Genomic DNA, 115,343 nt, shown 5'->3' with positions numbered 1-115,343 from the left:
CGCAGCACAAGATGATGGAAAATGAGCGGTTTATTAGTCACCATATGTTTATGGATGTATTTAATGAAGCGGTAGACGGAATTGTCATTTTTGATCGAACTGGCCAGCTTATCGACGCAAACCCTTCATTTTGCGAACGATTAAATTATACAAGAGCACAGCTTCTGACGAAAACGTTAGAAGAGCTCGTAGAACCTACTTATCATTATAAGGTGAAAAAGCTATGGAGAACTCTGCATCAAGAAGGAAAGACAAGCGGAGAGCTACCAATCAGGCTCGAAAATGGAGACATTAATTTCTTTGAATTTACAACAACGGCTAATATATACAGTCAATACTATATGTCCATTATGAGAGACGTGACGGAAAAACGGCTGATGGAGCAGCAGCTGTTGAGAAGTGAAAAAAACTTCAGGGCCATTTTTGAAAATGCGATTGAAGCGATTTTGATTTGGAGAGACGATGGTAAAATCTTAAACGCTAATCTCGCTTCTTCGCGTACGTTCGAGCTACCGTTAAACAAATTGATTGGAAGCAATTTGTATACGTTTATCGATACCAAAAGCTTTAATGTATTAAAGGTGCTACAAACATTTCAAAGAAAAGGGGAAATTCGTAATCAGCTTCCTTTTTACATGCCAAATGGAGAAATTAAACAGTTGGAATTCACAGGGAAAAAAGGCATTATAGAAGGAGATCATTTAACCATTTTTCGAAACATCAGTGAACGTACAAAAATTGAACAGGAGCTGCGGAATAACGAAGAAAAATTCAGGCAGATCTTTAACGGTTCGATTGACGGGTTAGTTTTATGGGACGGCAAGCGAAATATTATTGATGTGAATTCTTCTCTTTGTGATATTTTAGAACTGAGCAAAGAGGAGATTTGTGCGCACTCCATAGATGATTTTATTTCTTCAGTGAATTTAGATGTGGTCATTGAGCATAAAGAAAAGATTGAGCAAAAAGGGGAAGCTGAAGGAGAGATTACGTACGTTACGGGGAACGAAAAGGTGAAAAACATCGAATTCTCTACGAAAAAAGATATTTTGCCAGGTCTATACATGACGCTTTTAAGAGACGTAACGGAACGAAATCAAATGCAGGAGCAGATTCGGAAATCGGATACGCTGCAAGTAGTCGGACAGTTAGCAGCGGGAATTGCGCATGAAATCCGCAACCCGATGACGGCTTTAAAAGGTTTTGTTCAGCTGTTAGAAAGTAGCATTCAAGAAGATCATTCTCTTTATTTTGATATTATTAAGTCCGAATTAAAAAGAATTGAAACCATTATTACAGAGTTTTTAGTACTCGCTAAGCCACAGGCCGTAAAGTTTGAAAAGAAAAATTTAGCCGCGGTTGTTAAAGAAACGATCGATTTATTAAACGCTCAAGCAGTTTTAGAAAATATTCAGTTTGAACTAAATGTGTCTCCTCAGCTGCCAATGGTGTACTGCGAACCAAACCAAATTAAACAAGTATTAATAAACGTAATTAAAAATGCAATTGAGGTTACGTCAAACGGGGGAAGAATTTTTATTGAAGTCTACTCCCCAGAGCCACGTTACGTAACCGTCTCCATTCGAGATCAAGGAGATGGAATGCCTGAGGAACGCATAAAACGCTTAGGAGAACCATTTTATACTACAAAAGAAAAAGGAACAGGACTCGGTTTGATGGTGTCGTATAAAATTATAGAAGAACATAAAGGACGAATCGAAGTGGAAAGCAAAATAGGAAAAGGAACAGCTTTTCATATTATTCTTCCAGCCTAAACAGAAAGGATAAGCAAGTATGTACTATGGAGAAATGAACTTATTTTCTGATTTGAAAATTTATATTGTAGCTTCGGAAAAAGGGGTGCAACATATTTTATTTGATAGCGATGATCATAATGAGCAGCTTAAAGGACTTGTCCATGATGAGAGCTATCCCCATGTGAAAGAAGCAAAGCGACAGCTGCATGATTATGTTGAAGGGCGAACCCTAACATTTGATTTGCCTTTGGATATAAAAGGGACTGACTTTCAAAAAGAAGTGTGGTTGACACTTAAACATATACCTTATGGACAAACGTGGTCTTATAGTGATGTAGCGGAGTCTGTTAATCGCTCTAAAGCTGTAAGGGCTGTTGGACAAGCGAATCGTCGAAATCCACTGCCTATTATTTTGCCTTGTCACCGAGTGATTGGTAAAAATGGAGCTTTAACAGGTTATGCAGGTTCCCAAACTCATATAAAAGAGAAACTATTAATGCTTGAAAGAAATGTGGCAAAAGGTGCTAGTAATAAGTAAAATAGCTATTCACCTTCTAATTTCCAGCCTTCTCCTTGCACAAAAACACCGTCAATTTGCTGAGGAGAAGGGAGGGAATTTAGTTCTTCATCTTTGGACAAATCGAATAACTGATATTGTTGCTTTCGATTCAGTGCCTTGTTTTTATCCGTTTTTTGTTCTGAACTCATATCTGCTTTCCCCCTTCTTCCAAAAGAATCTCCTATAATATATGTAGAAAAAGAAGAGAGTACTGTTACAATTGTGTTACAAATGCAGCCGCCAATAAAAAAAGCCGCTACTATGCGGCTTTTTTTATTGAGCAGATTGCAGCAAAACTTTTTGTATTGATTCAGAAGACGGGGAATGAATCACTCCATGTTCTGTAATAATAGCTGTAATCAGTTCGCTTGGCGTCACATCAAAAGCTGGATTGTACACAGAGATTCCGTCTGGAGCAATTTGCGTATCTCCAATGTGCGTCACTTCTTTAGGCGAACGTTCTTCAATAGGGATGCTGCTCCCGTCTTGAATAGATAAATCAAATGTAGACTGCGGCGCTGCTACGTAAAATGGAATATCGAATGCTTTCGCTAAAAGAGCAAGTCCGTACGTACCAATTTTATTAGCCGTATCGCCATTTGCTGCAATGCGGTCAGCTCCTACAATAATCCCATTAATCTCTTTTGTTTTAATCGTATGAGCAGCCATATTATCCGTAATTAGCGTAACGTCTACTCCTGACTGCTGAAGTTCCCATGCTGTTAAGCGAGAACCTTGAAGGACGGGTCTTGTTTCACAGGCAAATACTTCAAGCGGAATATCGCGCTGCTTAGACAAGTGAAAAGGTGCCAATGCTGTTCCATAATAAGCTGTAGCAATTGAACCAGCATTACATATTGTCATGATTCTATCTTTCTTTTTAAATAAAGATAGTGCATGATCTCCAATTCGGTAGCACGTTTCTTCATCTTCTACTTGAATTTGAATGGCTTCATGAACCACTTTTGTTTTAGCTTCATTAACGGATGAAGCGGGTTCAGCGCTTTTTACTAAGCGTTCTAGTGCCCAAAATAAATTGACGGCAGTAGGACGTGAACTAGCTAAATACTTTTGATCACGAGCTAGCTTTTTATTAAATTCATCGACAGAATCTGTGTCATAGCTAAGCGCAGAAAGAGCCAGGCCAAAAGCCGCCGTAATACCGATTGCAGGAGCCCCGCGTACTTTTAACGTAGTGATAGCATCCCATACGTCTTTAATGGTTTGCAGCTTAATATACTCGACTTTTCCAGGCAGCTGCTGCTGATCTAATAAGGTAATATATGATTCATTCCATTCCACTGAGCGCGGAAGTGATAGTGTATTTGTCATGATGATACCGATCCTTTCATTGTGTACATTATTCGTTATCGAAGTAAATGTTCAAATTCATTTGGTGAAACGTCTTGTTGATGTAGAAGCAAATAGCGTCCAATCTTTAACGCAGTGCGCTTAGCGTTAATTCTTCTTTCCTCTGAAGAGATTCCATCTAAGTCCGCCACGTGAGCTAATCCAATCGTACGTCGAATGATTTCACATCCTGCATATCCAACAGCATCTTGCCACGTTTGTGTTAAAATTTCATGTAATAAGCGCTCATCTTTGGCAAAAAGTTCAGTGTTTTCAGAATGCCAAAGCGTAGTAAAAGTATCTTTAAACACGTTCCATGTGTTCGTAATGTGAGCAAATAAAGGTTCGCGATTTGTTTCTCGAGAAAGGGCATTTATAAATAAATTCGCAACAAATTGCCCTAAATCAAATCCAAACGGACCATAAAAAGCAAACTCTGGATCAATCACTTTCGTTTCTTGACTGCTTGCAAAGATGCTGCCTGTATGTAAATCACCGTGGATTAGCGTTTGTGCATTTGTTAAAAATTTATATTTTAATTTTGCTGCCTGTAACTTTACATCTCTATCATTCCACAATTCTTCTACATCGGGACGCAGCGCTTTTTCAAATTCATTTGTATCGATATCAAAAAAAGGATCCGTAAAGACTAAATCTTCTGTAATATTGCATAAGTCTGGGTTGCTGTACTTCACAACTTCTTCTTTTTTATCCTGAGGCTTTAAGGCGAAATCCGACGTTTTGAACGCAATATGTCCTAGAAAAGAACCGATATGCTGTGAGAGCAGGGGATAACTTTCTCCTTGAATAAGCCCCGCGCGAGAAATCGTTAAATGAGATAGGTCTTCCATGACCGTAACAGCAAGTGTTTCATCGTGGTAATAAACAGCTGGTACAAGTTCAGGCGTAAATGTACCGAATTGTATGAGCGCATTGCTTTCAATTGTGGCACGGTTTAAGGATAGAGGCCAGCTTTCGCCTACAACTTTTGCATAGGGAAGTGCTTGTTTTACGATAATCGATTTATTCGTTTGATCATTTATAATGTGAAAGACGAGGTTTAAGTTGCCGTCACCGATTTCACGGGCAGTTAGTGCTTCTGTGGCATCAAAAAGACCTAGCTTTTTCACAAGTTTGATTGCTGAAATTTCTGTTAAAGGCTGATACTTCTCTGTTTTTATTGTTGACATTGGAATCCCTCCATAGTTTATTAAACTGATTTGTTTACTAAGTTAATAGGTTTAAGAACGTATGGAGGCTTTTATAATTTTAGAAAATATAAAAGCCTCTTTCGTTGGAAAGAGGCTTGATTGTATTGTTCAAACCTCTTATCTGCCAGAAAGAATTACTTTCTGTTGGAATTAGCACCGTGCCTTTGTAAAACATGTTTTACAGATGTGATCCATCTTGGGATGGAATGACGGTCGGTTGCTGGGCTTCACAGGGCCAAATCCCTCAGCCAACTCTTGATAAGAGTGCGATTACTTATTTAATTTTGATTTGTTTGAATATTTTATGATATCTGGTGAAAATCGTATCATGCAAAAAAACGGCTGTCAATACATAATTAATAAAATTCTGTGCGGCGATCTGTAAAGACAGGAATCTGTTTGCGAATTTCTTTTACAAGCTCTAGGTTAACTTCAGCGCTTAAAAGTTCTTCGCTATCGCCGGCTTCAGCAATTATTTCTCCCCACGGATCGATGACTAAAGAATGTCCGGCAAAAGTATTATTAGGATCTTGGCCTACGCGATTACACGCAATTACATAGCATTGATTTTCAATTGCTCGGCTGATGAGCAGTGCTTTCCAGTGGGCAAGCCTTGGAGCCGGCCACTGAGCGACAACAAATAAGACTTCTGCTCCGCTGCTAGTATGAACGCGAATCCATTCTGGGAAACGAATATCGTAACAAATAACTCCTGCGCACAAAGACTGTTCAAGTGTAAAAAGATTTTTTGTTGTTCCTGCTTCTAGATAGAGGTGCTCATCCATTAATTTAAATAAGTGCAGTTTGCTGTATTGCGATACTTCACGACCTTTTCGATCAAAAATATACATCGTATTCGTAACGCCTTGTTCTGTTTTTTTCGCGATAGAACCTGCAACAATATTTACTTCATTCGTTTTAGCAAACTGAGAGATTAATTGCTTGGCTTGTTGCCCTTCATCATCTGCAATTTCGTCTAGGCGCGTCAAATCGTAAGCTGTATCCCATAGTTCAGGAAGTACAAGAATGTCAGGTTTTTCTTTCAAGGCTTCTGTCATTTTTTGTTCGATATATTTTCGGTTTTTAGTTGGGTTTCCAAACGCAATATCAAGCTGCAAACACGTAATTTTTACACTCACTTTATCATCCGTCCTTTTTGTAGTAGTTAAAAAAAATGACTTTACAAGTTGAGTATTACAATATATTATTTGTGACTAGAATTTCAAGAATTTTTTGAGAAGGTGTGCGATTATGAAACAATTTGAGCAATCGGAACTATTAAAAAGTTTACCACAACAATTTTTTGCATCACTTGTAGGCAAAGTAGGAAAAGTGATGGCCCAAGGGCACGATGTTATTAACTTAGGGCAAGGGAACCCTGATCAACCTACTCCTTCACATATTGTAGAAACACTTCAAAATGCAAGTGCTAATTCTGTGCATCATAAATATTCTCCATTTCGCGGACACCATTTTTTAAAAGAGGCCGTTGCAACTTTTTATAAGCGAGAATATGGCGTTGATGTGGATCCTGAAAAAGAAGTAGCCATTTTGTTTGGTGGGAAAGCCGGACTTGTCGAAATTCCACAGTGTTTATTAAACCCTGGAGATACGGTGCTGGTGCCGGATCCGGGATATCCAGATTACTGGTCTGGAGTAGAACTTGCAAAAGCCAAGATGGAAGTGATGCCGCTTACGGCTGAAAATCATTTTCTACCCGTATACGAGGAAATAAGCGAAAGTGCTAAAGAACAAGCAAAGCTCATGTTTTTAAACTATCCGAATAATCCTACTGGTGCAGTGGCAACAGCAGGGTTTTTTGAAGACACCGTTGAATTTGCTGCCAAGCACGATATTTGTGTGGTACACGACTTTGCTTACGGAGCAATTGGATTTGATGGTAAAAAGCCAATCAGCTTTTTACAGACTCCAGGTGCAAAAGAGACGGGAATTGAAATTTATACTCTTTCTAAAACGTATAATATGGCGGGATGGCGAGTTGGATTTGCTGTAGGAAATGAAAGTGTAGTAGAAGCTATTAATCTTCTTCAAGATCATATGTATGTCAGTCTATTTGGGGGGATTCAAGAGGCAGCAGCTACAGCTCTATTAGAATCTCAACAATGTGTAAACGATTTAGTTAAGCGCTATGAATCTAGACGCAATACCTTTATTCAAGGGCTTCGAGAAATTGGTTGGGATGTTACGTCCCCAGCGGGCTCCTTCTTTGCGTGGCTAAAAGTTCCTAAAGGATATACTTCTGAACGGTTTTCAGATTTACTTCTTGAAAAAGCCCACGTTGTAGTTGCGCCTGGAGTAGGCTTTGGAATATACGGTGAAGGCTATGTGCGCGTGGGACTGCTGACGGATGAAGAGCGCATAAAAGAAGCGGTATCTCGAATAAAAAAATTAAATTTATTTTAAAAACGCATTGACAATCCTTTTTGAGTTGGCTTAATATGTAAGAAGTTAACGAGATTAATAACCGATAAATCCTAGCGGTATTTTTTATCTAGTATAAAATCTACGAATTCAATTTAAATAAATAGCAACTTTCTTATTAAGAGCAGGTGGAGGGACTAGCCCGATGAAGCCCGGCAACCGACTTAACGCATGTTAAGCACGGTGCTAATTCTTGCAGCAGAAGCTGAGAGATAAGAAGAGCAAAGAAAGCCTCTTCTTAATCAAAGAAGAGGCTTTTTTTATTAACGATATTAAACAGCAAGGGAGTTTTTAGCATAATGAGCGAAATCGTTGCAAGCTACTTACTACATGATAATAAAGGAAATTTTCATAAAAAAGCGGAAGGTATCGCTTTAGGACTAACCGTCGGCTCATGGACAGACCTGCCGCTTTTAGATCAACAGCAGCTTCAAAAACATAAAGGGCGCGTTGTGTCCGTAACGGAGCTTCAAGATTGCGAGCGTGTAAACGGATATTTAGGCGCGGAGATTAAGCAGGCTATTGTCAAAATTGCTTATCCAACTGCCAATTTTTCAAGAGATTTACCAGCCATTTTAGTTACGGTTTTCGGAAAACTGTCACTTGACGGAAAAGTGAAACTATTAGATTTGGATTTTCCTGATGAATTATTAGCAGATTTTCCAGGACCACGCTTTGGAATAGAAGGTATAAGAGAGAAACTAGGCGTTTATGACCGTCCGCTTGTAATGAGCATTTTTAAAGGCGTGATTGGAAGAGACATGACGTACTTAACAACTCAGCTGCGTGAGCAAGCGCTTGGTGGAGTAGATTTGGTTAAAGACGACGAGATTTTGTTTGATAGTGAACGAACACCTTTTGAAGCCCGAGTCACAGAAGGGAAAAAAGTACTGAATGAGGTATATGAAAAAACGGGACACCGCACGCTGTATGCTGTTAATTTAACGGGGCGAACATTTGAATTAAAAGAAAAAGCGAGAAAAGCAGCTGAGCTAGGAGCCGATGCTCTTTTATTCAACGTATTTGCTTACGGATTAGACGTACTGCAGGCACTTCGAGAAGATGATGAAATTAACTTGCCGATTATGGCTCATCCAGCTGTTAGCGGAGCGCTTACGCCATCAGAGTTTTACGGTTTTTCAAATTCATTATTGCTTGGAAAACTATTGCGTTTAGCCGGAGCCGATTTTTCACTCTTTCCATCACCATATGGAAACGTGGCTCTTTCTCTTGAAGATACGACAGGAATCGCTTACGAATTAACGCGTCCTGTGTACAAATACAGGCAGTCTTTCCCCGTTCCTTCAGCAGGAATTCATCCTGGAATGGTGCCGCAGCTTATGAAAGACTTTGGCATCGACAGCATTATCAATGCAGGAGGCGGAGTTCACGGCCACCCAGACGGAGCAACTGGAGGAGGAAAAGCATTTCGAGCGGCGATAGATGCAGTACTCTCTGATCAAACATTAGCTGAAAAAGCGGAGGAATCAAAAGAATTACAAAAAGCTTTAGAACTATGGGGAACAGTAGAGGTGAAAGCATGACATCGTTAAAAATCTTTTGTGACTTTGATGGGACGATCACAAATAGTGATAACATTATTGCCATCATGAAACAATTTGCTCCTCCGGAGTGGGAGAGTATTAAAGACGACGTGTTGGCACAGCGCGTCTCCATTCAAGAAGGAGTAGGGCAGATGTTTGCCTTGCTCCCCGTGGAATTAAAAGAAGATATTATTTCTTATATTTTAGAGACGTCTGCCATTCGAGATGGATTTGATGACTTTATTGCCTATACAAAAGAGCATCATATTCCGCTTTATATTGTAAGCGGAGGAATTGACTTTTTTGTAAAACCGCTTTTGGGAAATCGAGTTGCAGAGGAAATGCTCTACTGTAACGGATCTGATTTCTCTGGTGAACATATTTCCATCACGTGGCCTCATACATGTGATGAACAGTGTACAAATGACTGCGGATGCTGTAAGCCAACTATCATTCGTCAGCTTACAGATGAAAGGGACCATAGCGTTGTCATTGGCGATTCGATTACGGATTTGCAGGCTGCCAAACTAGCTGATACAGTCATTGCACGTGACTTTTTAATTAAAAAATGTGAAGAGTTATCTCTACCGTATCGCCCTTTTTCTACTTTTTATGATGTAATTCGTCATTTGCAAGAATTAACAGAAGAGGTGAAAGCATGAGTATCATGGCTCAGCAAAGATTGCACGAGCTTGCGGATATAAAAGATGAGTTAGCAGAGCGCGATTGGTTCTTCGGTACAAGCGGAAATTTAGCGATTAAAGTGAGCCAAGATCCGACAACATTCTTTGTATCAGCAAGTGGAAAAGATAAAAGAAAACGTACAAATGAAGATTTTTTATTAGTTGATCAATACGGAAAGCCTGCAGAAGAAACGCATTTAAAGCCTTCTGCTGAAACGCTTTTACACGTTAAGATTTATGAGTTAACGAGTGCTGGGTGCAGTCTTCATGTACATACAATCGATAACAACGTCATCTCCGAACTATACGGAGATGAAGGCGTTATTTCATTCAAAGGCCAAGAAATTATTAAGGCGCTAGGTATTTGGGAAGAAGATGCGGAAATTTCTGTTCCGATTATTCCGAATTACGCAGATATTCCGACACTAGCAGAAGAGTTTTCTCACCATATAAAAGGCGATCAAGGCGCAATTTTGATTCGTAACCACGGTATTACAGTGTGGGGTAAAAATGCATTTGAAACAAAAAAAGCGCTAGAAGCCTATGAATTTCTATTTAGCTACCATATCAAATTACTGTCACTTAAAGGCATTAAGCCGAAAGTGCATTTATAAAAGGAGGAAAAACAATGGCGCAAATTCGCTTACATGTAAACAATAAAAGAATTGAAACTCAAGAGGAAGTCTCGGCTTTCCTAGCAAACAATGAAGTTATTTATGAAAACTGGGATATTACAAAACTTCCAGAAAATCTTCGTGAAAAATATGATTTAACAGATGAAGAAAAAACAGAAATTTTAAACGCTTTTGGTGAGGATATTAAAGATATCTCTGAACGCCGCGGCTATAAAGCTCAAGACGTTATCTCGTTATCAGAATCTACACCAAATATTGATGAACTGTTAAAAAACTTTCAGCGCAAGCATATTCATACAGATGATGAAGTTCGTTTCATTGTAAGCGGCCATGGAATCTTTGTTATTCAAGGAAAAGACGGCGAGTTTTTTGATGTTGAATTAGAACCGGGCGATTTAATTTCAGTGCCAGAAAATATTCTTCATTACTTTACACTAATGGAAGATCGTAAAGTAGTCGCTGTACGAATTTTCGTGACAACTGAAGGATGGGTACCTATTTACGCATAACGATTATTTGTAAAGCATAGGTCATTATCACCCCGCTTCTACATCTAAAAGCGGGGTATTCTTTGGATTATTATAAAACTAACTATTTTTATGTGAATAATAAGTTTAATAGGAGGAACACCATGAAAAAGGGTAAAAAAATGCTGTGGCCACTTACTTTGTTCGTGCTTCTAGTCTTTGCGCTGGCTGCCTGCACAAAAGAACAGCCAAGTCTAAACGAAAAAGCACAGGCAGCTCCGGTGCAACAAGCAGCTTCTGCTAAGCCTGTACAGCAAGAAGAAAAAAAGATTACGAAAGATATAAAAATTGCTCTTATTTCTGAATTTACTTCAGGGACTCATGCTGCTCAGTACATAACAGGTGTGACAAAAGCTGCTAAAAAAACGGGAGTACAGCTGTCCGTTTCTGATTCAAACAACGATCAATCTAAAATGGCTGCTTATTTAGACACGGCTATTAACCAAAACGTTGACGGTATTATGATTGACCACGGCCGAGCTGAAACCCTTGAACCTGGCGTGAAGCGTGCGATTGCAAAAGGGATTCCAGTTATTGCAACAGACGTAGAATTAAACGTAGAAGGAGTTACAACGATTGATCAAGACGATTATATGCTTGCGCTGCAGGGTCTGAAACAAATGATGCAGGACATTAATGGAAAAGGAAACATTGTGTATGCGTTTGTTGGAGGCTTTGCACCGATGGAAAAGCGCGACAGCATTTATAAAATTATGATGAATCGCTATCCGGATGTAAAACAAATTGCTACGTTCGGAAGTGCAACGGACAACACCTCACTAGATACACAAAATAAAATGGCATCCGTGTTGAAGCAATATCCAAATAAAGGAGACATTGCGGCCGTTTGGGCACCTTGGGACGAATTTGCAAAAGGAGTAACTAGAGCGATTAAAGAAGCAGGGCGAGATGAGATTAAAGTATACGGAGTGGACTTATCCGACGAAGATTTACAAATGATGCAGGCAAAAAACAGCCCGTGGAAAGCATCAGCTGCTGTAAATCCAGCTTCAGTAGGAGAAAAGCAGGTCGATTTGCTTCTTAAAAAGATCTCAGGTCAAGAGATTCCTCGTTATTATTCGTTTGATCCGGTTTTAGTAAAACAAACAGATTTGCCTGGTCAAACGATTAATATGGATCAGCTTAGTCAGTACGTAGAAGAGTGGGATAAAAAAGAATAGAAGTGGAGGGACAGAGATGACGAACGAGCTTTCAATGAAGAACATTACAAAAAACTTTGGTTCTTTTCAAGCGCTGAACAAAGTTGATTTTACTGTTCAAAAAGGGCAAATCCATGCTTTATTGGGAGCAAATGGTGCCGGTAAAAGTACGTTGATGAAAATATTGTGCGGAGCTTATGATGAATACGAAGGAAAAATCTACAAAGACGGAGGAGAAATCTCCATTTCTTCTCCTAAAGAAGCTAAGCGCCACGGCATTGGCATTGTGCACCAAGAAGTCGATGTAGCGCTGATTCCTTCGCTATCAGTAGCTGAAAACATTGTGTTGGACGTGCAGGTTTCTAAGAAAAGTAAGGCAATTATAAACTGGAAATCCATTTATAAGAAAGCGGAAGAAGCTCTTTCTTTACTTGGTTCTTCTCTATCCGTTAGAAAAAATATCATTGATTTAACCCTATCAGAAAAACAGCAGGTGCTTATTGCACGTGCAATTGTACAGAATGTTGACTATTTAATTTTGGATGAACCAACCGCACCTCTTAGTGTAGAAGAGACGAAACAATTGTTTTCTGTAATGAGAGAGCTCAAGAAAAATGGAGTAGGCATCATTTATATTTCACATCGTCTTCAAGAAGTGGTTGATATTTGCGATCGCTTAACGGTTTTAAAAGACGGACGCTATGTAGCAACAAAAGAAACCTCACATACATCGATTGAAGATGTGATTACGCTCATGTTAGGAACGTCTTCTGTGAAACAGTGGGTTAAAAAGTCAGTAGAGATTGGAAATGAACTTTTACATGTGGAAGCATTATCTCTTCCAGAGCGACTTTCTAATATTTCTTTTCATGTAAAAGAAGGAGAAGTAGTAGGGATTGCAGGTCTTGTGGGAGCAGGAAAAACGGAGCTTTGTCGAAGTCTATTTGGGTTAGAGCAATATGTGAGCGGCAGCGTTCGGTTAAAAGGCAAGAAACTAAAGTTGAATAAGCAGCCTTATTATTATATTGCACAAGGACTTTCTCTTGTTCCTGAAGAACGAAGAAAAGAAGGGATTTTTGTCCATGAATCGATTGCAGATAACTTAGTTTTGCCAAGTCTGTCCCGCTTTACAAATTATTCGTTTCTAAAGCGAGGAAAGATCAAAGAAAAAGCGCAGAAAACTACTGGGCAAGTTGGCGTCAAGTCTCATTCGATCACGCAGTCAGTTGGAACGTTAAGCGGTGGAAATCAGCAGAAAGTAGCAATCGGAAAATGGCTTGTTACGGACTCTAGCGTGCTGTTGTTTGATGAACCAACTAAAGGGGTCGATGTCGGCTCGAAACGAGAAATATTTGACTTAATTACAAATCTTGTGTCACAGCAAAGAGGAGTTATTTATGCAACCTGTGAATTCGAGGAGCTGCTAGGGGTAGCGGATCGAATTTATGTCATGTATAACGGAAAAATCGTGAAAGAATTATCCAAAGAAGAAGCAACTAGTGAAAAATTATTTTATTACACAGCAGGAGGAGTAAAAGGATGAGTGCGGAGTATGTAACAGAACTTGTAGCGAAACCAAAGAGAAAAATAAACGTTTTCGACTTTTTTTATAAATATGGGACAGTCTTAATGATTTTTGTCATTATGATTATTTTTTCCATTGCCACACCCAACTTTTTGACAGGGGAAAATATTAGTGATATCCTGCGCTCCATTTCCATTGTTACCTTAATAGCGCTTGGTGTAACCATATCGTTGACTGTCAACGGACTTGATTTATCTGTAGGATCTACGGCTGGTTTAGCCACTATTTTATCAGCCTCCATGCTCGTTCTACACAGACAAGAAATTGCAGTTGCTATCATTGTTCCGATCGTTGCATCACTTCTCATCGGGTTAGTGAATGCTTTTTTAGTAGTGAAGGTAAAAATTCCTGATATTTTAGCCACTCTTTCTATGATGTTCATCGTACAGGGGATTTTATTAACGTATACAAAAGGATCAGCTATTTATACCAATATGCCTTTACCAAGCGGCGAAAGAGCTCCGGGAATTTTTATTCCTTCTTTCCTTGCACTGGGGCAAGGCCACTTTCTAGGTATTCCTGTCCCTGTTATCATTATGCTGCTGACTGTGCTGCTTGTTCATATCGTTTTTTCTTATACAAAGTTTGGGCGTTTTTTCTACGTAACAGGAGGTAACATAGAAGCTGCAAGGCTTTCGGGTGTACCGGTTAATCGTTACCGGATGTATGCCTATATGTTTTCAGGTTTGCTTGCTGGGATTGGAGGAGTAGTTCTGGCTGCCCGTATTGGAGTAGGAGAAGTGAACGCCGGTTCACCATTTTTGATGGATGCCGTAGCTGCTACATACATTGGTTTTTCAGTATTTGGAGCAGGGAAACCGAACGTATTTGGGACGTTGATTGGCTCCATTTTAATAGGTGTGCTATTAAACGGATTAACGATGCTAAATGTCCCGTACTACATGCAAGACATTATTAAGGGAGCTGTATTAGCAGGAGCGCTGGCTTTAACGTATTACCGCTCGAAACAAACATCCACGGCTGTGTAAACAGCCGTTTTTTTTCGTGTGAAATCGGCAAGAATAAGGAAAAACAATAGTATAGTCCATTATTTATATAGAAAGAGGGAGTATAGATGAAACGTGTTGTCATTATAGGAGGAGTAGCCGCCGGAATGAGCGCAGCTTCACAGCTTCGCCGGATGAAAGAAAAAGAAGAAGTGGAAATCCTTGTATTTGAAAAAGGTGGAGACGTTTCTTACAGTGCATGTGGCATGCCCTACTATCTGTCAGGTGTTGTAAAAGAAAAGGACGATTTGATTGCTCGTACGAAACAAGAATTTGAGGAGCGAAATATCTCCGTCCATCTTTTTCACGAAGTAAAAGAAGTGAATCATACAAAGAAATACATAGTAGCGCAAGATGTAAAGAAACATATTGAAAAAGAGATAACATATGATGAACTGGTTATTGCTACTGGAACATCGGCGGTTAAACCCAATTTTGTGACAGATAACATGTCAAATGCATTTACATTAAAATCCTTAGAAGACAGCGAAAGGATCTATACATATCTACAAGCTCATTCCATAGAGAAAGTCACCATTATCGGCGGAGGATACGTCGGAATGGAAGTAGCTGAAGCAATGAAGGTTTTGGGAAAAGAAGTGCGTGTGATTGAACAGGGAAAGCAGATTCTGTCTATTTTAGATCAAGAGATGGCAGAGCATCTACAAAAGCAGTTAGATGATGATATTTTATTTCATTTTGAAGAAGAAGTGGAAGCATTGCTGAATTCAGAGGGTTCCGTCACTCACGTTCAGACAAACCGTCAAACGTATCAAACAGATTTAGTTATTGTAAATGTAGGAGTTCGTCCAAATACGCAATTTTTAGAGAGAAACGGTCTAAGGATGATTGACAATGGAGCGATTTTAGTAAACCAAAGATTAGAAACCAACGTGCCTCATATCTATGCAGCGGGGGATTGTGCAACGAGCTATCATCGCGTATTAAAAAGAGATGTTCATATTGCTCTTGGAACCATTGCTAACAAGCAAGGAAGGGTTCTTGGTTACCGATTAGGAGGAGAAAATCGAGAATTTCCAGGTGTTTTAGGCACAAGCATTGTCAAAGTAATGGACTATGAAATTGGAAAGACCGGTATTTCAGAAAGGGAAGCAAAAGAAAATTCTCTGTTATACAAAGTCGTTACAGCAGAGGTTCCAAGTCACTCTTCTTACTATCCAGGAGCTGAAAAGATTGTTGTAAAACTCGTCTACCATCCTGAAACGAAAAAGATTCTTGGGGTTCAAATGATTGGTAAAGAAGGAGTAGCAAAACGAATTGATGTGTTTGCTACAGCAATTACTTGCCATCTCACGACAGATGAAGTAACAATGTTAGATCTTTCGTATGCACCTCCTTTTGCCACGGTATGGGACGCTGTACAAATCACTGCTCAAAAAGCAGAATAGAAAAAGAGGCAGAAAAAAAGTATTTCAATTGAAGGAAAATCCGAACGATGAATTGAGATTCTTGATGGAGAATCCAACTCGTTCGGATTTTTTCATGGTAATGGTGAAGGTAGATCTAATGTATGTAGTTGCTTCTAGCTGTCGATTGAAGGACAAGGCGAAGACTCCTGCGTGAAAAGCAGAATAGATGAGACCCCGCAGGAGCGTAAGCGACGAGGAGGCTCATCGGCCACCCGTGGAAAGCGAAGCCTTGCATGGAAATCAACAGAGGTGTAATAAGTGATCCATACTAGCTCATTTATCCCATTTGTTCGTCTTTAGATTGGATTGATTTCGTTATGTCTCAATCTCTCAATCTCTTTTGCTATTCGACAAGGAGCATCTTTTGTCGAATAACAAGTTGTAAAAAAAAGATAAATAGTATTCCTATAGTAATGTAAGCGCTTGTAATTTCCGACAAAATAATTTTTTTGCAAAAAAAATGTCTATTATTGCGACTCTATTTACATATTTAGTAGAATTTGTAATAATGCGTTATAAGCTAATTTCTTTGTCATAGGAGAGGATTTTGTGTTTGGAGTGAGAAGGAGATCGAAATCAGAGAGATTATTAGTGGAAATCGTCCAAAAAAGACAAAAGATGGTGCAGCTCGGAGAAGAAAAAGGTTTGACTAATGAAGAAACCGTTACCTGTAGTCAAGAGCTTGATCAGCTCTTACTCGTTTATCAAAAGCAGCGTTTAAACGAAGAGGAAGAAAAGACGTCGTTTGCAACACTGATTAGCCGATTTTTATCTTTTTCAAAGCTGTAATGCAGGACAAGCATTCGGGATCGGGCAGTAAAACAATTATGCTGCCCGTGGCCTCTCTTCAGCTTTAAAATATGTTAATTAAAAAAATCATAAACAGCATACCAAAAATAAACGAATAAGTAGCAAATCTTTCGTTTCCATCGCCGTGACTTTCCGGAATCAATTCTTTATAAATAATAAAAAGCATAGCTCCAGCAGCAAAAGCTAATCCGTATGAAACGAGAGAATCAACAAAATTAGTTAAATAAAAACCGAGTAAAGACGTTACAATTTCAACTGAACCTGTTAGGGTAGCAATTAAAAATGCTTTTATTTTACTAATATTTTGCTGAGCTAAAAATAGCGCGACCAACAGTCCTTCAGGTGCATTTTGAAGACCGATTGCAAGGGCAATTAAGTTCCCTGTATTTTCAACATTTGAAGCGTAGCTAACACCAACAGAAAGACCTTCAGGAAGGTTGTGCAGAGTAATAGCGGAAACAATTAAAAGTGCTTTTTCATCAAATTGAATGCCGGTTTTAGAATGCTCAAGGTCAATGTGAGGGATATTTTGCTCCAAAAGTGTTAATGTTACAACTCCGAGCAGTAAGCCAATTGCTAAGGGAAAAAATCCGCCGCTTTGAAGGGATTCCGGAATTAAGCTCATAGTAGAAGCAGCTGTCATAATACCAGCAGTGAGTGCAAGAAGAACATCTTTCCACCGATGAGTGAGTTCTTGATTCAAAAACAGAATAGACAAAGCACCTACTCCGGTCGATAGAGCAGAAAGAATGCTTCCAATTAGTACCTCAGTCATAAACCGTCTCCTTTTACGTATTCTTCTTTTAATCGTCAGTTCACATGATTCTTTTAGTATATGTTTGATTGTTTTCTATGAGCATGACTATTTTAAAAATGAATAGCTGTATGAAAAAATCGTAAAAAAGTTGAACCAATGAAGATTCAACTTTTTATGTAAAATAAAGCTCCTGAACTTGGTTAGCAATTTGCTCAAGTTTATTAGAAACTTGAGGGATACCATATCCTACATACAAAGGAGACGTGGCGAAACGAGGAATGATTTTCGCTCCAATTTTGCCGTCTTTGAGATTATAAAAAAATAAGTTGTAGCTCGTACAGCTACGGTGAAAATGGTTTAATAAATAGTGAGCAGCCGTTTGAAGATAATCTGCAAAAGCGTGCAGTTCTTTGTCAAGCTGATCCGTTATCACGTTAAATTCAAAAAAGCCCATTCTGGGTTTTACAGATAAATTAAATGTGACGTGTTCATTTTGGGCAATTGTAACTCCTTCAAACTGCTCTGGTTTCACATTTTCATTTACATCCATCTCATTTAAACCAATAATTTGCATATGAGGATGCCGTAACGATCCTCCGGACATGGGTCCATGGTTTTTAAAGAACAGAACAGAAGCATATTCCCCGCTGTTCATCATAGATATCCATCGTTCAGTAGCAAAGCTCAACAGGGTGTATAGATGCTCTTTTGGATAAATAGACAGCTCCGAAGAACACTCATCCGTCTCAATGATAACCGTCTGGTAAGCATCTTGTAGAACCGGAAATTTATTTTTCAGCCAAATGATAGGCCCTTGTTTTTCAATGATACCTGTGAGAGATTCCACATCACAAAATGGACAGGGGTTTTGCCGATTAACGATTGTTTCAGGTTTTTGTGAACCAATCGCGGAATTAAATAATAAATGGGTTGGTTTCATAATCATTCACCTTTTTATGTAATGGTCATATGTTTATTGTATTAAAAGCATATGTATAAATCCACTTATATACATTTTTTATCAAAAAAATTGTACAAGCGGAGAGGATAACCGATGAAATAAGAGTGCTTTGATTGACTTTGAAGGGAAATTTTAGTATTATCTTGATATCAAGATAATATCAAAGGAACTGATTAAAATGACGAATGATGTAACTAGAGAAGAGTTAGACCAATCTCTTAAATTATTTATTGTACTATCTCGTGCCAATCGTTCAATTAATGATCATGTGCATAAATTTATTCAACAGCATGGAATGAATCCAACCGAATTTGCTGTCCTAGAATTATTGTACCACAAAGGTCAACAGCCTCTTCAGCAAATTGGCGGGAAAATTCTATTGGCAAGCGGCAGTATTACGTATGTAGTAGACAAGCTTGAGAAAAAAGGTTTCTTAGAACGAGTTGCTTGTCCGAACGATCGCCGTGTAACCTATGCAGCTATCACTAAGCAAGGTAAGGAAATGATTGAAAGTATGTTTCCGAGTCATGAAAAAAGAATTCACGATATTTTATCCGTTCTGTCTAGCGAAGAAAAGGAAGTTGCCATTTCACTGCTTAAAAAATTAGGACACTATGCAGATGAATTTTTACCGGAATCAACTGATTAATTAAGAAAAAGCTCGTTTGTTTCTGTTGAACAAACGAGTTTTTTCTATGACTCTTTTAATGATCAATCAACATAAACAATAAAAAGTGACAAAAAATTGGAATTAACAGGAATACAGCTAGATAAAAACGAATTAGGTTAAATATAGACAATAGGGGAAGGGGAGCGAATGATGAAATTTGAAGATTATACATATACAAGACCTGATATGAGTGGAATTGAAAAGCAATTTGAAGAGGCGATTGCACATTTTACGGAAGCAACGTCAATCAGTCAGCAAAACGAGGCAATTCGTCTAGCAAATGATGCGTATTCTGAATATAGCACCATGGGAAACATTTGCTATATTCGTCATTCTATAGACACAGCGAATGAATTTTATAAAGAAGAACAAGACTATTTTGATGAAACACAGCCGCTTTTAGAAGGATATGTAGAGAAGTTTTATAAAGCGTTAACTTCTTCGCCTTTTAAACAGGAACTAGAAGAAAAATGGGGGAAGCAGCTGTTCTCTCTTGCTGAAATGCAGTTAAAAACGTTCTCGCCGGAAATAGTAAAAGAGCTGCAGGAAGAAAATAGGCTATCTTCTCAATATACGAAACTAGTGGCATCAGCTAAAATTGTATTTGAAGGAGAAGAGAGACGTTAGCTCAGCTCGATCCGTTTATGGAGTCACCTGATCGAGAAATGAGAAAAAAAGCAGCAGAAGCGAAGTTTCAATTTTTCACCGATCATGAAGAGGAATTTGATGCTATTTACGATAAACTTGTAAAAGTACGGACCGAGCTTGCTAAAAAATTAGGATATAAAAATTTCGTAGAAGTGGGCTATGCTCGTATGTCTAGAATCGGCTATGATGCTGAAATGGTTGCCGCTTTTCGCAAACAAGTGGAAGAGTATATTGTTCCCCTTACTGAAAAACTAAAAAAACGTCAGCAGGAAAGAATTCAAGTAGAGAGCTTAACTTATTATGATGAACCGTTTCAGTTTGAAACAGGAAATGCAGTACCAAAAGGCGATGAAAAGTGGATTATTGAGAATGGACGGGTTATGTACAAGGAGCTTTCCAAAGAGACGGACGAATTTTTTTCATTTATGCTTGAAAATAACTTGATGGATTTAGTCGCTAAAAAGGGTAAAGCAGGGGGAGGTTATTGTACGTTTATTGAAGAATACAAAGCCCCGTTTATCTTTTCAAATTTTAATGGGACATCGGGCGATATTGATGTGTTAACGCATGAAGCAGGTCATGCTTTTCAAGTGTATTCAAGCCGAGAGATGGAAACTAATGAGTATCACTGGCCTACGCATGAAGGAGCCGAAATTCATTCGATGAGCATGGAATATTTTACATGGCCTTGGATGGAATTGTTCTTTAAAGAAGACAAAGATAAATACCAGTTTTCTCATTTAAGCTCAGGCTTAACTTTCTTGCCTTACGGGGTAGCAGTAGATGAATTTCAACATGCCGTATATGAACGACCTGAGATGACGCCTTCGGAACGAAAAAAAACGTGGCGAGAAATTGAAAAAAAATATATGCCTTCTAAAAACTATGATGGTCATGATTATCTAGAAAGCGGGGGCTTCTGGCAGCGCCAGCTTCATATCTACACGTCTCCGTTTTATTATATTGATTATACGCTCGCTCAAATATGTGCATTTCAATTTTGGAAAAAAGATCGAGAAAATCATGAACAGGCATGGCAAGATTATGTTCATTTGTGTAAGCTTGGCGGAAGTAAGCCGTTTTTAGAATTAGTGAAGGAAGCGAATCTGATTTCTCCATTTGAAGAAGGATGCGTGCAGTCTGTAGTAGGTGAAATTGAAAACTATTTAAATAGTATTGATGATAAAAAGCTATAAAAAAAGCCGCGTTTGCGGCTTTTTTTATTGAAATGTCCCTTCTTTCCATAAGGGAATAGTAAGAGTAATACTGGTTCCTTCGCCAACAGTGCTGTTAATCTCAAATGTCCCTTTATGCTGATACAGGATGTTTTTAATCACAACAAGTCCAAGACCAGTGCCTGAGGGCTTTGTAGTAAAAAAGGGCTTTTGAATGTGTGTAAGCAAATTTGAGGGAATGCCGACTCCTGTATCTTTAATGAAAATAGTAAGGTCTTTAGTATGCAGAGTAACTTTTAGCTGGATTTCTCCACCGTCAGGCATAGCTTCGAGCGCATTTTTTAATAAATTAATGAGTACTTGCTTAATTTGGTTTGCATCACAGCAGATGTATGTATGCGGGGCTTCTACCTGAGTTTTAACTACGACATTTTTTAACACACATTCTGATTCATACAAAAGAATAACGTCATTTAAGATAGTAGAGAAAGCATGCTTTTTCATAACCGTATCATGAGGTTTAGCGAGCAATAAGAATTCTCCAACGATCGAGTTAATACGATTCAGTTCGCTCAGCATAATGGTTGTATAAGAATGATAGCGACTGCTGTCTTCATGAATCAGCTGAATAAATCCGTTTAAAGAAGTAAGTGGATTTCGAATTTCATGAGCAATGCCTGCTGCCATTTCCCCAGCTAAAGACAACTTATCGGTTTGGCGAAGAAATTTTTCAGTTTCCTTCTCTTCGGTAAGGTCACGTGAAATGCCAAAAAGCGCTACGACCTGTTTATCACGATTAAAAATAGGTGAAATAGTAATCTCTACATCAATTACTTTTCCGTCTTTTCGCTTGTCTTGGGTTTCAAACGCAACTAGCTTTTCTCCTTTTTTAACCCTTTCTAATCGACTTTCAGCGTTGCCTTTTAAGTCAGCTGGGATAAAAGGAATGGTTTTTCCAACAATTTCTTCAGCATTCCATCCATAAATTTGTTCAAAAGCCCCGTTTACTTTAATCACTTTACCGTCTAGGCTGAATACGGCAATGGCGTCGCGATTGTATGTAAAAAAAGATTGTAAATACTCTTGAGCTGAGTACAGTTCATCTTCGGTTTTGTTCATTTTGACCGTTGTAATAGCAATCAGCTTTTTGGAGAAGTGAGCACAGTACAACAAAATAATCATTGTGATCAGCGCAAACAAAATGAAATAAATGATATCTAATTTCACGAAGGTCACAGATGTAAAAAGAGTGTTGCTTACATAAAAGTACAAAACAATCATAATAGACATTAATGTAGAAATTACAATAGCGATATAGCTATAATAAATAAAGCTAACAATAATTCCAAGAAACAAAAATAAATAATTAATAACAGCAGGTTCAATAGATGTCACGTACGCAATATAGGCATAATAGCATATGAAAAAAGAATACATAATGATGGCAGGATGAAAACGAAAGTGATACATAGCCGTCACTAACAGTAATAAAATCCCTCCGCTTATAAAAACAATCATGTGAGGATCAGCTGCAATAAAGTGGTATAAAACAATGTGAACAAAATATAACAGCCAAAAAATAAGTAAAAGAATAAAATTCCGTTTTTTTATGAGGTTGTGTGATTCCATAAAAATCCCTTTCTTAAATGGTGAATAGTTTTAGAGGAGAATAACTTTATAGTCATCTGTTTGCACGGTATAGCAATATATCACTCATATTAGCATAGTTACAACTGTGTGAATAGACGAATTGAGCACTTAGACCAAGGAAGATAGATCTAGAATGTAGCTGGTAATAAAATATTAAGGAAATATGAGCGGAATGTGAACGAAATGAAGGGAATGTAAAGCTTTTGTGATAACCTCGTAAAAGTGATCTTTTTTCTAATTGGATAGGCTATACTTCCAGTAGAGCCATATGAATGGTGACTACATAGAGGCTCAGATGATTCGAAAGGAGACGGTAAAATGAACAAAAGTTTATTAGTCAAGTTATTTGGATCACTTCTAGCAATTATGTTAATCACAGCATGCAACTCACAGACGGATGAAAAAGATGCAACAGAACAGCAAACAGAACAGTCGGATGATACTCAAGCGGAGGATACAACTGCGGATGATTCACAAGAAACAATGAATCAAGACGAAGCAGCTGATTCATCTGAGGATGAAGCAACTGATGATCAAGAAGAATCAACAAATAGTGCTGACGAAAAAACAGATAAAAGCAAATAAACGTAAGTATTTCTATAAAAAAAGCGACTCAAGTAGAGTCGCTTTTTTCTATTAGTTTTGTACTGTGATTTCGCTTGCTTCATTTAATGTTACGTTCACTGTCAATACGTCCGCGTCATCTAACAGTAAGTCTGTAATTCGATCTTCAAGCTGTTCTTGAATTGCTCGGCGGAGTGGTCTAGCACCGAATGCAGGGTGATAGCCAAGTTCAGCTAGTTTTTCTTTTACTTCAGCTGCTACGTGCAGCGTGATGTTTTGTTCTCGTAATGTTTCTTGCAGTTCAGCAAGCATAAGGTCAACGATTTTAATCAAGTTATCTTTTTCAAGATGATTAAATTCAATGATTGTATCAAATCGATTTAAAAACTCTGGTTTGAAATAAGATGAAAGCGAATCTAAAACAGATGCCTGTTTAAGTGCGTCATTTTCTGCATCGAATCCAACCGTGATTCTCTTTTCACCTACACCAGCGTTACTTGTCATAATGATAACTGTGTCTTTGAAGCTTACTGTGCGACCTTGACTATCTGTTAGACGTCCATCTTCTAAAATTTGCAGAAACATATGCTGAACGTCTGGATGAGCTTTTTCAATTTCATCTAGTAAGATGATGGAATAAGGATTACGGCGTACTTTCTCTGTTAATTGCCCTGCCTCTTCATGACCTACATAGCCAGGAGGTGAACCGATTAATTTAGACACGGCGTGTTTTTCCATGTATTCACTCATATCTAGACGAATCATTGCATCTTTTGAGCCGAATAGTTCTTCAGCTAGTGTTTTGGTTAATTCTGTTTTACCAACACCTGTTGGACCGACAAATAAGAATGAACCAATTGGGCGATGCTTTGCTTTTAATCCAGCGCGAGAACGTCGAATTGCTTTTGCTACTTTTTCTACAGCTTCCTGCTGCCCGATTACTTTTTGGGCTAAATGCTCGGCTAAATGCTTCATTTTTGCTGATTCATTTTCTTGAAGTTTACCAACAGGGATACCCGTTTTCTTTTCAATAATTGCTTGGATGTCAGCAATATCCACATTCATTTTTTGATGTTCTTCGTTCAATTGTTTTTCAAGAGCAGCTTCTTCATCGCGCAGTTTTGCTGCTACTTCATATTTTTCATCCTTTAGCGCCTGCTCTTTTTCTTTTGTAATTTCTTTCAAGCGAGCAGTCGCGTCGTCTTTATTTGTAATGCCTGCTTGTAAATTCATTTTTGAACCTGCTTCGTCTAGCAAGTCAATTGCTTTATCAGGCAAGAAGCGATCTTGAATGTAGCGGTGTGATAGATTTACACAAGCGCGAATCGCTTCATCTGTATAGCTAACGCCGTGATAATCTTCATATTTACTTTGAATTCCTTTTAGAATCTCAACTGCTTCTTCTACAGACGGTTCGTGAACCATAACTGGCTGGAAGCGTCGTTCAAGAGCTGCATCTTTTTCAATTGAGCGGTACTCTTTTAAGGTTGTAGCTCCGACTACTTGAAGTTCACCTCGTGCAAGAGCAGGTTTTAAAATATTGCTTGCATCCATTGAACCTTCCGCTGAACCTGCTCCTACAAGAAGGTGGATTTCATCGATAAATAAAATCACGTTTTTTCGTTGTTGAAGCTCAGAAATTAACTGCTTCATACGCTCTTCAAATTGACCTCGCACGCCCGTATTAGCTACAAGAGATGCTACATCTAATAGATATACATCTTTATTTAACAGCTTAGCAGGAACTTTTCCTTCTGCAATTTTTAAAGCTAAACCTTCAACTACAGCTGTTTTACCAACACCAGGCTCTCCAATTAGCACCGGGTTATTTTTGTTTCTTCTATTTAAAATTTCAATTACACGCTCTACTTCTTCTTCGCGACCAATAACAGGGTCAATCAATCCCGTTTTCGCAATTTGAGTTAAGTTTCGACCAAATTGATCTAAAAAGCCGCTGCCGCCATTTCCTTGCTGTGGCTGTTCCGGGGCAGCTTGTTCTTGTGAAAATTGCTTGAATAAATCATCGATGTTCATAAAGCCGCCACCTCCAAAACCTGATGGGATTTTATGTTCTTTCATTAGTGCTTGATAACATGTATGACATAAACGATATTGAGATTTTTGGCTGTTTGTTTGTACATTTAATTGAATAGATGCTTCACGTTTATTACAGTTTTGACAAATCATTTAATTAGCCTCCCTAAATGATTTTAATCGAAGATCAAAGGTGTTTGACCTTTCTTGACCTTTCGTAATCTTATTATACTTTGACCTTTTTTGACTTTCAAGTCTTTTGCTTAAAAAATTTTTGAGGGAAGTTCCTCGCTTATGTACAAAAGGTACTACATTAAAAAAACATATGTTTTATGTGTACCCGTTCTATATATGTAAAAACATAAGAAGCATTTTGTACAATGATTTGCTCCGATAGAGAACCAATAGTAATAAGAAGAAAAGTAGAAAAAATGAGTGCAGAGCCTGTCGTTGGATAAAATAAGTCATTGACAGCAAGAAAGATAATAATTATACTCAAGAAGGTTTGCGCTTAACTGCGTAAAAGCATAAAAGCGTTTAAGTGAAAAAGAAAGATAGAAAGGGAATACCTCATGAAGAAAGAAATTTCATTTATACAATCAATAGCGGTGGTTTTGGTGCTATTAGCTATTATTTTTGTTTCATTATTTACGTTGAAGCTGCCGCCACATATTCCGCTAATATTTGGTGTAGTATTTATTAGTGTGATCGGCTTTTTGTTAAAATATAAGTGGACAGAAATGGAGAAGGGGATTTTAGACGGTGTTAGACTTGGCATTAAGCCTATCCTTATTTTAATGCTCATCGGGATGCTCATTGCTATTTGGATGGTAGGAGGAACGATACCGACGATTTTATCCTACGGCTTCCACTGGATTTCACCACAGTATTTTTTAATTAGTACGTTGGTGATTACCGTATTGGTTTCAACATTCACGGGAAGTTCATTAACAACCGTCAGTACGGTAGGTGTCGCTTTGTTTGGTGTGGGAACTGCCATTGGTGTACATCCAGGGTTAGCAGCAGGGATGATTGTTTCAGGAGCAGTGTTTGGAGATAAGATGTCTCCGCTGTCTGATACAACAAATTTTTCCTCAGGTATTGTTGAAGTGCCGCTTCCTAAACATATTCAGCACATTACGTGGACGACGGTTCCAAGTATTGTCATTACAGCAATCATTGCATTAGCAATTGGAATAAACGGAAATCAGGAAAGCGTCAACTACGGGGAAATTCAAGGAATTCAAGAAGCATTAAAACATACGTTTAATTTACATGTGCTAACTTTGCTTTCTCCACTCTTAGTTCTTATTTTTTCAATGAGAAGAGTCGATGTATTGCCAACGTTAGTTTTAGGTATTGTAACGGCCATCATTACAGGAATGATCACACAGCATGAATTTACGCTGGGTCAACTGTTAGGCGTTCTTCAAAGTGGACCGGCAGTAGAGTCAGGAAATAAAGTAGTTGATGCGATCGTGAATAAGGGCGGAATAGAGTCTATGATGTTTTCTATTTCCCTTATTATGATTGCCTTGTCGCTAGGTGGATTGATGAGAGCAGTTGGAATTATTGATGCTTTATTAAAAGGATTAGCAAAACAAATTCGCCGTAGCGGAGACGTTATCTTTGCTACGCTTCTATCTTCAATTGGAGTGAACGTTATTACAGGAGAACAGTATTTGTCGATTCTCTTGCCTGGGCAGACGTTTAAGCCGCTGTATGAAAAGTGGAATTTAGATCCAAAAAACTTATCACGAACGCTTGAAGACGGTGGAACAGTTATTAATGCTATTATTCCGTGGGGTGTCAGCGGTGCTTTTATCTCAACGGCATTAAATATTCCAGCGGCTGATTATGTTCCATTTACATTCTTCAGCATTTTATGTCCTATTTTTTCAATTATTTTAGCATATACAGGCATTGGCATTGCTAAGAAAAAAGCTCAGTCTTAACTGGGCTTTTTTTTTCGAAAAAAGGACAGGTAAAAAACGACAAAAAAGTATCATTCCACTTTTCAAATCTATAATTTAATAATACAATTTACTACACGTCTCTCTTGTTAATGTATTTGTATAAATTCTTATTTCTTTATTGATGAAGAAATTTGAGTTTTGCGGTATGATAAATAGGCTGTATTGACGATGGGATGAATCCCCTTTTTAGCAAACATTTAAGAAGGGTAAAGCCAAATGAAAACACTCATTATAAAAGAGAAAAGATACTTATTGAGGAGAGGGTTTCTGTTGAAAAAATGGGGCATCATTGCATTAATCACTGTAGCTGTGCTCGGTGTGACAGCGGTTTTCAACCGAGCTGAAAGTGATGATGTAAATAAAGAAAAATTGAATTTATTATCGCCTTATTCAAATAAAGTAGATGTATATAGCATTACGTATCCTAGTGATAATTTAAAGATAAAAGGTTTTTTAGTGCAGCCTAAAGATATTGCAGATAAACATTATCCGCTTTTAGTGTATAATCGCGGAGGAAATCGCGAACATGGTATGATTCGTGCAAAGACACTTCAGTACTTATCCTATTGGGCAAGTAAAGGCTACGTCGTTGTTGCGACTCAATACAGGGGAAATGGCGGAAGTGAAGGAACAGAGACATACGGCGGTAAAGATATTAACGACGTATTAAATCTTATTAAATGGGGAGAACAGCTTCCCTATGTAAATCATCAGCAAAAGGTAGCGCTCGGATATTCACGAGGGGGCATGATGACGTATTTAACGATGAAAAACGGCGTTAAATTTGACGCAGTTGTCGTACAATCAGGTATTACAGACATGTTTCAATTCTACGATCAAAGAGGGCCTGAAATGAAACAAGTGCTGCGCACAATTGTAGGGGATCCGGCGAAATATCCAGACAGGTATAAAAGTCGTTCTGTTGTCTATTGGAGCGACAAAATAAATTCACCTCTTTTGATTTTGCAAGGCGATCACGATCGTAAAGTTCACCATACTCAGGCTGAAAAGCTTGTGAAACAACTAGATGAGCAAGGAAAAGAATACAAATATGTACTGTACAAGAACGGGGACCATCCGCTAACTGCTTATTATGACCAATACAACGCGGAAATTGATAAATGGTTTAAAATGCATTTAGCTAAGCAGTAAAGAAATTGGAAACAGTTTTGATGAATGAGAAAGAGCAGCTTGTTTTATCCTACTACATGTAAGCACTATGAAAAGGGGATGAAGCAAAGTGAGTCAGTCTAAAAATCAAAAAGAGCGTCAGTGGAACGTACGGAAACAATCACAAAACCCATCGCATGGAAAAGTAAAATCTTTTGAGGAACTATCAGAAGAAATCGCACCTAAACGTAAATAAGGTAACCTTTATATAAAGGAAGACACGAAAAAGGAGAGCTCAGGCTCTCCTTTTTTGTGTTTGTTTATGGATTTGTAGACCACATGCCTGAAGATTTGATGAAAATACGGGGATGCAGTTTTAATTGTGCTACCATAATTTCTGCTAGGTCTTCAGGCTGCATAACTTTATCAGGATTGCCGTCAGTTAAGTTTTCTTTATACGCTAATTCCGTTGCTACTGTACTTGGTGTTAGAGCTGTCACACGAATATTGTGTTTGCGCACTTCTAGCGCTAGAGATTCGGTTAAGCCCAGTACGCCAAATTTTGAAGCGCTGTAAGCACTTGTAACAGGGGCGCCTTTTTGACCAGCAGTGGATGAAATATTGATGATATCCCCACCATTTTTTTCAATCAATTGAGGTAGAACGGCGCGCGTTACGTAGTAAACGCCCATTAAATTCACGTCAATGATTTGTTTCCATTCAGCAGGGTCTAGCTCTAAAAAGCTTCCGAATTTACCGATTCCAGCGTTGTTAATTAAAATATCGGTTGCTCCTAATTTTGTATGTAGATGTTCAACTGCTGCGTTTACTTCTTCCAGAGAAGAAACGTCTGCTGTTGCATAAGCAACTTGTACATCAAATGCTTCTAATTCAGAAGCAACAGCCTTTAAATCCGCTTCTGTACGAGCAATTAAACCGATGTTTACACCTTCTTTTGCTAACTCAATCGCAGTTGAACGACCGATGCCTTTTCCTGCTCCTGTGATAAGAGCTACTTTGCCTTTAAGTGATTGTGCCATATAGAGACTCCTTTCAATGTTCCACATAAACATTCTTCATAATAACAAAGAATTATCCATTACTATCCTATAGAAACGCACAAATGATGTCAAAAATAAAGATTATTAAAATGGCTTCAAGTATAAATTTCCTTTTTATACAAAAACTATAAAGACTAAAAAGAAGAAATTCTGTTTCTTTTCGTTCAATGTAGTGGAGGATGAACAATGCGTATAAAAAACTATCTGAGTTAACGAATAAATCCAAACAGCTTCTTTTTCTCATTTGTTTTTTGTATCCTTGTTATTGTTAATTGTTTTAAATATTCCTCAGATGAAAATTGATCGTCTTTATCCTTTTTTTGAATTCCGCATGAATGATTTAGTACTAGGAACCACTTATTTTTTAGGAAATCCGTTTATAGAATTGGTTTTTATGTTAATGATTACGCTTCATATAAAAGATGGGAAAAAGGTAAAAAGAATGTTTGTAATTGGTACTGTTGCATCGGGTTTGATGATTACAACTGCAGTTGCAGCTTGTATATTAGCTCTTGGCGCGAACATTGCATCCATGCACAGTTATCCGGTTTATTTATTAGGAAAAATGATTTCATTAGACGCGACGATTCAGCATATTGAAGTATTAGTAGCTATTATTTGGATGTTATCTATCTTTTTTAAAGTTGTCATTGTGTTTTATGCTATTCAATTAAGTATTGTCCAATTGTGTAATTTACGGGTACGTAATTTTTTAAGCTTTCCTTTAAGTCTAATTATTACAGGCGTAGCGTATTACATTATTCCGAATACAGCTTACTTCAATTACTTTGGAAAATATTACTGGCCGTTTTCTTTATTTGTATTAAGCGTCTTCTTTCCGTTATTGTTTATTACTCTTTCTTATATAAAGAAAAATAAGACAGCCAAAGGTAATAGAAGCCAACAAACATAGCATTATTTATACGCATGTGGTATAGTATACGATGACAATTCAAGAAGAAACGCCGTGCACGATTTATATGTACGGGAGAGGTTCGAAAACTCCCTCTATAAAAAACTAAGATCATCGTTGATGACAAAAGACACGGTTTTAGCGTGTCTTCTTTCACGTGCCTTTCTACCAGTACGTCTCTTTGACGTGTGTGTTAATAAGGACGTGTATCTTAGTTGCTTTTTAGGGAGATTGCTGAAAAAGAGCAGTCTCTTTTTTGTGTTATAAAATTAGTCACAAAGGGAACGAACGGTTCAATAAAGTTTCTTCTTCTTTTGATTTCAATCAAAAAGGAGACGAACAATGATGATGAAAAATGAAAAAGCTATTGTTGTATTTAGTGGAGGTCAAGATAGTACAACATGTCTATTTTGGGCTTTGAAAAACTTTAAAGAAGTAGAAACGGTTACTTTTCAATATGGTCAGCGTCATAGTCAAGAGATAGAGGTAGCGAAAGCTATTGCAGCTGATTTAGGTGTGAAGCATACCGTATTAGATATGTCACTTTTAAATCAATTAGCACCAAATGCATTAACGCGAGATGATATTGATATCGAGCAAAAAGAAGGAGAATTGCCTACTACGTTTGTGGATGGCCGCAACTTGTTATTTTTATCATTTGCAGCTGTACTGGCTAAAAACAGCGGAGGCCGTCATATCGTAACAGGCGTTTGCGAAACTGATTTTTCAGGATATCCGGACTGTCGAGATGTATTTGTGAAATCGTTAAACGTTACGCTTAATTTATCAATGGACTTTGAGTTTGTTATTCATACACCGCTCATGTGGATTGATAAAGCAGAAACCTGGGCTTTAGCTGATGAATTAGGGGCTCTTGATTATGTGCGTGAAAAAACATTAACGTGCTACAACGGTATTGTTGCTGATGGATGCGGTGAATGTCCCGCATGTCAATTGCGAAAACGCGGGTTAGACCAATACCTGCAAACAAAAGAAGGAGGAGAGAAATAATGCTGCAACAAATGTATCCTCAAGTATTTCATGACTATGAATATGAACTGAACAAAGATATGCAGTTTGCTGCGGCACATTTTGTTCCTCACGCAGAAGCAGGAAAATGCCGTCAAGTCCATGGACATACGTATTTTGTTAATCTAACTGTTGCCGGCGATGTACTAGACGAAGCAGGCTTTTTAGTAAACTTTGCGCTATTGAAAAAAATTGTTTCTGGTCAATTTGATCATACATTATTGAACGATCATTCTATTTTTAATGAAGAAAACCCAAATGATTTTCCTACAACTGAAGTCGTTGCTCGTAAAATTTATGAGTTGGTTCAAGAATATCTAGACACACTACCAAATAAGCCTTCTTGCGTACAAGTATTCGTGCGGGAAACGCCAACAAGTTACGTAGTTTACCGCCCAAAGAAGGTGAAAAAACGTGGCTAATACAATTCCAGTACTTGAAATATTCGGACCAACGATTCAAGGGGAAGGAATGGTTGTAGGACGCAAAACGATGTTTGTTCGTACGGCAGGCTGTGATTATTCGTGCAGCTGGTGTGATTCAGCTTTCACATGGGATGGATCGGCTAAAAACGATATTCGTCAGCTATCAGCAGAACAAATTTGGACGGAGCTGAAAGAAATTGGGGGAGAGTGCTTTGATCACGTCACCATTTCTGGAGGAAACCCTGCGCTTATCAAAGCGATTGGTTCACTTGTAGAGCTTTTGCACGGTCATGGGGTAAAAGCAGCTCTTGAAACGCAGGGAAGCCGTTATCAGGATTGGTTTCTAAAGATCGATGATTTAACGATTTCTCCTAAGCCTCCAAGTTCATTAATGAAAACAAATGTTTCCGTCTTAGACGATATTATAGAGACATTAATCAAGGAAAAACGCATGGACCACATAAGTATAAAAGTCGTTGTATTTAATGATGAGGACTTTGATTATGCAGTGTCTGTGCATGAACGTTATCCTGAGGTTCCATTTTTTGTTCAAGTAGGCAACGAGGATTTAACGACCGTAGATAATGCTTCGTTAACACAAGAATTGCTTAAAAAGTACGAGTGGTTAATCGATAAGGTCGTGGCAGCTAAAAACATGAATGATGTAAGAGTACTGCCGCAGGTTCACGCCCTTGTTTGGGGAAACAAACGCGGCGTGTAAGCGCATAGCAAAAAATTTACAAAGAAAAATAAAAACAGATATATACAAAATAAAAAAACGCTGTTAGAATGACAATCGTAGAAAGAGAGGAAATGCAAATGAGCGGTCGAAAAGATGAAGAATTAGAGGGTGTATCACTCCTTGGAAATCAAGGTACAAACTATTTGTTTGAATATTCACCAGAGATTCTAGAAGCATTTGATAACAAACATCCAAATCGTGATTATTTTGTGAAATTCAACTGTCCAGAATTTACGAGCTTGTGCCCAAAAACGGGTCAGCCGGATTTCGCAACCATTTATATTAGTTACATTCCAGATGAAAAAATGGTGGAAAGTAAGTCGTTAAAGCTTTATTTGTTCAGCTTCCGTAATCATGGAGATTTCCATGAAGACTGTATGAATATTATTATGAATGACTTAATTGAACTGATGAATCCAAGATATATTGAAGTATGGGGAAAATTCACACCACGCGGCGGCATTTCAATTGATCCATATACAAACTATGGCCGTCCCGGTACGAAATATGAAGAAATGGCTAATTACCGCTTAATGAATCATGATTTATACCCGGAAACAATTGATAATCGTTAATTCGAACAAACAGGTTGTGTATGCAACCTGTTTTCCATTGCAAAAACAACAGGTGAGAAGGTGAAAGAATGTCACAGAGATCAGCATTAGTATTAGGTGCAAGCGGACTTGTTGGTCAAGAACTTTTAAAAATGTTATTAAGCAACAGCTTATATAACCATGTGACAGTTTTTGTTCGAAAAAAGTTACCAATCGAACACACAAAGCTACGTCAGCTCGAAATTGATTTTTCAGAGCTTGATAAGCACGAAGAATGCTTTGCAGTTGATGATGTATATTGCTGTTTAGGCACGACAATGAAAAAAGCAAAAACAAAAGCGAAATTCATCAAAGTGGATTACGAATTTCCTTTAAAGGCAGCTAAATGTGCAGAAAAGTATCGCTGCAAAAACTTTTTAACGATTACAGCAATTGGTGCTGATCTTCGTTCGCCATTCTTTTACAGTAAAGTAAAGGGGCAAGTAGAAGAAGATATCGCAAGCTTGTATATCCGTTCTACTCACTTTTTCCGCCCATCCTTATTATTAGGCAAGCGCCAAGAGTTTCGCCTATTTGAAAAAATTGGAGGATACACGTTAAAGTCGTGTTCATTTTGCCTTGTAGGAAAGTGGAGAAAGTATCGTCCGATTAAAGCGTATAACGTAGCCAAATCGATGATGAAAGCCGCACTTGAAGATAAATGTGGTGTTCATGTACATGAAAACCAAGATATCTATACAGGTGAATGCTATTATTCGTTTACCAATGGCAAACGTGTGTTATCAAAATAAAGAAAAGCCTCTTCTTAAGAAGAGGCTTTTTTCTATCTTCCGTCAGCATCGCCATCACCATCACCATCACTATCACTATCGTGTTTAGAAGCAGATTCATTCCAGCTTGTGTAGGAGTTAGCATCTTCTTCAGCATAATTCATGGGCTCAACGGATGTTTTTTTATTTGAAGTCTGCTTTCGTTTAAAAACGAACTGTACAATGAAAAAAAGAATGACAATAAGAGCAATGATAAACAATACAGTATCAAACATGCTAGTAATTCCTTTCGGCAAGAAGATAGTAGAAGCATGTTTCTATTGTCACACTAAAATAAGTCCCTTTCAAGAAAAAAAAGGGCCCGTTTTTGTTTCTTCAAGGAAACTTTTTTTATCTAAACCATATATTATTGTATGAAGAAACATTTTAGAAAAGAGGGAGTACAGTGAAAAAAAGTTCGAAGGATGTTAAGGTTCAACAGTATATTTACCTCATGTATAAACTGGGGATTATTACAGAAGAACAAAAAAATCAATTTTTCCAAAATCAATAAAAAAGCAACCGCTTTTGCTTTCCGGTTGCTTTTTATCTTTACATGGCTGGATTAATAATAGTGTAGTTTTTGTGGTTGACAACAGTTCGTTGTTCTAAATCTAAATCGCGGTAGTTTGTCATATAAGTCAAATCAACAATCACGGAATTTTCATTTACTTTTTCGACAATGCCCTGTAATCCATTTTTAAATTCTATCAAGTTTCCTACCTCTGCTATTTTCATAATTCATCGCTCCTTTGTTTTAAATTAGTCTCTTATTTTTTAATAATTTTAATTTTTAAAATAGTTAAACTAGTTAGCGCTTTCTTTTTTTACAATTTTGCCTTAAAACTGGGAATTAGTAAAGAGTTTTTTGAAAAAATATAAAATAAAATTGAAAAAATAAGTAAAATGTGCTGAGAAATAAAAGGGATTGGTAGCTTTAACGAAAGAGAGAAGCAGGACAGTTTCATCTTTATTCATCTTTCGTTATAATAAACGAGATATAATCTTGTCATAAACTATAAGAATTAGAAGGTGTAGAAATTGAAAGATACTGGACTCGTGCTCGAAGGAGGCGGTATGAGAGGCCTTTATACAACTGGGGTTTTAGATTACTTTATGGAAAGAAATCTATACCTTCCGTATGTAATCGGCGTTTCAGCTGGGGCTTGTCATGCGACTTCTTATTTATCTAGACAAATAGGAAGAAGTCGCAAAGCTAATTTAGATTTTTTAGAGGATCCTCGCTACTTGTCGTGGAAAAATTATTTTAAAACAAAAGAGATATTTGGAATGGATTTCGTTTTTGATGAAATTCCTAATCAGCTTCTTCCATTTGACTTTGAGGCATTTGCTGCGCGTGCAGAGAAGCTTGTAGTAGGAGCAACGGATTGTGTGACGGGAGAACCCGTTTATTTTGATGAGTATAACCGAGACATTTTGACAGCAGTTCGCGCTTCTAGTTCTCTTCCATTTTTAGCACCTGTCGTTACATATAAAGGAAAAGAGTTGTTAGACGGTGGAATCAGTGACCCGATTCCAATCAAAAAAGCAGTGCAGGATGGTTATCGAAAAAATATTGTTGTGCTAACACGAAACGAAGGCTATCGAAAGAAGAAATCAAATATGCTTTGGTTATTTAAGCGCAAATATCGTCATTATGACGGGTTGACTCGTGCGCTTGAAAACCGATATAAATTGTATAATGAAACATTGTCATATATTGAAGAACAGGAAAGACAAGGGAATATCTTTGTGATTCGTCCGCAAATCCCTCTTGTGGTAGGACGAATCGAGAAGAATCGTGAGCGTTTAGATGCTCTTTATACCCAAGGATACAAAGAAGCTGAAGCTCAATTTGCATCTCTGCAAAATTGGCTGAACAGTTAAAAACGAGGTGAAACTGAATGGATGAGCAAACAGCAATAAACATGTTGAATGAATTAAGTGAAGGAAAAGTAACCGAAATTAAAGTCAAAAAAGAGGACTTTCTTGCCTTTCGTCCTTTTTTAGTAAATAGACCTGATTTCAAACATTTCCGTGGAATTGCCGGACGCGGAGGCGATTTTACCTATACGTATTTAGAAATTCCTAGGAGCTAAACGGAAATGATGGCATTATTTGATTATGCCTTATATAATGGATGTATGAGCCTGTACAGTAGAGAATATACTGTTACAAGTGCTTGTGCATTTATTTAATAACGTACGGTAAGAGCGAATAAATGTGTTCAGTTATAGGAGGGATATTATGGATGAGTTTCGAAAAAGTACAGCACCTTTTTATTTTGCAGATCATATATGGAAAGATAAAAATGGAATGACGACTTATGGGATGCTGTTAACGAACCGGCCCGAAGATGACGGGGACTATGACCTCCATTCGTTATTAGAAGAAGCATATGTAGATCATAAAAAAATTCTAATTACTACTGTTTACGATAACAGTGAACAGCAGTTGACCGGATACGTGATACATTTATCAGAGGATCAAGACGTCTTTACGTTTATGGATGATACGGGTGCTAAGCTAGTGATTGATTTCTATGACGTTGTAGAAATTGAGATTGAGGATTAAAAAAAGCTGAATGTTGATTACAACATTCAGCTTTTTTGTGTAAAAGTAGATGAATTTAGATGTTTACCATAAAAAGTATAAGGGAAAAGTAAATGGAGAAATTTCTGATTAAACTGAAATGAATCGGGAAAATATACCTGCATTTTAGAAAAATTACCGTGATTATGACAAAAAACAAGGTACAATGTCATAATTGTGTTCCGAACGTAATTTTGTTCATCAAACTTAAAGAAATGTAATTGAATCGTTCGGTGAAACCTATATATAGCTATGATAGAGTAATACCATACGAAATTTCAGGAGGTATTACCTATGAAACATAGTTATATGAAATCAATGGTAGTAGCTTGTTTAGCTACTCTTTCATTTATAGGTTTTAATGCAACAGCTACGGCTGCAACTAATTATAAAGTAGTCAAAGGCGATAGTCTTTGGAAGTTAGGTAAAAGATATAGTGTAACAATTGACGATATTAAAAAATTAAACAATCGTCAAGGAGAGATGATTTATATTGGTGAAACATTAACTATTCCGAGTGAGACAAAAGTGCTGGCTGCTGAAACAACCGAACCTTCAACGACAGCACCTGCTAATACAGCCAAGCCTGAACCAAAACCAGAAGCGAAACCGGCAGAGCAGGAAACATCTGCAGTTTCTATTTCTGCAAGTGAAAAAGATTTATTGGCTCGCCTAGTAGAAGCTGAAGCAAAAGGCGAATCGTATGAAGGAAAAGTAGGGGTAGCAACAGTTGTGTTGAACCGTGTAGATTCTCCGAAGTTTCCAGATACGGTAACAGGAGTTATTAAACAAGTTGTCGGAAAAGCATACGCTTTTTCACCGGTTCAAAACGGATCGATTAATAAACCTGCTTCAGAAGAGTCGAAAAAAGCGGTAGAGCAAGCATTGACAAGAAAAGATCGTTTAGACGATTCTATTTATTTTTATAATCCAAAAACAGCTACTGATAACTGGATTCGTTCACGTGCTGTAATTAAAACAATTGATCATCATGTATTTGCTAAATAAAAAAGAGCCGGTTGGGCTCTTTTTTTAGTCAAAAAAGATATTGCGTTCCAAACTGCCTTCAGAACCTGTTAAAACCAGACCAATATCGGTATTAGCTTCTAAGTTCCGAACAATGGTAAAAGGCACTTTGTATTCGTTAGCAGCTTGAACATAAGGGGAGAGATATGAATAAGATAAGGAGCCATTTAAAAACAAATGACCGTCTTTTACTTTTTTTAAAAGAGGCTTTATTTTTGCTATATCCTTTTTCATGACTTGTCCTTTTTTTAGTGCAATTTCAATATTCTCACGTAGAGCAGTTAAGAAATATCTTCGTTCGTCTCTTTTCGTTTCCTTTGCTCCGTACATTCCTCTTTCTAAATATTCTTCTAGTTGATCAGACATTATGTCACTTCCTTTCGTTATAAACTATAAACGATTATGTGTATAAGTAAAAGGGACAAGAAAAAAGGAAAATAACTGTGCTATATCACCTGTTTTTTTGCTGAGTATAAAGAAAAACAAAAAATATGTTGAAATTTAGTCTGAAATATTGTTTAATGTAAATAGATAGACAATCATATCGATTTTTTATTAAAGGTTTGTAAGCGATTACAGATATACATACATAGCAGCGTTTGGGGAGACGCTCCTATGATTTTATGTTCAAGGCGCATTATATAAAAAGGGGATTATATAGCTTTAGGGCATATACGGTCAAGCAAAGGGTCAGATAAATTAATAAAAAATCGCTATGTATTTTCATAAAAAGAACGGTCAACATTTTTGTTGAGCGTTCTTTTTATGTTTGTTTTTCATTCAAGCAGCTGCTGAAAGTTCATAAAGGTCCGTTCCTCATTTTGTCTTTCTTTTCTCACATCAGTTACATGTAGTATGCATCAAATCCCGAAAAAGTATATATAAGGTTGTTCAATCATAACGCCGTAATAGAAAAGGAATATTTTTTAAGAAATCACTAAAAAAAGAGGCGATTGCCTATGCAAGAAGTGGGTGAATAACATATGTAATAGAGAGAATGAAATATAACTTGAGGAGGTATGTATCATGCAAGAATTTGATATTAATGACATAAGAAGACCATTCGGTGGTTTTGGAGGCTTTGGCCGTCCGGGCTTCGGTTTCGGTCGTCCAGGTTTTGGCTTCGGCCGCCCAGGTTTCGGCTTTGGTCGTCCGGGGTTCGGCTTCGGTTTTGGTCGCCCTTGGGGTTGGGGCTTTGGAGCTCCATTTCTTGGAGGGTTAGTTCTTGGAAGTGCATTAGCAGGTCCAGGTTATTACGGTTATCCAGCACCATATTACCCGCCGTACCCACCATATTATCCTTATTATTATTAAAACAGTGAGCGCTGATAAAGCGCTCTTTTATTATGTCCAATCTGAGGGAGATACAAACTGAATGCAAGAAGTTACGTTTAGAAAATGATAACAGTTTTAAATAAGGAATGAATGCTTAAGCTAAAGGAGACAAGTTTTCCTTGCAACAATTGTTGATTTTGCTATAATAACTTCGGTGGCATTTTTGGTCACTGGGTGGGCGAGGGATAGATGAAAAGAAGGAAATTAGATTGAACGCATTATTTGAAAAGTTGTTTCGTTTAAACGACCACCAAACAACTGTCGGAAAAGAAAGCTTAGCTGGGGTCATTTCATTTCTTTCCATCGTGTATATTATTGCTGTTAATTCTACTATTTTGTCTGATGCCGGTATTCCGCTTGAAGCAGGAATATTTGCGACAGTAGCTTCGGCTTTTGTCGGCTGTGTTATTATGGCTTTTTGGGCAAATGCGCCTCTTATTTTGGTGCCAGGTATGGGGATTAATGCATTGTTTACGTATACGATGGTTCAATCAATGGGATTATCTTGGCAAGAAGGGTTATTAGCAGTAGTGGTATCCGGCTTTCTTTTTACAGCATTAGCTTTTTCACGATTGTCTGCCAAAATTGTCTCATCGATTCCACATTCGCTAAAAGAAGCGATAACAGTCGGTGTTGGCTTATTCTTAACGTTTATCGGTTTGCAAAAAGGGAAGCTTGTAGTTCCAAGCGAAACCACTTTTGTAGCACTTGGAGACTTGTCGGATCCGTTTGTGATCAGTACGTTGTTGACGTTAATTATCACAATCGTACTGTTTATCCGAAATGTGAAAGGCAACTTTTTGTTAAGTATGATTGTTGGATCAGTCCTTGCCTTTTTACTAGGTGTAAGAAGCGGTGCAGAAAAAGGACAGTCGGCTGCGAGTGTGGACGACTTTTTTAGTAGCTTTGGCACATTATCTTTTGGAGCTATTGGGGACGTTGCGTTTTGGGCAGCTGTATTTTCATTAACAATGGTATTGATTTTTGAAAATATCGGTTTGCTGCACGGTCAGCTAGGTATGATGAATCAAGATAGCAAATTTCCGCGAGCATTTCAAGCAACAGCAGCATCTGCCTTGCTAAGCGGTGTGTGTGGAACAAGTCCAACGGTGTCTTCTGTAGAAGGAGCATCTGGTATTGCAGCTGGAGGGAGAACGGGTTTAACATCGCTGATTACAGGAGTTTTATTTTTAAGTTCACTTCTGTTTATTCCCTTTATTAAGCTGGTTCCAGATAGTGCTATTGCACCTATTCTCATTGTTATTGGAGCATTGATGATTCAAAATATCAAAAACATTAATTTACAGGACTTAACAGAAGGTTTCCCTGCATTTTTAATTATTGCGCTTATTCCTCTTACGTACAGCATTGCTGATGGAATTGCATTTGGGTTCATTGCGTATCCACTGCTTAAATTATTCCTTGGTAAAATGCGTGAAGTATCGATGTTTATGTATGTAAGCGCGTTACTGTTTTTCTTGAACTTTGTTCTGCATTATATTGCTTAAAATAGACAGCTGAGTACTTTTACTCAGCTGTTTTTTTGTGTTTGCAGGTAGAGAATCCTCTTTTGAGATACATACTCCGTATTTCGTGTCCTTTGGCTAATCTGTCGCTTCTAAAATAACGTTTCCTGCGTAAAGTAGTACAGAAGCCGGAGGGAGATATGAAGGGGAGAAAACGATGGAATTTAAATTAATTAAAATATCAGCTGTTTATTTTGGAATTGGCATCATAGTAGGGTATTATATGTCAATTGTTCACAGCTACGCTTTGACACCAGTTCATGTGCACATCAATTTGTTAGGGTGGACGTCGCTTACGTTGGCCGGGCTTATTTATTATTTGTTTCCCACGTTTAGCGAAAGTAAATTAGCCAAACTGCGCGTATGGTTGTACAATATAGGATTACCGGTCATGATGATTGGTTTATTTTTTATGATCGTACTAGAAAATCAAGCTTTTACACATGTAGTGGCAGCAGGAGCAACACTTACTGCTATTGGCGTTTTAATTTTTGTGTAACACATCCTTAAAAATTTGAAATCTGAACGATAAACGATGATGGTTGCTAATTTCAAAAGGAAAATGAACCAGCTATAGCGAATATACATGTAAACAACGTGAAAGTATGATTTACATAAAGGTGTGCTAGGCATCTTTATAAGGAGGGGTAAGCTGCAGGGATTTCTAGCTCTTATAAAAGCCAATAAAAGGGCTGATTATAAGTTTCTTGCGGCGGAGATACTATGGGAGAACATCAACAATTAGTGCGTGTTAGGGAGCTAGCAAATGAAATTATTCGACTTCGTCTTCAAGACCGTAGAACTTATGACGAATTAGAGTTGCAAAATAATGTAGAGTTGTTGTCTCGTTCTGTAGTTGACTTAGTAAATATTATGTTAGCCGAAGATGTGGATTCGCCTACGTCTTTAAAAGCTACAGCTTCTAAAATGAAAATGGTGTATAATAACATGCATCAAGTTGAGAAAAAAGATTATTTGCATTTCTAATTGCTAGGCTCCTTTTCGCCACAAACGAAATGGAGGTGTACGAGGCAGATGCTATCGTCACTAACGACTTCTGAAGCTATTGTAGCATCCGTTCTTGCACTGGTTGTCATTGCCGTTTCCATTATCTTTTTTGCCACTCTTATTATGGTTGTTGTTCGAAGAGAAAGAACCAGCAGCTTGGTTAATCACGGAGAGCATGCAGATGGGAAGCAAAAAAGCTTAGGTGAATTTTTTCGTTCTTTACGAAAAAAATAAATACCATTTTCTTATTAAATAGATAAAAGCGGTCAATTCAACGTTGACCGCTTTTTTTTAGGTTGTTCGCTTATTTTTTTCTAATACAATACGTGCTGCTTCACTAACAGATGACACAACAGCAGACGCTTGGCGCTGAACCGCTTCAGGAGCAGTAGACATAGCGAAACTGTTTAGCGTCAATTGAAACATAGGGATATCATTAAATGAATCTCCCACACATGCAATTTCCTCTGGTTTTAGCTGAAGATGATTTAATAAAATTTCAATGGCATTTCCTTTGCTAATATGTTTAGGCATAATATCCAAACACTGCTTGGCCGAAATATATGTATCAATATCATCGCCAAACTCTTCGTTCAACTCTTTTTGCAGTGCTACCATTTCATCATGATCTCCAAGAACCGTGATTTTAGAGGGAGCAAGAGCGTGACCAAATGAATCCGTCATTCCAATTTGTTCTTTAATAGGGAAAAACATGTGAGTTTCAATTGCTTCGATAATTTCATTTCGCTGCTCTACATAATTCGTATCGTTTGAACAGACAAGCGTAATACGGTTAGGATCTATCGTTTTCTTATAAAGCTGAACCGCTAAATCATCTTCAAACAATTTTCCGTGAAGTTCTTGGTTTTCTTTGGTCCACACAAATCCTCCGTTTTGGCTAATGCGATGAAATGTATTATTAATATCGGCCGAGATTTTTAAAATCTCCGTATCCATTCGTCCTGAAGCAAGACAAACCTCTACTCCTTGGCGCTGAAGTTCACTAAGTGCGTCTACATTATGCTGTTCTACGTATTTTTCTTCGTGTAAAAGAGTACCATCTAGATCGCTTACGAATAACTTAATCATTGCTTGAAAATTCCTTTCCTTGAAAATTCCTTTCCTTGAAAATCTGCTGTGATAAGAGCTGTACAAATTTATTACTTTCTTTATTCTATCAGTGTTTCCCAAGAAACTCATAAAAAAAGCTCAAATCAGCGGCGAATTCAAAGAGAGTGAGATATAACTACATCAATCCAATCTAAAGACGAACAAATTGGATTGATGAGCTAGTATAGATTGCTTGTTACATCACTGTTAATTCCCGTGCAAGGCTTCGCTTGCGCTCCTGCGGAGTCTTCGCCTTACCCTCTAATCAACAGCTAGAAGCCACTACATACATGAAACCTAGGTTCACCATACCAATGAAAAAGTCCGAACGAGTTTGATTTTCCATCAAGAATCTCGATTCATCGTTCGGATTTTCTTTCGACTAAAATACTTTTGTTCTAGCCTCTTTTTTGGGTTTGTTCACTGTAAAAAACAGCCGCGGTCTAAAAGACCGCGGCTGTTTTTTATAAGACGTTAAAATATTTCGCTTCAGGATGTGCAAAAACAAGGGCTGTAACGGAAGCTTCTGGTTCCATCATGAAGCCGTCTGTTAGTTGAATGCCAATGTCTTCAGGTTTAATTAATTTAAACAGTTTTGCTTGGTCTTCAAGGTCTGGACATGCAGGATATCCGAATGAAAAACGCTGACCTTGGTATTTGGCTGAGAAACGCTCCGCCATTGTAAAGTCAGGAGAATCAGGGAATCCCCAACGGTCACGAATTTGCTGATGAACACGTTCAGCTAATCCTTCAGCTAATTCAAGCGCAAGAGCTTGGAACACATGACTCTTTAAAAACTCGCCGTTTTCTTTGAATTTCGCTGCGCGTTCACGAATGCCTGTTCCTGCTGTTACAGAGAAGAAACATACGTAATCCATCTCTTTTTCTTTAGGTTTTGCAAAATCAGATAAGCATAAGAACTGTCCTTTTGCTTGTCGAGGGAAGCTAAAACGTTCAATTTCTGTTTTTTCATCAGTAGGGTCATAAATAATTAAGTCATTTCCGTCTGCTTGAGCAGGGAAGAACTGATAAATAACCGCTGGTTTAATTAAGTTTTCTTTTAGTGCCAATTCAAGCAGGTCGTCAACGGTTTCTTTTAATTGAACAGCACGCTCGTCTTTTTCAGCAAGCAGTTTATTCACTTTTCCTTTTAGTCCTAAGTGATGGCCTAAAAGCATCTGCCAGTTAATATATGGAAGAACCTGTGCCAAATCGTAGTGTTTGACGACGTGACGCTTTAAATCAGCTGGTACGAAAACAGGAGCGTCCGTTGAAACAGCGGATCTTTCTAAAACAGCCGTAGCTGCTTGAGCAGTTTGAGGCTGGCGTTCTCGAACTGTTACTTTCTTTTCTTGGCGCGTTTTTAGATCTTCTAAAAGCTGAATAACCTCTTCTTTGTTTTGCAGTTTATTTGCTAACGCTAATCCGTCCATCGCATCTTTGGCGTATAGTACCGCACCTTCATATTCCGGGGCGATTTTAAAGTCAGTAAATTTACGGGAAAGGGCAGCGCCTCCTACCATAATTGGAACGTCAATGCTAGATTGTGTTAAGTCTTGGGCAGTTAAAACCATTTGCTGAGCTGATTTTACTAGAAGACCTGACAGGCCAATGATATCTGGCTTTTCGTCTTTTACTGCTTCAATCAGCTGCTGCGGCGTTACTTTAATACCTAAATCAATTACTTTAAAACCATTATTGCTTAAAATAATGTCAACTAAGTTTTTACCGATATCGTGTACGTCGCCTTTAACTGTTGCAAGAATAACTTTTCCTTTTCCAGAATCATTTTCAGTTGCTTCCATATGAGGCTCTAAAAAGGCAACGGATGCTTTCATCACTTCCGCACTTTGAAGGACTTCCGCCACAATCAGCTGGTTGTCATTAAACAAGCGTCCAACTTCCGCCATCCCTTCCATAAGCGGTCCGTTAATAATATCTAACGGATCATCATACTGAGCTAAAGCCTGTTCTAAATCAGGAAGCAATCCTTCTTTAGTACCTTCGACAATATACATTGCCAATCGTTCTTCGAGTGTTAATGTAGAAATTTCTACTTTTGCTTCTTTCTTTTTATCACGATAAAAGTCGGTAAACGTGCTTAGCGTTTCATCAGTTGTGTCAAATAATAAAGCATTAGCAAGCTCGATTTCAGCTTCTGGAATAGAAGCATAGCGCTCTAATTTTTCTGTATTAACAATGGCATAGTCGAGCCCAGCCTGCGTACAGTGATAAAGATAAACGGCATTTAGTACTTCACGTCCGACTGGAGGGAGGCCGAATGACACGTTACTTACGCCAAGAATGGTCAGGCAATCAGGCAAGGCTTCTTTAATCATTTTAATTCCTTTAACTGTCTCTTCAGCAGAACCAATATATTGTTCATCACCAGTCCCCACAGGAAACACAAGAGGGTCAAAGATAATATCTTTTGGATTAAAGCCATGTTTTTCAACAAGTAAATCATGTGAGCGTTTAGCAATCTCTACTTTTCGTTCTGCAGTAACGGCCATGCCTGTTTCATCGATTGTGCCGACAACCAGAGCTGCACCGAATTTTTTTACTAGCGGCAAGATTGCATCAAAACGCTCTTCACCATCTTCTAAGTTAATGGAGTTAATAATGACCTTACCTTGTGAGTACGTTAAAGCTTTTTCAATAACTTTCTCGTCGGTTGAATCAATTACAAGAGGAACCTTTACTTTTTTTACAACTTCTTGAATAAATTCCTCCATGTCTTCCATTTCTTCGCGGTCAGGATCCGCTAAGCAGATATCAATAACGTGAGCACCATTTTTAACTTGAGCGCGAGCAATTTCAGATGCTTCTTCAATTTTTCCTTCTGCTATCAGACGCTTGAACTTGCGAGACCCGATTACATTCGTACGTTCTCCCACAAAAAGAGGGCGCATAGAATCGTCATATACAAGTGATTCGATACCAGTTACAGCATGGTTATGCTCGGAGCGGTCAAGCGAACGAGGAGCAACCTCTTTTACCGCTTCAGCCAGTGCTTTAATATGAGCAGGAGTTGTACCACAACATCCACCTACAAAGTTTAGCCAGCCTTTATCAGCAAACCCCTTAATTTTTTGAGCAAGCAGCTCAGGGGATTCGTGATAATTACCTTCCTCATCTGGAAGTCCAGCGTTTGGGTAACAGCTAACAGCTGAAGTCGCTAGGTCTGAAAGAGAGCGAATATGATCCGTCATGAATTCAGGACCTGTTGCGCAGTTAAGTCCGACTGAAAGAGGCTTCATGTGCTCTAATGATAAATAAAAAGACTCGATATCTTGACCAGCCAGAGTTGTTCCCATTGGTTCAATCGTTCCTGAAATCATAATAGGAACTTCGGTTTTTAGTTTTTCAAACGCAGCGGTGATGCCTAGAAACGCTGCTTTTACGTTCAGCATGTCTTGACATGTTTCGACTAAAAGTAGATCAACGCCGCCGTCTAATAATCCCCGAACTTGCTCTTCGTACGATTCTACTAACTCAGGGAATGTAATACCTCCGGTAACAGAAAGAGTTTTAGTTGTAGGACCGATAGCTCCAGCTACGAACCTAGGCCACTCGGGAGTTGAATACTTATCGCGAGCTGCACAAGCCAGCTTCACAGCTTCGATATTCAACTCATACGCCAAGTGTCCTAAATCGTATTCATCAAGTACGGTAGATGTTGAGCCAAACGTATTGGTTTCGATAATGTCAGCGCCCGCTGCAAAGTACTCTTCATGAATGCGCTGAATTACATGAGGCGCCGTCCGAGTCAAATATTCGTTGCAACCCTCATATTCTTCGCCGCCAAAATCCTCAGCGGTTAAATCAGCATCTTGAATCATCGTTCCCATTGCTCCATCAATGACGAGTATTCGCTTCTTTAGTTGTTGTTCGATAAGTGAGCTCATTTATATCTTCCTTTCTGATGTAACGAGTTGCTTGTCATGAATATAGCGTGTTAGAATTTCGGTCATTTCATAGCGCATAAACGGCGTAATTAAGTAAATACCGTCAAATAACTCATATGCCGTATCAATTAAGTTTTTGGCGATCGCAAGGCCTTCAACTTCGCCGCGAATTCGATCATTTCCGGTTGCGTCCATTCGCTCTAGAATATCTTCTGATAATTTAATTCCAGGTACTTCATGGTGAATAAATCGAGCATTTCTTGCGCTTGTTAGTGGCATGATTCCGATGTATACCGGTGTTGTTAATTGTTTGGTTGCTTCATGCACCTCTTCAATTTGCTTAGTTGAATAGAGAGGCTGAGTAATGAAATAGTGAGCCCCGCAGTCTATTTTCTTTTCTAAACGCTGAACTGCTCGGTCTAAGTGACGCACATTTGGGTTAAAGGCAGCTGCGATGGAAAAATTAGTTTTTTGACCAAGTGGTTTACCTGAATAAGATAGTCCTTCATTGAACTGAGCAATTAAACTAATCAAGTCAAATGAAGATAAATCGTAGACTGAAGTGGCGCCAGGGAAATCGCCAACTTTTGACGGATCACCGGTAATCGCAAGTACTTGATTCATTCCTAACGTATGAAGTCCCATTAAATGAGATTGAAGTCCAATTAAATTTCGGTCGCGACATGTAATATGAATAAGCGGTCGGGCCTTTGTTTCTTGCTGCATGAGTGTTGCCATTGCCAAGTTGCTGATGCGAGGCGAGGCAAGAGAGTTATCAGCTAATGTAATAGCATCTACACCGACTTTATCAAGTGCTTTTGCACCTTCTAAAAATTTCGTCGGACCAAGCTGTTTAGGTGGGTCTAGCTCGACGATAACCGAGCGGCGCTTCTTCACAATTTCATGCATATGAGGCTTATCCTGCTGTTCACGCTCTTGAACCGTAACGGCTGGCCTCATTTTAACTACTTTGCTTGTAACTGGAGGCTGGTCTTTTAAGGCAGACGACATCGCACGTACGTGAGCAGGTGTTGTGCCGCAGCATCCGCCAATTAAGCGAACGCCTTGTTCGCGGAATAAACGCGCGCTTTCTACAAAGTAGTCTTCATTCGTTTCATATTCTAATTTTCCTTCCACATACGCCGGGAGGCTGGCGTTAGGGTAAGCAGATAAGAAAGCACGATCAGGAAGCGGTACTTCTTCAAGAGACTGAATCATATGATAAGGACCTAAACGGCAGTTGAGTCCTACAACATCTGCTCCTAAGTCTTCCAATTCTTTTAACGCATCTGCTAAAGGACGGCCATCTTGTAATACGCCGATATCATGGAGAGAAACGTGCGTAATAATAGGCTTATCCGTTTCTTTTCTTGCGAGTGTAAGAACGGTCTTTAATTCTTCAAAATCGTAGTATGTTTCAAATAAAAGGCCATCTACGCCTTCATTTAAAAGCCAAAACATTTGTTCACGAATGCTTCTCTTAACCTCTTCTAAACTAATAGCGTTTTTTTGGAAAGAACGAATCCCGCCGAGTGTACCCACAACGTACGCCTGATCTTTTACAGCTTGTTTCGCCAATTTTAGACCAGCGACATTGATATCCTTGACTGAATCTTCTAATCCATAACGCGCAAGTTTTTGATAATTAGCAGCATAAGTGTTAGTTTGAATAACGTTTGCACCTGCTTCTACATAGGCTCTGTGAATACGAGAAACCTCTTCTGGTTTGGTGATGTTTAATTCTTCAAAGCAGCTGTCGATACCGTGTGAGTAAAGGAGGGTACCAGTAGCACCGTCCCCAATTAAAATTTTAGACTTTAAATCTTCAAGTAACCCCATGTCAAAACCTCCTTAAATTGTTCCGCTTCTATTTTACGATTGATTCGTTTTATGCAATATGCCGATAAAATAGAAAAAGTCTTCCTAAGAAGAAGACTTTTTTCGCCTTCTTATCTTCCAAGCAATAAATTGCTTGCTGGATTTAGCACCATGTCTCTACCGACTGGTTGCTGAGGTTTCAAAGGGCCAGTCCCTCCACCTCTCATGATAAGAATCAATTGTATATAATTGAAACATATTTTTTTAAATAGAAAGAATACTTATTTAATAATTTATCTGATTTTTAGAAATTATACAACAGTAAATTGTGAATTTCCAGCAAATATTGGGGAAAATCTGAAAGATAAAATGAAAATATCCGTATATTTTGTTTGAAAATCGCTGTTATGTTAAGAGGCAGGGGCTTTTTTGTGAGAAAAACAAAAGAAAATGAGAAATGGAAAATAAATCAAAAAGGAAAAGCGTTAGGATGTCGTGGATTCACACGTAAAAAGGCTCGTCTTTTTTTTATAGTTTCTACATATAGTGAACTATGAAGGGTAGAAGGGTGATGGGCATGAAAAGGTGGAAACTCACGCTACAGGTTGCTGCTACGTATGTAGGCACCGTTGTAGGAGCCGGTTTTGCAACAGGTAAGGAGATCGTTCAGTTTTTTACACAGTACGGAGAGCTTGGAATGGTCGGAATTTTGGTCAGCGGCTTGTTTTTTATTTGGCTTGGTTCAAAAATGATGCTGCTTTCGCACGCAATAGGAGCTTCTTCTTATCAACAGCTTAATACATATTTATTTGGTGATGTGCTTGGAAAAGCCGTAAACGGCGTAATGATTATCATTTTATTTGGAGTAACTTCAGTCATGCTAGCGAGCACCGGGGCAATAGGAAAAGAGCAGTTCGGGCTGTGGCCTCCTGTTGGAATGATTCTTACAATTGTTTTAACCTATATATTTATTGTAAGAGGGATTAACGGAATTTTAATGGTTAATTCTCTTGTTGTGCCCATGATGCTTTCGTTTGCTTTTATCATCTTTGTGCCAAATATCAGCTATTTCTCACTGATTCAAACGAAGCCCGATTTAACGCTTGTCACACAGTGGAAGTGGGCGGTTAGTCCCTTTTTATATATTTCCCTAAATCTAGCGTTGGCTCAGGCCGTTTTGGTTCCGTTAGGAAGCTCCGTAAAGGATCGGAGCGTAATCAAAAAAGGAGCCGTAATAGGAGGGTGTGTCCTTACATTTATGCTTGTTTCTACTCATCTTGCACTTTCCAATTTACCTTATTCATTTCAACTCGATATTCCTATGAGTGCCGTTGTTAAGAATATCTCGGCTTGGGTGAATGTTTTATTTACTATAGTTGTGTTAGGTGAGATTTTTACTACATTGATTGGAAATGTATTTGGAATCGCTAAGCAGCTTCAGTCAGTTCTCCCTGTGAATGATAAACAAGCGTTTGTGTTTATTATCTTGGCTTGCTTTATTATTGGACAATTTGGATATGCACAGCTTCTTGAGTTTTTGTATCCGATATTTGGCTATATTGGACTAGCCTTTGTGTGGATGTTATGTATAAAAAAAGAAAAAGCGAGCTAATAGTTGGGGAAAAGCAAATGTAAAAAAACGAAGTTAAATGATGTGACAAGTTGATTTTACTTTGCTATAATGTAAATCAAATAAGACTATAGCAGTCGAATATATTATCCTTCGGGGTCGGGTGTAAGTCCCAACCGGCGGTGATAAAGCGTATGCTTTTAAGCCCGTGACCCGTTTTCATACGATGTATGTTAGCGGTGGATCTAGTTAAAATCTAGAGCCGACAGTAAAAGTCTGGATGGGAGAAGGATCAGGAAGCACAGTTGTTTTTTTGTGTTGTATTAACAAGGGACAGGTTCGCCTTTTTTAAAGCTACCCTTGTTTTCACACACCAAATACGACTGTTTATTTCGTATACAATTAGCGGAATTTTGCGTAGATAAAACTGATTCAGCTCAGCCGACCCCTTGGACATTTGTTCAAGGGGCTTTTTATTTTCAGTGGTTGGGGGAAAGATAAATATGAAAAAAAAGCAGCAGCTATTTCAAAACGGCATCAAAAGCTTGAATAGCGCCAAAGCGGGTGAAGAAAATGTTTACAGGTATTATTGAAGAAATTGGGAAAATAAAACGTATTCAAAAGGCCACCGAAGCAATTGTTCTTACGATCGATGCAAAGACCGTTTTAGAAGATGTGAACTTAGGGGACAGCATTTCAGTTAACGGCGTTTGTTTAACCGTAACGGCTTACTCTCAAAATGAATTTACGGTCGATGTCATGCCGGAAACAATTAAAGCAAGTACCCTTCAGCTTCTAACCGTTGGATCACGAGTCAACTTAGAACGAGCAATGGCTGCAAATGGCCGGTTTGGAGGGCATTTCGTTAGCGGACACGTTGATGGAATTGGAACAATTGTAAGTAAAACACGTAAAGGAAACGCCTTTTATTATGAAATTCAAGTCGATCCTGAACTGCGTAAATTTATGATGTTAAAAGGATCTGTTTCAGTAGATGGAACAAGTCTTACTATTTTTGATGTCAGCAATCAATCATTTACTATTTCTCTTATTCCCCATACGATGGTTCACACAGTCGTGGGAGACAAACAGCGAGGTGACAAGGTAAATATTGAATGCGATATGTTAGCTAAATATATGCATCAGATGATGGCTAACAAGTCAACTCCTGGCGCATCGAATCGTTCAGGTAATATGAAGGATTTATTGCAGCAGCATGGTTTTACAAATTAACAGCGAGGTGAAAGAGATGTTTCATAAAGTAGAAGAAGCCATTGAAGAATTAAAAAAGGGAAAAGTGGTTATTGTATGCGATGATGAAGATCGAGAAAATGAAGGGGATTTTATCGCATTAGCCGAAAAAACGACGCCTGAGGTTATCAACTTTATGGCTACTCATGGAAGAGGATTAATTTGTACACCTGTTAATGAAGAGATTGCACATAAATTAAATCTTCATCCGATGGTAGCGAACAATACGGATGTACACGGAACAGCCTTTACAGTGAGTATCGATCATATTTCAAGCACAACAGGTATCAGTGCACACGAACGTTCTGCTACTGTTATGGCTCTTGTAAATGAAGCGACGGTAGCCGGTGATTTTCAACGCCCAGGACATATCTTTCCATTGATTGCAAAAGACGGAGGTGTTCTGCAGCGTGCGGGCCATACAGAAGCCGCTGTTGATTTAGCAGTATTAGCGGGAGGAAAGCCTGCGGGTGTTATTTGTGAAATCATGAATGAAGATGGCACAATGGCACGGGTACCAGATTTAATAAAGATTGCGGAGCAGTTTGATTTAAAAATGATTACGATAAAAGATTTGATTGCCTACCGTCGCAAACATGATCAGCTTATTAGCCGTGAAGTAGAAGTAAGCTTACCTACGGCATTTGGTGATTTTAAAGCTATAGGATATACAAATAAACTTGATAATAAAGAACACGTGGCCCTTATCAAAGGTGATATTGATTATAATAGCCCCGTTCTAGTGCGCGTTCATTCTGAGTGTCTGACTGGAGATGTGTTTGGCTCTGAGCGCTGTGACTGCGGTCCTCAGCTTCACTCAGCTCTTACACAAATTGAAGAAGAAGGCCGTGGCATTTTGCTGTATATGCGTCAAGAGGGCAGAGGCATTGGCTTATTAAATAAGCTACGAGCATATAAGCTGCAAGAAGAAGGATATGATACCGTAGAAGCCAATGAAAAACTCGGGTTTGCGGCAGATTTAAGAGAGTACGGAATCGGGGCTCAAATCTTGAAAGACCTTGGAGTCAAGCAAATGAAGCTTTTAACAAATAATCCTCGTAAAATTACTGGTCTAAAAGGATACGACCTTGAAGTGGTAGAGCGAGTGCCTCTTCAAATGCCGGCAGTAGATGCCAATAAAAAATACTTAGATACAAAAGCTAAAAAATTAGGTCATTTATTACACTTATAAATTTACACTTTTTTCATTATAACAAATGAAGTTAATTTATGAAAAAAATGTAAATAACTATATATAATACTAGCAGGAGGAACAAAAGATGAATCATTTATATGAAGGAAACTTAGTTGGCACAGGGTTAAAAATTGGAATCGTTGTAGGACGTTTTAATGAATTTATTACAGGTCGTTTACTTAGTGGAGCAGAAGATGCGCTTAAACGTCACGGCGTAGCTGATGAAGATGTAGACGTGGCTTGGGTGCCGGGCGCTTATGAAATTCCATTAATTGCTAAAAAATTAGCCGAATCTAAAAAATATGATGCCGTTATTACGCTGGGAACTGTTATTCGAGGAGCTACTCCACACTTTGAGTTTGTATGTAATGAAGTAGCAAAAGGCGTTGCATCTCAAAGTTTACAAACGGGTGTGCCAATTATCTTTGGTGTATTAACAACTGAAACAATTGAGCAAGCAATTGAGCGTGCAGGAACAAAGGCAGGAAACAAAGGATGGGAAGCTGCAGCATCAGCTATTGAAATGGCTAACCTTTCAAAAATGATTGAAGGATAATAGATACTTTTCCAGCTTTTAAAAGCTGGAGAGTCGAGAGAGGCTGCAACAAAAATATTTTAGTTGAAGGAAGATCCGAACGATGAATCGAGATTCTTGATTGAGAATCAAACTCGTTCGGATTTTTTCATTTTTATAGTGAACGTAGGTTTCATTGATGTAGTTGCTTCTGGCTGGTGATTGGAGGGCAAGGCGAAGACTCCTGCGGAAAACGAAGGCTTGCAAGGAAATCAACAGCGGTATAATAAGTGATCTATACTAGCTCATTTATCCCATTTGTTCCTCTTTAGATTGGATTGATTTAGGTGTGTCTCAACCTCTTTTGAATAGAAGCTAGCTATGTATAATTTGGATAAAACGTCTTACTCTAAGTAATAATTAGGTCGTAAAAGGGAGACGTCTATGCCTCATTATACTGCTTTTTTTATATTGATTATTATCAGCACGGCTGTTTTACTTACAGTATTCATACGTAAAAAAGATAAAAAACTAATCGTGTTGCTTTTTTTTATCATAGGAATGGCTTACGTGCTAGAGTATGTTGTATTTGTGTTGTTTGAAAGTTACGGTTACGATCCCGATTTTATGACCAATGAATATTTTGATAATTTGTTTGGATCTTTAACCTCTCAAGCGTTTGCTTTTCCAATCATGGCTACCGTGATAGCTGCTTATCAATTAAAATTCCGCTATATTTTAATCATTTCAGCTATGTTTATGGGGATTGAAGAATTATTTTTACACTGGGATATCTATACACACCACTGGTGGAAAACAATTTATACAGGCGTTTTAATGACTATAGGCTTTAGTATCTCCAAGATTTGGTATGTGTGGCTAACAGAACGTTATATGATATTTGTGCATTACGCTACATTTTTTCTCGGAATGCTCGCCATTACTTCTACCATTATGTTTATGCTGCTAGCATATTTTCATAATAACTGGTTTCATACGGGGTGGTTTACGTCGGCTACTCATGATTCTGTAAATGCAGCAATGATTTACGTTTGTGTTATTACGATTCTTCTCGTCTAGAGTGTAGCCAAAGAATTTTTTATTGGAGCTGGAATGATTATAGTTGGGCTGCGTATAGTAGATATTCTTTTAATTCACTATGGGATTTTGCTGGTATCTATTACCACTTCGCTTGTTCTTTTTACGCTTTTACAAGCAGGTGTATTAATTCTGAGCGTTATGCTTCAAAATTTTATTATGAAAAATTGTTATGGGACAAGCAAAAAAGACGTTGCGTTTCCATCGAAGAACTACTAAGATAATACGTAACTCAAATAGTTTAGTTCAATAATATTTGAAACAAAGAAAAATGAATTGACGGTTATGCGTATTATTTGTAAGATAGGAAAGCAAATAATAGAAAGCCGAAACAGGGGAGTGAAGGATTCGTGAAAGAGTCCTTTTTTGTAGAAAAGGTACTGAATAACAATGTATTAATTGCTAAACACCTTACCTATGATGAAGTTGTGCTAATTGGTAAAGGAATAGGATTTAACAAGAAAAAAGGCGATGAAATCGATGCAAAAGCCGTGGAGAAAATGTTCTTGTTAAAGAGTGAAGAAGAGCAAGAACAGTACAAGCAGCTTTTAGCTCAAGTAGACGAAGACGTGATTGAAATGATGAATGACATTATAACTCACATTCAAAAGCGCGTTAATATTCCTTTGAATGAACATATACACATTTCGTTGACGGATCATATCGCCTTTGCAATAAAACGTTTTCAGCAGGGGATGGGTCTTAAAAATCCATTTTTACTTGAAACAAAAGCCTTATATCCAGAGGAGTATACGATCGCATCTGAGGTAGTAGAAATTATTAGTCGTAAAATAGGCGTGCAGCTTCCAGTAGGGGAGATTGGTTTTATTGCGCTTCATATTCATAGCGCGCTGACTGAAAAAAACCTGCTAGAAGTAAATCAGGATTCGCAGCTAATTCAAACGATTATCAATGTAATTGAAGAATCGCTTCATCTGCATGTAGATAAAGAATCTGTACACTATATGAGACTGATTCGTCATTTGCATTTCGCTATTGATCGAGTAAAAACAGGAGAAAAAATAGAAGAGCCAAAAAAAATTGCTTTGCTATTGAAAGAAGAATATCCACTGTGTTACAATGTGTCTTGGAAAGTGATAAAAGTAATGCAGCAAGCGTTACATTTACCTGTGTATGAAGCAGAAGCGGTTTACTTAACAATGCATCTGCAGCGACTTATAACAAAAACAGATTTATAAAATCATTTCAATACGTGTTACTGATACGATCAGGCATGAGTGAGAAATGAAGCGATGTATAATTGGATGAGTCTATCCATTTGTCGTTTCTTTTTCCTCATGCCTTTTTTGTTATAAGAAAGCGCAATCATTGAAAGCTTCGGCCTTAAGACACCAGGAAATGTAATGAGTTTTCTAGTTAGAGAAAGCGTTTTATGAAAGCGTGTTAATGATTTACGTATCAAATAGATAGCTTGTTGCACACTAAATATATAAAAGGAGGTAAGCGCCATGTTTAAAAAACTTTTTGGAGTATTACAAAAAGTCGGAAAAGCGCTTATGCTACCGGTTGCGATTTTACCGGCAGCAGGGATTTTACTTGGAGTAGGGACAGCGCTTCAAAATCCTACATTGTTGGCCGCGGTACCAGCACTTGGTGCAGATTGGGTTCAATTAGTTTCAAATGTTTTGTCGCAAGCAGGTCAAATTGTATTTGACAACTTATCGCTATTGTTTGCGGTTGGTGTGGCTGTTGGTTTAGCCGGCGGTGATGGTGTAGCAGGTATTGCTGCAATCGTAGGCTACTTAATTATGAACAAAACAATGAGCACAATCTTAATTGCTACAGGACAATTAGATCCTGACAAAATGGGTGCTAATCCAGCTTACACAAACATCTTAGGAATTCCTACGTTAGCTACAGGTGTATTCGGAGGTATTATAGTAGGTATTTTAGCTTCATCCATGTATAATCGTTATTTCAATATTGAATTACCATCTTATTTAGGATTCTTTGCTGGAAAACGATTTGTACCAATTATTACTGGGGTATTTTCAATTATTCTAGGTGTTATTATGATTTTTATTTGGCCGCCAATTCAAAGCGGATTAAATGCTTTCTCTACTAACATGATTGATGCAAACCCAACTTTATCAGCGTTTGTATTTGGATTGATTGAACGTTCATTAATTCCATTTGGACTTCATCACATATTCTACTCTCCGTTCTGGTTTGAGTTTGGTGATTATGTTAATAAAGCAGGTCAACATATCCACGGTGACCAAAAGATTTTCTTTGCTCAATTAGCAGATGGCGTGCCTTTAACAGCAGGAACATTCCAAGTTGGTAAATTCCCGTTCATGATGTTCGGATTGCCAGCAGCAGCTCTTGCAATTTATCATGAAGCTCGTCCTGAAAACAAAAAATATGTAGCTGGTATCATGGGTTCAGCTGCTTTAACATCATTCTTAACGGGTATTACAGAGCCGCTTGAGTTCTCATTCTTATTCGTAGCGCCAGTATTATTCGCTATTCACGCAGTATTTGCTGGTTTGTCGTTTATGGTTATGCAGCTATTAAATGTTAAAATCGGTATGACATTCTCAGGTGGAGTTATCGATTACATTCTATTTGGAGTTATGCAAAACCGTACAGCATGGTGGCTAGTTATTCCAGTAGGTCTAGTATTAGCAGTTATCTACTACTTCGGTTTCCGCTTTGCGATCCGTAAATTCAACTTAAAAACACCAGGACGCGAAGATAAAGAAGAGGGAGAAGAAGATGTAAAAGTAGAAGCAGCAGAGCTTCCAACAAATATTTTAGCTGCACTTGGCGGTAAAGAAAACATTACACATTTAGACGCTTGTATTACACGTTTACGTGTATCAGTAGATGATGTAGGTAACGTTGATAAAAACCGCTTGAAAAAACTTGGAGCTTCTGGTGTTCTTGAAGTTGGTAACAATATTCAAGCTATCTTTGGGCCAAAATCTGACACGTTAAAAGGTCAAATTCAAGACATTATGAATGGCAAAACACCGGTTGTCACAAAACAAGAGACAAAAACAATTGAAAAACCTGTTGCAACATCTGGAGCAGGAAGCGATAATGGTAATGATATTGTTTCACCGATTGAGGGAGAGTTGGTACCTTTATCGGAAGTACCAGATCAGGTATTTTCACAAAAATTAATGGGTGACGGTTTTGCGATTATTCCGAAAACAGGCACAGTAGTTGCACCAGTGGACGGAAAAATAGTAAACTTATTCCCGACGAAACATGCTTTAGGTATTGAATCAACAACTGGACGTGAAGTTTTAATTCACGTTGGTATTGATACAGTTAATTTAAAAGGCGAAGGTTTTGAAGCTTTAGTTGCCCAAGGCGATGAAGTGAAAAAAGGACAGCCTCTATTGAAAATTGATTTAGACTTTGTAAAAGAAAATGCGCCATCGACGATTACGCCGATTATTTTCACGAATTTACAAGCTGATGAAAAAATTGATATCTTAAAGCAGGGCCAAGTTTCTCAACAAGAAACAAATATTATTAACATTTCAAAGTAAAAAGGAGATTGATTTAACATGGCACAAAAAACATTTACAGTAACAGCAGACTCAGGAATTCACGCACGTCCAGCAACAACTTTAGTACAAGCAGCAAGCAAATTTGATTCTGATATCAACTTAGAATTCAACGGTAAAACTGTAAACTTAAAATCAATCATGGGCGTTATGTCTTTAGGTATTCAAAAAGGCGCTACAATCACTATCTCTGCAGAGGGTTCTGACGAAGCAGATGCACTTACTGCTCTTGAAGATACAATGAGCAAAGAAGGATTAGGCGAATAATGACAAAGGAAATTCAAGGCATTGCCGCTTCTAGCGGCATTGCTATTGCTAAAGCATTTCGTCTAGAAAATCCAGAATTAACCGTTGAAAAAAAATCAGTAACTGAAGTTGAAGCAGAAGTAGTACGTCTAGAAGCTGCGCTAGAAACGTCAAAATCAGAACTTGAAATTATTAGAGAGCACGCTCGTAAAGAACTTGGAGATGACAAAGCAGAAATCTTTGAAGCTCACCTACTAGTTCTAAGCGATCCTGAGCTTATTAATCCAATTAAAGATAAAATTACAAATGAAAATGTAAACGCTGAACATGCACTTGATGAAGTAGCGGCAATGTTTATTAATATGTTTGAGTCAATGGACAATGAATATATGAAAGAACGTGCTGCAGATATCCGTGACGTAACAAAACGTGTATTAGCTCATCTTTTAGGTGTAAACGTTTCAAATCCAAGCCTAATCTCAGAAGAAGTTGTCATTATCGCAGAAGATTTAACGCCGTCTGATACAGCACAGCTAAATCGTAAGTTCGTAAAAGGATTTACAACAGATATTGGCGGACGTACTTCTCACTCAGCGATTATGGCGCGTTCAATGGAGATTCCAGCTGTTGTAGGTACAAAAACAGTTATGGAAGACATTCAAAACGGCGTATTAGTCATTGTTGACGGTTTAGATGGCGAAGTTATCGTTGATCCAAGCGAAGAAACAGTAAGAGCCTATGAGAAAAAAGCCGATGAGTATGCAGAGCAAAAAGCTGAATGGGCTAAGCTTGTAAATGAAAAAACGGTTTCAGCTGATGATCATCACGTTGAACTTGCAGCTAACATTGGTACACCGGAAGATGTAAAAGGCGTATTAGAAAACGGCGGGGAAGGCGTTGGCCTTTATCGTACAGAATTCTTATATATGGGCCGCGAAGAGCTTCCAACGGAAGAAGAGCAGTTTACTTCTTACAAAACAGTTCTTGAACGTATGGAAGGCAAACCAGTGGTTGTTCGTACTCTTGACATTGGTGGAGACAAAGAGCTTCCTTATTTAAATCTACCAAAAGAAATGAACCCATTCTTAGGATTCCGTGCCATTCGCTTATGTCTAGAGATGCAAGACATGTTCCGTACACAGCTTCGTGCGCTTCTACGTGCAAGCGTATACGGTAATCTGAAAATTATGTTTCCTATGATTGCTACTGTTGATGAGTTCCGTCAAGCAAAAGCTATTCTTTTAGAAGAAAAAGCAAAACTTCAACAAGAAGGCGTACAAGTTTCGGAAGACATCGAAGTAGGGATGATGGTAGAGATTCCTTCTTCAGCGGTAATCGCAGATTTATTTGCTAAAGAAGTAGATTTCTTCTCTATCGGAACAAACGATTTAATTCAATACACGCTTGCTGCTGACCGCATGAATGAGCGCGTGTCTTATTTATATCAACCGTATAACCCAGCGATTCTTCGCTTAGTGAATATGGTAATCAAAGCGGCTCACAAAGAAGGTAAGTGGGTAGGCATGTGCGGAGAGATGGCAGGAGATGAGATTGCAATTCCAATTCTTTTAGGCTTAGGCTTAGATGAATTTTCAATGAGTGCAACATCTATTCTAAAAGCTCGTTCTCAAATCCGTCAGTTATCAAAAGCTGATATCGAACCTCATTTAGATACAATTCTATCAATGTCTTCTACGGAAGAAGTTATTGAGTTCGTAAAATCAACTTTTCATATTGGATAAAAAAAGGTGTGATCATATATGATCACACCTTTTTATCTTTTAGGCGAAAATAGTAGGCAGAAGCATATTTGCAAACAGCATTGTAAGAAGTGCTGCTACGATCATGCCAAGGCTAGAAAAAGTACCTTCAATTTTCCCAAATTCAAAAGCTCTGGCTGTACCTGTCCCATGAGAAGCTACTCCTAAGAGAAGACCTCTTGCTAGAGAAGAGTGCAGTGCGAGAAGCTTAATAAGCTTTGGTGCCATCATACAGCCTACTACACCGGTTATAATCACAAACATAATTGTAATATTCGGATCTCCTCCTAGCGTCTGAGATACATTAACTGCAATAGGAATTGTCACTGATCTTGGAATCAAGCTATGAACTAGCGTTGATTGTAAATGAAACACTAATGCTAACAGCATGGAAGAAATCATGGCAGCAAATGTGCCGAGCCCTACGCTTAAGCTGATTTCAACACGGTGTTTTTTGAGTAAATCAAAATACTTAAACATAGGAACAGCAAAAGCAACGGTTGCCGGACCAAGCATAAAGCTAATAGCGCTGGCACCTTGCTTATAATGGTCATAAGAGCCATTCGTTACTAATAAGATGCCAATTAAAAGGATCGGGGCTAGTAAAATAGGGGAAACTAGCATAGACTTATATTTTTTATAGAGTACTTTTGTTCCAATATAAACGAGCAGTGTAAGCGGAAGAGCAATCCATGTGAGTAACGTCATTTTAGCGAACCTTCCTTTCTTCTTGAAATATGTTCTGCAATGATTCCTGTTATAGACATCACTATGATTGTACTGATTGTGATAATAATCACAATCTGAATTCCAAAATGCATCAATACATCTCCATAATTGATGAGTCCAACGACGGCTGGTATGAAAAATAATAATAGTTCTCCCACTAACAGTGTTCCACCTTGTTCAACCCAGCTTAATTTAATTACTTTAAAGTACAGTAAGAAAAACAGTAAGAAAAATCCGATGATACTACCTGGCACTGGGAGGTCAAACCATTGTGAAATACTTTCTCCTATTAAAAACAAAGCCGTTAGTAATAAAATCTGTAAAATCACCATAATCAGTTTCATGATTAGCCTCCTTTATCTATGTTTTTATTCATTTATTCCTAATTTGTTGAGACAATAATGGAGTCGTCTATGCTGAAAAGACGACTCCATCATGGGAAAAGAGAAACTATTTGGATTTTGCAAATGGGGGTACAACTTAAGTAAATGAATGCTACACACTTATCTTACAAAAAAAAGACTATAATATGAAATATATAATAACTATGATAACTATTCTTTTTAGTTATAGTTGAAAGAAATCTCTTTACAAATACGTTGGTAACCTTTTCAAAAAAAGTTTGTGAAATATAAGATCAACTATTGAATAAAAGGCAATCAAAAAAAGAGATTGAGACATAACTAAATCAATTCAATCTACAGATGAACAAATGGGATACATGAGCTAGTATGGATCACTTGTTACACCGCTGTTGATTTCCGTGCCAGACTTCGCTTTTCGCGGGCGGCCGCTGAGCCTCCTCGTCGCTTACGCTTCTGCGGGGTCTCACCTATTCCGCTTTTCCCGCAGGAGTCTTCGCCTTGCCCTCCAACCACCAGCTAGAAACAACTATATACATGAAACCTACGTTCACCATCACCATGAAAAAATCCGAACGAATTTGATTCTCCATCGAGAATCAAATTCGTTCGGATCTTCCTTCCATTAAATAAACTACTTTTGTCCAAGCCTTGTTAAACTGTACTTTTAATATAATCAATAAAAGCCTGTGTAGCATAAGAGATATAGCGATCTTTTTTAGCGATTAAAGCAATTTCCCATGGAATAGCATTTTCAAGATTAATCACTTTCATATGCTCCAAATTAAGCTTTTGACATAATGAATAAGGGAAAAGAGCAATGCCAAGATTAGCAGCTACCAGTTCTCCAATGAAGTCCCACTGAGAGCTTTTAAAAGCAATATTAGGTGTAAACCCATTTTTTAAACATTCGTTATACACCATTTCATGCATGGTGAAGTCTTCATGAAAGGAAATAAGCGTCTCATCTTTTAACTCTTTTAATGAAATCGTAGAATGCTGAGCCAGCGGATGAGATTTATGGACAACAAGCTGCAGTGTTTCTCGTGCTAAAGGTGTCGTAAAAAACATATTTTCATCAACCGGAAGTAAAACTACGCCTACATCTACTTCTCCTTGTTCCACGAATTTTTGCATTCTTTTAGCACCATATTCCACTAATTGAATATGAATCTCAGGATATTGCTCTCGAAATGCTTTAATAATAGTAGGGAAAAACAATGTACCAATAATAGGGGGGATGCCTATTTTAATTGTCCCTCTTTTTAAATGCATTAAATCGTAAAGAGAATCCGATAAATCTCGGAGAGAAGATAAAATGCTTTCAGCTTGCTCATACACAATCATTCCTGCATCGGTAAGCTGCACTTGTTTGCCGGCGCGATCAAACAAAGGTGTGCCAAGCTCTTCTTCTAATGATTTAACCATTTTACTGAGAGAAGGTTGAGAAATATGTAGAGCTTCAGAAGCTCTTGTGAAATTTTTATGTTTAGCCACTTCTGTTAAGTAATGCAAATGGCGAACATCCATTTTGTATACCTCCGTGTTCATACATGCCAATTAAAAGGCATTAAGATACACACATTCTACCACATTTACAAACCGCTCTATACCTCCCTTTCATATCAAATAAAAGGATCAGTAGAAGAGGTGATGAATACGAAAGAAATTGCCAACAATATATATTTACACATTGTTTATTTTAGAAGTATAATATATAAATCAGTAGAACGGTTACATATCGATCACAGAATCAATCAATAAGGTGGTTAGAACGGTTGAGTAAAGCAGATGAAATAAGAGATATCGTTTATATTAATGGCCATGTAAATAAAAAATGCTTTATTACATATGGAATTGAATTTAAAGAGTTTTATCATTCCCTTCCTACGCCGCTTGCAAATATATTATTGTTAAAGCACGGTTTTGAAGACAGTGATTACCATTACCAAACCCATATGGATTACGTAGAAGAAGAACAAATTCATCTTTTAGCAGAGGATGACGTTTATAATTATGGCGATTTTTGTTGGATTGATTTTGAGGATATATCTTCGTTGGATTTGTTAGAACCTCAAGATATTGCAGCGCTGCTGTATTTAGGTCATTTAAAAAAACCGCTCAATTCGCCATTTAATAATAAACTGGGTAACCAATTTGTTTATTTAGCTCACGACGATGGATTTTATAACAAAATCTATTTTCGAGACGTGTATGATATGAAGCATATTTTAAGCCGAATCATTCCGTTAAAAATGTCAGCAATTAAGCAAAAAAGATTTGTATTTAGAAGGAAGAAGTTAGAATATCCAATTTTGCCGCTTGTTTTAGCAAATACTCTTCTTACTTTAACGAATGACGGTTTGTTTATTGATTTTGAACATATGGTGCAATCGCGCAGAGATATTAAAATTCCTTTGTATACAATCGGTGATTTTGACGACATGAATGAAATGTATAATGATCGGTTTGAACATAAAGAGATGAGTAAATTACAAGCACATCTTGTTCTGACTCACAAAGAACTAGAGTGGAGTATTGAAGAAGTTCAATAGTCTAAAAAGCACGCAGCTCATCAGCTGCGTGCTTTTTGAATAGCCGTATAAAGTGGATTTTTCCATTCCATTAGTACGGCGTAGTTGTGTGAATCTTCATCTTCAATATAGTTTGCTGCTAAACCAATAGGCGTTCTGCCACAGCGCATCAAAAAGGTCATAACGGGATCATAGAGAGTTCCGGCTGACACAAGATTCATGTATTCAAAAGGCGTGTACAAGGAAGAAACTGATGCGTATCCAGGGATGCGGCATCCGCCGAGCAGCCTTTCTAACTTGTAATGAATCACAACTTCATATAAAGACTGCAAAAGCAGCTTCCCAAGCCCCATCGACCTATGGGAAGGAGCGACGCATACGTCTACTACATAAAGCGTATTACCAGAAGGATCGTGCGTATAAATATATCCGCTTCCTGTTACTTCAGCCCACGTATGAGCCGCATTGCCTTCCACTGAAACAATCGCGCTTGTGATAGACCCGCATATTGTCCCGTCTACCTCCACGCATAGTGCTCCATCTGGAAAGAGAGAAACGTGGTTATTTAACTGATCTTTGCTCCATAATAATTCAGAAGGAAAAGGAGGAGGGAAACTTTCTTCTTGAATCCGAATTAACTCATCAAAATCACTGGATGTATACGATCGTACGGTACATGTCAGAGGTTTATTTTGATGAAAGACATAGCATTGTTTTTTATACACTGCTTTTTACCTCCTTTAAGAAATAATTTTCAGATAATTAAGTATACCATATGTGAAAAAGAAATTATTTCATATTTATTGAAGGGTTTGCCGCGAAGTGATAAAGTTAAAAATATTCAAACTATTAGATGAGGTGAAAAAAAGATGGATATTTAATTAAAAGGAAAAACAGCGCTTGTATTTGCGGCTAGTCAAGGGCTTGGCAAAGCGATTGCTGCCATGCTTGCAGAAGAAGGCGCAAACGTTATGCTTGCAAGTCGTTCAGAAGAGAAACTAATCCAAGTAGCTGAAGAGCTCTCATACCTTGGAAGTGGACAAGTATTACATAAAACGGCAGATGTTACAAAAACTCATGATATTCAAGAGGTTATTCAATATACGGTAGATACGTTTGGAAGCATTGACATTTTACTTAATAATACAGGGGGCCCCAAAGCAGGGAACTTCCTTTCGTTAACAGATGAAGACTGGAAGCAAGCATTTGAGTTAAATCTCCTCAGTTATATTCGCATCATTCGTGAGGTAGTGCCCGCTATGAAAAAGAGCGGAGGACGTATTGTCAATATTGCTTCTTCTTCTATTAAAGAGCCAATTGCTGGACTTATTCTATCAAATACCTTCCGTACAGGAATCGTGGGGCTTACCAAAACACTCGCATCGGAATTGGCAGAGGACGGTATCTTAATTAATACGGTTGCACCAGGAAGAATTGCAACAGACCGAGTAAAAGAGCTAGATACGATTCGTGCTGAAAAATTGGGAGTAGGCGTTTCAGAAATTGAAGAAGAGATAAGAAATCAAATTCCCCTTAAGCGCTACGGCCAGCCTGAAGAGTTTGCTAAAGCCGTTGCTTTCTTTGCATCGGGAGCGAATTCATATATGACAGGCCAGTCATTTCTAATTGACGGAGGCATGGTGAAATCCATTTAGTTACATAGAAAAACCCCGCAGCTGCAGGGTTTTTTGTTAAATCCAAGTTGTAACTTGATCTAGTGGTAGACGATCGCTAGCGTGTGCTTCTTTAGCTGCTTTTCCAACTGAGATAAGCATAACCGGAATGTATCGATCCTCAATTTTAAATTCTTCTACAAATTTTTGTGCGTTAAATCCGCCCATTGAACAAGTGTCTAATCCTTTTGCTTTTGCTGCAAGCATAAATGTCATAGCAGCAAGGGAAGCATTCGTAAACGCTGCATCGCGTGCAAAAGCAGCGTTTTTATAAGCGCCATTAATTTGTCCTGACAAAATATTTTTTACATCTTCTGTCATGTGACCTGCTTCAACTAGTGGGTTGTACACGTCATCTACATTTTTATTTGCTTCTAAATCACCTAAGATAGCTACTACAGCACCTGCTTCTGTAATTTGTTTTTGGTTGTAAGCAATTGGAAGTAGACGTTCTTTAGCATCTTGATCTGTAATAACAACAAAGTGCCAGTGCTGTAAGTTCCAAGCTGATGGTGACTTCACTGTTGCTTCTAAAAGTTCGATTAATTCTTCTTTGCTTAATTTAGCTGAAGAGTCATATTCACGAATCGATGTACGTTCATTTACCACGTCAAAAAAATCTTTGGTCATAATAAAAACCTCCGTTAAAAGTATGTATTTCTTTAGTCAATCGATGCACATTTTATAATGATACACTACTGAAGTCAATTTATATGCTTTTAGTATACCCGCTCTTATGTGCTGTCACTCGCCCAAAAAATGTATACACTTCTTACCATCGGCTTAACGTGATTTACGAGATGTAAGATAAGCTTCAATTCGATCGCAGGCTTCACGCAGAGTGTTCATGGAATACGCATACGATAGGCGTACATATCCTTCACCGTGAGTAGAAAAGGCACTGCCGGGTACTAGTGCAACACCCGCTTCTTTTACTAATTCCAGTGCAAAATCAAATGAATTACTGTGGAAGTTCTGAATAGAAGGGAAGATATAAAAAGCACCAGTCGGCTTTTCCACGTCAAATCCCATTTTTACTAGTCGATCATAAACATAATTCAGTCTTTGTTCGTATTCTTTTTTCATATCCACCGCATCGTTTTTGCCTGCTATCAGTGCTTCAAGGGCAGCTGCTTGGGAAACAGAAGAAGCACAGCTCACGTTGTATTGATGAACTTTTAAAATATGTTTGGCTAAATAAGAAGGAGCAAATAAAAGGCCGATTCGCCAGCCTGTCATGGAATGAGATTTTGATACTCCATTAATGACAATCGTTTTGTCTCTCATAGATGGAATGGAAGCAATTGACTGATGCTTTTTATTAAAAACTAGCTCGCTGTATATTTCATCAGACAATACAAAAATGTTTTTATCACTTAAAAGAGCAGCAATCTCTTCTAATTCTTGCTGAGATAATGTCACGCCTGTGGGGTTAGACGGATAAGGTAAGATGACGCATCTTGTTTTAGACGTCAAATGTTGTTGAATTAAATCCGCTGTTAGTCGAAACCCCGTCTTGGTTGTATCAATATGTACAGGTTTAGCTCCATTTAATCGGATAAGCGGTTCATATCCCGGATATACTGGTCCAGGTAAAATAACTTCGGAATCTTCTTCTAAAATGGTGCGAAGAGCAATATCAATTGCTTGACTAGCTCCAATTGTCACGATAACTTCATCAGCTGGACTGTAGTGTAAGTCATATTTTTCTTTGACAAATTGAGCTGCTGCCTCGCGTAGTTCTATTGTTCCCGCATTGTGGGTATAAGAAGTTTGGTTATCATCAATTGCAGATTTTGCCGCTTCTTTTACATGTTGTGGTGTTAAGAAGTCAGGTTGTCCAATTGTGAGGGATAAAACATCTTGATATTGTGAGACCATATTATAAAATGTACGTATTCCTGATAATTCAATTTCTTTGACACGTTTATTGATTAAGTGCTCCATGGTTTCAAATCCTTCCGCGTATTTTCAACTCATTTTATCACAATGAAAATAGGTAAAAAACCACTATTTGCGCATTTTGCAAATAGTGGTTTTAAGTTAGGTATTATATAGCTTATTATAGGCAGTTGTTAATTCATAAAATTGTTCTTCGTCTCTATCATCTAATGCATTGTCAATAAGAGATTTCAAATGCTGTTTATTAAAGTTTGTACTCAGTGTCGTCAAAATGCGATTAGCTTCTTTCGCGTAATAGTGCTGGTAAGGCGTGTACTCAGATGAGTGAGGATAGTGATTCATATTTTTTCGGTAAGAACTCATAACATAAACCTCCTTTTTTAAAATAAAACGCAGCTTCTATTACTTGAAATGTACCCTTTCTATATAGTTGTTAACCCTGTTTTTAGCTGAGAATGTGCTGAGTTATGTGTTATAAAACAAAACGTAAATTCAGAGGTTTCTCGCTTCACATTCAATTCTAGGTTCAAAGAAATAGGCGCATAAAAAGACCTGCATATGTATCTATGCAGGTCTTGTATATTAGTCAGTGTGTATTTGGCCTTCACGCCAATAAACGGGAGAAACATAGCCAAAATCAACTTCATGATCGTCCAATGTTACAACGCAGTGGTCAGAGCCTTCTTGTTCTTTGATATCTTGATACACAGCTTCTTCTACGTTTTCAATAATGGTCATTTCATTATCGTCATTAAAAAGAATGACGGAGCCTTTCATATTACGAACACCTTCTTTTGAGATTATTCATTCACTTTGTGTAGTATAAACCGTTTTGGCTGTAGAGTCCACAGCTATCTTCGATTTCTTGTTAAAAATTTGTGAACGGGCTTTTAGGAATGAATAAGAAACCCTCTAAATAGAAGAGTAACCGACCTTTCTATTCTTTCTTGAAGGGCAATAGAGTCAGGATGGTTGGTACACCAGTAGAGAAGCGTGCCAAAAAAATTAAGTATAGCAATCGAAGCCATTTCTTCAGCAGGGATATCGACTATAAGTTCACCTCGGTCTTGTCCTGTTTGAAAAACTTTTGTAAAATGAGCACGCATTTTTTCAATTTGAAGAATTTCAGATTGTTGAAAGGAACTGTTGGTAATAGCAATATGAAACCAAGAGCGGATAAGGTGGGGGTTAGCCTCTTCGTTTGATTGTGCTAGTAATAAAAACAGTTGTTTAACAATGGCAGCAATCGATTCTTCGGTTTGAAGGAGCTGTTCTAATTTATAGGAGATACGGTTTGTGAAATTAATTCCAAGGTAGTGAAGAACTTCTTCTTTTGTTTTGAAGTAATTAAAAAATGTTCCTTTTGCTACACCCGCTTCATGCGTAATTTGAGAAACAGTCGTTTTTTGATATCCCTGCTGCTGGAACAAAGAGATAGCTGCTTTTTGGATGCGTTTTTTTGTTTCTTCTTTTTGTAATCCTCTGTTCATAAATTACACCTCATTTAAATAGGAGTAGTCATTTGAATCCAGTTAATACGCTAGTATAGAGAAGTAAAGCAATTAAAAACTGAGCAGAGGATGAGACGAAGGAATCAAAGCTCATGTTTTTATATAGTATATAATATTCTGTTAATTCGTAAAACAATATTCTGTGTATATGTTTTAGCGTTAAGAATAACAAAATAGACAAATTGTTCTTTACGGATATAAGAGGCGGTTATTATAATAGGAAATATGGACTATTAGATAAGTCGGTGAAATGAGAGGAGTAAGTGATATGAATCAAGATAAAGGAATTTTATTAGAGAGTGGGACAAACGAGCTGGAAATTGTCGAATTTGAGATCGGAAATGTTTTATTTGGCATTAATGTAGTAAAAGTTAGAGAGATTATTAATCCAGTGTCTATTACACCCGTTCCAAATGCACATTCTTACATAGAAGGTATTATAGAGCTAAGAGGGGAAGTTCTTCCTGTTGTTGATATAGCAAAAGCGTTAAAAATGGAACCTTCACATACCCCGGAAAAAGACAAGTTAATTGTTACAGAGTTTAATCAACAAAAAATTGTCTTTCATACACATGCAGTGACGCAAATTCACCGTATTTCTTGGAAAGAAATTGAGAAGCCTTCAGATTTGTATCAAGGTTTGGAAACGCAGATTATTGGAGTGGTGAAATTAAACGGCCAAATGATCCTGTTGTTAGACTTCGAAAAGCTGATTTCTGACGTGAACCCTGATGCGGGTATTAATCAGTCGAAAATAAAAAGGCTGGGGACTAGGGAACGGTCTGATAAAAAGATTATTGTGGCTGAAGATTCGCCGCTGCTGCGTCGAATGATTGAAGATACCCTTGCACAAGCAGGATATGAGAACACGGAATTTTTTGAGAACGGTGAGGAAGCATGGAACTATTTAAGCTCGGTAATAGATGAAGGAGTGGAAATCGGTGATCAAGTTCAGCTGCTTATTACAGATATAGAAATGCCGCAAATGGATGGACATCATTTAACTAAAAAAGTGAAAGAAAACCCTCAGCTTTCTATACTTCCAGTTATTATCTTCTCTTCTCTTATCACAGAAGATTTACGTCACAAGGGAAAGGTGGTAGGAGCGGAAGGACAAGTAAGTAAACCAGAAATCGGAGAGCTTGTTGAATTAATTGATCTCCATATTCTATAGAATAACGTAAAAGTGCCTGAAAGCAGATTGCTCCACTTCAGGCACTTTTTTAAAAATAACTTTTACCCAGCGGTTTAAACACAGGTGCTTGCCGTTTTCTTGGAGTCGAAACAGGGCTTTTTGCCGGCTGTACGAGATGCCCCGTATATTTAGATAATAAGCGCTTCGCATAAGATAATGACATAGTCGTTTTGGGATTTCGATACTGATGGTTTAAATGGCCGAGGTGTGATAACTCTTTGAAGTCTTCTTTCTTTGGAGGCATATGGAAAAAGTAGTCTCCAACTGATACAAGTACATCTGATTTTTGTTGACTTTTACCAGGGTTTGGCGAAAAGTGAAGTCCTTCTTTTTTGGCTTTTCCTTCTAAAATTAGTTGATCTAATGCAATTTTTTTTAACATGTATAACTGCTTAGGATCAGGAGCAGCTTTTGCGTGACGATTTACAGTGAAAATAGCTTGTGCAATCTCAGATACAGACGGGGTCAAAGAGCCTTGTCCATTTGCTTGAGACATACGTTCACTCCCTTTCTATCATATCAGCTATTCAACATATAAGGTGAAAGCTGATACGTTCATTATAGCGTGTCTTGTCCCATTTGAAAATAATTACACGAAGAAGTATTTTGGTAATTAATGAAATTTCTTATGTATAGGGTTTGTTTTGTTGCGCTTCCTTATGCAAGTAAAGTGGAACAGCACGCTATGCTTTCTATTTTTAAAAAGTGCTGCTCGCACAGTTAAACAATCATTGATTGCTAAAGCGCTAACTATTGGGCCATTCGGCGAGAAGGTCGAATATAAACACCCGTACCATTTGGGACAATCTGAGCTAGCTCATTTACTTGAGCATTATACATACGAATGCATCCTTTGGAGACGGCTTTTCCGATAGAACCTGGATCATTTGTTCCATGAATGCCATATGACTTTTTAGACAAGCTTAGCCACATTGTGCCAAAAGGGCCTCCAGGGTTTGGTTCACGGTTAACGATAACAAAGTCTCCAGTAGGAGTTGCGCTCAGCATTTTTCCTGCTGCAATAGGATAGACCTTTTGTATGATATTATTTTTTCGTAATTCAAGCTGTTTTTCAGCAATGAACACGTGGATCGTGTAAGGAATGAACTCTTTATCGGGAAGGCTTGGAATGACGATTACTTGCCCAGGTGTCAGCGTGCTATGGCTTATAAAAGGGTTAGCTACCCAAAGGTCTTCAACTGGAATCCGGTAGTCTCCTGAAACGCTTTGCCAGGTGTCACCGCGCTTTACTGTATATCTCATTAACTTCGCTCCTTTGATTTACGACTCTGCTATAGCAGTATACGATTGAAAAAAGTAAAAGTGACTTTTGTAAGCAGAGAGTTACTTTGAAAAGGTGTTGAAATTACATTGATTCATAAGCATGGACTAATTGATATAGGAGAGCATATTGATGCATAATTAAGCAGTCAGCATACGTTTTATGTGCTCACTAATCGCACAATAAATGGAATCTTTCATCGGGAACCTTTAAAGTTAGCACCTGTTTCTTCATATAAAGGGAACTCTTCTTTCAGGCAATAGGCTGCTTCTTTTAAAAAGTGGTTAATAAAAGAAGAACAAAAAGAGTTCAGCTGCTCGGTGTGATTTTGTTAATATATTCCATATCGCATGCACTAAAGCGAAATCTTGTTCAAAATATTGATATGAAAAACGATAAAGACACGGTTACGATTAAACTATTATGTACAAAAGATTTTCGCCGTGAACTATATGAGGCTGAAAAACAGAAAAAGCATTTAGAAAAAGTGGTGAAAAAATATTGTTCTTGAATTTACTAAGCTTTAGGACGACACTGGGTCGGTTAGAATATTCAATATAGCTAACTAGATTAAATTGATTATCCTGGAAGGTGAGGTCAATGCTAGAAAGGAATTGCACTCATAAGCAAACAATACAAGTAGCTGATTCAGCTTATTATAATAATCGTGAATTGAGCTGGCTAGCCTTTAACAAACGGGTCTTGGAAGAAGCTGTAGATACGAAAAATCCTTTGCTTGAGCGGTTTAAATTTCTAGGGATTTTTAGTTCGAATCTAGATGAATTCTTTATGATTCGGGTAGCCGGATTAAAAGATCAAGTGAAAGCTGGATTCAACAAACCGGAAAACAAAGCAGGTTTAGCTCCTAAGCAGCAGCTATTCTCTATCTCTAAACAAAGCCACGATTTAGTAAAGCAACAGTATGATACATATATTTATAAGCTTCTTCCTGAATTACAGAAATACGGTGTGAAAATCATTGCGGTTGAAGAACTGGAAAAATCTAATCTAGATAAGCTTGAACAGTATTTTGACGAGCAAATCTTTCCCGTATTAACTCCTATGGCTATTGATGCCTGCCGGCCGTTTCCTATGTTGCTGAATAAAAGCTTGAACTTGGCAGTTGTCCTTTCGGAAAAGTTAAATGATGAGCAGCAAATTGCGGAGATAAAAGGAAGGCTAGCTATCGTCCAAGTACCTTCGGTGCTAACGCGTTATATTGAAATAGCTGCGTCAGATTCTACTCGTGTATTTGTATTGCTAGAGAATGTTATTGCTTATTTTATTATAAAGTTGTTTAATGGGTACCGCGTTTCTTCTATTTCTCAATTTCGAATTACCCGTAATGCAGATATGACTATTCACGAAGAAGAAGCTCAAGATTTACTAAAAGAAATTGAAGAAGAGCTACAGAAACGAAAATGGGGAGCGGCTGTTCGTCTTGAAATTAACGGTCCATATGATCAGACTGTACTAGCGTATTTAAAGTCAGTACTTGAAATCCATGATGAAGATGTGTATTGGATCGAAGGACAGCTAGACTTAACTAGTTTATTTTCGTTTTATAGATTACTTAAATCTACGCATGAAGAGCTGGCTGAAAAAGCCTTTATTCCTAAGCCTACGATACAGTCGAATCAAAATATTTTCGATCAAATGATTCAAAGAGATATTTTACTTCATCATCCTTATGAATCGTTTAAGCCCGTCCTTGATTTTGTTAACTATGCAGCGGACGATGAGAATGTACTTGCCATTAAGCAAACGTTATACAGGGTAAGCGGAGCTTCTCCTGTTATTAAAGCATTAAAGCGCGCAGCTGCAAATGGTAAACAAGTGACGGTATTAGTTGAACTAAAAGCGAGGTTTGATGAAGAGAACAACGTGCAATGGGCCAAAGAGCTAGAGCAGGCAGGGTGTCACGTGATATATGGAATGACGCATTTAAAAACGCATGGTAAAATTACGCTCGTGGTGAGAAGGGAAGGAGAGCATATCAAACGATTTGTTCACCTTGGCACGGGGAATTACAACGATGCGACGGCAAAGGTCTATACGGATATAAGTCTTTTTACTGTCAACCGAAACATTGGAATAGATGCGGCCAATTTCTTTAACTACTTAAGTGGCTATACGCAAAAACCCTTATATCATCATTTATCAGTCGCGCCATTTGATATAAGAAATGATTTTCTGCATCTTATTGATCAGGAAATTAATTATCACAGGCGGTATGGTAATGGGAAAATCATTGGGAAAATGAACTCGCTGACGGATAAAATTTTAATTATGAAGCTATACGAAGCTTCTATAGCTGGTGTGACCATCGAGCTCATTGTTAGAGGAGCATGCTGCTTGCGCCCTCAAATTCAAGGCGTCAGCGAGAATATAAGGGTAAGAAGCATTGTCGGAAGATTTTTAGAACATAGCCGAATCTATTATTTTCATCACAATAAACAGGAGAAGTTCTTCTTTTCATCTGCAGATATGATGACAAGGAATATGGTGAAACGAGTAGAAATTTTATTTCCTATCTTGGATACACATTTGAAAAAAAAGGTATGGAAGTGGCTTGAAGTTATGCTCGCTGATAATGTAAAAGCACGAGAGCAAGATCAAGAAGGAAATTATCATTACGTCATAAAAAAAGAACATGAGCCTTCTATTAATAGTCAAGAGATCTTTTGCCAATATGCTCTCAGCGGTGATCAAGAATAACGTAAAAAATACCTTTACACATCAAAAAAGCCGAATACTCGGCTTTTTAGTCATGTCATCATCTAGGAATGGAACCAACAGGACCGTATCCAGGTCCGTAGTATGTGTTATAAACAGGAGCGCCGCCTCCAAATCCGGCACCAGGGTAACCGCCTCCCGGAAATCCACCGCCGCCGTAAAAAGGAACTGGATAAGGGTAAGGCGGTGGACAGCACCCAGGTCTACCTCCAAATCCGCCAACAGCTAGTCCGCCAAGCAGCCCACCAGCTAATCCAGCAACAAAAGGGAATCCAAAAAAGCGCTCGTCACCATTTGGAATATTGCGATATCCTGCATAGGGATAATGATAGTACATAATTTAACCTCCTTGTCAGTTGTCTTTGTAGTGTATGGTTGAACGAAAGCTTTTGAGCCTGGTTTATTTCTTTTAGACTAGAATTAGGCGGTCATGATCAGCTAAAAAAAGACAAAAAAACGCCTTGTAAGGGCGTTTTTATGTTGATTGCAAGGTGAAGAGCGTAATTTCAGGCGTAGCTAAAAAGCGAAAAGGAATGCGAGTGGTTCCTAAGCCTCTATTTACATAAAGCTTCATTTTAGAATCTCCAACTTCGTACATTCCTTCAGGATAAACTGTTCCGAAGGGAGGGGTAATCAAAGGACCGTAAAAAGGAATTTGAATTTGACCTCCGTGACTATGACCGGAGAGCTGAAGGTCCACCGGAAAAGGAGCTGCTTTGACAGCAACGTCGGGTTCATGAATCATAGCAATAGAAAAGATATCCGACTGTAATTGCCCTAGCGTCCCTTCATATTGTGGATTCCCGAGCATAATATCATCGAGTCCACAAATATGAATGTAGCTGTTATCAGGCATGGACACCGTGTCAACTTCATTTACTAAAAGTCTAAATCCTGCGTCTTCAATAGCTTGTTTGTAGATATTTGTTCCATATCCTCCATGATCATGGTTTCCATATATTGCGTATTTCCCAAGAGGAGCCTGAAGCCTCTGTAAAATCGGGGGGATTCTTTCTGGATGCGGGTATTCATTAGGTACATCCATTAAATCACCAGTGAATAATATGATATTAGGCTTCAAGTTATTTATGGTCACCATAAGCTGTTCTAGTTGTAATAAATCGTAAGAAAGTCCAAGGTGAATATCACTAAATTGCAAAATTTTTATTCCGTTAAAGCTTTTCGGAATATTTTTAGAAGTAATCGTATGACGAACAATTTGCAGGCGTCTAGGCTCAATGTATTTGGCATATGTATACCCAAAAGACGTGGTGAGCAAAGACCCTAACGAAATAGACGCTAGTCCTTTCAAAAAAGATCGTCTTGTGTACGTCTTTTTCATGCAAAATCAACCTATTCCTTATAGTTTTCAAGTTTTCATTATAGCATTGTTTTTTTTATCCTCACAACGAGAAGTATGCTTTTGAGTTAAATAGATAAATATTTCACTTTATTCAGAAAAAATAGTAAAATGATAGTTGTAAAACACTTACGGTTTAGGGAGGAAGATAAATTGAAGAACAAGGTCGTAATTGTTACTGGCGGTTCAAGCGGAATGGGAAAACATATGGCAAAGCGATTTGCAGAACAAGGTGCTCACGTGGTGATCACAGGTAGGTCAGCCGATAGATTACAAGAGACGGAGAATGAGATTAAAACGTTTGATGGAAAGGTACTTTCAGTAGTGATGGATGTACGCAATCCAGAAGATGTTGAACGAATGATTCAAGAAACAGACAAGGCATTTGGACAAATTGATTTTTTAGTTAATAATGCTGCGGGTAATTTTATATGTGCAGCTGAAGACTTATCTATTAACGGATGGAACAGCGTGATTAACATCGTATTAAATGGTACATTTTATTGCAGCTCTGCGGTGGGGAAATATTGGATTGAAAAAGGTACAAAAGGGGCCATTACAAACATTGTGGCTACATATGCATGGAACGCAGGAGCAGGTGTTATTCATTCAGCTTGTGCAAAGTCGGGTGTTTTAACTATGACGCGCACGCTTGCAGTGGAGTGGGGAAAGAAATATGGTATACGGGTAAATGCGATTGCGCCAGGTCCTATTGAGCGAACAGGAGGAGCCGATAAGTTATTTGAATCAGAAAAAATGAAAGCGCGTACATTGAGTTCTGTACCTTTAGGACGCCTTGGAACTCCTGAAGAAATAGCGGGATTAGCTAGTTTCTTATTTTCCGATGAAGCGTCTTATATCAATGGGGAATGCATCACAATGGACGGGGGACAATGGCTAAATCAGCATCCTTTTTAAGCTCGGATACGCACTAAAAAGTATAAAGCAAATCGAGAAGGACTAGCAAAATTATGCTATTCGTATTATACTAACGTAAAGTGAACAAGGAGAGGGGAGAGTTGAGTGGACCCGTTAGATGTGTTAACAAACATAGAGAAAACTCTTCCGTATTATCAAGCAATTTTTAGTGCAGATGGACATAGAGTAATTGGCTATGAAGTGTTGGCGAGATTTCAAAATGAAGGGGAAATTGAAAGTCTTGGCCCATTTTTTCATGATGATGCGATTCCGGATGAATATCGCATAGAAGTTGATTATGCTGTTTTAACACAAGCGCTCGAGCATATGTTGACCCAGGAAGAACAATTTTTAATTTTTATTAACCAGAATCCTAATTTATTAATGAACGATCATGGAGAATCCTTGCTAGAATTATTGCAACTTTTCGAAAATAAAGGGTTGTCACTTGATCGAATTGTTCTCGAAATTACAGAACACAATTTTAGTGGAGATTTGGAATCACTTCAACACTTACTAAAGTATTATCAAACATATGGTATTAAGATTGCAATTGATAATATAGGAAAAGAAAGTAGTAATCTAGATAGGATTGGGTTGCTTTCACCAGATGTTTTAAAAGTAGATTTACATATTCTGAGACAAACGGATATGGCACAGTCGTATCAAGACGTATTGTACTCTTTATCGCTGTTAGCACGAAAAATGGGTGCTACGCTTCTATATGAAGATATAGAAGCCTCCTATCAGCTGCAATATGCATGGAGAAACGGGGGCAGGTATTTTCAAGGTTATTATTTACATAAGCCGGCTGCTGAACTTGTAGATCCGAACGTCTTAAAGGATAAACTAAAAGAACGTTTTGAAATGTATATCGCTCATGAAAAGAAAAAGCTGCTTGCTGTTTATCAGCTGACAGAACGCTTTCAAGATAAAATGCAGCAGGTAATGACAAAATGCAGAAAGCTAGAAACGTATGACGATATGCTGCCCGTTATTGCAGAAGAACTATCCAACGTGTGTTTTCGTCTTTACATTTGCGATGAAAATGGATTTCAAAAGTCATCTAACTATGTAAAGAAAAACGAAGATTGGGTTCTTGAGCCTGAATATGTAAAGAAAAATTGGAGCTGGCGCCCATACTTTCTTGAGAATATTATTCGAATGAGCTATGAAAAAAAAGGAATATTATCAGATTTGTATAATGATATTGAAACGGGTGAAAATATCCGAACTTTTTCGTATCCGATTGATAATATGCACTATATATTTCTTGATATTTCATATTCATTTTTATACGAAAGAGACGTTTTATAAAGAAGAAGTAAGTTGAAGTTAAACCGGCAACTAGCGAGAGTGGTTGCCGGTTTTTTCTGTTCTTTAGAAGAGAAACGGCAGTCCGCTATAGAGATATGCATAGGCAGGGAGAATTTCGGAATTCTAATAAAAAAGAAGTTAAGGAGCTGATTTAATTTGAAGAAAGTATGCTTACTTGTCTTTTTGCTGATTATCTCGTACTCAGGAAAATCTGTACATGCAGAAGTATCAGGAGAGATTAGGCATAAAATCTTTACAAATTTGCAGGATGCTTATCAGGCTCAGCTAAGATTTGCATCTTCCCATCATAATCAAGACGCTGCTCGTGAGCTGAAATTGTTTTTAGATGATAAGTATGCATCTATGTTTTTTAATGAGGCTCTCCTACAAAAAGCTCAAGGGTATGTCGGAGAAGGACCTGAATATTTAACACACTATATCCCTTTTTTTTCTTTCGATGAACAGACGAAGGTAGCTCTTTATTCCAATCAAAATAAAGCTTATGTCTATCAATTTTTTCCGTCTGTGCATAATGAACGGGTAAAATATCAAGATCATTATGAAATGATTACCTTAGTAAAAAAACAAGGGGTATGGAAAGTGCAAAAGTTTATATATAGTAAATAACACTCAAAATAGCCGGGAGAGCTTATTTTGAGTGTTTCCGTTACCCGATGTTAAGAAGTTTCTCAAGCGTTTGAAGATCAAATCCTCTGATGATTTCCTGGTCAATACGAATGGTCGGAGTGGAATAAGACTCTAACTCGGTAATCATTCGTTTCCGAGCAGAAGCATCTTTAGATATATCAAATTCTTTATAGGAAACGTGGTGATGCTGCAAAAACTGTTTAACAATTTCGCAAGGTGGGCAAGCTGGTTGTGTGTATAACTCTATAGATTTCAATGAAAGCACCTCCCTATATCAAAATGAATGATGTTAGACTGAAGTTTTGTATGATACATAGTATATCGCTATGTTATTATAATAAAAAACGACATGTATCGCTATAATAAGGCATTTTCTTACGAAAAATCACGTAAAGTACTTGTGTTTTTTTGGTATGTGGCATATAGTGAAATGGTGTCTTTTAAGTATTAGTTTAGATAAAGCATTTATTTGAATTGATATTGTAGAAAAGTCGAATGCGTAATGATGTAATAGGTGAAAGGAGAGATTATATGTCACAATTACAAGGTATTTTAACTCGTCTTGTGAATCTCCGTGAGCAAGCAAGTGGAAGTGAAGCGCCACAACGCTTCTTCGAAGTAGAGGGAAAAAGAATTTGCAGCGTGAAATATCATGCAAAAACTGAAACATACGAACTTGAAGTATATCAAGATGGTGAAAAACCAGCCGTTTATCAATTTGATAACGTTGATATGATTGCAATTGAAATTTTTGAACTTATTCATTAAGGGATAAAGCAAAACGAATGCCGCAAAGGACTTTATACTTTGCGGCATTTTTTTGTTACTGCTTATGGATTTTTGCGGTGGCTTCTGCCCTATTTTACCGATAAATATCGACAACGTGAAAGCAGATTTTCTGAGAAATAGATGGAACGGGTCGAGTGCTGTAAAAAAACTTAAATAAAATATTCAGATACTTCTGAACTTTCGTTGACACTTGTTTTAAAAAAATCTAGACTTAGCATATAGGGAGAACATTAAGGGCTTCTGCTACTATGTTCTCTTAAAGATTTGCATTTACGTAAGCAAGCTATTTTCATTTTGTAGCTTGTTCTTTTTCTCTTTACACACGTGGAAGTTGTAAGAAACGAAAGGAGAATGCATAAATGATTGATATTAATCAAAATCAGTTAAATCAAATTGAGATTCGAGATTTGCTTGTTACTTCTGATAAAGTCGCTCATGTTCAAGTGGGAAATAATTTAGAACATGCTTTGCTTGTGTTAACGAAGACTGGATATACGTCCATTCCCGTATTAAATCCAAGATTTCAGCTGCAGGGGTTCGTGAGCATGACGCTTATTTTAGATTCAATTTTAGGATTAAAGCGCATCGAATTTGAACGATTAGAAACCATGAAAGTAGAAGAAGTTATGAACCAAAACGTTCCTCGGATCTCCATGAAAAAATCCATACAGAAAGTCATGAATGCCATGATTAACCACCCTTTTTTATGCGTAGAGAATGAAGAGGGCATTTTTGAAGGGATTTTAACACGAAGAAATTTGTTAAAGTCATTAAGAAAACACTCCATTATTCTTCCGAAGGAGTCATTTCAATAATTTTTTTAAGAAATGATGTTTGAGCCTATCTTTCTCCGTTTTTTTCTTATATGATAAAGGTAAAATGAAAGTAAAAAGAGGCTTGAAAGGAATAACTGAATGCAATTAATAGAATGTCGAATGCTCGTTGTATTAGCTCAAGAATTAAATATGAGAAAAGCTGCAGAGAGATTATTTGTATCGCAACCAGCTTTATCACAGAGGCTGCAAACCATTGAAAAAGCATGGGATACACAAATCTTCATTCGTTCGCAAAAAGGACTGTCATTAACGCCTGCTGGAGAAAAGATTGTTCAATTTGCAAAAGAAGTGGTAGAAAAAGAAGATCGGGTTCGTGAGGACTTGCATCATTTAGATAATGAAGTATATGGTACACTCAAACTAGCGGTGGCTTCGATTATTGGACAGCACTGGCTACCGGCGGTGTTAAAACGATATATGGATCGCTATCCACATGCTAAAATCTCCCTTGTAACCGGCTGGAGCAGTGAAATGCTTCGTTATCTGTACGAAGATGAGGTACATATTGGAATCATACGTGGAAACCCGGATTGGAAAGGCGTCAAAGAACATTTGTTTACAGATCCTCTTTATCTAGTTGATTCAGAAATTGAAAGGGCAGCGGAAGTAGTAAATACTCATCGACCATTTATTCAATTTAAAAGTGACTCAACGTATTACCAAGAAATTTTAGAATGGTGGCATCGAGAGTTTCACACTACACCGAAGCGTACGATTGTAGTCGATCAGATTGAGACGTGTAAGCAAATGGCTTTAAATGGTCTTGGCTTCGCTATTTTACCATCAATTGCTATTAAAGAAGCTGGAAACCATATTCACCGGACGCCGCTTCTAAAAGCAAATGGGGAACCAATTACGCGAGACACTTCCTTAGTTGGGTATGAATCAGCGTTTAAACTGAAGCAAGTTCGAGCATTTGTCGATATCGTACGTGAATATGTAAGAGAAACGGTCTAAAGCGAGCTCATGTGCTCGCTTTTTTTATTTGCAATCGTTATCTTTTTATTAAAACGATAATGATGCTTGTCATTGTGAAAGCATTTTGTTACATTAAATGAGACATTGCTTACTTAGGAGGAATACATAATGAAAATGATGGATGCTAATGAGATTATCTCATTTATTCAAAACAGCACAAAATCAACACCGGTAAAAGTTTACGTAAAAGGTGAAGTAGAAGGAATTGACTTTGGTTCTTCTTCTAAAACATTCGTAACGGGCAACACAGGTGTGGTATTTGGTGAATGGAAAGAAATCAAAGCTGCTATTGAAGCAAACGAAGGAAAAATTGAAGACTATGTAATTGAAAACGATCGCCGCAACTCTGCGATTCCTTTATTAGATATGAAAGGAATCAAAGCTCGTATTGAGCCAGGCGCTATTATTCGTGATCAAGTTGAAATCGGTGATAACGCTGTTATTATGATGGGTGCATCTATTAACATCGGCTCTGTGATCGGTGAAGGAACAATGATTGACATGAATGTAGTACTTGGTGGTCGTGCAACAGTAGGTAAAAACTGTCACATCGGCGCAGGTTCTGTATTAGCTGGTGTTATTGAGCCACCTTCTGCAAAACCAGTTGTAGTAGAAGATGATGTAGTAATTGGTGCTAATGCTGTTGTTCTTGAAGGTGTAACAGTAGGTAAAGGTGCTGTAGTTGCTGCAGGTGCAATTGTAGTAGAAGATGTAGCTCCTTACACAGTAGTAGCAGGTACGCCGGCTCGCGTTATTAAAGAAATTGACGAAAAAACAAAGTCTAAAACAGAAATCAAGCAAGAATTGCGTCAGTTAAACGAAGAATAAGAAAAACGATTAGTTTGCGCTTTTTCTTTGCTGAATTAAAAGGTTTTAGCGATTCAGATCCTGAATCCTTAAACATTGTCATATGGACAAGTTGAAAGCGTGGGTAACCACGCTTTCTTCTTTATTTCGTGAGGAGGATATACACATGGCTGAAAATGAATTTGTGAAAATAAGAAGAGAGCTACATAAAATTCCTGAATTAGGGTTCAAAGAGGTAAAAACACAGCGTTTTTTGCTTGACTATATTAAAAATCTTCCGCAAGAGCGCTTAGAAGTGAAGACATGGAAAACAGGAATCTTTGTTAAAGTACATGGTACAAACCCAACTAAAACAATAGGCTACCGAGCGGATATTGACGGTCTTCCTATTACAGAAGAAACCAATTATTCTTTTCAATCACAGCATGAAGGACTCATGCATGCCTGCGGACATGATATGCATATGGCCATTGGGCTAGGAGTACTAACTTACTTTGCTCAGCGCGAAATCAAAGATAATCTACTGTTCATCTTCCAACCTGCAGAGGAAGGTCCCGGCGGAGCGCAGCCAATGCTCCAAAGCGACATCATGAAAGAATGGCTTCCGGATTTCATCTTCGCCCTCCACGTAGCACCTGAATATCCGGTTGGCTCAATTGCGCTGAAGGAAGGGTTACTATTTGCTAACACGTCTGAGTTATTTATTGATTTAAAAGGAAAAGGCGGTCATGCTGCTTATCCACATACAACAAATGATATGGTGGTTGCTGCATGTCAGCTTGTTTCACAGCTTCAAACAATTGTCGCTCGCAACGTTGATCCGTTAGACAGCGCTGTAATTACAGTAGGGAAAATTCAAGGTGGGACGGTTCAAAATATTATTGCGGAGCGAGCTCGAATAGAAGGGACCATTCGTACGCTATCTCCTGAATCAATGAAGCGTGTTAAAGAGCGAATTGAAGCGATTGTTAAAGGGGTAGAGGTAGGGTATCAGTGTGAAACAGCCATTGATTATGGCTGTATGTATCACCAAGTATATAATCATCATGAAGTTACGGAAGAGTTTATGGAGTTTGCCAAAATGCAAACGAACGTGGATGTTATTGAGTGCAAAGAAGCAATGACAGGAGAAGATTTTGGCTATATGCTAAAAGATATTCCTGGACTTATGTTTTGGCTTGGCGTTCAGTCTGAATATGGCCTTCATCATGCAAAGCTGCAGCCTCATGAAGAAGCAATAGATATTGCAATTTCACTTATTACGCAATATTTTGAACATAAAGGCAATCAATAAATCGTATAATCATTTTTCCTTATGGCTAAATTAATAGCATGAGGAGGTGGGCAACGATGGCACGAATTGGTGTAGAATACGGTTTAACAGATGTACAGGCTGCACTTCAGCAGCTCGGACATGAAGTGGTACAATTACGCAACGAAAGTGATGCACAAGGGTGCGATTGCTGTGTTGTAACAGGACAGGATTCAAACGTAATGGGGATTTCCGATGCAGTAACGCAAGGCTCAGTTATTACAGCTAGCGGATTAACGGCAGAAGAAATTTGTCAGCAAGTAGGCAACAAGGTCCAAGGATAAAAGAAAGCCGAAGGGATAAATCCTTCGGCTATTTTTTATGCATGCTGAGGCTGCTTGGCATCTTCAGGCTGTGTTTTATCAATATTTACTTGATGAGGGAATGGAATATCAATACCGTTTGCGTCAAACGCCTCTTTAAATTCTTTGCGCAGCTGACGTTCAACACCCCACTGTTCACCGTTTTTAGCTTTGCCTACTACGCGAAGCACAACGTCGGATGCACCTAGGCCCTGAACTCCTATGACGCTTGGTCCTTCTACAATGTTTTCGTTTGTCGCAGCAACGCGCTCGCATACTTTTTCTAGTACGGAAATAGCTTTGTCAATATCATCATCATACGAAATACCAATATCAATTAGTGCGCGCATATTGCCTCGGGAATGATTGCTTAAGCTTGTAATTTCACGGTTAGGCACATAGTGAAGAGTTCCATCAAATCCGCGAATTTGAGTAGTACGAAGACCTACTGATTCGACAATTCCTGAAAAACTTCCAGTTGTTACATAGTCGTCTACATCAAGCTGTTTTTCAAGAAGTAAAAAGAAACCTGTTACAACGTCGCTAACAAGTCCTTGAGCACCGAACCCGATTGCTAAACCCACAACCCCGGCACCTGCTAATAGAGCTGTTGCATGGATATTAACTGCTTCAAGCAACATGACGACAAAAATAAAAATAAGTACATATGAAAACACATTAACGGTTAAACTTTTGAGTGTAAGCATACGGCCGCGCGTAGCATTTTCACGCTCACTCATTTTATCAAAGGAACGTTCAATAATTTTTTTACCAACTGCTCGTACAAGTAAAAATACAATGGTAATTGCAATAAGTTTTAACACAATAACCCCAGCATTGGTAAGAAGATGTTCCCAGTTTATGTCTTGCATCTTAAACATAATTTGTTCATCCTTCCTATGTTCTGTTTCAATAGTGTAAGTGGGAATCTATTCTGTGGAAAAGATTTTGTAAGAGTATGAGCACATTTGTTTATTCCCGATATTAGACATGCTAAACTGAGAAGGTAAATAAATGCAACCCTTTTATAGCATTCTTTTGCTGAAGCCTGGGTTTAACTTGCCTCAAAGGAGGGCATAACAATTATGTTATCATTATAGGGTGTTGTTTAAATTCATTCTTAATTAATATTGACTAAAAAAACAATATCTATTATAATGAAAACCGTTATAACAGTACATAAGTGAGAATGTTTTATACATTTTCTCATTTAATAATTATTTGGAGGGATCATGTATGCCAGAACGTATGGTAGGTAAACAAGCTCCACGCTTTGAAATGGAAGCTGTATTATCAAACAAAGAATTCGGTAAAGTTAGCTTAGAAGAAAATATTAAGAATGACAAATGGACAGTATTATTCTTCTATCCAATGGACTTTACATTTGTATGTCCAACAGAAATCACTGCACTTTCTGACCGTTATGATGAGTTTGAAGATCTTGACGCAGAAGTAATCGGTGTTTCTACAGACACAATCCATACACACTTAGCTTGGATCAACACTGATCGTAAAGATAATGGTTTAGGTGATCTTAAATATCCATTAGCAGCTGATACAAATCACGTTGTTTCTCGTGAGTACGGCGTTTTAATTGAAGAAGAAGGTGTAGCACTTCGCGGTTTATTCATCATCAGCCCAGAAGGCGAATTACAATATTCAGTTGTAAACCACAACAATATTGGCCGTGACGTTGATGAAACTTTACGTGTTCTTCAAGCGTTACAAACTGGCGGACTTTGCCCAGCTAACTGGAAACCAGGTCAAGCTACTTTAAACGCATAAGCACAACGTTTAAAAGGTCTAACGTCCACGTTAGGCCTTTTTTCATCGAATAATAAAGAACATATAGTCAATAATAGTAAAAATAAGGGAGGCTTTTATTCATGAAATTACGTCAGCCAATGCCTGAATTAAAGGGCGCTACAGAATGGTTAAACGGAGAGGTAACAAAAGAGCAGCTAATCGGCGAAAAGCCAACGCTTATTCATTTTTGGTCAGTAAGCTGTCATTTATGTAAAGAAGCAATGCCTCAAGTAAACGAATTTCGCGATCAATACAAAGAACAATTAAACGTAGTAGCAGTTCATATGCCGCGCTCTGAAGATGATTTAGATTTAACAAAAATTAAAGAAGTAGCAGCAGAACATGATATTACGCAGCCGATTTTTGTAGACAGTGAACATAAATTAACGGATGCATTTGAAAATCAATATGTACCGGCATATTACGTATTTGACAAAACAGGTCAGCTACGCCATTTCCAAGCTGGCGGAAGTGGTATGAAAATGCTTGAAAAGCGCGTGAATCGTGTATTAGGCGAGAACGAATAAATACAGGCAATTGTAACAGGTGAAAAGCATTCGATGCTTAGTAGAACTTGCATCGAATGTTTTTCTTTTTTGTGTATAGGAAGTAACTGATAAAAGAAATATAAAAATGTGGATTTTTTCTTGTGAGTTTACACCATACTAACACTAACAACATGATACGAAACTTACTATTGGAGGTAATTTACATATGAAATTAGGTATGATTGGTTTAGGAAAAATGGGAGCAAATTTAGTATTAAATTTACTAGATCATAACCATTCTGTGGTAGCATTTGATGTTAACAACGAAGCAGTACAGAAAGTGTCAGAAAAGGGAGCAGAAGGTGCTTCTTCAATTAAAGAATTAGTAAGCAAATTAGAAAAACCACGCATTGCTTGGGTAATGGTTCCGGCTGGGGAGCTAACGGAAAAAGTAATTTCCGAGCTCCAAGAACTACTTGAAGAAGGAGATATGATTATCGAAGGCGGTAATTCCAAGTATAAAGATTCTGTACGACGTGCTGCAGCTTCTGCTGAAAAAGGAATTCACTACTTTGATGTTGGAACAAGCGGCGGAATGGAAGGTGCTCGAAATGGCGCTTGTATGATGATTGGGGGAGATAAAGAAGCATTTGCTACAATCGAACCTATTTTCCGCGACATCAACGTAGACAACGGCTATCTCTATTCAGGTGCAGCAGGAAGTGGTCACTTCTTGAAAATGGTTCATAATGGAATTGAGTACGGCATGATGCAAGCAATTGCCGAAGGATTTGATGTGTTAGAGAAAAGTGAATTTGACTATGACTATGAAGCTGTAGCCCGCGTATGGAATAATGGCTCAGTTATTCGCTCATGGTTAATCGAATTAATGGAACGCGCATTTTCAAAAGATGCGAAACTTGACAGTATTCGAGGAGTCATGCATTCTTCTGGTGAAGGAAAATGGACGGTTGAGTCAGCTTTAGATTTACAAGTGCCAACGCCAGTTATTGCTCTATCGTTAATGATGCGCTATCGCTCACTTGAAGATGATACGTTTACAGGTAAAGTAGTTGCCGCACTTCGCAATGAATTCGGTGGACATGCAGTGGAAAAACAATAAAAAAAAGATCAGCGATGAGCTGATCTTTTTTTATGACTATTTACCTTTTTTTGATAAAATATCTAAAAATTATGGTAATTTATTTCGGGAACCGATATATTTAAATATATGTGGCACATTTTATCCAAGGGAAAGGACGGGGTATATGGGAACGTTTAAAAAACTAAAAGATTTTTATTTGCCGTACCGAATGTACTTTTTCTATTCTGTTATTTGTTTGTTATTTGTAACCTCAATCACTGTGATTTACCCTATTGTGTTGCAATATACGATTGATCATATTGTGTTAGGAAAACAATATCAGCTAGTCGATAATGTAGCATTTATTTTTATTGGATTGATGATCGTCAAAGGTATTTTTACATATATTCAGCAATATTACGGTGACTTATTTGGGATTAAGTCCGTGTATACTCTTCGCAATAAACTTTACCGCAAACTTCAATATTTACCTTTTTCTTATTATGACAACGCTAAAACAGGGGACTTGATGTCCAGGTTGACAGCTGACGTAGAAGGATTTCGCTTTTTTCTATCCTTTGGCTTCTCAGAATTAATTCGCTTCGTTATTTTACTTACTGCCAGCTTTTCCGTTATGTTCTATTACTCTATTTCACTCACTCTTATCACAATCTGCTTGCTGCCTTTTTTAGGAGTAGCTGTTTATCGTTTTGATAAACGCGTCCATCCAGCGTTTCGCTTAATTCGCCAATCGTTTGGGGACCTTAATACAAATGTTCAAGAAAATATAAGCGGGATACAGACGGTCAAATCATTATCAAGAGAAAAATTTCAAACCTCCAAATTTAACGATTCCAATGGGGTTTATAAAAATCGAAACATTGAAACAGCGAATGTGTGGGCAACTTATTTCCCGTTAATGGAATTTATAGGGAATTTATCTATTGTGGGTCTCCTTGCGTACGGAGGAGCGCTTGTTATGAACGGCAGCGTACACCCGGGGGAGCTTGTTGCTTTCTTTAGCTTAACCTCTTATTTGATGTGGCCTATTATGAATCTAGGGTTTGTTATTAATATGTTTTCACAGTCTAAAGCCTCAGGCGAAAGGCTATTAGAAATTTTAGAAGAAGAAGAAAAAGTCCATGAGCATTCCGGAAGTTTCTCTATTAATGGAACGGTCGAGTTTCAGCATGTTAGCTTATCCTATCCAAACGAAGAAAAAAAATCGCTTGAGAACATATCATTTTCTGCTTCTAAAGGGAAAGTAGTAGGTTTAATTGGAGCAACTGGAGCCGGCAAAACAAGCTTAACACAGCTGCTCACGAGGTTTTACGAACCCACTTCAGGACAAATCTTAGTTAACCATCGTCCGATTAAAGAGTATCCACTCTCTGTTCTCCGGAAAGAAATTGGCTTTGTACTTCAAGAAACGTTTCTGTTCTCAAGCAGTATAGGGACCAACATCTCCTATGGCGTGCCAGGGATTTCTAGAGAAGACATTGTTAATGCTGCAAAACGAGCACAGGCGCATGACTTTATTATGGAGCTTCCAGATGGATACGACACGATGCTGGGAGAGAGAGGACTGGGGTTATCAGGTGGACAAAAGCAGCGCATTGCGATTGCACGAGCGCTTATCTTAAACCCTAGCATCTTAGTATTAGATGATGCCACGAGTGCCGTTGATATGAAAACAGAAAGAGAAATTCAATTGGCTTTAAAAGAAGTGATGAAAAATCGTACTACGTTTATTATCGCACATCGCCTTTCTTCTTTGAGACATGCCGATGAAATCTTGGTCTTACATGAGGGTCGTATAAAAGAGAGAGGAAACCACGAAACGCTCATTCAAAAGCAAGGGATTTATAAAAATATTTATGATATTCAATATGAAAGCAATACGTCGGTGATGAACGTCTAACAAGGGAGGAATAGAATGGAAGCCGAAAAAAATAAAGTTGTTCGAGAGCGCTTTTATTATCAAACAGATCAAATCATTGATAAGATGTTTAACTGGAAGCAAATGGCCCGCTTGTTTCGTTATCTTCATCCATATCGAAAAAACTTGCTTCCTTTCTCGTTTTTTATGGTCATTATCACTACGGTAATTAGACTTGCTATTCCTATTTTGATAGGTGTATATACGCTTGATCATGCTGTAAAAGACAAGAACAGCACGCTGCTCATGCAGTTAGTTATCATAATTTTTAGCTTGTATGTCCTATCGTCTATTGCGAATGTCTTTCGAATTAAATGGATGAACCAACTTGGACAGCATGTTATATATGATTTAAGAAAGCATTTATTTACGCATGTTCAAGGGCTGTCGCACCGTTTTTTTGATACACGTTCAGGAGGCTCTATTCTTGTAAGGATTATGAATGATATTAACTCTCTTCAAGATTTATTTACCAACGGGGTAGTTAACCTATTTATGGACTTCTTATTGTTAGTGGGGATTGTGGTTATATTATTTTCTCTCAGTCCTGCTTTGACATGTGCTGTTTTAGTCATTTTACCGATTATGTTTTTGATTTCTACAAAGTTGAGAAGAAGAATCCGTCGGTCATGGCAAGTTGTTCGTATGAAACAGTCAGTGTTAAATTCACATTTAAATGAGAGTATTCAAGGCATTCGTGTCACTCAATCATTTGCTCAAGAACAAGAAAATATGCTGTTTTTTGAACGTATAAACAGTGAAAATTATGAGAGTTGGAGGCAAGCTACTCGAAAGAATGCTATGTTTAGACCGTTTGTAGAACTCACAAATGCTGTTGGAACGGCTATTTTGATTTGGTTCGGTGTTGTACTTATTCAAGATGAACGGCTAACAATTGGGATTTTTGTATCATTTGCTTTTTATCTTGGGATGTTTTGGGAACCGATTTCTCGTTTAGGGCAAGTGTACAATCAGTTATTAATGGGAATGGCTTCATCCGAACGCATTTTTGAATTTTTAGATGAAAAACCTCTCGTCGCAGACTTGGAAACCGCTACGCCTTTAGAGGATATGAAAGGAAAAGTTGAGTTCAAGCATGTTTCATTTTCGTATGATGGGAAGCGGAAAGCTCTAAATAACGTATCAATTGAAATAAAAGAAGGGCAGACGGTTGCTTTAGTGGGGCATACTGGATCTGGGAAAACATCCATTGCTAATTTAATTACGCGTTTTTATGATGTGAGTGAAGGGCAAATTTTAATTGATAATATGCCTATCCAAGACATTACTTTAGCGAGTTTACGAGCGCAAATTAGTATTGTGCTGCAAGAAACATTTATTTTTTCAGGAACCATTATGGAAAACATTCGGTTTGGAAAACCGGATGCTACTGATGATGAAGTGATCAAGGCAGCAGAAGCGGTAGGAGCTGCGGATTTTATAAAGCGTCTGAAAAAAGGCTATGATACAGAAGTAGAAGAGCGGGGAAACGTCTTATCCGTAGGGGAGCGTCAACTGATTTCGTTCGCTCGAACGCTGTTGGCTAATCCTCGTATTATCATTTTAGATGAAGCGACAGCAAGCATCGATACAGAAACAGAAGTGAAAATTCAACAGGCGCTTAAAACGCTGTTACAAGAAAGAACAGCCATCATGATTGCTCATCGGTTATCTACTATAAGAGAAGCAGATAATATCGTTGTATTAGATCACGGAAGCGTTATTGAGACAGGGAATCACGTGGAGCTTATGCAGCAAAAAGGCGTGTATTATTATCTTGTTCAAACCCATGCTACAGCTTGAAAAACAGAAAGAGCTAATCTTTCTGTTTTTCTGTGAGAGATAGGAAAGTATAAGCGTCTTTCAGGGGAAATGAGGTTGGTATAAAAGAATTGTGGTAAAATAACGGTAGTTCAGATTTTTTCCTGTACATAATGGAGGAATTTAAATGAAAAAAGAATTTGCAGTTATCGGATTAGGTAGATTCGGAGGAAGTATTTGTAAAACGTTAAGTGATCAAGGAATGGAAGTTCTGGCGATTGACATTGATGAAGAAAAGGTAAATGAGTATGCTAACGTTGCTTCCCACGCAGTGGTAGGCGATTCGATGGACGAAGGGGTTCTAAAAAGTTTAGGAATTCGCAATTTTGACCATGTTATCGTAGCTATCGGTGATAATATTCAGGCAAGTATTTTGACGACCCTTATTCTAAAAGAGCTGGGCGTTGAAAAAATAACGGTAAAGGCTCAAAATGATTATCATGCCAAAGTACTATCAAAAATTGGGGCTAATTTTATCGTGCATCCTGAACGAGATATGGGACGAAGAATTGCCAATAATATGATTTCAAACAGTGTGCTAGATTATTTAGAGCTATCTGAAGAACACAGCATTGTAGAATTAGTAGCGAGCAAAAGAATGGCTGGCAATACGTTAATTGAGTTAGACATTCGTGCGAAATATGGCATTAACATTGTAGCTATTAAGCGCGATCGAGATATCATCGTTTCGCCTCAAGCGTCAGAAACGATTCAAGAAGGGGACGTGTTGATTGTTATTGGAGCAGATGCAGATATTAACCGCTTCGAAAATAAATTTGCCAATGCTTAATCTAAAAAAGAGCGGATGCGATCGCATCCGCTCTTTTTTTATTAAACCTCCATAATGATCGGTAAAATCATTGGACGGCGCTTTGTTTTTTCGTAAAGGAATGGAGCCAATGTATCTGTGATTTCATTCTTAATCTCAGACCATTGTGACGTACGACGTTCCATTACTTTGTTCAAGTGTTTTGTAATAAGAGATTGTGCATCATTAATTAAATCGCCAGATTCGCGCATATAAACAAAACCACGAGAGATAATGTCTGGACCAGCAGCGATCTTGAAATCTTTCATATTGATACTTACAACCACAATAACAAGGCCTTCTTCAGATAAAATGCGGCGGTCACGAAGTACGATGTTACCAATGTCACCAATTCCGCTTCCGTCAATATATACAGAGCCTGAAGGGATTTTGCCAGCTACTGAAGCTTCGCTGTCACTTAAAGCAAGAACCTCTCCATTATCCATAATGAAGCAGTTTTCTTCAGGTACTCCACAATCTGTTGCGTGTTTGATGTGCATTTTTTGCATGCGATACTCACCGTGAATTGGCATAAAGTATTTTGGTTTCATCAAACGAAGCATTAATTTTTGCTCTTCCTGTCCACCGTGTCCAGAAGTATGAATATCGTTTAGAGCACCGTGAATAACCTCTGCTCCTGCGCGGAATAACATATCAATTGTTTTGCTAACACTTACTGTATTTCCTGGAATAGGTGAAGATGAAAATACAACCGTATCTCCAGGAATAATTTGAATTTGACGATGAGTGCCGTTTGCAATTCTAGATAGCGCTGCCATCGGTTCTCCTTGGCTGCCTGTACATAAAATAGTCACGCGGTTAGCTGGGATTCGGTTAATTTGAGAAGGTTCAATGAACGTATCTTTTGGACATGAAATATATCCAAGCTGTTGACCAATCTCAATAGCTGCTTCCATGCTGCGTCCGAATACAGCAATTTTACGGTTATGCAATACGGCTGCTTCAACTACTTGCTGTAAACGGTGAATATTTGAAGCAAACGTTGCAAAAATAATGCGTCCGTCTACTTTACGGAAAATGTCATGAATGCTGTCACCTACGCGACGCTCAGACATTGTAAAGTTAGGAATTTCACTGTTTGTACTGTCTGAAAGCAAGCATAGAACGCCTTCTTTACCGATTTCTGCCATTTTCGTTAAGTTAGCCGGTTCGCCCACTGGTGTAAAATCAAACTTGAAATCTCCTGTATGTACGATTTGTCCGTTTGGTGTTTTTACCACAATTCCGTAAGAATCAGGAATACTGTGAGTTGTGCGGAAGAACGTTACCGATGTTTTGCGGAATTTAATTACGTCATCTTCGGTAATTTCATGAAGCTGAGCTGTACGAAGCAACCCGTGCTCGTCCAATTTGTTGCGAAGCAGCCCAAGGGCTAATTTCCCTGCATAAATAGGAATGTTTAATTCTCTTAATAAGTAAGGAATTCCGCCGATATGATCTTCATGACCGTGTGTAACGAAAAGGCCACGGATTTTATCTGCATTTTTCACTAAATAACTGTAGTCAGGAATAACGTAGTCAATTCCTAAAAGCTCATCTTCAGGGAATTTAATTCCTGCATCGATAAGAATAATTTCATCTTGAAACTGTACGGCATACGTATTTTTACCGATTTCGCCTAGTCCACCCAGGGCGAAAACTGCCGTTTGATTATTTTTTACAAATTTCATCTTCATCATATCTCCAATACTTTAAAATCTTCATGCTGTTGTTCATATTCTAGATAGTCTCCTGTCACTGCTTGAACAAACTCAATATTAATTGAACGCGCTTTTAACTTTTGACGAACGTTACGCTCAGAGTCTCCGTTCACATACACTGTTTTTGTATTTTCACGTACAGGTACTTCACTCATTTTTTCTTGAAAATAAACTTTAAAAATCATAACAAAAATCTCTCCTTAATTCCGAAATTCAAATAACTTATTTTATTATATTATAAAATGTGTATGTATTTCATGTATTTTCTAAAGAAACTTGCTTTCACTACATTTTAGTCATCTAAATATAACAAGTCAATTAATTATAGAATAATATTAATAGGAAACGGATACAAGACTATATTTTCCGGCCATATAGAAAATAAGGGCTATTCCATTGTACGATGCAGACACACACTCTGCAAATTTTACAATAGAAAGCCCTAAAAAAATCGCTTATGCCATCGTTTTTTTACGCAATAATTCATTCCAGCGTTTTAGCAGCCTTTTTCGAAAATCTTTTAACATGATTTTTCAGCTCCTTTGTTTTTTTGCAATACCTGCCTGTCTCTCTCTGTACTTTTATTATATGATGAAAAGGAAAAGGTTTTTCATGGTTAAATATGGAAAACAGTAAATAAGAACGTCCATTTATAGAGAAATCAAAGCTTGTTTGATATAATTGGAAAGGCTTAACAAAGAGAGAAAAAATTATAAAAAATAAGGTGATAAACGTGAAACGAAAGATTATTTTTTTTGATATTGACGGAACGTTATTGGATCATGATAAAAAACTTCCTGCTTCTACGAAAAAAGCTGTAAAGCTGCTAAAAGAGCAGGGGCATGAAGTGGCAATTGCAACTGGAAGAGCTCCTTTTATGTTTAAAGATCTGCGTGAAGAGTTGGATATTCAAACATATATTAGCTTTAATGGTCAGTACATTGTCTTAAATGGAGAAGTTCTTTACAAAAAGCCGTTAAATAAAGAAGAGCTTCAACATTTAACGGCTTTTGCCGTCGAGCATGATCATCCTGTCGTGTACATGGATCATGAAGGTATGAAATCAAACATTGAGTTTCATGACTATATTGAGTCCAGCATTAGCACGCTGAAAATTGGCTTTACGCACCCTCAGCACGATCCTTCTTATTTTGAAGAGCGTGAAATTTATCAATCGCTTTTGTTCTGTACGGCGGGAGAAGAAGCTCCTTATGAAGAAAAATTCAAGAAATTTGACTTTATTCGCTGGCATGAATTTTCTACTGACGTTCTGCCAAAAGGTGGATCAAAAGCACGAGGAATTGAAACAATGATTAACAAACTTGGTTTTGACAAAAAAGATGTATATGCATTTGGAGACGGCTTAAACGATATCGAAATGCTGGAATTTGTCGGAAATGGCGTAGCGATGGGAAATGCGGAAGAAGTTGTGAAAGAAGTTGCTAACCTTGTAACAAAAGATGTGGCAGAAGATGGTATTCTTCACGGATTAGAGCTAGTAGGGTTATTAAAGTAAGAAAAAACGCGAGCTCTAGCTCGCGTTTTTTAGCGTTCATATGGAAAAGCATTTTCCGGTTCTTGAAATGGATTTTCTTTATTAATGTAATCATAAAACATAATTCCGTCTAAATGATCAATTTCGTGCTGGAATACGACAGCGGGAAGGCCTTTCAAACGAATTTTTACCTCTTCACCTTCAAGTGTTGTGCCTTTTACAGTAATACGTGCATATCGAGGAACAAATCCTGGGATGTCTTGGTCGACAGACAAACAGCCTTCACCGCCTGCAAGGTACGTTTTTTCTACTGAATGGCTAATGATCTTAGGATTAAATAATGCATAGCTGTATAGCTTACCTTTTTCATCCGTGACGTGTACACCAATCATTCGTTTTGATACATTAATTTGAGGAGCGGCGAGGCCGATACCAGATCTCAGCCCATATTTAGCAGCAATTTCCGGGTCTTGGCTGTTTTTTACATATTCTAATAAGCTATATAAAATCTCTTTGTCTTCTTCAGAAGCAGGTAACGGTACTTCTTGTGCTACTTCTCGCAGCGTTGGGTGTCCGTCTTGAATAATATCGTTCATTGTAATCAACTTTCACATCTCCCTAGGCTAATTTATAGGTATAAAGTGTACCAAATCCGTATAAAAAAGTCATTAGCTCGACCTTGACCACATAAATGTTTCTACTAGTTATATGTATCACGCATATGGAAAAACATGCATAGGAAAAAATAAAAGCGACCGTTAGCCGCTTTTAGTGTATGATTACCAACCGCCACAGCTGCAGCCGATAATAACTAATAAAATGAATAATACAATTAATAAAACAAAGCCCTTGTTAGAACCCCCGCAGCCATATCCACCGTAGCCCCACATAATATAACCTCCCGTAGTTATCAATCCCAAGGTAAAAAGTAATAAACTCCCTTTTTTTCACGATTGGGTTAGTATAATATATTAAAAGGTGGAAAAAGGGTGTAGAGAAATTGCTAATTTCCTACAAAAATTGTATAATGACCCATGTATAAGGGAGGATTTACCAGATATGAAATGCGTCGGAAGATATATAATTATCGGCATGGCTGCTCTGTCACTAGCAGCCTGTGCAGAAGGCTCATCGCCTGAACTTGAGGTATATAATGGATTAGAAAAAGTGGTAGCACAAGAAAAGCAATTTGCCGATCAGCAAAAACCGTTAGCTGATTTAGAACAGCAAGAAAATGCAATATACGACCAAATTATTCAGCTAGGGATTAAAGATAAAAAGAAAATAAAAAATAAAGCACAAAAAGCCCAGCAGTTATTAAATGAGCGTGAAAGTAAATTACAAAAAGAAGAAAAAAGCATCAACGCTTCACAAAAACAATTCGAAGCTACAGAGCCTAAGATTCAAAAATTAGAGGATGGCAAAGCAAAAGACGAAGCGCTTGAACTATCTTCGTTAATGAAAAAGCGTTATAAAGCCTACCAGTCCTTACATGATGCCTATCTTCATTCCATCGAATTAGATCGTCAGCTATATACGCTATTTGAAAAAGACAATGTGAAATTAGAGAATCTTGAAACTCAAATTGCTTCGATTAATGCTACTTATAAAGAAGTTGAAAAGAAAAAAGAAACGTTTAATACATTAACAGCTGACTACAACAAAGCCAAAGAAGATTTTTACAACAAAACGAAGTTAAAGGTGGAAAATGGTGAGGATAAATAAAAAGACCTGTAAAGTTTACAGGTCTTTTTTTTGACTGAAAAGGAAGGTTTTCTGAAATGAAGAAAGGATTTCGACACAATTCAAGTAAAAATTACAAAAGGTTATTGTTTTAAAAAATCGCTTATTTGTGGCAAGATAGGAGATGTGCAGAGGTAAAAAGAGAGAAGGTTATTATAAAACATATAATACAGTTTGTATCTGTGTAATAGTACAGCATGTCTTTTTTATGTGTTTTATTTCACAAACTAAAAAAGCGTAATTTCTTGATGTAAATGCATTGACGAACTGTTTTAGTGTATTGTAAACTAGTTAGCGTAGTAAGTGTTGTATTAATCATTTTTGCAAAATAATTAATACAGTTTAACGAAACGCTCGTTTCGCTTAAACTTTCCTTTTACGTAAATGTTTGCACGGAATTCGCTGGGGGATACATAGAAGTGTTAAGGATTAGCGAATTCAAAAGGCTACTCGACAAAATATGACTTTTACTTGTCCATTTGGGGCATTCTAAAAGCGTGTATGTTTGTTTGATTAGTAAAATGAATTTATACGGCTTAAATGAAAGGAAGAGGTGACTTAGATGGCTGCTAAAACTAAAAAAGCTATTATTGATGTATCAAAGCAACTTGATAAAATCGCTGAGCAGTACCAAACGTTCCAAATTCTTAATGAAGAGGGCGAAGTAGTAAATAAATCAGCGATGCCAGATTTATCTGACGAAAAATTAAAAGAGTTAATGACTCGCATGGTATACACTCGTATTCTTGATCAACGTTCAATTTCATTGAACCGTCAAGGTCGTTTAGGTTTCTATGCACCAACTGCTGGGCAAGAAGCTTCTCAAATCGCTTCACATTTCGCTTTAGAAAAAGAAGACTTCATTTTACCTGGGTACCGTGATGTACCTCAGTTAATTTGGCATGGTCTTCCATTATATCAAGCGTTTTTATTCTCTCGTGGTCATTTCCACGGTAACCAAATGCCAGAAGGTGTAGATGTACTTTCTCCACAAATCATCATCGGTGCACAAATCGTGCAGACTGCTGGTGTGGCATTAGGTCTTAAAAAACGCGGTAAAAAAGCAGTAGCTATCACTTATACAGGAGACGGTGGAGCTTCACAAGGTGACTTCTACGAAGGTATGAACTTTGCAGGTGCATTCAAAGCTCCAGCAATCTTTGTTGTACAAAACAACCGCTTTGCAATTTCAACGCCAGTTGAAAAGCAATCTGCAGCACGTACAATCGCTCAAAAAGCAGCAGCTGTTGGTATCCCAGGCGTTCAAGTAGACGGTATGGATGCACTAGCAGTATACGTTGCAGTAAGCGAAGCTCGTGAGCGTGCAGTAAACGGTGAAGGTCCAACTTTAGTTGAAACACTAACTTACCGTTATGGTCCACATACAATGGCTGGTGACGATCCAACTCGTTATCGTACAGCTGAGCTTGACACTGAGTGGGAAAAGAAAGATCCACTTGTTCGCTTCCGTAAATTCTTAGAAGCTAAAGGCATCTGGAATGAAGAAGAAGAAAACAAAGTAATCGAGCAAGCTAAAGAAGATATCAAACAAGCTATTAAGAAGGCTGACGATTATCCAAAACAAAAAGTTACAGATTTAATGGAAATCATGTACGAAACTATGCCTTCAAACTTACAAGAGCAATATGAAATCTACAAAGAGAAGGAGTCGAAGTAAGCCATGGCGCAAATGACAATGATTCAAGCGATTACTGATGCGTTACGCACAGAAATGAAAAACGACGAAAACGTATTAGTTTTTGGTGAAGACGTTGGCGTAAACGGTGGAGTATTCCGTGCGACTGAAGGTCTTCAACAAGAGTTCGGCGAAGATCGCGTATTCGATACGCCATTAGCTGAATCTGGTATCGGTGGTCTTGCTGTAGGTCTATCGACTCAAGGTTTCCGTCCGGTTCCTGAAATTCAATTCTTTGGTTTCGTATACGAAGTACTTGATTCTGTATCAGGTCAAGCTGCACGTATGCGCTACCGTTCTGGCGGTCGCTGGAATGCACCAATCACATTCCGTTCACCATTCGGTGGAGGCGTTCATACACCAGAACTTCACGCTGATAGCTTAGAAGGTATCGTAGCATCTCAACCTGGTCTAAAAGTTGTAATTCCTTCAACTCCATACGATGCAAAAGGTCTTTTAATTTCATCAATCCGTGATAACGATCCGGTTGTATACTTAGAGCACATGAAGCTTTACCGTTCATTCCGTCAGGAAGTACCTGAAGAATCATACACAATTGATTTAGGTACAGCTGATGTGAAACGTGAAGGTAAAGACGTAACGCTTATCGCTTACGGTGCAATGGTACACTCATCATTAAAAGCAGCTGAAGAACTAGAAAAAGAAGGTATCTCTGCTGAAGTAGTTGACTTACGTACAGTTCAACCTTTAGATATCGATACAATTCTTGCATCAGTTGAAAAAACTGGTCGCGTAGTAGTAGTTCAAGAAGCTCAAAAACAAGCTGGTATCGCAGCTAACGTTGTAGCTGAAATTAACGATCGTGCAATCCTAAGTTTGGAAGCACCAGTATTACGTGTAACAGCACCAGATACTGTGTTCCCATTCTCTCAAGCTGAGGGCGTATGGTTACCAGACCACAAAGATATCGTTGAAACAGCTAAGAAAGTACTTGAATTTTAATTAGCATTTTACTGTGACAGAAATCAGCTTTGTGCTGATTTCTGTCTTAGATAAAATAAACACTAACAAATTGAACGCAACTAACTAGGAGGGTGAAGACACGTGGCATTTGAATTTAAACTGCCGGATATCGGTGAAGGTATCCACGAAGGTGAAATTGTAAAATGGTTCGTAAAAGCTGGAGATGAAATTGATGAGGATGATGTACTAGCAGAAGTACAAAATGACAAAGCTGTTGTTGAAATCCCATCTCCTGTAAAAGGTAAAGTATTAGAAGTAAAAGTTGACGAAGGTACAGTAGCTACTGTAGGACAAGTTATCGTTACTTTTGATGCTCCTGATACGAAGACTTAAAATTCAAAGGTGACGATCATGACGATGCACCAGCAGAAGAAGCTAAAGAAGAAGCTTCAACTGAAGAAGTGACTGAAGAAGCAACAGCTCCTGCAGCACAAGCTGATGTTGATCCTAACCGTAAAGTAATTGCTATGCCTTCAGTGCGCAAATATGCTCGTGAAAAAGGTGTAGACATTAAAGCTGTTCCTGGTTCAGGTAAAAACGGACGTATTGTTAAAGATGACATCGATAGCTTCTTATCTGGTGGCTCTACAGCTACTGCAACTGCTGAAGCTCCAGCTAAAGAGGAAACTGCTTCAGCTGAACCAAAAGCAGCAGCAGCACAAGCTATTCCTGAAGGCGACTTACCAGAAACTCGCGAGAAAATGAGCGGTATCCGTCGTGCAATCGCAAAAGCTATGGTTAACTCTAAACACACTGCACCACACGTAACATTAATGGATGAAATCGATGTAACAGCTCTTGTTGCTCATCGTAAAAAATTCAAAACAGTTGCAGCAGATCAAGGTATTAAATTAACATTCTTACCTTACGTGGTAAAAGCGTTAACTTCAGCACTTAAGAAGTTCCCAGCTCTTAACACTTCAATTGATGACTCTACAGATGAAGTAATTCAAAAACATTACTACAACATCGGTATCGCTGCTGACACTGAAAAAGGTCTTTTAGTACCAGTTGTGAAAAATGCTGATCGTAAATCTGTATTCGAAATTTCTGATCAAATTAACGACCTTGCTGGAAAAGCACGTGAGGGTAAATTAGCTCCTGCTGAAATGAAAGGTGCTTCTTGTACAATCACAAATATCGGTTCTGCTGGTGGACAATGGTTTACTCCTGTTATCAACCACCCAGAAGTTGCAATTCTAGGTATCGGACGTATCGCTGAAAAACCAGTTGTACGCGACGGTGAAATTGTAATTGCTCCAGTATTAGCATTATCACTAAGCTTTGACCACCGTATTATCGATGGTGCAACAGCTCAAAACGCTCTTAACCAAATCAAGCGTTTATTAAATGATCCAGAATTATTATTAATGGAGGCGTAATAAATGGTAGTAGGAGATTTCCCAATCGAAACTGATACTCTTGTCATTGGTGCTGGCCCTGGTGGCTATGTTGCAGCAATTCGTGCAGCTCAATTAGGTCAAAAAGTTACAATCGTAGAAAAAGGTAACCTTGGAGGCGTATGCTTAAACGTTGGTTGTATTCCTTCAAAAGCATTAATCGCTGCAGGTCACCGTTTTGAACACGCTAAACATTCTGAAGACATGGGGATTATCGCTGAGAACGTAACTGTTGATTTCTCTAAAGTTCAAGAATTTAAAAACGGCGTTGTAAACAAACTTACTGGCGGTGTTGAAGGCCTTCTTAAAGGTAACAAAGTTGACATCGTAAAAGGTGAAGCTTACTTCGTTGACAGCGAAACTGTACGTGTAATGGATGAAAATTCAGCACAAACGTACAAATTCAAAAATGCAATCCTTGCAACTGGTTCTCGTCCAATTGAGATCCCAGGATTCAAATTCTCTGAGCGTGTAATCAACTCTACAGGTGCATTAGCGCTTAAAGAAGTTCCTAAAAAATTAGTTGTAATCGGTGGAGGTTACATCGGTACTGAGCTTGGTACTGCTTTTGCTAACTTTGGTACAGAAGTTACATTTGTAGAAGCTGCTGATGAAATCTTAGCTGGTTTTGAAAAACAAATGAGTTCACTTGTTAAACGTAACCTTAAGAAAAAAGGAAACGTTGAAATCTATACAAAAGCAATGGCTAAAGGTGTTGAAGAAACTGCTGATGGCGTACAAGTTACGTTTGAAGTAGGCGGTGAGTCAAAAGTAATCGATGCTGACTACGTATTAGTTACTGTAGGTCGTCGTCCTAACACTGATGAGCTTGGTCTTGAGCAAGTTGGCGTTAAAATGACTGACCGTGGCCTTATCGAAATTGATAACCAAACTCGTACATCTGTAAGCAACATCTTTGCAATTGGTGATATCGTAACTGGACCACCACTTGCACACAAAGCTTCTTACGAAGGTAAAATCGCTGCAGAAGTAATCGCTGGCGAACCTGCTGAAATTGACTACCTAGGAATTCCAGCAGTTGTATTCTCTGAGCCTGAGCTTGCATCTGTAGGTTACACTGAAGCACAAGCGAAAGAAGAAGGATTAGCTGTTAAAGCTTCTAAATTCCCATTTGCTGCTAACGGACGTGCACTTGCACTTAACGCTGCAGAAGGCTTCTTAAAGCTTATCACTCGTAAAGAAGACGGAGTAGTTGTTGGTGCTCAAATCGCTGGACCTAGCGCATCTGATATGATCGCTGAGCTTGGTCTTGCTATCGAAGCTGGCGTAACAGCTGAAGATATCGCATTAACAATTCACGCTCACCCAACATTAGGTGAAATCACAATGGAAGCTGCTGAAGTAGCTATTGGAAGCCCAATTCACATTGTAAAATAATGTTTTTAAAAAGCTGATGCATACGCATCAGCTTTTTTTTTGAAGAAAACAGTTTTCATAAAGTATCAGATGCTTGTCAGACAGTTTTTTTATTGCTGGTAATTAATATCTAGAAGAAACATATAAAAAGCGCTAAGACAGTCTTAAATGAGCTCTAGATGCATACATATGAAGTGGGACGTGCTCTTTTTATAGCAGGATATAAGATTGCTCTTTTGGGTAACGAATGAAAAGGCGGCGAAGGAGCTATGAAGACGTATTTCGTTTGGAGCTTACACATTGTTATTTGGATGGGTTATTCACTGGTTGAATTGGTATCAAAACGTGATCAATTAACATCTAAAATTATTTTATTTTTAGTATTTGCTTATTTAGCTTACGGTATAGCAGAAATGAACGTCAAATCTAAAAGACTGGCACTTATGATAACAGGCGTAACTTCAGCTGTCTGCTTGACATGTTATCAACTAATTTTATTTTGCACCGCGTAAGGTTGCATAAAAAAGAGCATTAGTTTACATAAGCTGACGCTCTTTTTTATTACGCTGAAATAAATGTGAAATCAGACGTTATTTCTTAATCTAGATGGATAGAAACAAGGCTGATATAGAGGCTGCTAAGCATGCAGTTCTTATTAAAACAAATATAACATTTATATGAAAAATATTTTTAATGTGACATACTAATTAGTTGTTGACATATTCAATGTGACATAATAATATAATATCAAGAGTTATAAAACGCTTACAAAAAAGACGGTTAAAGGGGAGTTTACAAAATGGGAACAATCGTATGTCAAACATGTAATTGCACAATTGATCATTTCGAAAATGAGAAAGTGACGCGATTATACTCAACATGTAAAAGCGGAGAATGTCAAAAAGCAGATGAAGATTTAGATTGATTTAATAAAAAAAAGGTGCGAAGTCTCGCACCTTTTTTTATTGAATTGCTTTATGTTCTTTAATTACACGAAATGTTTTTAATTCAAAATCTTCCGGACCCTGCACCGGTAAGCCTGCCTCTAAGTTTGTTTCAATGTATGTTAAATTTTCCTCAGTAATGATTTCCCCAGGAATGAAAATGGGAATACCTGGAGGATAGACCATAACAAATTCTGCAATAATACGACCTGCTGACTCGTGAAAAGGTACTACTTCCGTTTCAGCGTAAAAAGCATCACGAGGTGTTAGAGCCAATACAGGAATATCAGGTAATAAAATAGCTGGTTTTGCTGTTGTCTCAGAAAGGTTATGGAACTTCATGGATAATTCACGCAGAGCTGTAACTAGACGTGAAAGATCTTCTTCTGTATCTCCAGGTGTGATAATACATAAAATATTATAAAGATCAGACATTTCGACTTCGATATTATGAGCTTCACGCATCCATTTTTCTACGTCGTATCCCGTAATTCCTAAATCTGAAACAGAAATAATTAATTTAGTAGGATCTAAATCATAAGTAGCCTTTGTGCCTAAAATTTCTCTACCTATACAGCGGATATGTTCAATTGTATTGATTTCTTTTCGTGCTTTTTCAGCAAGAGAAATTGCACGTTCCGCCAGCTCTTTTCCCTCTGTTGCTAAACGTTTTCGTGCAACATCTAAAGAAGCCAGCAGCAAATAGGATGTTGATGTTGTTGTTAGCATGCTTAAAATAGACTGTACGCGTTTTGGAGAAATTAAGCCTTCGCGTATGTTTAGTATGGAACTTTGTGTCATAGAGCCGCCTAATTTGTGCACGCTTGTTGCCGCCATATCTGCACCGGCCTGCATAGCAGATAGAGGCAAATCATCATGAAAGTGAATATGAACACCGTGAGCTTCATCAACAAGTACAGGAACTTGATATGAATGGGCAATTTCTACGATTTTACGAAGATCTCCGGAAATTCCAAAATAAGTTGGATTGATAACAAGCACTGCTTTTGCTTCAGGATGCTGTTTTAAGGCTTTTTCTACAGAGTCCGATGTAATACCGTGAGAGATGCCGAGATTTTCGTCAATTTCAGGATGAATAAAAATAGGCGTAGCTCCTGAAAATACAATTGCACTCATAACAGATTTATGCACGTTTCTAGGAACGATAATTTTATCTCCAGGTCCACATGTTGCCATAACCATTGCCATAATTGCTCCGCTCGTTCCTTGAACGGAGAAAAAAGTATGATCAGCACCGAATGCTTCTGCAGCTAAATCCTGTGCTTGTTTGATAATCCCTTTTGGCTGATGAAGATCATCAAGAGGACCGATATTAATTAAATCAATGGACAAAGCATCATCGCCAATAAAGGAGCGGAATTCAGGGTCCATTCCATTTCCTTTTTTATGTCCAGGAATATGAAATTGCGTTGGATTTTTCATAGCGTGATTGACTAATCCAGTAAATAATGGAGTTGAAAATTGAGAAGACAACTTTGCTATACACCTCTTTTATCATAAATTGTCAGTCCCTCTAAGCAAAGCTTAGAGGGACTTTGATTGTTTTTTATCAAATCACAGCATTCAATTTTATATACAAAAAGCAATGTCTGTTGAATTCTACATATTAAAGTATCAGGCTCAACAGAAATTCTACTCGGCAGTTTTCTTGATTTTAACCATTATATAAATGAATGAAACGTGTATGTTTACTACTGTTTGATAATATAAATACAATTTTTGGTTAAAAAATACAAGTAATTGTAAACTGTTTATTACTCATTATTTTATAGTTCCTTATGTTTTGAAAATCCCCATAAAACAAAAGAATTATAGCACTTATTAAACCATTTGCAAAGATATTTTAAAGAGAAAATAAAAAGAAAAAAAAGGAGTATTTTTTTTGCGTGAAAAGAGAATAAATTTTGTGTACATTATAGATTGTGATAGAGTTAAGAATATAGATATACATAGATTGAAGAAATAAATGGAGTGATGAAAAGTGGAATATCAATACCCTATCTCCCTTGATTGGAGTACAGAAGAAATTATTGATGTAGTGAAGTTTTTTGAAAGTATTGAACGAGCTTATGAAAAAGGTATTGAGCGCGATCAGCTAATGGCAGTCTATCGCCGATTTAAAGAAATTGTGCCAAGTAAAGCAGAAGAAAAGACAATCTGTAACGATTTTGAAGATCAAAGCAAATACTCTTCTTATCGGACGATTCAAAAAGCAAAAACGGCTTCTTCTGGAGATATCATAAAAATGTAAAAAATGGAGCCAAGCTAAGGTTTGGCTCCATTTTTTTTTTATATCAATTCGTTAAAATTATGCATATGCTTTTTTAGTTAGTTCATATAATGGAGTTACCGTATGAAATGTTTGTTCAATACGAGCTATCCATTCTTCGCCGTTCATTGCAATCGCTTCTTTTTTTGGAATTGTAATGCCGCATAGGATCTCAGCTTTTTTAACCGTCTCTAAACGATCAAACAAACTCTCTAAGTCTTCAGAAGATAAGTCACTCATCTTTTTGCTGTCAGGTTTTGTATGATCTTTCGACCAAACAAAAGAGGCTGGGATATTTTGGCGAATCTCCTCGATGTTTTGTTTTAGCAGTTTTCCAAATTGTTCTTTAATAGGTGATTCGTAAATGACGGCGAACCACACAAAGACGTGTGTTTCCCAAAGGCCAATTTGAAAATGAGGGAGCTTTTTGTATCCGCGTTTACTGTTAGCAAAGGCTACCCACGTATCTGCTGGCGGGTTAACTGTTCTTCGTGCATGTTTGGCAATGTGTACGAACATTTCATCTCCACAAAGTGAAGAAAGAGTAGGAGCAAAATGATTGCTCAGTTGTTCGAATTTTGGACGTATCGTTGTCTTGATGGCTTCCATACGTGCATCAAGCCCCTCGATATGGAATACGTTAAAATCATCTTGTGAAAATCCTGAGAATGCCATGTGAAACCTCCGTTTTTTAGTGAATATGTATAGCTGCTGTGCATCTATGCAAGTAAGTATGATTTACGCGAAGATTCTACCACAGGAAAAGCATAAATACCAATTAATTCGCATATGCTTGTCAAAACGTGTCTATCATTTTTTTATAGGTAATCACACAATTTAGTTACATGAGATTAGGTTTCGACATAGACTATATCAATCAAAATATCTGAAAATTTAGTTTTCTATAAGCGGGTTCAATAATTTGAGAGGGGTGTTTGAAACATGAAACAAGTGGTGAATATGTATAAGAAGAATGATGGACAAAAAAGATTAGGTGTAATTCGTTTGGAGTTAGATTACGAGTTAGCGACGTTATATGAAGCAATGATGGAGAATAATGAGGAACAAAAACTAAAATGTAAGCGAAAGCTCGAGAAACTTCGTGAAGAAATGATATCTCTTCAATAGCAGATAGGGGAATAAAATAGAACAAATAAGGGTAAACTGTAAAAAAGGATTAATTTGAATGAGCAAATTCATAAGTGGTAACAGAGCACGTGGGAGAAGAAGCGGCAGTTCTTCTCCCACGTGCTCTGTTAATTGACATCTTGCAGAGGTTTTTTTAAGCTTAAATAAGAGACGTATTTTTGAGGGGGAATTGAGATGACACAACGCTGGACAGAAATTGATACATACGTTAAAGAGTGGCTAAAAGAAGCTGGACAAAAAATTCAACAGTCGTTTAGTAAAGAACTTCTCATTCAAACGAAATCGAATCCAAATGATTTAGTGACAAATATGGATAAAGAAATTGAACAGTTCTTTATCTCAAAAATCAACGAAACATTTCCGGAACATCACATTCTTGGAGAAGAAGGGTACGGAGAAGAGCTTGAATCAGAAGAAGGAACAATTTGGATTATCGATCCAATCGACGGTACGATGAATTTTGTTCATCAGCAGCGAAATTTTGCTATTTCCATCGGTATATTTGAAAATGGTGTAGGACAAGCAGGTTATATTTATGATGTTATTCATAATGAGCTGTATTATGCTTTAAAAGGACACGGAGCGTTCATGAATGACATTGAATTGCCCAAGCTTGAACCTGTACCAATTGAACAAGCTATTATTAGTCTGAATGCAACCTGGGTGACGGAAAATCGTCGTATTGACCCTTCTGTATTAAGCCCGCTTGTGCGTAAAGTAAGAGGGACGCGTTCATATGGGTCCGCAGCTATTGAACTTGCTTACGTGGCTGCCGGACGCTTGGATGGATATATTACTTTACGTTTGGCTCCATGGGACTTTGCAGCGGGTAAAGTGTTAATTGAAGAAGTTGGAGGAGTTATGACAGATTTAGAAGGAAAGCCGTTGGAAATTCTAGAAAAAAGCAGTGTGTTTGTAAGCAAACCAACATTACATGACGAAATCTTTCGTACGTATCTCGAAGGCAAGTGGAAAAAATAAAATAGAAGTGAAGACTTAGGTGTAGTCGAAGAGTTTTGTGATGAAAAAACGTCATGCACCATTTTGATGCTGCAAATGGCCATGACGCTTTCAATCATCGCAAGAAATTATAGCTGCCCTTTTTCTCGCATTTTTTTCTTAGTTGTAAAGCCAAGGCCCATTACAACAATTAAAGCTGCGATAGCTAAAATGACCCCGAGAGCGCTTCCTTCTCCGATAAATATGCCAATTGACATAATTGCCGCAGTTGCAATGAATGCATATAAAACAAATACCCACTTAATGTTTCTCATGTTGATTCCTCCCATTTGTAACGGATATTTATAGTGTACAACAAAATCATTCGGCAATTCTAGAGTTAGTGTGATATAATAGCTTAGTTATTACAAGCATAGGAGTGAAATGCGTGAACATTCGTAAAGATTTACGTAATATTGCCATTATTGCCCATGTAGACCATGGGAAAACAACGTTAGTAGATAAATTATTGCATCAGTCCGGAACATTCCGTACTAATGAGCATGTTGAAGAACGTGCGATGGATTCAAATGACCTTGAGCGTGAGCGTGGAATTACAATTTTAGCGAAAAACACAGCTATTAATTATAAAGATACGCGTATCAACATCATGGATACGCCAGGACATGCTGACTTCGGTGGAGAAGTTGAGCGTATTATGAAAATGGTAGACGGTGTTCTACTTGTAGTAGATGCATACGAAGGATGTATGCCTCAAACTCGCTTTGTATTGAAAAAAGCATTAGAGCAAAACTTAACGCCGATTGTTGTTGTCAACAAAATTGACCGTGACTTTGCTCGTCCAACTGAAGTAGTGGATGAAGTAATTGACTTATTTATTGAACTAGGTGCAAGCGAGGAACAAATTGAGTTCCCTGTTGTTTATGCTTCAGCAATTAACGGAACAGCTAGCACAGACCCTGAAAAGCAAGATGAGAACATGTCATCTTTATTTGACGCAATTATTGAGCACATTCCAGCGCCAGTAGACAACAGCGAAGAACCACTTCAATTCCAAGTGGCAATGCTTGACTACAATGATTATCTTGGCCGTATCGGTGTAGGTCGCGTATTCCGCGGAACAATGAAAGTAGGCCAGCAAGTTGCATTAATGAAACTTGATGGTACGGTAAAACAATTCCGCGTAACAAAATTATTCGGTTTCCTAGGCTTAAAGCGTGTTGAAATCCAAGAAGCAAAAGCAGGAGACTTGATCGCTGTATCAGGAATGGAAGACATCAACGTAGGTGAAACAGTATGTCCATTTGACCACCAAGATGCACTGCCAATTTTACGTATTGATGAACCTACTTTACAAATGACGTTCTTAGTAAACAATTCACCGTTTGCTGGCCGTGAAGGTAAGTTTGTTACATCTCGTAAAATTGAAGAGCGCTTAATGTCTGAACTTGAGACGGATGTAAGTTTACGCGTCGAAAATACCGATTCACCGGATGTATGGGTCGTTTCAGGACGTGGAGAACTTCATTTATCTATTTTAATTGAAAATATGCGTCGTGAAGGATATGAAATTCAAGTATCAAAACCTGAAGTAATCGTACGTGAAATTGATGGTGTTCGCTGTGAGCCGGTTGAACGTGTTCAAATCGACGTGCCTGAAGAACATACGGGTGCTATTATGGAATCAATGGGTGCTCGTAAAGGTGAAATGGTTGATATGATTAACAACGGTAGCGGTCAAGTTCGTCTGATCTTCATGGTTCCTGCACGTGGTTTAATCGGTTATACAACTGAGTTCTTATCGTTAACTCGTGGATTCGGTATCATTAACCATTCATTTGATAGCTACCAACCAATGCAGCAAGGCCAAGTTGGAGGTCGCCGTCAAGGTGTACTTGTTTCGATGGAAAGCGGCAAATCATCTACTTATGGAATTCAAGGCGTAGAAGACCGCGGTACAATTTTCGTTGAGCCAGGTACAGAAGTATACGAAGGTATGATCGTAGGAGAACACACTCGTGAAAATGATATCGTTGTTAACATCTGTAAAATGAAGCAAATGACGAATATGCGTTCTGCCAACAAAGATCAAACAACAGGTATGAAAAAACCTCGCATCATGTCTCTAGAGCAATCACTTGAATATTTAAACGAAGATGAATATTGTGAAATCACACCAGAATCTATTCGTCTACGTAAAAAAATTCTTGATAAAAACGAGCGTGAAAAAGCAGCGAAAAAGAAAAAATACGCTGACACGAAGTAATAGAAAAAGTAAGTCGTTAGCTATATTTGCTAGCGGCTTGTTTTTTATCTATTATATCAGAATTTTCTATCTTTTGGAAGCGTTTTATAAAAGGGGGATATGGAAAGGAAAAAGGTGGTTTATATCGAATAATGTAAAGTAAGGAATAGGGGGAAGGATTATGGATGTAAAAGAACACCTTTCATTTTTTGCTGCTTTGTATCAAGTAGATGAACATGCAAAAATAGGGATGTGGCTGTTATACTTTACAATCTTAGGGCTATCTGTTCTTGTGTACAAACTCGGGTTTGCGAAGAAGCTGCCGCTTTTAAAATCTGTAGTTATTTATCTATTTTTAGCTTTTGGATGTACGATATTAACATTTTTAGGCATCTTTTTACCTGTAGCTGAAGGGCTTGTGGTTGCAGCACTTGTATTGATTATTTATAAAATACGGCTGTATCAGGCTAAAAAGCAAAACTCCACGTTGGATTCATAAAAGACTACATAAAAAGACGCTTGTAGCTACAAGCGTCTTTTTAGTATGATATAGCCGATGGTAAGAACAGCTGCAAAAATTAAGTGACCAGCTGTCCAATAAAAAAGCGCTAACGCATCATCCACCGCAGGCGTAGGCTTGAGCGCAAGCAACGTCAATGGGAAATAAAGAGGAATGGTTGGTAGTGTTAATAAAAAGGAACACAATATAATCTTTTGAATAGATCGATTAGTTAATTTATCTACTATGTAAACAAAAACGATCCCAATTACAACGGCAATCAATAAATGAAAACCAAACTCTACCCATTCAGGCCATTGAATAGGACCAATGATAGGAATAAAATCAACATTTAATAAAAGGGTATAAACTTGTTTGCCGGTTAGCCATTCTATCGACTTCAAACATAACCCAAGAATAATCCCGCTTAAAATGCCAATACTTATTCCTAATCGGATCACCTTACCAATCCTCCTCTGTCTTTTTCGACTCATATAGTTTAAAGTTACCAGTAGCTATGCGTTCTTTAGTTCGTTTTTCAATCCGTTCAGAACATTCATTGCACATATATGTATGGATAGGACGGTTGCGCAGTCGTTTTGCCACAAGCGTTTCATCCTCAATTGTTTCAATTTTATCGCACATGACACATTGTACTCTCATTTCTATCACCTCAACTTCTCTATACATCATTCTAGCCGAAAATTCTTGTTTTATAAAGTTTTTTTGAGGGGCTGTCTCCCAGCAGAAAAGGAACGTTAGGAAAACATTCCTAGAAAAGCAGGTAATTTTACTTGTTAGCTCGAAGATAGTAACTAGATAAGTACATAAACAGTAGGAGGGATGAAAATGGCCAACGAAGTCGAGTCTCACTTAGTAGATGCATTATACGATGAGCTGCAGACAGAGCGATTTGCAACCATTTCAACTATTGATTTTGAAACAAACGGTCCAAATGTTAGTGCCATTTCGTGGTTAGTAGCTCCGACTAAGCAAAAAATTCGATTTGCTGTAGATGTCAAATCGAGGATTGTAGAAAACATTAAACATACGAATAAAGCAGTGGTAAATATTCTTGCCAATGAATCATGCTACTCCATCAGCGGAATAGCTGAGGTATTGCAGGAAAAGTTAGAAGGTGTAGCTTTGAAGCTAACGCTAGTTGAACTAGATATTAATGAAGTAAGAGATGTCATGTTTTATGGTTCTAAGATTTCAGTAAATCCTTCATATGAAAAGACATATGACCCAGTAGCAGCCGCTAAACTCGATAAGCAAGTAATTGAAGCGATAAAAAAAGCTTAGCAGCAGCCTGCCGCTAAGCGACTTTCTTATTCATTTTTTTGAAGATGATTATTAGATTGTTTTTCCTGCTCATTCTTTAAGTCTTGCTCTTGTTTGTTATTTAATTTTTGATTGTTTGTGCCTGTTGAACTAGGGTTTCGGCGAATTTCTTCTGCAAATTCAGGCATCACTCGGTTCACAATGGCTGCTAATTCATCTAAAAATCCTGTAACCGGCCGACCTTTGCGAATTTCATTTCCAATTTGTTTTAGCCGAGCGACCGTATCAGGATCTGCAATAACAACAGAATTAGCACCGTACGGATCAGCTTTCAGACCTTCAGCAACTGTATATTTGATTGAACTTACTTCTGAACGATCAATATCTTTCCCAACGTCAATGCCTACGATTGCATACTTACCGAGTACAATGGCAGTAGCATCGTTTACATTCGGAACGCTTGAAGCCAATTCAACTAAATGCGCTGATATTTCATTAGCAGTACGTTTGTGAGAGCGTTCAGGAGATGAATTTTTGACCTGTACAATTCGATCTGTTTTTTGTCCTTCTTCAACGTCTGCTTGGTTATTGTTGCAGCCGGTTAGCGTAATAAAACATAAGCTAATGGATAGAAAAAATTTGTTCATGTGGGAGACTCCTCCTTATGAATGACTCATTTTTTGTAGTAATTTGTATTTAGTTTCTAATAGTTCTTCTATCTTTATACACGCGTTCATATATTTAAAGAAAATGGTCCGTCTATTTAAGGTCACTTCACACATGTACACTACATAGTATATAAATGGATGGGTGCCTTGTTTCACTCCTTACAGGAAAAACAATCGGAGTAGGAGGCTGAATTATTGGGAAAAATTTACGTATTAGATACGAATGTTTTATTACAAGATCCGCATTCAATTTTTTCATTTGATGATAACGAAGTAGTGATTCCGGCCGTTGTACTAGAAGAAGTTGATTCGAAAAAAAGAAACATGGATGAAGTCGGACGAAATGCAAGGCAGGTATCCAAACTCATTGATAACTTAAGACAGCATGGAAAGTTGTATGAGAAAATCCCTTTAGAAAATGGGGGCCATTTGCGAATTGAACTCAATCATCGCTCTTTTCAACAGCTGCAAGAAATCTTTGTAGAAAAAACAAATGATAATCGAATTTTAGCTGTTGCTAAAAATCTATCTCTTGAAGAGGAAACAAAAGAAGATGGGCGTGAAGTGATATTAGTGAGTAAAGATGTGTTAGTACGTGTGAAGGCTGACGCAATCGGGTTAAAGGCAGAAGATTTTTTAAGTGATCGAGTAGTGGAATTTAATAGTATTTATACAGGCTTTTCAGAAGTCTATATTGCAAAAGAATTGCTGAGTCAATTTTATGAAAAAGGGGAATTACTAACTTCTCAAATTTCGAACCACTCCTTTTTTGCAAATCAATTCTTAGTCATGAAAGATGCATTTGGAGGATCTGGATCAGCCATCGGCATTGTCGATCAAACAACAACGAAAGTAAAAAAGCTTTTATTTGAATATGACCATATCTGGGGAATCAAACCTCGAAATGTTCAGCAAATTATGGCTTTAGAGCTTCTTCTTAGAGATGACGTTCAACTGGTCACTTTAATTGGAAAGGCTGGTACAGGTAAAACGCTGCTTGCTTTAGCTTCTGGACTTATGCAGACAGAAGATTTAGGATGTTTTAAAAAGTTGCTTGTAGCTCGTCCAATTGTTCCTTTGGGGAAAGACATTGGATTCTTACCAGGAGAAAAGCAGGAGAAGCTTCGTCCATGGATGCAACCAATTTACGATAACCTGGAGTATTTATTCAACACTAAAAAGCCTGGGGAATTGGATGCGATTTTAGCGGGTCTCAGTTCAATAGAAGTGGAGGCCTTGACATATATAAGAGGTCGAAGCATTCCGGAACAGTTCATTATTATTGATGAAGCGCAAAATTTAACAAAGCATGAAATTAAAACGATTTTAACAAGGGTAGGAGAAAAGAGTAAAATTGTGCTTATGGGAGATCCAGCGCAAATTGATCATCCTTATTTAGATGAGTATAACAACGGATTAACGTACGTAGTGGAAAAGTTTAAAGAACAAAAAGTATCAGGTCACGTTCGATTAATCAAAGGAGAGCGCTCGGGGCTAGCTCAGTTAGCAGCTGATATTCTTTAAAAAATGTGGGGTTCCTTTTGGAACCCCACGTTTTTTATTATGTAACGATGATTTCTTCTACATATTTAATAGGATTATTTCGATTAGAGCCATCTGGTAAATAGATATAAATAGGCCCGTCTTCTCTAAGAGGCTTTCCGTCTTGGCTGAAACCAAAGATTAGTTTCTGTGCTTCTTCTAATGAAAAAGAGATAAGCGCGTCTTTTGTTTTAAATGAAACGTTGGTAGCTTCTTCAGTAGGTGAAGCGTTTGCTAAAAAAGGTGCAAATAAAATGCCAAACGTCCCGTTTACTAGTTCCTGTTTCTTAAATTTTTTTTCCGTTTTTAATGTAGGAGGAAAGACGGATCCTTCTTGAATTTCACGGTCCCAATGCTTTGAAACAGCCTTTGTGTACGCTTCTGTTTCGTCTTTTTGCTCCGGTGGGTGTTCAAAAAAAACGTCCATATCGCGCTTGCGGTCATCGAAAATCCACACGCTTGGGTCAAGTGTCAGCGTATATTTTACTTTTCCTTTTAACATAATAATTGAATTCATAATAAATGCCCCCTTGATAAAAGTATAAGCGCTTTCTACTTATTTGTCACTTTGATGAAAAAATTTAGTTGAGAGTGATTCTCGTATGATATAATGTAAAAGTCAACGAAAGTGCGAAATTTCCTATATCTATGGTAATGGTTTTGAGAAAGTAACAGTGCAAAAAAGACGGCCAGCCTCAAGGACATGTTTATCCTTGCTTTTTTGGAGCATAGCCTTTAAAATTGAGAGATAGATTAGGTAATCGCTCGCGAACGGAGGGATTGAGTTTGACGCCTGAGACAATGATAGATCATCGTGAAAAAGCGTATGCGTTGTTAAAAGCTGATGCAGATAAGATTTTGCAATTAATTCAAGTTCAAATGGATAACTTAACAATGCCACAATGTCCTCTTTATGAAGAGGTTTTAGATACACAAATGTTTGGTTTATCAAGAGAAATTGATTTTGCAGTTCGTCTTGGTTTAATTGATGAACGTGTTGGAAAAACATTGCTAGACCGCCTCGAGCGTGAACTTTCTGCACTGCATGAAGCGTTTACAAAAAAATAAAAATCGCGCGATCGAAACTCAAACTATATACAAACGTAGTTTGAGTTTTTTATTACAGGTGGTTGAAATTTCCTGATTTACTCAAATTTGTACATAAAAGATGAAACGAAACAGAAACACGTCATTTTTAAAGGAAGAGGGTTATGGTAAAAAAAATATTTAGGCATTTTGACTATTCAATTATAATTCCAGTGCTGCTTCTTTGTGCGGTTGGACTAGTTATGGTTTACAGTTCAAGTATGATTGTAAGTATTACAAGATATCATACGTCAAGTGATTTCTTTTACAACAGACAAAAAATGTGGCTTGCTTTTACGCTTGTATTGTTCATTTTAACCATGCTAACACCTTACAAGCTGTATCCCAAAATACTGCCTTATGCGATTCTCGGCATTTTTGTACTGCTTTTACTTGTGTTTGTGATGGGGCATACGAGTAACAATGCACAAAGTTGGCTACAGCTTGGCGGGGCAAACATGCAGCCGGCTGAGTATGCCAAGCTTGTTGTTATTTTATACTTATCGTATGTTTTGTCTAAAAGGCAAGAATATATTGACAACATCAAAAAAGCTTTTTTTGGACCTATGGGTCTTGTATTTTTAATGTTAGGGTTTGTAGCTATTCAGCCTGATCTTGGAACGGGATCAATTATCTTTGCGATTGCTGTTACGATCATGCTATGCTCGGGAATTTCTCGAAAAACCTTTTTCCGCATGCTAGCACTAGGTATCATTTTGCTTACGGTCATTATTACGATTGGTTTTTTTACCGGTCAGTTTACTGCTAATCGAATTGGCCGTTTTACCGGCGCGTCAGATCCGTTTGCCAACGCTCAAGGAACGGGTTATCAGCTGGTTAATTCATATTTAGCAATAGGTACGGGAGGCTTAAAAGGCCTTGGTTTAGGAGAAAGTGTACAAAAGTATGGTTATCTTCCGGAGCCTCATACTGATTTTATTATGGCTATTATTGCAGAAGAATTAGGGTTCTTTGGAGTTATGCTCGTGCTCGGTCTTTTAGGCTTCTTAATTTTCAGGATTTTAATGCTGGCTAAAAAATCTCAGGATCCGTTTGCTAGTATGATCTGTATTGGCGTAGCTAGTATGATAGGTATTCAAACAGGCATCAACCTCGGAGGGCTCACTGGACTTATTCCGATTACCGGAGTAACCCTTCCGTTTATCAGTTACGGAGGATCTTCGCTGTTAACGCTGATGGTATCTATGGGGATCATTGTAAATATTTCTTTTTTCGTCAATTATCAAAACAAAAAACAAAAAAATACGGAAAATATTGTGTTGCATCCGAACAATACATCAATAACAAGTGATTGATTTTCGTGAAAAAATTGTGTAAAAAAAGCAAAAATTTATTGGGATTTTATCGTTTTCCATTGATTTTTGCTTTTCTTTTATCCAATTTTGCTATATATTGAAGTTTATACGAAATTGAGAGGAGATTAGCAACATGAGTTTTGTAACTAAAAAAATCAAAAAAGTATTAGTAGCAAACCGAGGAGAAATTGCGATTCGTGTATTTCGAGCATGTACTGAACTGAATATTCGGACTGTTGCAATTTATTCCAAGGAAGACGCGGGTTCTTATCACCGTTACAAAGCGGATGAAGCCTATTTAGTAGGAGCGGAGAAAAAACCGATTGATGCTTATTTAGATATAGAAGGCATCATCGACATTGCTAAGTCTCATGATGTAGATGCTATTCACCCAGGTTATGGATTTTTGTCAGAAAATATCCAATTTGCGAAACGTTGTGAAGAAGAAGGCATTATTTTTATTGGCCCAAAATCCAAGCATCTTGATATGTTTGGAGATAAAGTAAAAGCACGTCATCAGGCTATTCGAG

The 115,343-nt window shown here is 37.9% G+C and carries 121 protein-coding genes, 3 pseudogenes and 5 riboswitches (2 of these 129 only partly in view); of the genes and pseudogenes, 82 read left to right on the top strand and 42 right to left on the bottom strand.

What is annotated here, in order from left to right; genetic code table 11:
• On the top strand, positions 1-1,775 hold the 3' portion of the coding sequence (locus tag ACLHDF_RS10310; RefSeq protein WP_413918754.1) for a PAS domain S-box protein. 388 nt of this gene lie to the left of the window's left edge; the window shows 1,775 of its 2,163 coding nt (coding positions 389-2,163); its start codon lies off the left edge, out of view; the stop codon is at positions 1,773-1,775.
• Between the two features lie 19 nt (positions 1,776-1,794).
• On the top strand, positions 1,795-2,295 hold the full coding sequence (locus ACLHDF_RS10305) for a methylated-DNA--[protein]-cysteine S-methyltransferase (protein ID WP_413918753.1): 501 nt from the start codon (positions 1,795-1,797) through the stop codon (positions 2,293-2,295).
• 5 nt (positions 2,296-2,300) lie between these two features.
• Here ACLHDF_RS10305 and ACLHDF_RS10300 read toward each other — a convergent pair whose 3' ends face one another.
• From ACLHDF_RS10300 to ACLHDF_RS10285, 4 genes are all read right to left on the bottom strand, one after another.
• A complete protein-coding gene (locus ACLHDF_RS10300; protein ID WP_413918752.1) occupies positions 2,301-2,465 on the bottom strand; it encodes a hypothetical protein in 165 nt (54 codons plus the stop codon).
• 124 nt (positions 2,466-2,589) lie between these two features.
• Entirely contained in the window at positions 2,590-3,648 is a 1,059-nt protein-coding gene (gene mtnA, locus ACLHDF_RS10295; RefSeq protein ID WP_413918751.1) for an S-methyl-5-thioribose-1-phosphate isomerase, read from the bottom strand.
• Positions 3,649-3,683: 35 nt separating this feature from the next.
• A complete protein-coding gene (mtnK, locus tag ACLHDF_RS10290; protein ID WP_413918750.1) occupies positions 3,684-4,856 on the bottom strand; it encodes an S-methyl-5-thioribose kinase in 1,173 nt (390 codons plus the stop codon).
• Positions 4,857-4,991: 135 nt separating this feature from the next.
• Positions 4,992-5,142: riboswitch (SAM riboswitch) on the bottom strand.
• Between the two features lie 91 nt (positions 5,143-5,233).
• A complete protein-coding gene (locus tag ACLHDF_RS10285) occupies positions 5,234-6,016 on the bottom strand; it encodes a carbon-nitrogen family hydrolase (protein ID WP_413918749.1) in 783 nt (260 codons plus the stop codon).
• A gap of 112 nt (positions 6,017-6,128) precedes the next feature.
• On the opposite strand from ACLHDF_RS10285, the gene ACLHDF_RS10280 reads away from it, so the two are divergent.
• From ACLHDF_RS10280 to ACLHDF_RS10235, 10 genes are all read left to right on the top strand, one after another.
• Positions 6,129-7,301, top strand: a complete 1,173-nt coding sequence (locus ACLHDF_RS10280) for a pyridoxal phosphate-dependent aminotransferase (RefSeq protein ID WP_413918748.1) — start codon at positions 6,129-6,131, stop codon at positions 7,299-7,301.
• A gap of 130 nt (positions 7,302-7,431) precedes the next feature.
• Positions 7,432-7,538: riboswitch (SAM riboswitch) on the top strand.
• 80 nt (positions 7,539-7,618) lie between these two features.
• Entirely contained in the window at positions 7,619-8,863 is a 1,245-nt protein-coding gene (gene mtnW / locus ACLHDF_RS10275) for a 2,3-diketo-5-methylthiopentyl-1-phosphate enolase (protein ID WP_413918747.1), read from the top strand.
• On the top strand, positions 8,860-9,525 hold the full coding sequence (locus ACLHDF_RS10270; protein ID WP_413918746.1) for a 2-hydroxy-3-keto-5-methylthiopentenyl-1-phosphate phosphatase: 666 nt from the start codon (positions 8,860-8,862) through the stop codon (positions 9,523-9,525). Before mtnW ends, ACLHDF_RS10270 begins: the two co-directional genes overlap by 4 nt.
• Entirely contained in the window at positions 9,522-10,160 is a 639-nt protein-coding gene (locus ACLHDF_RS10265) for a methylthioribulose 1-phosphate dehydratase (RefSeq protein ID WP_413918745.1), read from the top strand. Before ACLHDF_RS10270 ends, ACLHDF_RS10265 begins: the two co-directional genes overlap by 4 nt.
• Before the next feature lie 14 nt (positions 10,161-10,174).
• Positions 10,175-10,690, top strand: a complete 516-nt coding sequence (locus ACLHDF_RS10260; protein ID WP_013055961.1) for a 1,2-dihydroxy-3-keto-5-methylthiopentene dioxygenase — start codon at positions 10,175-10,177, stop codon at positions 10,688-10,690.
• A gap of 122 nt (positions 10,691-10,812) precedes the next feature.
• Entirely contained in the window at positions 10,813-11,889 is a 1,077-nt protein-coding gene (locus ACLHDF_RS10255; protein WP_413918744.1) for a sugar ABC transporter substrate-binding protein, read from the top strand.
• Between the two features lie 16 nt (positions 11,890-11,905).
• Positions 11,906-13,411, top strand: coding sequence for a sugar ABC transporter ATP-binding protein (locus ACLHDF_RS10250; RefSeq protein ID WP_413918743.1), 1,506 nt, complete (start codon positions 11,906-11,908; stop codon positions 13,409-13,411).
• Positions 13,408-14,442: an ABC transporter permease gene (locus ACLHDF_RS10245; protein ID WP_413918742.1), complete on the top strand. Its 1,035-nt coding sequence runs from the start codon at positions 13,408-13,410 to the stop codon at positions 14,440-14,442. Before ACLHDF_RS10250 ends, ACLHDF_RS10245 begins: the two co-directional genes overlap by 4 nt.
• Positions 14,443-14,528: 86 nt before the next feature.
• Entirely contained in the window at positions 14,529-15,869 is a 1,341-nt protein-coding gene (locus ACLHDF_RS10240; RefSeq protein ID WP_413918741.1) for a CoA-disulfide reductase, read from the top strand.
• Between the two features lie 570 nt (positions 15,870-16,439).
• Positions 16,440-16,679, top strand: coding sequence for a Spo0E family sporulation regulatory protein-aspartic acid phosphatase (locus ACLHDF_RS10235; protein WP_413918740.1), 240 nt, complete (start codon positions 16,440-16,442; stop codon positions 16,677-16,679).
• A gap of 64 nt (positions 16,680-16,743) precedes the next feature.
• On the opposite strand, the gene ACLHDF_RS10230 is transcribed toward ACLHDF_RS10235, so the two are convergent.
• Positions 16,744-17,475, bottom strand: coding sequence for a ZIP family metal transporter (locus ACLHDF_RS10230; RefSeq protein WP_413918739.1), 732 nt, complete (start codon positions 17,473-17,475; stop codon positions 16,744-16,746).
• A 154-nt stretch (positions 17,476-17,629) separates the two neighbouring features.
• Positions 17,630-18,397, bottom strand: a complete 768-nt coding sequence (locus ACLHDF_RS10225; protein WP_413918738.1) for a DUF4931 domain-containing protein — start codon at positions 18,395-18,397, stop codon at positions 17,630-17,632.
• 199 nt (positions 18,398-18,596) lie between these two features.
• On the opposite strand from ACLHDF_RS10225, the gene ACLHDF_RS10220 reads away from it, so the two are divergent.
• Positions 18,597-19,067 (top strand): MarR family winged helix-turn-helix transcriptional regulator, encoded by a 471-nt coding sequence (locus ACLHDF_RS10220; protein ID WP_413918737.1) that lies wholly within the window; start codon positions 18,597-18,599, stop codon positions 19,065-19,067.
• Positions 19,068-19,238: 171 nt separating this feature from the next.
• Positions 19,239-20,932, top strand: a pseudogene (locus ACLHDF_RS10215) (M3 family oligoendopeptidase).
• Positions 20,933-20,956: 24 nt separating this feature from the next.
• On the opposite strand, the gene ACLHDF_RS10210 reads toward ACLHDF_RS10215, so the two are convergent.
• On the bottom strand, positions 20,957-22,429 hold the full coding sequence (locus ACLHDF_RS10210; protein WP_413918736.1) for a PAS domain S-box protein: 1,473 nt from the start codon (positions 22,427-22,429) through the stop codon (positions 20,957-20,959).
• Between the two features lie 450 nt (positions 22,430-22,879).
• On the opposite strand from ACLHDF_RS10210, the gene ACLHDF_RS10205 reads away from it, so the two are divergent.
• A complete protein-coding gene (locus ACLHDF_RS10205; RefSeq protein ID WP_413918735.1) occupies positions 22,880-23,146 on the top strand; it encodes a hypothetical protein in 267 nt (88 codons plus the stop codon).
• Between the two features lie 51 nt (positions 23,147-23,197).
• On the opposite strand, the gene ACLHDF_RS10200 is transcribed toward ACLHDF_RS10205, so the two are convergent.
• Entirely contained in the window at positions 23,198-25,312 is a 2,115-nt protein-coding gene (locus ACLHDF_RS10200) for an AAA family ATPase (protein WP_413918734.1), read from the bottom strand.
• A gap of 419 nt (positions 25,313-25,731) precedes the next feature.
• On the opposite strand from ACLHDF_RS10200, the gene nhaC reads away from it, so the two are divergent.
• From nhaC to ACLHDF_RS10185, 3 genes are all read left to right on the top strand, one after another.
• Complete coding sequence (nhaC, locus tag ACLHDF_RS10195; protein ID WP_413918733.1) at positions 25,732-27,114, top strand: Na+/H+ antiporter NhaC; 1,383 nt, start codon at positions 25,732-25,734, stop codon at positions 27,112-27,114.
• A 291-nt stretch (positions 27,115-27,405) separates the two neighbouring features.
• Positions 27,406-28,287, top strand: a complete 882-nt coding sequence (locus tag ACLHDF_RS10190) for an alpha/beta hydrolase family protein (protein ID WP_413918732.1) — start codon at positions 27,406-27,408, stop codon at positions 28,285-28,287.
• An 88-nt stretch (positions 28,288-28,375) separates the two neighbouring features.
• Complete coding sequence (locus ACLHDF_RS10185) at positions 28,376-28,501, top strand: DUF6254 family protein (protein ID WP_413918731.1); 126 nt, start codon at positions 28,376-28,378, stop codon at positions 28,499-28,501.
• Between the two features lie 64 nt (positions 28,502-28,565).
• On the opposite strand, the gene ACLHDF_RS10180 is transcribed toward ACLHDF_RS10185, so the two are convergent.
• Positions 28,566-29,285, bottom strand: a complete 720-nt coding sequence (locus tag ACLHDF_RS10180) for a 3-ketoacyl-ACP reductase (protein WP_413918730.1) — start codon at positions 29,283-29,285, stop codon at positions 28,566-28,568.
• A gap of 265 nt (positions 29,286-29,550) precedes the next feature.
• Here ACLHDF_RS10180 and ACLHDF_RS10175 point away from each other — a divergent pair, with 265 nt between their 5' ends.
• From ACLHDF_RS10175 to ACLHDF_RS10150, 6 genes are all read left to right on the top strand, one after another.
• Positions 29,551-30,219, top strand: a complete 669-nt coding sequence (locus tag ACLHDF_RS10175; RefSeq protein ID WP_413918729.1) for a GerAB/ArcD/ProY family transporter — start codon at positions 29,551-29,553, stop codon at positions 30,217-30,219.
• A 71-nt stretch (positions 30,220-30,290) separates the two neighbouring features.
• A riboswitch (PreQ1 riboswitch) is annotated at positions 30,291-30,334 on the top strand.
• A gap of 230 nt (positions 30,335-30,564) precedes the next feature.
• Positions 30,565-31,230 (top strand): 7-cyano-7-deazaguanine synthase QueC, encoded by a 666-nt coding sequence (gene queC / locus ACLHDF_RS10170; RefSeq protein ID WP_413918912.1) that lies wholly within the window; start codon positions 30,565-30,567, stop codon positions 31,228-31,230.
• The gene (queD, locus tag ACLHDF_RS10165) at positions 31,230-31,670 is read left to right on the top strand and encodes a 6-carboxytetrahydropterin synthase QueD (RefSeq protein ID WP_413918728.1); all 441 of its coding nucleotides are present in this window, start codon (positions 31,230-31,232) and stop codon (positions 31,668-31,670) included. Before queC ends, queD begins: the two co-directional genes overlap by 1 nt.
• A complete protein-coding gene (gene queE / locus ACLHDF_RS10160; protein WP_413918727.1) occupies positions 31,663-32,394 on the top strand; it encodes a 7-carboxy-7-deazaguanine synthase QueE in 732 nt (243 codons plus the stop codon). The genes queD and queE overlap by 8 nt, the downstream gene beginning before the upstream one ends.
• A 98-nt stretch (positions 32,395-32,492) precedes the next feature.
• Positions 32,493-32,990 (top strand): preQ(1) synthase, encoded by a 498-nt coding sequence (gene queF, locus ACLHDF_RS10155; protein ID WP_413918726.1) that lies wholly within the window; start codon positions 32,493-32,495, stop codon positions 32,988-32,990.
• A gap of 68 nt (positions 32,991-33,058) precedes the next feature.
• Positions 33,059-33,760 carry an NAD(P)H-binding protein gene (locus tag ACLHDF_RS10150; RefSeq protein ID WP_413918725.1) on the top strand — a complete coding sequence of 234 codons (702 nt, stop codon included), beginning with the start codon at positions 33,059-33,061 and terminating at the stop codon, positions 33,758-33,760.
• A 32-nt stretch (positions 33,761-33,792) separates the two neighbouring features.
• Here the strand turns inward: ACLHDF_RS10150 and ACLHDF_RS10145 are convergent, their stop codons facing one another.
• The gene (locus ACLHDF_RS10145; RefSeq protein ID WP_413918724.1) at positions 33,793-34,014 is read right to left on the bottom strand and encodes a hypothetical protein; all 222 of its coding nucleotides are present in this window, start codon (positions 34,012-34,014) and stop codon (positions 33,793-33,795) included.
• A 316-nt stretch (positions 34,015-34,330) separates the two neighbouring features.
• Positions 34,331-34,516 (bottom strand): YkvS family protein, encoded by a 186-nt coding sequence (locus ACLHDF_RS10140; protein WP_013055988.1) that lies wholly within the window; start codon positions 34,514-34,516, stop codon positions 34,331-34,333.
• A 303-nt stretch (positions 34,517-34,819) separates the two neighbouring features.
• On the opposite strand from ACLHDF_RS10140, the gene ACLHDF_RS10135 reads away from it, so the two are divergent.
• From ACLHDF_RS10135 to ACLHDF_RS10120, 4 genes are all read left to right on the top strand, one after another.
• Positions 34,820-35,665, top strand: coding sequence for a patatin-like phospholipase family protein (locus ACLHDF_RS10135; protein ID WP_413918723.1), 846 nt, complete (start codon positions 34,820-34,822; stop codon positions 35,663-35,665).
• 17 nt (positions 35,666-35,682) lie between these two features.
• Entirely contained in the window at positions 35,683-35,877 is a 195-nt protein-coding gene (locus ACLHDF_RS10130; RefSeq protein WP_013055990.1) for a hypothetical protein, read from the top strand.
• A 148-nt stretch (positions 35,878-36,025) separates the two neighbouring features.
• Positions 36,026-36,352 (top strand): hypothetical protein, encoded by a 327-nt coding sequence (locus tag ACLHDF_RS10125; RefSeq protein ID WP_413918722.1) that lies wholly within the window; start codon positions 36,026-36,028, stop codon positions 36,350-36,352.
• 312 nt (positions 36,353-36,664) lie between these two features.
• On the top strand, positions 36,665-37,378 hold the full coding sequence (locus ACLHDF_RS10120) for a cell wall hydrolase (RefSeq protein WP_413918721.1): 714 nt from the start codon (positions 36,665-36,667) through the stop codon (positions 37,376-37,378).
• 24 nt (positions 37,379-37,402) lie between these two features.
• On the opposite strand, the gene ACLHDF_RS10115 is transcribed toward ACLHDF_RS10120, so the two are convergent.
• Positions 37,403-37,762 carry a YueI family protein gene (locus tag ACLHDF_RS10115; protein ID WP_413918720.1) on the bottom strand — a complete coding sequence of 120 codons (360 nt, stop codon included), beginning with the start codon at positions 37,760-37,762 and terminating at the stop codon, positions 37,403-37,405.
• A gap of 660 nt (positions 37,763-38,422) precedes the next feature.
• Here ACLHDF_RS10115 and ACLHDF_RS10110 point away from each other — a divergent pair.
• The 5 genes from ACLHDF_RS10110 (at position 38,423) to ACLHDF_RS10090 (ending at position 41,499) form a co-directional block, all read left to right on the top strand.
• The gene (locus tag ACLHDF_RS10110; protein ID WP_013082251.1) at positions 38,423-38,710 is read left to right on the top strand and encodes a hypothetical protein; all 288 of its coding nucleotides are present in this window, start codon (positions 38,423-38,425) and stop codon (positions 38,708-38,710) included.
• Between the two features lie 230 nt (positions 38,711-38,940).
• Entirely contained in the window at positions 38,941-40,239 is a 1,299-nt protein-coding gene (locus ACLHDF_RS10105) for an NCS2 family permease (RefSeq protein WP_413918719.1), read from the top strand.
• A 175-nt stretch (positions 40,240-40,414) separates the two neighbouring features.
• Positions 40,415-40,756, top strand: a complete 342-nt coding sequence (locus ACLHDF_RS10100) for a cytochrome-c oxidase (RefSeq protein ID WP_413918718.1) — start codon at positions 40,415-40,417, stop codon at positions 40,754-40,756.
• 224 nt (positions 40,757-40,980) lie between these two features.
• Positions 40,981-41,244 (top strand): hypothetical protein, encoded by a 264-nt coding sequence (locus tag ACLHDF_RS10095; RefSeq protein ID WP_413918717.1) that lies wholly within the window; start codon positions 40,981-40,983, stop codon positions 41,242-41,244.
• Positions 41,245-41,292: 48 nt separating this feature from the next.
• Positions 41,293-41,499 carry a hypothetical protein gene (locus ACLHDF_RS10090; protein ID WP_413918716.1) on the top strand — a complete coding sequence of 69 codons (207 nt, stop codon included), beginning with the start codon at positions 41,293-41,295 and terminating at the stop codon, positions 41,497-41,499.
• 57 nt (positions 41,500-41,556) lie between these two features.
• Here ACLHDF_RS10090 and ACLHDF_RS10085 read toward each other — a convergent pair whose 3' ends face one another.
• From ACLHDF_RS10085 to ACLHDF_RS10075, 3 genes are all read right to left on the bottom strand, one after another.
• On the bottom strand, positions 41,557-42,354 hold the full coding sequence (locus tag ACLHDF_RS10085) for an HAD family hydrolase (RefSeq protein ID WP_413918715.1): 798 nt from the start codon (positions 42,352-42,354) through the stop codon (positions 41,557-41,559).
• A gap of 485 nt (positions 42,355-42,839) precedes the next feature.
• A complete protein-coding gene (gene metH / locus ACLHDF_RS10080) occupies positions 42,840-46,283 on the bottom strand; it encodes a methionine synthase (RefSeq protein WP_413918714.1) in 3,444 nt (1,147 codons plus the stop codon).
• Entirely contained in the window at positions 46,284-48,122 is a 1,839-nt protein-coding gene (locus ACLHDF_RS10075; RefSeq protein ID WP_413918713.1) for a bifunctional homocysteine S-methyltransferase/methylenetetrahydrofolate reductase, read from the bottom strand.
• Positions 48,123-48,229: 107 nt separating this feature from the next.
• Positions 48,230-48,336: riboswitch (SAM riboswitch) on the bottom strand.
• A 196-nt stretch (positions 48,337-48,532) separates the two neighbouring features.
• Between ACLHDF_RS10075 and ACLHDF_RS10070 the strand changes: the two genes are divergently transcribed.
• The 11 genes from ACLHDF_RS10070 (at position 48,533) to ptsP (ending at position 59,259) form a co-directional block, all read left to right on the top strand.
• Positions 48,533-48,658 carry a hypothetical protein gene (locus ACLHDF_RS10070; protein ID WP_413918712.1) on the top strand — a complete coding sequence of 42 codons (126 nt, stop codon included), beginning with the start codon at positions 48,533-48,535 and terminating at the stop codon, positions 48,656-48,658.
• Between the two features lie 20 nt (positions 48,659-48,678).
• Positions 48,679-49,713: an amino acid/polyamine transporter II gene (locus ACLHDF_RS10065; protein WP_413918711.1), complete on the top strand. Its 1,035-nt coding sequence runs from the start codon at positions 48,679-48,681 to the stop codon at positions 49,711-49,713.
• Positions 49,714-49,816: 103 nt separating this feature from the next.
• Positions 49,817-49,967: riboswitch (FMN riboswitch) on the top strand.
• A gap of 277 nt (positions 49,968-50,244) precedes the next feature.
• On the top strand, positions 50,245-50,904 hold the full coding sequence (gene ribE / locus ACLHDF_RS10060) for a riboflavin synthase (protein ID WP_413918710.1): 660 nt from the start codon (positions 50,245-50,247) through the stop codon (positions 50,902-50,904).
• Positions 50,905-50,920: 16 nt separating this feature from the next.
• Complete coding sequence (locus ACLHDF_RS10055; protein ID WP_413918709.1) at positions 50,921-52,114, top strand: bifunctional 3,4-dihydroxy-2-butanone-4-phosphate synthase/GTP cyclohydrolase II; 1,194 nt, start codon at positions 50,921-50,923, stop codon at positions 52,112-52,114.
• An 88-nt stretch (positions 52,115-52,202) separates the two neighbouring features.
• Positions 52,203-52,673, top strand: a complete 471-nt coding sequence (gene ribE, locus ACLHDF_RS10050; protein ID WP_413918708.1) for a 6,7-dimethyl-8-ribityllumazine synthase — start codon at positions 52,203-52,205, stop codon at positions 52,671-52,673.
• Between the two features lie 402 nt (positions 52,674-53,075).
• The gene (locus tag ACLHDF_RS10045; RefSeq protein ID WP_413918707.1) at positions 53,076-53,711 is read left to right on the top strand and encodes a hypothetical protein; all 636 of its coding nucleotides are present in this window, start codon (positions 53,076-53,078) and stop codon (positions 53,709-53,711) included.
• 33 nt (positions 53,712-53,744) lie between these two features.
• Entirely contained in the window at positions 53,745-53,948 is a 204-nt protein-coding gene (locus ACLHDF_RS10040) for a hypothetical protein (protein WP_413918706.1), read from the top strand.
• 131 nt (positions 53,949-54,079) lie between these two features.
• Positions 54,080-54,928, top strand: a complete 849-nt coding sequence (glcT, locus tag ACLHDF_RS10035) for a glucose PTS transporter transcription antiterminator GlcT (protein WP_413918705.1) — start codon at positions 54,080-54,082, stop codon at positions 54,926-54,928.
• Positions 54,929-55,198: 270 nt separating this feature from the next.
• The gene (ptsG, locus tag ACLHDF_RS10030; protein ID WP_413918704.1) at positions 55,199-57,253 is read left to right on the top strand and encodes a glucose-specific PTS transporter subunit IIBC; all 2,055 of its coding nucleotides are present in this window, start codon (positions 55,199-55,201) and stop codon (positions 57,251-57,253) included.
• Positions 57,254-57,271: 18 nt separating this feature from the next.
• Positions 57,272-57,538, top strand: a complete 267-nt coding sequence (locus ACLHDF_RS10025) for a phosphocarrier protein HPr (RefSeq protein ID WP_413918703.1) — start codon at positions 57,272-57,274, stop codon at positions 57,536-57,538.
• Positions 57,538-59,259 (top strand): phosphoenolpyruvate--protein phosphotransferase, encoded by a 1,722-nt coding sequence (gene ptsP / locus ACLHDF_RS10020; RefSeq protein WP_413918702.1) that lies wholly within the window; start codon positions 57,538-57,540, stop codon positions 59,257-59,259. The genes ACLHDF_RS10025 and ptsP overlap by 1 nt, the downstream gene beginning before the upstream one ends.
• 39 nt (positions 59,260-59,298) lie before the next feature.
• On the opposite strand, the gene ACLHDF_RS10015 is transcribed toward ptsP, so the two are convergent.
• The 4 genes from ACLHDF_RS10015 to ACLHDF_RS10000 form a co-directional block, all read right to left on the bottom strand.
• Positions 59,299-59,985, bottom strand: coding sequence for an LrgB family protein (locus ACLHDF_RS10015; protein WP_413918701.1), 687 nt, complete (start codon positions 59,983-59,985; stop codon positions 59,299-59,301).
• Positions 59,982-60,350, bottom strand: coding sequence for a CidA/LrgA family holin-like protein (locus ACLHDF_RS10010; protein WP_013082263.1), 369 nt, complete (start codon positions 60,348-60,350; stop codon positions 59,982-59,984). The genes ACLHDF_RS10015 and ACLHDF_RS10010 overlap by 4 nt, the downstream gene beginning before the upstream one ends.
• Positions 60,351-60,749: 399 nt before the next feature.
• Positions 60,750-60,884: a hypothetical protein gene (locus ACLHDF_RS10005; protein WP_413918700.1), complete on the bottom strand. Its 135-nt coding sequence runs from the start codon at positions 60,882-60,884 to the stop codon at positions 60,750-60,752.
• A 138-nt stretch (positions 60,885-61,022) separates the two neighbouring features.
• Positions 61,023-61,898 (bottom strand): LysR family transcriptional regulator, encoded by an 876-nt coding sequence (locus tag ACLHDF_RS10000; RefSeq protein WP_413918699.1) that lies wholly within the window; start codon positions 61,896-61,898, stop codon positions 61,023-61,025.
• Positions 61,899-62,146: 248 nt separating this feature from the next.
• On the opposite strand from ACLHDF_RS10000, the gene ACLHDF_RS09995 reads away from it, so the two are divergent.
• Positions 62,147-62,923 carry a hypothetical protein gene (locus ACLHDF_RS09995; protein ID WP_034275587.1) on the top strand — a complete coding sequence of 259 codons (777 nt, stop codon included), beginning with the start codon at positions 62,147-62,149 and terminating at the stop codon, positions 62,921-62,923.
• Between the two features lie 20 nt (positions 62,924-62,943).
• On the opposite strand, the gene ACLHDF_RS09990 is transcribed toward ACLHDF_RS09995, so the two are convergent.
• Entirely contained in the window at positions 62,944-63,627 is a 684-nt protein-coding gene (locus tag ACLHDF_RS09990) for a GNAT family N-acetyltransferase (RefSeq protein WP_413918698.1), read from the bottom strand.
• A 156-nt stretch (positions 63,628-63,783) separates the two neighbouring features.
• On the opposite strand from ACLHDF_RS09990, the pseudogene ACLHDF_RS09985 reads away from it, so the two are divergent.
• Positions 63,784-64,557: pseudogene (locus ACLHDF_RS09985) on the top strand (SDR family oxidoreductase); the annotation flags it as partial.
• A gap of 36 nt (positions 64,558-64,593) precedes the next feature.
• Here the strand turns inward: ACLHDF_RS09985 and ACLHDF_RS09980 are convergent.
• The 5 genes from ACLHDF_RS09980 to ACLHDF_RS09960 all read right to left on the bottom strand — a co-directional run bounded on the left by ACLHDF_RS09980 (position 64,594) and on the right by ACLHDF_RS09960 (position 67,967).
• The gene (locus tag ACLHDF_RS09980) at positions 64,594-65,205 is read right to left on the bottom strand and encodes a nitroreductase family protein (RefSeq protein WP_413918697.1); all 612 of its coding nucleotides are present in this window, start codon (positions 65,203-65,205) and stop codon (positions 64,594-64,596) included.
• Between the two features lie 153 nt (positions 65,206-65,358).
• Positions 65,359-66,522, bottom strand: a complete 1,164-nt coding sequence (locus ACLHDF_RS09975; protein ID WP_413918696.1) for an aminotransferase A — start codon at positions 66,520-66,522, stop codon at positions 65,359-65,361.
• Positions 66,523-66,618: 96 nt separating this feature from the next.
• Positions 66,619-66,840 (bottom strand): IDEAL domain-containing protein, encoded by a 222-nt coding sequence (locus ACLHDF_RS09970; protein ID WP_413918695.1) that lies wholly within the window; start codon positions 66,838-66,840, stop codon positions 66,619-66,621.
• A gap of 219 nt (positions 66,841-67,059) precedes the next feature.
• Positions 67,060-67,254, bottom strand: coding sequence for a hypothetical protein (locus ACLHDF_RS09965; RefSeq protein ID WP_013056022.1), 195 nt, complete (start codon positions 67,252-67,254; stop codon positions 67,060-67,062).
• A 113-nt stretch (positions 67,255-67,367) separates the two neighbouring features.
• Positions 67,368-67,967 (bottom strand): TetR/AcrR family transcriptional regulator, encoded by a 600-nt coding sequence (locus ACLHDF_RS09960; protein ID WP_413918694.1) that lies wholly within the window; start codon positions 67,965-67,967, stop codon positions 67,368-67,370.
• Positions 67,968-68,256: 289 nt separating this feature from the next.
• Between ACLHDF_RS09960 and ACLHDF_RS09955 the strand changes: the two genes are divergently transcribed.
• Entirely contained in the window at positions 68,257-69,162 is a 906-nt protein-coding gene (locus tag ACLHDF_RS09955) for a chemotaxis protein (protein ID WP_413918693.1), read from the top strand.
• A 49-nt stretch (positions 69,163-69,211) separates the two neighbouring features.
• Here the strand turns inward: ACLHDF_RS09955 and ACLHDF_RS09950 are convergent, their stop codons facing one another.
• Together ACLHDF_RS09950 and ACLHDF_RS09945 are read right to left on the bottom strand one after the other, a co-directional pair.
• Positions 69,212-69,679 carry a YkyB family protein gene (locus ACLHDF_RS09950; protein ID WP_057241776.1) on the bottom strand — a complete coding sequence of 156 codons (468 nt, stop codon included), beginning with the start codon at positions 69,677-69,679 and terminating at the stop codon, positions 69,212-69,214.
• A 254-nt stretch (positions 69,680-69,933) separates the two neighbouring features.
• Positions 69,934-70,446, bottom strand: a complete 513-nt coding sequence (locus ACLHDF_RS09945; RefSeq protein WP_413918692.1) for a L,D-transpeptidase family protein — start codon at positions 70,444-70,446, stop codon at positions 69,934-69,936.
• 341 nt (positions 70,447-70,787) lie between these two features.
• Between ACLHDF_RS09945 and ACLHDF_RS09940 the strand changes: the two genes are divergently transcribed.
• Positions 70,788-70,976 (top strand): hypothetical protein, encoded by a 189-nt coding sequence (locus ACLHDF_RS09940; RefSeq protein WP_413918691.1) that lies wholly within the window; start codon positions 70,788-70,790, stop codon positions 70,974-70,976.
• Positions 70,977-71,065: 89 nt separating this feature from the next.
• Positions 71,066-73,183, top strand: a complete 2,118-nt coding sequence (locus tag ACLHDF_RS09935) for an RNA degradosome polyphosphate kinase (protein WP_413918690.1) — start codon at positions 71,066-71,068, stop codon at positions 73,181-73,183.
• Positions 73,184-73,241: 58 nt separating this feature from the next.
• Here ACLHDF_RS09935 and ACLHDF_RS09930 read toward each other — a convergent pair whose 3' ends face one another.
• The gene (locus tag ACLHDF_RS09930; protein WP_413918689.1) at positions 73,242-73,538 is read right to left on the bottom strand and encodes a hypothetical protein; all 297 of its coding nucleotides are present in this window, start codon (positions 73,536-73,538) and stop codon (positions 73,242-73,244) included.
• A gap of 138 nt (positions 73,539-73,676) precedes the next feature.
• On the bottom strand, positions 73,677-74,543 hold the full coding sequence (locus ACLHDF_RS09925) for a metallophosphoesterase (RefSeq protein WP_413918688.1): 867 nt from the start codon (positions 74,541-74,543) through the stop codon (positions 73,677-73,679).
• 171 nt (positions 74,544-74,714) lie between these two features.
• On the opposite strand from ACLHDF_RS09925, the gene fadH reads away from it, so the two are divergent.
• From fadH to ACLHDF_RS09910, 3 genes are all read left to right on the top strand, one after another.
• Entirely contained in the window at positions 74,715-75,479 is a 765-nt protein-coding gene (gene fadH / locus ACLHDF_RS09920) for a 2,4-dienoyl-CoA reductase (protein ID WP_413918687.1), read from the top strand.
• 105 nt (positions 75,480-75,584) lie between these two features.
• A complete protein-coding gene (locus ACLHDF_RS09915; RefSeq protein ID WP_413918686.1) occupies positions 75,585-76,796 on the top strand; it encodes an EAL-associated domain-containing protein in 1,212 nt (403 codons plus the stop codon).
• 156 nt (positions 76,797-76,952) lie between these two features.
• Positions 76,953-77,423 (top strand): DUF3993 domain-containing protein, encoded by a 471-nt coding sequence (locus ACLHDF_RS09910; RefSeq protein WP_413918685.1) that lies wholly within the window; start codon positions 76,953-76,955, stop codon positions 77,421-77,423.
• 40 nt (positions 77,424-77,463) lie between these two features.
• Here ACLHDF_RS09910 and ACLHDF_RS09905 read toward each other — a convergent pair whose 3' ends face one another.
• Positions 77,464-77,700 carry a glutaredoxin domain-containing protein gene (locus ACLHDF_RS09905; protein WP_413918684.1) on the bottom strand — a complete coding sequence of 79 codons (237 nt, stop codon included), beginning with the start codon at positions 77,698-77,700 and terminating at the stop codon, positions 77,464-77,466.
• A 275-nt stretch (positions 77,701-77,975) separates the two neighbouring features.
• On the opposite strand from ACLHDF_RS09905, the gene ACLHDF_RS09900 reads away from it, so the two are divergent.
• The 6 genes from ACLHDF_RS09900 to ACLHDF_RS09875 all read left to right on the top strand — a co-directional run bounded on the left by ACLHDF_RS09900 (position 77,976) and on the right by ACLHDF_RS09875 (position 82,450).
• Positions 77,976-78,212, top strand: a complete 237-nt coding sequence (locus ACLHDF_RS09900; RefSeq protein WP_013056035.1) for a YkuJ family protein — start codon at positions 77,976-77,978, stop codon at positions 78,210-78,212.
• 380 nt (positions 78,213-78,592) lie between these two features.
• On the top strand, positions 78,593-79,048 hold the full coding sequence (cbpB, locus tag ACLHDF_RS09895; RefSeq protein ID WP_413918683.1) for a cyclic-di-AMP-binding protein CbpB: 456 nt from the start codon (positions 78,593-78,595) through the stop codon (positions 79,046-79,048).
• A gap of 99 nt (positions 79,049-79,147) precedes the next feature.
• Positions 79,148-80,026, top strand: coding sequence for a LysR family transcriptional regulator (locus tag ACLHDF_RS09890; protein ID WP_251395302.1), 879 nt, complete (start codon positions 79,148-79,150; stop codon positions 80,024-80,026).
• A 129-nt stretch (positions 80,027-80,155) separates the two neighbouring features.
• The gene (dapD, locus tag ACLHDF_RS09885) at positions 80,156-80,875 is read left to right on the top strand and encodes a 2,3,4,5-tetrahydropyridine-2,6-dicarboxylate N-acetyltransferase (RefSeq protein WP_013082280.1); all 720 of its coding nucleotides are present in this window, start codon (positions 80,156-80,158) and stop codon (positions 80,873-80,875) included.
• 145 nt (positions 80,876-81,020) lie between these two features.
• Positions 81,021-82,148, top strand: a complete 1,128-nt coding sequence (locus ACLHDF_RS09880) for an N-acetyldiaminopimelate deacetylase (RefSeq protein WP_413918682.1) — start codon at positions 81,021-81,023, stop codon at positions 82,146-82,148.
• A gap of 56 nt (positions 82,149-82,204) precedes the next feature.
• On the top strand, positions 82,205-82,450 hold the full coding sequence (locus ACLHDF_RS09875; protein WP_013056040.1) for a YkuS family protein: 246 nt from the start codon (positions 82,205-82,207) through the stop codon (positions 82,448-82,450).
• 35 nt (positions 82,451-82,485) lie between these two features.
• Here ACLHDF_RS09875 and ACLHDF_RS09870 read toward each other — a convergent pair whose 3' ends face one another.
• The gene (locus ACLHDF_RS09870; RefSeq protein ID WP_413918681.1) at positions 82,486-83,349 is read right to left on the bottom strand and encodes a mechanosensitive ion channel family protein; all 864 of its coding nucleotides are present in this window, start codon (positions 83,347-83,349) and stop codon (positions 82,486-82,488) included.
• A 355-nt stretch (positions 83,350-83,704) separates the two neighbouring features.
• Between ACLHDF_RS09870 and ACLHDF_RS09865 the strand changes: the two genes are divergently transcribed.
• The 6 genes from ACLHDF_RS09865 (at position 83,705) to ACLHDF_RS09840 (ending at position 90,396) form a co-directional block, all read left to right on the top strand.
• A complete protein-coding gene (locus ACLHDF_RS09865; protein WP_014461006.1) occupies positions 83,705-84,253 on the top strand; it encodes a peroxiredoxin in 549 nt (182 codons plus the stop codon).
• 101 nt (positions 84,254-84,354) lie between these two features.
• Positions 84,355-84,801, top strand: a complete 447-nt coding sequence (locus ACLHDF_RS09860) for a TlpA family protein disulfide reductase (RefSeq protein ID WP_413918680.1) — start codon at positions 84,355-84,357, stop codon at positions 84,799-84,801.
• Between the two features lie 187 nt (positions 84,802-84,988).
• On the top strand, positions 84,989-85,885 hold the full coding sequence (gnd, locus tag ACLHDF_RS09855) for a phosphogluconate dehydrogenase (NAD(+)-dependent, decarboxylating) (RefSeq protein WP_413918679.1): 897 nt from the start codon (positions 84,989-84,991) through the stop codon (positions 85,883-85,885).
• A 145-nt stretch (positions 85,886-86,030) separates the two neighbouring features.
• A complete protein-coding gene (locus ACLHDF_RS09850) occupies positions 86,031-87,767 on the top strand; it encodes an ABC transporter ATP-binding protein (RefSeq protein WP_413918678.1) in 1,737 nt (578 codons plus the stop codon).
• 15 nt (positions 87,768-87,782) lie between these two features.
• On the top strand, positions 87,783-89,588 hold the full coding sequence (locus tag ACLHDF_RS09845) for an ABC transporter ATP-binding protein (protein ID WP_413918677.1): 1,806 nt from the start codon (positions 87,783-87,785) through the stop codon (positions 89,586-89,588).
• A gap of 145 nt (positions 89,589-89,733) precedes the next feature.
• A complete protein-coding gene (locus ACLHDF_RS09840; protein WP_413918676.1) occupies positions 89,734-90,396 on the top strand; it encodes a potassium channel family protein in 663 nt (220 codons plus the stop codon).
• Positions 90,397-90,437: 41 nt separating this feature from the next.
• Here ACLHDF_RS09840 and rnjA read toward each other — a convergent pair whose 3' ends face one another.
• Both rnjA and ACLHDF_RS09830 read right to left on the bottom strand, forming a co-directional pair.
• A complete protein-coding gene (gene rnjA / locus ACLHDF_RS09835) occupies positions 90,438-92,105 on the bottom strand; it encodes a ribonuclease J1 (protein ID WP_413918675.1) in 1,668 nt (555 codons plus the stop codon).
• 5 nt (positions 92,106-92,110) lie between these two features.
• Positions 92,111-92,320 carry a DNA-dependent RNA polymerase subunit epsilon gene (locus ACLHDF_RS09830; RefSeq protein WP_413918674.1) on the bottom strand — a complete coding sequence of 70 codons (210 nt, stop codon included), beginning with the start codon at positions 92,318-92,320 and terminating at the stop codon, positions 92,111-92,113.
• A gap of 548 nt (positions 92,321-92,868) precedes the next feature.
• On the opposite strand from ACLHDF_RS09830, the gene ACLHDF_RS09825 reads away from it, so the two are divergent.
• On the top strand, positions 92,869-93,651 hold the full coding sequence (locus ACLHDF_RS09825; protein WP_413918673.1) for a Cof-type HAD-IIB family hydrolase: 783 nt from the start codon (positions 92,869-92,871) through the stop codon (positions 93,649-93,651).
• A gap of 29 nt (positions 93,652-93,680) precedes the next feature.
• Here ACLHDF_RS09825 and def read toward each other — a convergent pair whose 3' ends face one another.
• Positions 93,681-94,235 (bottom strand): peptide deformylase, encoded by a 555-nt coding sequence (def, locus tag ACLHDF_RS09820; protein WP_413918672.1) that lies wholly within the window; start codon positions 94,233-94,235, stop codon positions 93,681-93,683.
• A 174-nt stretch (positions 94,236-94,409) separates the two neighbouring features.
• The gene (locus ACLHDF_RS09815) at positions 94,410-94,520 is read right to left on the bottom strand and encodes a YjcZ family sporulation protein (protein ID WP_413918671.1); all 111 of its coding nucleotides are present in this window, start codon (positions 94,518-94,520) and stop codon (positions 94,410-94,412) included.
• 169 nt (positions 94,521-94,689) lie between these two features.
• Here ACLHDF_RS09815 and ACLHDF_RS09810 point away from each other — a divergent pair, with 169 nt between their 5' ends.
• The 7 genes and pseudogenes from ACLHDF_RS09810 to ACLHDF_RS09780 all read left to right on the top strand — a co-directional run bounded on the left by ACLHDF_RS09810 (position 94,690) and on the right by ACLHDF_RS09780 (position 101,755).
• Positions 94,690-95,355: a YkyA family protein gene (locus tag ACLHDF_RS09810; protein ID WP_413918670.1), complete on the top strand. Its 666-nt coding sequence runs from the start codon at positions 94,690-94,692 to the stop codon at positions 95,353-95,355.
• Between the two features lie 580 nt (positions 95,356-95,935).
• A complete protein-coding gene (gene pdhA, locus ACLHDF_RS09805) occupies positions 95,936-97,051 on the top strand; it encodes a pyruvate dehydrogenase (acetyl-transferring) E1 component subunit alpha (RefSeq protein ID WP_413918669.1) in 1,116 nt (371 codons plus the stop codon).
• A gap of 3 nt (positions 97,052-97,054) precedes the next feature.
• Complete coding sequence (locus ACLHDF_RS09800; protein ID WP_413918668.1) at positions 97,055-98,032, top strand: alpha-ketoacid dehydrogenase subunit beta; 978 nt, start codon at positions 97,055-97,057, stop codon at positions 98,030-98,032.
• 102 nt (positions 98,033-98,134) lie between these two features.
• Positions 98,135-99,435, top strand: a pseudogene (locus ACLHDF_RS09795) (dihydrolipoamide acetyltransferase family protein).
• A gap of 3 nt (positions 99,436-99,438) precedes the next feature.
• The gene (gene lpdA / locus ACLHDF_RS09790; protein ID WP_013082295.1) at positions 99,439-100,851 is read left to right on the top strand and encodes a dihydrolipoyl dehydrogenase; all 1,413 of its coding nucleotides are present in this window, start codon (positions 99,439-99,441) and stop codon (positions 100,849-100,851) included.
• A gap of 248 nt (positions 100,852-101,099) precedes the next feature.
• Positions 101,100-101,342 (top strand): hypothetical protein, encoded by a 243-nt coding sequence (locus ACLHDF_RS09785; RefSeq protein WP_413918667.1) that lies wholly within the window; start codon positions 101,100-101,102, stop codon positions 101,340-101,342.
• Between the two features lie 287 nt (positions 101,343-101,629).
• Positions 101,630-101,755 carry a GapA-binding peptide SR1P gene (locus tag ACLHDF_RS09780; protein ID WP_413918666.1) on the top strand — a complete coding sequence of 42 codons (126 nt, stop codon included), beginning with the start codon at positions 101,630-101,632 and terminating at the stop codon, positions 101,753-101,755.
• A gap of 37 nt (positions 101,756-101,792) precedes the next feature.
• Here the strand turns inward: ACLHDF_RS09780 and ACLHDF_RS09775 are convergent, their stop codons facing one another.
• Positions 101,793-103,268 (bottom strand): aminotransferase class I/II-fold pyridoxal phosphate-dependent enzyme, encoded by a 1,476-nt coding sequence (locus ACLHDF_RS09775; protein ID WP_413918665.1) that lies wholly within the window; start codon positions 103,266-103,268, stop codon positions 101,793-101,795.
• 508 nt (positions 103,269-103,776) lie between these two features.
• On the opposite strand from ACLHDF_RS09775, the gene ACLHDF_RS09770 reads away from it, so the two are divergent.
• Positions 103,777-104,046, top strand: a complete 270-nt coding sequence (locus tag ACLHDF_RS09770) for a UPF0223 family protein (RefSeq protein WP_413918664.1) — start codon at positions 103,777-103,779, stop codon at positions 104,044-104,046.
• Positions 104,047-104,103: 57 nt separating this feature from the next.
• Here the strand turns inward: ACLHDF_RS09770 and ACLHDF_RS09765 are convergent, their stop codons facing one another.
• Positions 104,104-104,739, bottom strand: coding sequence for a YktB family protein (locus ACLHDF_RS09765; protein ID WP_413918663.1), 636 nt, complete (start codon positions 104,737-104,739; stop codon positions 104,104-104,106).
• A gap of 267 nt (positions 104,740-105,006) precedes the next feature.
• On the opposite strand from ACLHDF_RS09765, the gene ACLHDF_RS09760 reads away from it, so the two are divergent.
• Both ACLHDF_RS09760 and ACLHDF_RS09755 read left to right on the top strand, forming a co-directional pair.
• Entirely contained in the window at positions 105,007-105,192 is a 186-nt protein-coding gene (locus ACLHDF_RS09760) for a hypothetical protein (RefSeq protein ID WP_413918662.1), read from the top strand.
• A 195-nt stretch (positions 105,193-105,387) separates the two neighbouring features.
• On the top strand, positions 105,388-106,194 hold the full coding sequence (locus tag ACLHDF_RS09755; protein ID WP_413918661.1) for an inositol monophosphatase family protein: 807 nt from the start codon (positions 105,388-105,390) through the stop codon (positions 106,192-106,194).
• A gap of 107 nt (positions 106,195-106,301) precedes the next feature.
• Here ACLHDF_RS09755 and ACLHDF_RS09750 read toward each other — a convergent pair whose 3' ends face one another.
• Positions 106,302-106,487, bottom strand: a complete 186-nt coding sequence (locus tag ACLHDF_RS09750; protein WP_016763441.1) for a YlaF family protein — start codon at positions 106,485-106,487, stop codon at positions 106,302-106,304.
• A gap of 113 nt (positions 106,488-106,600) precedes the next feature.
• Between ACLHDF_RS09750 and typA the strand changes: the two genes are divergently transcribed.
• On the top strand, positions 106,601-108,439 hold the full coding sequence (typA, locus tag ACLHDF_RS09745) for a translational GTPase TypA (RefSeq protein WP_413918660.1): 1,839 nt from the start codon (positions 106,601-106,603) through the stop codon (positions 108,437-108,439).
• Positions 108,440-108,599: 160 nt separating this feature from the next.
• A complete protein-coding gene (locus ACLHDF_RS09740) occupies positions 108,600-108,917 on the top strand; it encodes a YlaH-like family protein (RefSeq protein ID WP_413918659.1) in 318 nt (105 codons plus the stop codon).
• 26 nt (positions 108,918-108,943) lie between these two features.
• Here ACLHDF_RS09740 and ACLHDF_RS09735 read toward each other — a convergent pair whose 3' ends face one another.
• Positions 108,944-109,378, bottom strand: a complete 435-nt coding sequence (locus tag ACLHDF_RS09735) for a hypothetical protein (RefSeq protein WP_413918658.1) — start codon at positions 109,376-109,378, stop codon at positions 108,944-108,946.
• A gap of 1 nt (position 109,379) precedes the next feature.
• The gene (locus ACLHDF_RS09730) at positions 109,380-109,580 is read right to left on the bottom strand and encodes a YlaI family protein (RefSeq protein ID WP_013056069.1); all 201 of its coding nucleotides are present in this window, start codon (positions 109,578-109,580) and stop codon (positions 109,380-109,382) included.
• A 186-nt stretch (positions 109,581-109,766) separates the two neighbouring features.
• Between ACLHDF_RS09730 and ACLHDF_RS09725 the strand changes: the two genes are divergently transcribed.
• Complete coding sequence (locus tag ACLHDF_RS09725; RefSeq protein ID WP_413918657.1) at positions 109,767-110,222, top strand: pyridoxamine 5'-phosphate oxidase family protein; 456 nt, start codon at positions 109,767-109,769, stop codon at positions 110,220-110,222.
• Positions 110,223-110,248: 26 nt separating this feature from the next.
• Here ACLHDF_RS09725 and ACLHDF_RS09720 read toward each other — a convergent pair whose 3' ends face one another.
• Positions 110,249-110,848 carry a YhcN/YlaJ family sporulation lipoprotein gene (locus ACLHDF_RS09720; protein ID WP_413918656.1) on the bottom strand — a complete coding sequence of 200 codons (600 nt, stop codon included), beginning with the start codon at positions 110,846-110,848 and terminating at the stop codon, positions 110,249-110,251.
• A 216-nt stretch (positions 110,849-111,064) separates the two neighbouring features.
• On the opposite strand from ACLHDF_RS09720, the gene ACLHDF_RS09715 reads away from it, so the two are divergent.
• Entirely contained in the window at positions 111,065-112,393 is a 1,329-nt protein-coding gene (locus ACLHDF_RS09715) for a PhoH family protein (RefSeq protein ID WP_413918655.1), read from the top strand.
• Positions 112,394-112,430: 37 nt separating this feature from the next.
• Here the strand turns inward: ACLHDF_RS09715 and ACLHDF_RS09710 are convergent, their stop codons facing one another.
• Complete coding sequence (locus ACLHDF_RS09710; RefSeq protein ID WP_413918654.1) at positions 112,431-112,928, bottom strand: peptidyl-prolyl cis-trans isomerase; 498 nt, start codon at positions 112,926-112,928, stop codon at positions 112,431-112,433.
• Positions 112,929-113,212: 284 nt separating this feature from the next.
• Here ACLHDF_RS09710 and ACLHDF_RS09705 point away from each other — a divergent pair, with 284 nt between their 5' ends.
• The 3 genes from ACLHDF_RS09705 to pyc form a co-directional block, all read left to right on the top strand.
• Positions 113,213-113,479: a YlaN family protein gene (locus tag ACLHDF_RS09705; RefSeq protein ID WP_370506486.1), complete on the top strand. Its 267-nt coding sequence runs from the start codon at positions 113,213-113,215 to the stop codon at positions 113,477-113,479.
• A gap of 143 nt (positions 113,480-113,622) precedes the next feature.
• Positions 113,623-114,813, top strand: a complete 1,191-nt coding sequence (locus ACLHDF_RS09700; RefSeq protein ID WP_413918653.1) for an FtsW/RodA/SpoVE family cell cycle protein — start codon at positions 113,623-113,625, stop codon at positions 114,811-114,813.
• Positions 114,814-114,946: 133 nt separating this feature from the next.
• Positions 114,947-115,343: the 5' end (the start) of a pyruvate carboxylase gene (gene pyc, locus ACLHDF_RS09695; protein WP_413918652.1), read on the top strand. Its footprint extends 3,053 nt past the window's final position; the window shows 397 of its 3,450 coding nt (coding positions 1-397); the start codon lies at positions 114,947-114,949; the stop codon falls past the right edge of the window.

Origin of the sequence: Priestia megaterium (assembly GCF_046599315.1) — a bacterium.
GTDB classification, from domain to species: domain Bacteria; phylum Bacillota; class Bacilli; order Bacillales; family Bacillaceae_H; genus Priestia; species Priestia megaterium_F.
The sequence above is the reverse complement of the archived record's forward strand: the minus strand, read 5'-3'. Positions and strand labels throughout refer to the sequence as shown.

Bases quoted from the DNA above. Each gene is read 5' to 3' on its own strand.
- ACLHDF_RS10305 (WP_413918753.1), top strand. From the start codon at position 1,795: ATGTACTATGGAGAAATGAACTTATTTTCTGATTTGAAAATTTATATT.
- ACLHDF_RS10300 (WP_413918752.1), bottom strand. From the start codon at position 2,465: ATGAGTTCAGAACAAAAAACGGATAAAAACAAGGCACTGAATCGAAAG.
- mtnA (WP_413918751.1), bottom strand. From the start codon at position 3,648: ATGACAAATACACTATCACTTCCGCGCTCAGTGGAATGGAATGAATCA.
- mtnK (WP_413918750.1), bottom strand. From the start codon at position 4,856: ATGTCAACAATAAAAACAGAGAAGTATCAGCCTTTAACAGAAATTTCA.
- ACLHDF_RS10280 (WP_413918748.1), top strand. From the start codon at position 6,129: ATGAAACAATTTGAGCAATCGGAACTATTAAAAAGTTTACCACAACAA.
- mtnW (WP_413918747.1), top strand. From the start codon at position 7,619: ATGAGCGAAATCGTTGCAAGCTACTTACTACATGATAATAAAGGAAAT.
- ACLHDF_RS10270 (WP_413918746.1), top strand. From the start codon at position 8,860: ATGACATCGTTAAAAATCTTTTGTGACTTTGATGGGACGATCACAAAT.
- ACLHDF_RS10265 (WP_413918745.1), top strand. From the start codon at position 9,522: ATGAGTATCATGGCTCAGCAAAGATTGCACGAGCTTGCGGATATAAAA.
- ACLHDF_RS10260 (WP_013055961.1), top strand. From the start codon at position 10,175: ATGGCGCAAATTCGCTTACATGTAAACAATAAAAGAATTGAAACTCAA.
- ACLHDF_RS10255 (WP_413918744.1), top strand. From the start codon at position 10,813: ATGAAAAAGGGTAAAAAAATGCTGTGGCCACTTACTTTGTTCGTGCTT.
- ACLHDF_RS10250 (WP_413918743.1), top strand. From the start codon at position 11,906: ATGACGAACGAGCTTTCAATGAAGAACATTACAAAAAACTTTGGTTCT.
- ACLHDF_RS10245 (WP_413918742.1), top strand. From the start codon at position 13,408: ATGAGTGCGGAGTATGTAACAGAACTTGTAGCGAAACCAAAGAGAAAA.
- ACLHDF_RS10240 (WP_413918741.1), top strand. From the start codon at position 14,529: ATGAAACGTGTTGTCATTATAGGAGGAGTAGCCGCCGGAATGAGCGCA.
- ACLHDF_RS10230 (WP_413918739.1), bottom strand. From the start codon at position 17,475: ATGACTGAGGTACTAATTGGAAGCATTCTTTCTGCTCTATCGACCGGA.
- ACLHDF_RS10225 (WP_413918738.1), bottom strand. From the start codon at position 18,397: ATGAAACCAACCCATTTATTATTTAATTCCGCGATTGGTTCACAAAAA.
- ACLHDF_RS10220 (WP_413918737.1), top strand. From the start codon at position 18,597: ATGACGAATGATGTAACTAGAGAAGAGTTAGACCAATCTCTTAAATTA.
- ACLHDF_RS10210 (WP_413918736.1), bottom strand. From the start codon at position 22,429: ATGATTGTTTTTATAAGCGGAGGGATTTTATTACTGTTAGTGACGGCT.
- ACLHDF_RS10205 (WP_413918735.1), top strand. From the start codon at position 22,880: ATGAACAAAAGTTTATTAGTCAAGTTATTTGGATCACTTCTAGCAATT.
- ACLHDF_RS10200 (WP_413918734.1), bottom strand. From the start codon at position 25,312: ATGATTTGTCAAAACTGTAATAAACGTGAAGCATCTATTCAATTAAAT.
- nhaC (WP_413918733.1), top strand. From the start codon at position 25,732: ATGAAGAAAGAAATTTCATTTATACAATCAATAGCGGTGGTTTTGGTG.
- ACLHDF_RS10180 (WP_413918730.1), bottom strand. From the start codon at position 29,285: ATGGCACAATCACTTAAAGGCAAAGTAGCTCTTATCACAGGAGCAGGA.
- queC (WP_413918912.1), top strand. From the start codon at position 30,565: ATGATGAAAAATGAAAAAGCTATTGTTGTATTTAGTGGAGGTCAAGAT.
- queD (WP_413918728.1), top strand. From the start codon at position 31,230: ATGCTGCAACAAATGTATCCTCAAGTATTTCATGACTATGAATATGAA.
- queF (WP_413918726.1), top strand. From the start codon at position 32,493: ATGAGCGGTCGAAAAGATGAAGAATTAGAGGGTGTATCACTCCTTGGA.
- ACLHDF_RS10150 (WP_413918725.1), top strand. From the start codon at position 33,059: ATGTCACAGAGATCAGCATTAGTATTAGGTGCAAGCGGACTTGTTGGT.
- ACLHDF_RS10145 (WP_413918724.1), bottom strand. From the start codon at position 34,014: ATGTTTGATACTGTATTGTTTATCATTGCTCTTATTGTCATTCTTTTT.
- ACLHDF_RS10140 (WP_013055988.1), bottom strand. From the start codon at position 34,516: ATGAAAATAGCAGAGGTAGGAAACTTGATAGAATTTAAAAATGGATTA.
- ACLHDF_RS10130 (WP_013055990.1), top strand. From the start codon at position 35,683: ATGGATGAGCAAACAGCAATAAACATGTTGAATGAATTAAGTGAAGGA.
- ACLHDF_RS10125 (WP_413918722.1), top strand. From the start codon at position 36,026: ATGGATGAGTTTCGAAAAAGTACAGCACCTTTTTATTTTGCAGATCAT.
- ACLHDF_RS10120 (WP_413918721.1), top strand. From the start codon at position 36,665: ATGAAACATAGTTATATGAAATCAATGGTAGTAGCTTGTTTAGCTACT.
- ACLHDF_RS10115 (WP_413918720.1), bottom strand. From the start codon at position 37,762: ATGTCTGATCAACTAGAAGAATATTTAGAAAGAGGAATGTACGGAGCA.
- ACLHDF_RS10110 (WP_013082251.1), top strand. From the start codon at position 38,423: ATGCAAGAATTTGATATTAATGACATAAGAAGACCATTCGGTGGTTTT.
- ACLHDF_RS10100 (WP_413918718.1), top strand. From the start codon at position 40,415: ATGGAATTTAAATTAATTAAAATATCAGCTGTTTATTTTGGAATTGGC.
- ACLHDF_RS10095 (WP_413918717.1), top strand. From the start codon at position 40,981: ATGGGAGAACATCAACAATTAGTGCGTGTTAGGGAGCTAGCAAATGAA.
- ACLHDF_RS10090 (WP_413918716.1), top strand. From the start codon at position 41,293: ATGCTATCGTCACTAACGACTTCTGAAGCTATTGTAGCATCCGTTCTT.
- ACLHDF_RS10085 (WP_413918715.1), bottom strand. From the start codon at position 42,354: ATGATTAAGTTATTCGTAAGCGATCTAGATGGTACTCTTTTACACGAA.
- metH (WP_413918714.1), bottom strand. From the start codon at position 46,283: ATGAGCTCACTTATCGAACAACAACTAAAGAAGCGAATACTCGTCATT.
- ACLHDF_RS10075 (WP_413918713.1), bottom strand. From the start codon at position 48,122: ATGGGGTTACTTGAAGATTTAAAGTCTAAAATTTTAATTGGGGACGGT.
- ACLHDF_RS10065 (WP_413918711.1), top strand. From the start codon at position 48,679: ATGAAAAGGTGGAAACTCACGCTACAGGTTGCTGCTACGTATGTAGGC.
- ribE (WP_413918710.1), top strand. From the start codon at position 50,245: ATGTTTACAGGTATTATTGAAGAAATTGGGAAAATAAAACGTATTCAA.
- ACLHDF_RS10055 (WP_413918709.1), top strand. From the start codon at position 50,921: ATGTTTCATAAAGTAGAAGAAGCCATTGAAGAATTAAAAAAGGGAAAA.
- ribE (WP_413918708.1), top strand. From the start codon at position 52,203: ATGAATCATTTATATGAAGGAAACTTAGTTGGCACAGGGTTAAAAATT.
- ACLHDF_RS10045 (WP_413918707.1), top strand. From the start codon at position 53,076: ATGCCTCATTATACTGCTTTTTTTATATTGATTATTATCAGCACGGCT.
- ACLHDF_RS10040 (WP_413918706.1), top strand. From the start codon at position 53,745: ATGATTATAGTTGGGCTGCGTATAGTAGATATTCTTTTAATTCACTAT.
- ptsG (WP_413918704.1), top strand. From the start codon at position 55,199: ATGTTTAAAAAACTTTTTGGAGTATTACAAAAAGTCGGAAAAGCGCTT.
- ACLHDF_RS10025 (WP_413918703.1), top strand. From the start codon at position 57,272: ATGGCACAAAAAACATTTACAGTAACAGCAGACTCAGGAATTCACGCA.
- ptsP (WP_413918702.1), top strand. From the start codon at position 57,538: ATGACAAAGGAAATTCAAGGCATTGCCGCTTCTAGCGGCATTGCTATT.
- ACLHDF_RS10015 (WP_413918701.1), bottom strand. From the start codon at position 59,985: ATGACGTTACTCACATGGATTGCTCTTCCGCTTACACTGCTCGTTTAT.
- ACLHDF_RS10010 (WP_013082263.1), bottom strand. From the start codon at position 60,350: ATGAAACTGATTATGGTGATTTTACAGATTTTATTACTAACGGCTTTG.
- ACLHDF_RS10000 (WP_413918699.1), bottom strand. From the start codon at position 61,898: ATGGATGTTCGCCATTTGCATTACTTAACAGAAGTGGCTAAACATAAA.
- ACLHDF_RS09980 (WP_413918697.1), bottom strand. From the start codon at position 65,205: ATGACCAAAGATTTTTTTGACGTGGTAAATGAACGTACATCGATTCGT.
- ACLHDF_RS09975 (WP_413918696.1), bottom strand. From the start codon at position 66,522: ATGGAGCACTTAATCAATAAACGTGTCAAAGAAATTGAATTATCAGGA.
- ACLHDF_RS09970 (WP_413918695.1), bottom strand. From the start codon at position 66,840: ATGAGTTCTTACCGAAAAAATATGAATCACTATCCTCACTCATCTGAG.
- ACLHDF_RS09965 (WP_013056022.1), bottom strand. From the start codon at position 67,254: ATGAAAGGCTCCGTCATTCTTTTTAATGACGATAATGAAATGACCATT.
- ACLHDF_RS09960 (WP_413918694.1), bottom strand. From the start codon at position 67,967: ATGAACAGAGGATTACAAAAAGAAGAAACAAAAAAACGCATCCAAAAA.
- ACLHDF_RS09955 (WP_413918693.1), top strand. From the start codon at position 68,257: ATGAATCAAGATAAAGGAATTTTATTAGAGAGTGGGACAAACGAGCTG.
- ACLHDF_RS09950 (WP_057241776.1), bottom strand. From the start codon at position 69,679: ATGTCTCAAGCAAATGGACAAGGCTCTTTGACCCCGTCTGTATCTGAG.
- ACLHDF_RS09945 (WP_413918692.1), bottom strand. From the start codon at position 70,446: ATGAGATATACAGTAAAGCGCGGTGACACCTGGCAAAGCGTTTCAGGA.
- ACLHDF_RS09935 (WP_413918690.1), top strand. From the start codon at position 71,066: ATGCTAGAAAGGAATTGCACTCATAAGCAAACAATACAAGTAGCTGAT.
- ACLHDF_RS09930 (WP_413918689.1), bottom strand. From the start codon at position 73,538: ATGTACTATCATTATCCCTATGCAGGATATCGCAATATTCCAAATGGT.
- ACLHDF_RS09925 (WP_413918688.1), bottom strand. From the start codon at position 74,543: ATGAAAAAGACGTACACAAGACGATCTTTTTTGAAAGGACTAGCGTCT.
- ACLHDF_RS09900 (WP_013056035.1), top strand. From the start codon at position 77,976: ATGTCACAATTACAAGGTATTTTAACTCGTCTTGTGAATCTCCGTGAG.
- cbpB (WP_413918683.1), top strand. From the start codon at position 78,593: ATGATTGATATTAATCAAAATCAGTTAAATCAAATTGAGATTCGAGAT.
- ACLHDF_RS09890 (WP_251395302.1), top strand. From the start codon at position 79,148: ATGCAATTAATAGAATGTCGAATGCTCGTTGTATTAGCTCAAGAATTA.
- dapD (WP_013082280.1), top strand. From the start codon at position 80,156: ATGAAAATGATGGATGCTAATGAGATTATCTCATTTATTCAAAACAGC.
- ACLHDF_RS09880 (WP_413918682.1), top strand. From the start codon at position 81,021: ATGGCTGAAAATGAATTTGTGAAAATAAGAAGAGAGCTACATAAAATT.
- ACLHDF_RS09875 (WP_013056040.1), top strand. From the start codon at position 82,205: ATGGCACGAATTGGTGTAGAATACGGTTTAACAGATGTACAGGCTGCA.
- ACLHDF_RS09870 (WP_413918681.1), bottom strand. From the start codon at position 83,349: ATGTTTAAGATGCAAGACATAAACTGGGAACATCTTCTTACCAATGCT.
- ACLHDF_RS09865 (WP_014461006.1), top strand. From the start codon at position 83,705: ATGCCAGAACGTATGGTAGGTAAACAAGCTCCACGCTTTGAAATGGAA.
- ACLHDF_RS09860 (WP_413918680.1), top strand. From the start codon at position 84,355: ATGAAATTACGTCAGCCAATGCCTGAATTAAAGGGCGCTACAGAATGG.
- gnd (WP_413918679.1), top strand. From the start codon at position 84,989: ATGAAATTAGGTATGATTGGTTTAGGAAAAATGGGAGCAAATTTAGTA.
- ACLHDF_RS09850 (WP_413918678.1), top strand. From the start codon at position 86,031: ATGGGAACGTTTAAAAAACTAAAAGATTTTTATTTGCCGTACCGAATG.
- ACLHDF_RS09845 (WP_413918677.1), top strand. From the start codon at position 87,783: ATGGAAGCCGAAAAAAATAAAGTTGTTCGAGAGCGCTTTTATTATCAA.
- ACLHDF_RS09840 (WP_413918676.1), top strand. From the start codon at position 89,734: ATGAAAAAAGAATTTGCAGTTATCGGATTAGGTAGATTCGGAGGAAGT.
- rnjA (WP_413918675.1), bottom strand. From the start codon at position 92,105: ATGAAATTTGTAAAAAATAATCAAACGGCAGTTTTCGCCCTGGGTGGA.
- ACLHDF_RS09830 (WP_413918674.1), bottom strand. From the start codon at position 92,320: ATGATTTTTAAAGTTTATTTTCAAGAAAAAATGAGTGAAGTACCTGTA.
- ACLHDF_RS09815 (WP_413918671.1), bottom strand. From the start codon at position 94,520: ATGTGGGGCTACGGTGGATATGGCTGCGGGGGTTCTAACAAGGGCTTT.
- ACLHDF_RS09810 (WP_413918670.1), top strand. From the start codon at position 94,690: ATGAAATGCGTCGGAAGATATATAATTATCGGCATGGCTGCTCTGTCA.
- pdhA (WP_413918669.1), top strand. From the start codon at position 95,936: ATGGCTGCTAAAACTAAAAAAGCTATTATTGATGTATCAAAGCAACTT.
- ACLHDF_RS09800 (WP_413918668.1), top strand. From the start codon at position 97,055: ATGGCGCAAATGACAATGATTCAAGCGATTACTGATGCGTTACGCACA.
- lpdA (WP_013082295.1), top strand. From the start codon at position 99,439: ATGGTAGTAGGAGATTTCCCAATCGAAACTGATACTCTTGTCATTGGT.
- ACLHDF_RS09785 (WP_413918667.1), top strand. From the start codon at position 101,100: ATGAAGACGTATTTCGTTTGGAGCTTACACATTGTTATTTGGATGGGT.
- ACLHDF_RS09780 (WP_413918666.1), top strand. From the start codon at position 101,630: ATGGGAACAATCGTATGTCAAACATGTAATTGCACAATTGATCATTTC.
- ACLHDF_RS09765 (WP_413918663.1), bottom strand. From the start codon at position 104,739: ATGGCATTCTCAGGATTTTCACAAGATGATTTTAACGTATTCCATATC.
- ACLHDF_RS09760 (WP_413918662.1), top strand. From the start codon at position 105,007: ATGAAACAAGTGGTGAATATGTATAAGAAGAATGATGGACAAAAAAGA.
- ACLHDF_RS09755 (WP_413918661.1), top strand. From the start codon at position 105,388: ATGACACAACGCTGGACAGAAATTGATACATACGTTAAAGAGTGGCTA.
- ACLHDF_RS09750 (WP_016763441.1), bottom strand. From the start codon at position 106,487: ATGAGAAACATTAAGTGGGTATTTGTTTTATATGCATTCATTGCAACT.
- ACLHDF_RS09740 (WP_413918659.1), top strand. From the start codon at position 108,600: ATGGATGTAAAAGAACACCTTTCATTTTTTGCTGCTTTGTATCAAGTA.
- ACLHDF_RS09730 (WP_013056069.1), bottom strand. From the start codon at position 109,580: ATGAGAGTACAATGTGTCATGTGCGATAAAATTGAAACAATTGAGGAT.
- ACLHDF_RS09725 (WP_413918657.1), top strand. From the start codon at position 109,767: ATGGCCAACGAAGTCGAGTCTCACTTAGTAGATGCATTATACGATGAG.
- ACLHDF_RS09720 (WP_413918656.1), bottom strand. From the start codon at position 110,848: ATGAACAAATTTTTTCTATCCATTAGCTTATGTTTTATTACGCTAACC.
- ACLHDF_RS09710 (WP_413918654.1), bottom strand. From the start codon at position 112,928: ATGAATTCAATTATTATGTTAAAAGGAAAAGTAAAATATACGCTGACA.
- ACLHDF_RS09705 (WP_370506486.1), top strand. From the start codon at position 113,213: ATGATAGATCATCGTGAAAAAGCGTATGCGTTGTTAAAAGCTGATGCA.
- ACLHDF_RS09700 (WP_413918653.1), top strand. From the start codon at position 113,623: ATGGTAAAAAAAATATTTAGGCATTTTGACTATTCAATTATAATTCCA.